The organism is Nonomuraea sp. NPDC005650 (genome assembly GCF_040605375.1).
In the GTDB taxonomy this organism is placed as follows: Bacteria; Actinomycetota; Actinomycetes; order Streptosporangiales; family Streptosporangiaceae; genus Nonomuraea.
On sequence record NZ_JBEXCR010000001.1, the window covers coordinates 510,951 to 598,500 of the forward strand.

An 87,550-nucleotide genomic window follows, 5' to 3' on the forward strand; every position below is an offset into this window, starting at 1 on the left:
CGAGCACGTGACGTAGGCGACGACGCCGCCGGGGCGCACGGCGTCGAGCGCGGTGCCGAGCAGCCGCCGCTGCAGCTTGCCCAGGTCCGCGATCCCCTGCGGGTCCCGGCGCCAGCGCGCCTCGGGCCGCCGCCGCAACGCGCCCAGCCCGGTGCAGGGGGCGTCGACCATCACGCGGTCGAACACCCCGGGCCGCCACGCGGGCTCGGTGCCGTCCGCCGTGAGCACGGCCGCGTCCCTGGTGGTCTGCCAGACCAGCCGCGCCCGATGCTGCTGCAGGTCGGCCGCCACCAGCCGCGCGCCCCCGGGGAAGGCCGCCGGAGCGGCGCCGGGGGCCTGGCCGTGGGCGCGCTCCCTGGCCTCCCGGCTCAGCCCCTCGAGGTCGCCGTGGGTGGCGATGGCGTCGAGCAGGCCCGCCTTGCCGCCGGGGCCCGCGCACATGTCGAGCCACACCTCGTCCCCGTCGCCCTCCAGGGGAACGCGGGTCAGGGCGAGCGCCACCAGCTGGCTGGCCTCGTCCTGGACGGCGGCGCGCGTCTCGGCCACGGCCTCGATCTGGCCGGGGTCGCCCTCGCGCAGGTAGGCGGCGTACGGCGAGTAGCGGGCGGGCAGGGCGCCCGTGGCCTCCAGCTCCTCCACCGAGCTGCGCCCCGGCCGCGCCACCAGCGTCACCAGGGGGCGGGCGTTGTCGGCCTCGAGCAGGTCGGGCATCTCGTCGGGCCCGCCGAGCGCGTCGCGGAAGGCGGAGACGATCCAGCGGGGATGGCCGTAGGCGACCGCGAGGTGGCCGACGGGGTCGTCGGCCGGGTCGGGCGCGACGATGGGCAGCCATTCCTCCAGCGTCCTGGAGCCGATCTTGCGGAGCACCGCGTTGGCGAACTTGGCCGCCCCCTGGCCGATGCGCAGGCGTACGAGGTCGACGGTGGTGCCGACGGCCGCGTGCGGCGGGACGCGCATGCGCAGGAGCTGGTGCGCGCCCAGCCGCAGCGCGTCGCGCACGTCGGGGTCGGGCGCGCGGTCGCTGCACATCTCGATGACGGCGTCGTAGGTGCCGAGCCCGCGCAGCGTCCCGTAGGCCAGCTCGGTCGCCAGCGCGGCGTCGCGGCCCTTGATGCCGCGGTCGCGAAGCAGCCGCGGCAGGAGCAGGTTGGCGTACGCGTCGCGCTCGTCGACCGCGCGCACGACGTCGAAGGCCGCGTTGCGGGCATGGTCGCGCGCCGGTCTCGGCGGCCTGCGCGTACGGCTCCCGCCGCCCCCGCCGCCGGCGCCCTGGTCCCCCCTCGTCCTCATCCCCTCAGACTTCCCTCACGCCTCGTGCACCGGTCGATCGAATCACTTGAAGACCTCGTCACCCTCGGGGCGAACGCCGCGAGCCCACTCCACGGCCCCCATCGCCCGCTTGCCCTGCGGCTGCACCTCACCCAGCTCCACCGCGTCGGTGGCCGTGCCGACCAGCACCCTCGCCTTCGAGGCGGCGATCTCGCCCGCGGGCAGCCGCTCGCCGGGGACGACACGCACGGGCCCCAGCTTCACCCGCTGCCCCCGGAACTCGCTCCACGCCCCGGGCGCCGGGGTGCAGGCCCGGATCTGGCGGTCGATGCGCATGGCGGGCCCGGCCCAGTCGACCCGGGCGTCCGTCACCGTGATCTTGGGGGCGAGGCTCACCCCCTCGGCGGGCTGCGGCCGGGCCTCCAGGGTGCCGTCCTCGACGCCGTCGAGGGTGGCGGCCAGCAGCCCCGCCCCCGACACCGACAGGCGCTCCAGCAGCGACCCGCTCGTGTCGCCCGGGTGGATCGCCTCGGTCACCACGCCGTAGACGGGCCCGGCGTCCAGCTCCTTGACGATCTGGAACGTCGAGGCCCCGCCGATCTCGTCGCCGTGCAGGATCGAGTGCTGCACGGGCGCGGCCCCGCGCCAGGCGGGCAGGATCGAGAAGTGCAGGTTGATCCACCCTTGCCGGGGGATGTCCAGCGCCGACTGCGGCAGCAGCGCCCCGTACGCCACCACCGGGCAGCAGTCGGGCTCCAGGGCCCGCAGCCGGTCGAGGAACTCCGGGTCGCCGGCCCTGGCCGGGCGGAGCACCTCGATGCCCGCCTCCTCCGCGAGCTCGGCCACCGGCGAGGGGTGGACCTTGCGCCCGCGGCCGGACTGGGCGTCGGGACGGGTGACGACCGCGACGACCTCGTGGCGCGGCGAGTCGATCAGGGTCCGCAGCGACGGCAGCGCCGTATCCGGCGTGCCCGCGAAGACGAGACGCATGATCTCAGAGCGCCCTTCCGCCGGTGGCGTGCGGCGAGACCTTGATCACAGGGGCGGACAGGCCGCTCCACTCGGCCTCGCGCACGGCCTTCATGGCCAGCTTGCGCTGCTTGGGGTCCATGCGGTCGATGAACAGGATGCCGTCGAGGTGGTCGGTCTCGTGCTGGAAGCAGCGGGCCATCAGGTCGGTGCCCTCCAGCGTGACGGGCTCGCCGTGCAGGTCGAAGCCCTTGGCCACGGCCCGGAGGGAGCGCGGCGTCGGGTAGGACAGGCCGGGGAAGGACAGGCAGCCCTCCTCGCCCTCCTCGTCCAGGTCTGAGGACAGGTCGAGGTCGGGGTTGATCAGATGGCCGAGCTGCTCGTCCACGTAGTAGGTGAACACCCGCAGCCCGACCCCGATCTGCGGGGCCGCCAGGCCGGCGCCCGGGGCGTCCATCATCGTGTCGGTGAGGTCTTTGACCAGCTTGCGGAGCTCCTTGTCGAAGTCGACGACCGGGGCCGCCGGGGTGCGCAGCACCGGGTCTCCGAACAGCCGGATCGACTGGATCGCCAAGGGGTCACTCCGTTTCTCGTCTGTGGATCACCCCAGTTTAGTGCTCTCCAGGGACCGCGCCTTCATCGCCGCTTTACGCGCCGCCTTGACCACGGCCTGGTCGTCGTGGGCGGCGGCGAGCATGTCGAGCACGGCGATCGTGTCGGGGTGATCGACCGCGGGCATCTCGCCGACCAGCTTGATCAGGTCTTCCCCCGGCTCGGGCGTGTCGAGCCGGCCCGCGGCCGGGCCCGACAGGTGCATGAGGGCGGCCAGGGAGTCGACCGCGATCCAGGTGTGGTCCCCTGGGCTGAGCGTGGGGGCTTCCAGGTCGCGGATGTGCAGCCAGGAGGCGGCGTAGCGGCGCATGAGCGGGTGGTCGAGCGCCCGCCTGACGGGCCCCTCGGCCTCCGGGCCGAGCTCCTCGAGGATGGCCCCGACCGCGCCGCGCTGCCCCGCCGTGCCGGACGCGGCGATCTCGATCAGGTCGCGGGCCGCGGACTCGGGTGCGCGGCGCTCCAGCCACCCGGCGACGGCGCTCTGCGTCGCCGAACCCTTGACCAGCGCCTCCACCAGCTCGGACGCCGACAGGTCGGCGAACACCTCCACCTCGGCCGTCGTCGGCGCGTCGTGGCCCTCGCGCAGCAGGTCGCGCCGGATGGCCCAGACGCCCAGCGGGGCGAGCGCCGTGCGGCCGGCCGCGGTCTGCTCCACGAGCCCGCAGTACGCCAGCAGCGAAAGCGCCTCCAGCAACTCGGCGGGCAGCGCGGCGGCGAGCCGGCGCATCTCGACGGGGCCGGGGGCGCAGGCGACCTCGTGGGACTGGAGGATGCCCCTGGCGAGGTTGGCGGTGGCCACGCCGGAGCGCACGGAGTAGATCGTGGCGAGCATCTCGGCCAGGTGCCCGTCGACCACGGCCGAGCCGGTCAGGCCCTCGTCGGCGCGGTCGAGCACGTCCATGACCACGCCGTCCCAGAACTCCAGCGTGGCCTCCACCGTGAGCTGCATCGACAGCGGGCCCCGCGAGGCGCGGCCGCCGAGGATCCGGAGCAGCCCGGTGTTGACGGCGACGATCCAGATCAGCCGCAGCCGGGCGGCGGGCAGGCCGAGCTCCCGGGCGGCGGCCTCGGCGTCCGCCGCGGTCAGGTGCCCCTCCGGGGCGACCTCGCGATCGCCCGTCCACGTGGTGAGCCTGATGGCGTCGGCGACGAGCGGCACCACGGGCACCGCCGCGGCCAGCTCGGCGTCGGGCGCGGGCAGGACCGGCGGGAACGTCAGCGCTTCGTGCTCCACGGGAGTCTCCTCAGGAGGCCGTGGGGGCACGGCGGCCTGCTCATCGATCAGCTTGCGCAGCTCGGCGAGGTCGAAGACGTTGTTTGCCACCCACGAAACTTACTGCACAGGAGTCACATGGGCGTACTCAACGGATGGCGCGGGACCGGGCTTTGAAGGCGGCCTTGCGTGCCGCCTTCGCGACCGTGCCGTCGGGGATGGAGCGTCCGAGCAGCTCCAGGACCTCGACGACGTCGGGGTGGTCGACCCGCCACATCTCCTCGATCATATGGGCGGGCGGGCCCGAAGCGGCCATGTTCTCGGCGAAGATCTCGGGATCCTCCTCGGCCGCGGGCATCGCGAGCGCCAGCATGTCGACGCTGACCCAGAGCAGCTCCTCCTGGGTGAGCTGCGGCGCGGGCAGCCCCCTGGCGGCCAGCCAGTGGATGGCGTGCGGGCGCAGCTCCTGGTCGCCGAGGTGGTCGCGGACGTGGGGCTCGGCCTCGGCGCCCAGCCGGTCGACGATGGTGACCGCGATGCCGCGGGCCACGGCGGGCGCGCCGGAGGCGGCGGCCAGCAGCTCCGCGGCGGCCTCGCCGGGCGCCCTGCCGCTCAGCCAGCGGCTGATGTCCTGCTCGGCGAGCTCGGTGGGCAGACCGTCGAGCAGCCCTTCGATGAGCCCGAGCGCGTCGGCCTCGGCCAGGTCGGGGGCCTCGGGCGCGTCGAGGCCGAGCGAGAGGTAGTGCTCGCGCAGCCCCCAGACGGCCAGCGAGGTGAGCTCCGCGGTGTCGTCCGTGACCTGGACCATGCCGCACCAGGACAGGCGGTCGAGCACGGCGCCCAGGTCGGCCTCGCCCTCCTCGGCCATCTCGTCGAGGTAGTCGCCGATCACGGTGACGGGCACCCGCACCTGGAGCCGGTAGAGCATGTCGAACAGGTCGTAGTATCCGTCCTCCGCCTCGGCCAGGTGGGCGACCCGCCCGGCCCAGCCCGCCAGCGGATCGCCGGTGTCGGGCAGCGGGTCCTCGGCCAGCATCGGCACGCCCTCCAGCGCCGCGACGAGGTCCTCCCGCGCGGCCAGCCGGGCGGCCGGCAGCGGCGTGCACCCGGGGCAGTCGCAGGGCGCCTCGCCCAGGTCGGGCGCCTCGCCTGAGGGGATGGCGACCGCCTGCTCGAGCGACTCGGGGCCGATGGAGCTGAACAGGCTCTTGGCCATGCCGAAGTTCGCGGGGTCGGCGAGGGCCTCGGGCATGCGCGGCGCGATCTCGTCGAGCCTGTCGCGCATGAGCGCCGCCGTCGGCTCTGGCACCGCGCCCGCCTCGCTGAGGTAGTCGACGAACGTGCGCGCGGCGGCGACGGTCTCCGGAGCGCTCTCCGGCGGGGCGATGACCTTGCGCGGGTAGATGGACAGCAGCAACTCGTCGAAGGTCTCCGGGGTGAAGTCACCCGGTTCGTTGACGTTGAGGTAGTCGCTGGCGTAGTCGCAGAGCAGGCGGACCTCGTCCGCGTCCACCTCGACTTCCCGCGCGTGGCCCCAAGCGCGCAGGTCGTCGATGGCCTGGTTCACCCATTCGATCGACACATGGGCACGCTAACGGCTGGCTTCCAGATGAGCGAATCGGGGAAACGGTCTAAATCAGGTCGAGTGGGTCGACACTCACCTTCACGACATCCGGCGTCTTACGCGCCGCACGCACCCCACTGGCCCCTTTGAGCGCGGCCGCCAGGGCCGCCCCGCCGGACCTCCGTACCCTGATCATGGCGCGTTCCTGGCCGGACTCGTCCACGGGGACGGGGCCGAGCACCTCGGCGTCGGACGGGAGGCGTACCTCCTCGAGCATCTGCCTGACCGCGCTCGCCGCGCCCGTCAGCGTGGCCATCCGCACCGCCGGCGGGAAGCCCAGCTCGGCGCGGTCGCCCAGCTCGCGCTCGGCGTGGGTGACGGGGTCCCACCGCAGCAGGGCCTGTACGGCGGGCAGCGCGGCGTCGCCGAGCACCACCAGCTCGGCGACGGGGCGGAGCAGGGCGGCGGCGTTCATCCACCTGCGCACGGCCTCCTCGCCGGCCCGCAGGTCGGCCCGGCCCAGGAGCGCCCAGCCGTCGAGCAGCACGGCCGCCGCGTAGCCCCCCTCCGCCACGGGCTCGGCGCCCGGCGTGGCGACGACCAGCGCGCGGGCGGCGGGGATCGTGGCCAGCACGCCGTCGCGGCCCGACGTGCGCACCTGCACGGACGGGAAGGCCCTGCCGAGCTCCTCCGCCGTGCGCCTGGCGCCGGTGACGACGGCGCGCAGCCTCGGGCTGCCGCAGGACGAGCAGCGCCAGTCGGCGTCCACCCGGCCGCACCAGCGGCAGTAGGGGGCCGCGTGACCGCCCCGGAGGGCGAGCGGCCCGTGGCACAGATGGCCGGGCCCGGCCGCCGCCCCCGGAATCGTCATGGCCGCGCCGGTGTGCGGGTCCGGCGGCAGCGCCACCCTCCGGGTGGGCGGCAGGACGCAGCGGGCGGGAGTGCGGCAGTGCAGGCAGGCCAGGGCGGGCAGGTAACCGCGTCTGGGCACCTGGACCAGCACGGGCCCGTTCTCCAGGCCGTGGCGCAGGGCCCGCCAGGCGAGGCTGGGCAGCCTGGCCAGGCGGGCCGCCTGGTCCTTGGCCAGCTCGGCGTCCTCGCCCGCGGGGCGGACCCGGGGGGCCAGGGCCCTGATCGTGGTGCGGGCCGCCGCGATCGGCCTGGCCCAGCCGGAGGCGACGAGCTGGGTGGCCTCGGCGGTGCGCGCGTATCCCCCGATGAGCATCGCGGCGCCGGTGCGGTGGGCGCGCAGGCCGAGGACCTCGCGGGCGTGCGGATACGGGGCCAGGCGCTCGGCGTGGAGGTCGTCGCCGTCGTCCCAGATGGCCACCAGGCCGAGATCGGCGACGGGGGCGAACATCGCGGCCCGGGTGCCGACCACGGCCCGCACCTGGCCTCTCAGCACCTTCAGCCAACGGCGGTAGCGCTCGGCCGGGCCGAGGTCGGCGGTGAGCGCCACGTGCCTGCCCGGCCCCAGCACCCGGCCGAACTCGCCGTCGGCCAGCGCCACGTCCTTCCCGTCGGGCACCACGACGACCGCTCCCCTGCCGCCGTCCAGCGTCGCCCGCACCGCCTCGGCGGTCGCCCCCGCCCATCCCCTGGCGCCCGGCAGGGCGGACCACACGGCCCGGGGCGCGCGCCCGTCGCGCAGCGCGTCGAGGAAGGAGGGGCCGGTCGGGTACGCGTTCCATGCGCTTTCGGTCTGGGACGGCTCCGCGGGCGGCAGGTCCTGCTTGGCGGGCTCCTCGGACGGCGGGTCCTGTTTGGCGGGCTCCGCGGACTCGGCCTTGGCGTGGCGCGGCGGGACGGCCAGGCGCAGCACGTCGGTCAGGGTGCCCGCGTACCGGTCGGCGACCGCCCTGGCCAGCCCGGCGATCTCGGGGGTGAGGACGCGCTCGGGGGAGACCACGCGTTCGAGCGGCATGAGCCTGCCGTCGTGGTCGCTCTCGTCCGCCCGCTCCAGCAGGAACCCGTCGACCAGCTTGCCCGCGAACCGCACCCGCACCCGCACGCCCGGCTCGGCCGTCTCGTGCATGGAGTCGGGCACCAGGTAGTCGAAGGGGCGGTCGAGGTGCGGCAGCGGGCTGTCCACCACGACCCTCGCCACGGGGCGCTCGGGAGCGGGCGAAGGGGCCCCTTTGGTGTCCTTCGACGACGCTGGGGGCCGCACGGCGTCGAGCGGCAGCAGGGCGTCGTCGGAGTCGGTCACGCTTAACGTCTACCAGACCGTTCCCCGTGACCGAGTGAGAGCGGAGCTGTTGCCGGAACGACGCGTCCCGGGCACGCGGAAAGCCCGCGTTCGCCCAGGTGGACGGGTGTCCGCGGTCGTGATCTCCAGCCGTCCGGAACTCCGGTGGCCGGGCGGGCGGGTCGTCGTCGAGCCCACCGTACGACGCCACGCCTCAATGGCCGGACGGCGGCCGGACTCGATGACCGGGCGGCGGGCGGACCGGCCGATCCTAAGCTCACCGGCTCCGGACGCGCCTCCCGGCACGCCCAGAGGCGCCGCACACCGAGGCGGCGCCCCTTGAGCTCAGACGGCGGCGTGGATCAGGCCGACGTGGATCAGGCCCGACATGGATCAGACCCGGCGTGGATCAGAGGCCGGCGGCGGTCCGCAGCGCCTCGGCGCGGTCCGTGGACTCCCAGGAGAAGCCCTCGCGGCCGAAGTGACCGTAGGCGGCGGTCTCCGAGTAGATCGGGCGCAGCAGGTCGAGGTCGCGGATGATGGCGGCCGGGCGCAGGTCGAAGACCTGGAGGACGGCGTCCTGGATCTTCTCCACCGGCAGCTTCTCGGTGCCGAAGCACTCCACGAACAGACCCACCGGCTGCGCCTTGCCGATCGCGTACGCGACCTGGACCTCGCACCGGTCGGCCAGCCCTGCGGCCACGACGTTCTTGGCGACCCAGCGCATCGCGTACGCGGCCGAGCGGTCGACCTTGGACGGGTCCTTGCCGGAGAAGGCGCCGCCACCGTGGCGGGCCATGCCGCCGTAGGTGTCGATGATGATCTTGCGGCCGGTCAGGCCGGCGTCGCCCATGGGGCCGCCGATCTCGAAGCGGCCGGTCGGGTTGACCAGCAGGCGGTAGCCCTCGGTGTCGATGTCGAGGCCGGCCAGCACGGGGTCGACCACGTGCTCCTTGATGTCCGGCGTCAGCATCTCGCGCAGGTCGATCTCCGCCGCGTGCTGCGTGGAGACCACCACGGTGTCGAGGCGGACGGGCGTGTCGCCGTCGTACTCGATCGTCACCTGCGTCTTGCCGTCGGGACGGAGGTAGGGCACCGTGCCGCTCTTGCGCACCTCCGACAGCCGCTGCGCCAGCCGGTGGGCGAGGGTGATCGGCAGCGGCATCAGCTCGGGGGTCTCGCGGCAGGCGAAGCCGAACATGAGCCCCTGGTCGCCCGCGCCCTGACGGTCCAGCTCGTCCTCGGCCTGGTCGACCCGGCTCTCGTAGGCGTCGTTGACGCCCTGCGCGATGTCGGGGGACTGGGCGCCGATGGACACCGAAACACCACAGGAAGCGCCGTCGAAGCCCTTGTGGGAGGCGTCGTAGCCGATCTCGAGGATCTTCTCCCTGATGAGGGCCGGGATGTCGACGTAGGTCTCGGTGGTGACCTCGCCTGCGACATGGACCTGGCCGGTAGTGATCAGCGTCTCGACGGCGACCCGGCTCTTGGGGTCGTCCTTGAGCATGGCGTCGAGAATCGCGTCACTGATCTGGTCAGCGATCTTGTCCGGGTGGCCCTCGGTGACCGACTCGGAGGTGAACAGGCGACGTGACAACTCAGTGGCTCCTCATGCAGCGGCTGCTGACGGATTTAAGGCCCGGGACGCGTGGGCATGCCTGGGCCTCGCCGAAGTCTAGCCCCACCCGGAGCCAGGGTGCGAAACCATCCGTCATGCGGCTCGGCTCACAGCTCGGGCAAGGGGTCGGGCGGCAGCGTCTCCGGCGCGAAGATCTCCGCGTCGGCGGCAGCCACCACCGCGGCGTACTCCTCATCGAACTCGAACACCATCGAGTCCAGCTCGATCACCGGTCCAGGCAGAATCGGGCCGAGCCTGGTGTAGCGCGGGAACTCCGCGAACACCGCGACCGGCCGATCGCTCCGGAGCGTCCTGGTGGCCAGCACCGATATAGAGGAAGCGGTGACGACGATCAGGAAATTCCCCGTTCCCGTCGGTCCCACGGACACTGCGGGGAAGACATAGCGGATCTCCCCCTGGTCGCCGAGCAATGTTCTACAACGGTCTCTGACAGCAGACCCCACCGGCATTCCATCCCCCTTTGCCCCAAGTATCCGCAGGCGTATAGGGATGTCGCAATAGGTGATCGGGTAATCGGTCTTGCACGATTTGAACGGTCCAATACCCGAGGTGAGACCCATGTCCTCAGGGTGCTGATCGCGCCGAAACGCAGTGCGGCCGCGCACTAGGCGAGGCGGGCCGCCACGAGGTCCCACACGACGTCGGCCAGGGCCTCCTTGGGCCCGAACGGCACCTCGACCGGGTCGCCGCCCGCCACGAGCACGGTGGCCGCGTTGTCGGGCGTGCCGAACGCCAGCCCCTCCCCCACCTGGTTGACGACCAGCAGGTCGCACCCCTTGCGGGCGAGCTTGGCCTGTCCGTTGGCGAGCACGTCGTGCGTCTCGGCCGCGAACCCGACGATCACCTCCGGGTACGCCCGGCGCGGCACGACGTCACCCTGCCGCGGCCCGGCGACCCGGCCGACCGGCGGCGCCGAAGCGCCCTCGCCGCCCGATGACGGGACCGCGCTCCCACCGCCCGACGTCGGGGCCGCGTTCTCACCGCTCGCGCTCGCGGCGACCGGGAGGGGCTGCGCCTCGTGAGTCTCGGTGGTGGGGGCTTCGTGGATGAGCCGGGCCTCGCGGCGGAGGGTGCCGAGCTCGGCGAGGATGTCGGGGTTCTTGGCCAGGAAGATCGGCTCCGGCTCGCCGTCCGTCTTCTTGATCTTCGCCTCGTGCCGCGCGGCGGGCCGGAAGTCGGCCACCGCGGCGGCCATGACCACCACGTCGGCGTCGGCCGCGGCGGCGAGCACCGCCTCACGGAGCTCCGTCGCGGACTCCACCCGTACGACCTTCGCCCCGGCGGGGTCGGGCAGCGTGACGTTCGCCGCCACCAGCGTCACCTCGGCCCCCCTGGCGACCGCCGTGCGGGCCAGCGCGTAGCCCTGCCGCCCCGACGAGCGGTTGCCGAGGTAGCGGACCGGGTCGATGGCCTCCCGGGTGCCCCCGGCGGAGACGACAACCTTGCGCCCGGCCAGGTCGCGGGGCCGGCCGCGCAGCACGCGCAGGCAGACCTCGAAGATCTCCGCGGGGTCGGGCAGGCGCCCCGGGCCGGTGTCGGCGCCGGTGAGGCGGCCGACGGCGGGGTCGATCACGACGGCGCCCCGCTCGCGCAACGTCGAGACGTTGGCGCGGGTGGCGGGGTGCTGCCACATCTCGGTGTGCATCGCGGGCGCGAACACGACCGGGCAGGTGGCCGTCAGCAGCGTGTTGGTGAGCAGGTCGCCGGCCAGCCCGTGGGCCGCCCTGGCGAGCACGTCGGCGGTCGCGGGCGCCACCACGACGAGGTCGGCCCGCTTGCCGATCCGTACGTGGGGCACCTCGTGGACGTCGTCCCACACCTCGGCCGACACGGGATTGCCGGACAGGGCGGCCCAGGTGGGCGCGCCCACGAACTTCAGCGCCTCGCGGGTCGGCACGACCCGCACCTCGTGCCCCGACTCGGTGAACAGGCGCAGCAGCTCGCAAGCCTTGTACGCGGCGATGCCGCCGCTGACGCCCAGGACGACCTTCATCGAAGGCGTCAGACCGCGCCTTCGATGGGCTCGGCGTTGAGCAGGCCCTCGGAGACCTCGCGCAGCGCGATGGACAGCGGCTTCTCCTGCGCGTGCGTCTCGACCAGCGGGCCGACGTACTCCAGCAGGCCCTCGCCGAGCTGGGAGTAGTAGGCGTTGATCTGGCGAGCGCGCTTGGCGCCCATGATCACCAGGGAGTATTTGCTGTCGACGATGTCGAGCAGCGCGTCGATCGGCGGGTTGGTGATGCCCTCCGCGGCCGGGGTGGTGCCTGCCACGATTGTCAGACCTCTCGGTTGATGGTTGTCGTGACCCCCTGAGGGTCAGTCATCAAGGCTATCAGCCGGCGGCACACATCTTGGACGCTCGTGTTCACGAGTGTCAGATCGAACTCCTGCTCGGCGGCCATCTCGACCCGCCCCGCCTCCAGGCGGCGCGTGATGACGTCCTCGGGCTCGGTGCCGCGGCCGCGCAGCCGCTTCTCCAGCTCTTCCCAGGTGGGCGGGGCCAGGAACACCAGCAGGGCCTCCGGCATGCTCCTGCGCACCTGCCTGGCGCCTTCGAGGTCGATCTCGAGCAGGGTGGGCACACCGTCGGCGAGCTTCTTCAGCACCGGCTCGCGCGGCGTGCCGTAGCGGTTTCCCGCGAACTCCGCCCATTCGAGCAGCTCCCCGGCCGTCACCAGCCGGTCGAACTCCTCGCCGTCGGCGAAGTAGTAGTGGACCCCGTTCACCTCACCGGGACGGGGCCTCCTGGTGGTCACCGAGACCGACAGCCACACCTCGGGGTGTGCCCGCCGGAGCTCGGCGACGACCGTGGACTTGCCGACGCCCGACGGCCCAGAAAGGACCGTCAGCCGCCGTTCGCTCAAGGGCAAGAATCCGACCTCCGCTCCGGGTCCGAATGCCTCATAGGCACTGACTTCTCCGGACCAGGACCCGTCGGTCACTTTCCTACCCCCCGTTGAACCTGCGCTTTCTTGTGGAACAGAGATTAGCTCTCGTTGCCACCGAACTCGCGCTCGAGGGAGGCCCTCTGGTTCGCGCCGAGACCCCGCACGCGGCGGGACTCGGCGATGGCAAGCCGCTCCATGAGCTGCTTGGCGCGGACCTTGCCGACGCCGGGGAGCGATTCCAACAGAGCCGACACCTTCATCTTGCCGATGACGTCGTCGGTCTGCCCATCCTTGAGCACCTCAGCCAGAGAAACCGCGCCATGCTTGAGCCGGTTCTTGACCTCGGCACGCTCTTTACGGGCCTTGGCAGCCTTCTCCAGGGCTGCGGCGCGCTGCTCAGGGGTCAGTGGAGGAAGAGCCACGCCGGGTCACCTCGAATTTCTGTCGATGTACTCGGACGGGAAGGGAAACTAGCTGGTCATCGCCCCCTAAGCAACGTCAAGCGCTGTTTCTCTCCTCACAAAATCCACTTCATCACTCTGCGTGATTGTAAAATCACATTGTGCTGATCAAATCGCCCTCACTTCCCGGTTCGCGCGTCGGGCCGCGACGGTGTCGCGAAACGCAACGATGATCGCATTCCAGCCACCCGCCGATGTCCGTAATGCTGCCCAGACCAGGGCCGAAACCCTTTCCGAAGATCGCGTGCGCAGGCCCCCACGGATGCATTACGATCTTGCAAGGCACCCCTGACGCACCATGATCAGCAATCCGCCGCCCACCCCTCCGGACGGCACCCCCGCGCCACGGGAACCTGCCACCGATCCGAGCCCGCGGATCACACCCCCGGACGCCCACCCACCGCGCCCGGAAACCCGGCCCCACCCGAACGACCGGACCTCCGACCGCTCGGGCCACGACCACCCCACGGGCACCACAAGCCTCACGCCCAACCTTGGCCACACCATGGGCCCACACCACGACACCGGCACCGGCACACCGCCGGCCGCGACGCCGAGTCGGCCGCCGCACGGAGCGGGCCGCGTCGCTTGGTCAGCCGCGCCGTAGGGTCGACCGCCGCACAGGGGCTGTGGCAGTGCGGCCGAGGGGCGGGCACGTGCGGGCTGAGGTCCGGGCGCGATGGGCCGGCGATTGGCCACGGAGCCGGTCAAGAATGCGCGTCGTCACGGCGACCAGCCCGTGAGCCTTCACGACCGGCCATGACGGACGGCAACGGGCGCCGGCGCGTGCGGCCCACCGTGCGCAGCCGTAAAGAATGAACGGCCTGAACGGCACGCGACCCACCGTGCGCAGCCATAAGCCGCCCACCGTGCGCGGCCATAAAGGGTGCGGGGTGAACGGCACCCGCACCGCCGTGCGTAGTCGTAGAGGTAGGGCTGTCAGAGGGGGGTCATGACGCGCGGCGGAGAGATGCGGCGATGGCGGCCGCGGCGGCGCCGGGGTCGGGCGAGGCGGTGATGGGCCGGCCGATGACCAGGAGGTCGGCGCCGTCGGCGAGGGCTTGTTCGGGCGTGGCGACCCGCGCCTGGTCCTGCGTGTCGGCCCCCGTGGGCCGCACGCCCGGCGTGATGAGCGTGATCCCCTCCCCCACCTCCGCCCGCACCGCGGACACCTCGTTGGGCGAGCACACCAGCCCCGTGGCCCCCGACTCCACCGACAGGGCCGCCAGGCGGCGTACGGCGTCGTCGGCGGGCCCCACGAGCCCGATGCGCGCCAGGTCGGCCTCCGACAGCGAGGTCAGGATCGTCACCGCGGCGATCCTGGTCTGCGGGTCCGCGGCCTCGACGGCGGCGCGGATCATGGCGGGACCCCCGGCGGCGTGAACGGTGAGGATGGCCGGGCGCAGGCGGGAGACGGCGCGGGAGGCGCCGGCGACGGTGTTCGGGATGTCGTGGAGCTTGAGGTCGAGGAACACCTGGACGCCGCTCGCGCCCCGCACCGAGGCGATCACGTCGGGGCCGTAGCGGAGATAGAGCTCCAGGCCCACCTTGACCGTGCTGACGTGCGGCGTCACCAGGGCCGCCCACTGGGCGGCGGTCTCCAGATCGGGGGCGTCGAGGGCGACGGCGATGGGCGCGGGCGTCAACAGGGGCGCGGGAGTCAAGACGTGCTCTCCTCGTTGGGACGGACGGTGGTCACAGGGTGCTCTCTTCGGAGTCGACGAGCAGGTGGCGCGGGGCGCTCCCCGGCGGGCGGTGGGCGAGGCCGACGGCGTCGGCCAGGCGCTGGAAGCCGCGGGCCCTCAGAAGGTCCTCAAGCTCGCGTTCGATGCGCAGGCAGGCATAGGGGTCGTGGAACAGCGCCGTGCCCACTCCGACCACGCAGGCGCCCGCCAGGACCAGCTGGAAGGCGTCCCTGCCGCTCATCACGCCGCCGATGCCGATGAGGGGCACCCCGGGCAGGGCGGCGTGGACCTGCCACACGCACCGTACGGCGAGCGGCAGGATCGCGGGCCCCGACAGCCCTCCGGTCACGGCGGCGAGCGAGGGCCGCAGCGCCTCGGTGTCGATGGCCATGCCCAGCGGGTTGTTGATCATGGACAGCGCGTCGGCCCCAGCGTCCACGCAGGCCCGCGCGACCGACACGATGTCGGCCACGTCGGGGGCCAGCTTGGCCACGACCGGCACGTCGTAGCGCATGATGGAGCGCACCGAGGCGATCACCTCGGCCGCGGCGCTGCCCTCGCGGGCGAAGACGCGGCCGCGGTCCTCGATGTTCGGGCAGGAGAGGTTGACCTCCAGCGCGGTCACCCCGGGCGCGTCGGCGAGCCGGCGGGCCAGCTCGGAGTATTCGGCGACGGTGCCGCCGCCGATCGAGACGATGGTCTTGATGCCCCGCTGCGCGAGCCAGGGCAGCTCACGCTCCAGGAACGCGTCGATGCCGGGCCCCTGCAGGCCGACGGCGTTGAGCATGCCGGAGGGCGTCTCGGCCATGCGCGGCGTGGGCCGCCCGGCGCGCGGCGCCATGGTGATCGAGCGGGTGGTCAGCGCCCCGAGCCGGTGCAGGTCGAAGAACTGGGCCAGCTCCCGCCCCGAAGCGGCGCATCCGGCGGCCGTGGTGATCGGGTTCGCGAGCTCCATATGCGCCAGAAATGTCCGCATATCAACTGACATGTCGTGCACCGCCTCCGGGGGCGCCGAGCGCGTCGAACGGGATCGTTCCCACGTCCTCGAAGCGCACCCGCTCCCCCCGGAACACCGGCCCTTCAGCGCACGCCCGCACCATCCTGGTCACCCCGTCGTCCCCGATGACGGGCAGCACGCACGTCATGCACACCCCGATGCCGCAGGCCATCGACTCCTCGACGGCCACCTGCACCGGGATGTCGAACTCCATCGCCACCGCCGTCACCGCCCGCAGCGTCTCCATCGGCGCGCAGGCGTAGACCGCGTCGGCCCGCGCGTCGGCGATCACCGAGGGTAGCGCGTCGGTGACCTTGCCGCGAAGCCCGAGCGAGCCGTCCTCGGTGGTCAGCGTGGTGGTCTCGGCGATCCGGCGGGCCCGCATGGCCCCGAACACCCGCTCGGCCCCGGTGCCGCCCAGCACGAAGTCGACCCGGCAGCCCCGCGCCAGCAGCGCGTCGGCCAGCGGGAACAGCACCGCGGAGCCGTACTCGGAGCCGACGAGCACGCAGTGCGCCGGGTCGCGCGGCAGCGGAAAGGGCCGGCCGAGCGGCCCGACCAGGTCGAGCGTGTCGCGGGCGCGCCGCTCGGCCAGCCAGGCCGTGCCGGGGCCCTGGGCGGTGAAGACCAGCTCGACCGTGCCGCCGTAGTCGGCCTTGACGTCATGGATGGACAGCGCGCGGCGGGTCACCATCGACGTGTGGGCCCCGCCGACCGCCACGGAGACGAAGTGACCGGGGCGGTAGCGCTCGGCGATGCCGGGCGCCACCACCGTCAGCGCATGGTAGGCGTCGACCCGGCGCGTGGTCAGCACCGTGCCCGTCACCTGCACCGGAGTGCCGGCCAGACGTCTTCACCTCCTGTGCGGGGTCAGCCCCGGAGAGCCTGTGCGTGCTCCTGGAGCGACCGTACGCCGACATCGCCGCGGACGATCGCCTGGATACCCGCCGCCGCCGCGGCGAGCCCTGAGACCGTGGTGATGCACGGGATGCCGCGCAGCACCGCGGCGGTGCGGATCTCGTAGCCGTCGAGCCGCGGCCCGGACTGCCCAGGACTGCCGAAGGGCGTGTTGACGATCAGGTCGACCTCGCCGTCCAGAATGGCCTGCACGCTCGTGGGCTCACCTCCGGGACCCGTCCCCTCGCTCTGCTTTCGCACGATCTTGGCATGGACGCCGTTGCGGCGCAGCACCTCGGCGGTCCCCTCGGTGGCCAGGATCTCGAATCCGAGATCCGCCAGGGCCTTCACAGGGAAGATCATGGCACGCTTGTCCCGGTTGGCCACGGACACGAACGCGCGTCCCTTGGTCGGCAGCGCGCCGTAGGCGCCCGCCTGGGACTTGGCGTACGCGATCCCGAAGAACTTGTCGATGCCCATGACCTCGCCCGTGGAGCGCATCTCCGGCCCCAGCACGGTGTCCACGCCCCGGAAGCGGTTGAACGGCAGCACCGCCTCCTTGACCGCGATGGAGGCGTCCATCGGCAGCGTCCCGCCGTCGCCGGTCGCGGGCAGCATGCCCTCCTCGCGGAGCGAGGCGATCGACGCGCCGAGCATCACCCGGGCCGCCGCCTTGGCCAGCGGCACCCCCGTCGCCTTGGACACGAACGGCACCGTCCGGCTGGCCCGCGGGTTGGCCTCCAGGACGTAGAGGACCCCGGCCGACATCGCGTACTGGACGTTCAGCAGCCCGCGCACGCCCACCCCCGCGGCGATGGCCTCGGTGGCGGCGCGGATGCGCTTGATGTCGTGGCTGCCGAGCGTGATGGGCGGCAGCGCGCACGCCGAGTCGCCGGAGTGGATGCCGGCCTCCTCGATGTGCTCCATGACGCCGCCCAGGTAGAGCTCCGACCCGTCGTACAGGGCGTCGACGTCGATCTCGATGGCCTCGTCCAGGAACTTGTCCACCAGCACCGGGTGGCCGCCCTCCTGGGCCGCCATGTACGTCGTCAGCGTGTCGTCGTCGTACACGATGGCCATGCCGGCGCCGCCGAGCACGTAGGACGGCCGGACGAGCACAGGGTAACCGATCTCCTCGGCGATCTCCCTGGCCTCGGCGACGGTGAGGGCGGTGCCGTGCTTGGGCGCGGGCAGGCCCGCCTCGGCCAGCACCCGCCCGAACGCGCCGCGCTCCTCGGCCAGGTGGATCGACTCCGGCGAGGTGCCCACCACGGGCACGCCCGCGTCCTTGAGCGCCTGCGCCAGCCCCAGCGGCGTCTGGCCGCCGAGCTGCACGATCACGCCCGCGACCGGGCCCGTCTGCTGCTCGGCGTAGACGACCTCCAGGACGTCCTCCAGCGTGAGCGGCTCGAAGTAGAGCCGGTCGGAGGTGTCGTAGTCGGTCGAGACGGTCTCCGGGTTGCAGTTGACCATGACGGTCTCGAACCCGGCCCTGGACAGCTCGAACGAGGCGTGCACGCACGCGTAGTCGAACTCGATGCCCTGCCCGATGCGGTTGGGCCCGGAGCCGAGGATGATGACCTTCTCGCGCTCGCCGTCGGGGACCTCGTTCTCCTCGTCGTAGGTCGAGTAGAGGTACGGCGTCTTCGCGGCGAACTCGGCGGCGCAGGTGTCGACGGTGTTGTAGACCGGGCGCAGCCCCAGCGCGTGGCGCAGGTCGCGCACCCGGGCCTCGTCGATGCCGCGGATCTCGCCGATCTGCGCGTCGCTGAACCCGTGCCGCTTGGCCCGCTCGAGCGCCTCGGCGGTCAGCTCGTCGGCGGCGGCGACCTGCCCGGCCTCCTCGTGGAGCAGGAAGAGCTGGTCGACGAACCACGGGTCGACGCTGGTCGCCTCGAACACCTCCTCGGGCGTGGCGCCCGCCCTGATGGCCTGCTGCATCGTGCGCAGCCGCCCGTCGTGCGGCGTGCGGCAGCGCTCGAGCAGCTCGGCCTTGTCGCCGGGCGAGCCCGCCCAGGTGAAGGACGAGTCCTTCTTCTCCAGCGACCGCAGCGCCTTCTGCAGCGCCTCGGGGAAGGAGCGGCCGATGGCCATGGCCTCGCCCACGGACTTCATGTGCGTGGTGAGCGTCTGGTCGGCGCCCCGGAACTTCTCGAACGCGAACCTCGGCACCTTCACCACGATGTAGTCGAGCGTCGGCTCGAAGGAGGCCGGGGTCTCCTTGGTGATGTCGTTGGGGATCTCGTCGAGCGTGTAGCCGATGGCCAGCTTGGCCGCGATCTTCGCGATCGGGAACCCGGTGGCCTTGGAGGCCAGCGCCGAGGAGCGCGACACGCGCGGGTTCATCTCGATGACGATCATGCGGCCGGTGCTCGGGTCGACCGCGAACTGGATGTTGCAGCCGCCGGTGTCGACGCCGACCTCGCGGATGACCGCGATGGCGACGTCGCGCATGTTCTGGTATTCGCGGTCGGTCAGGGTCAGCGCGGGCGCGACGGTGACGCTGTCGCCGGTGTGGACGCCCATCGGGTCGATGTTCTCGATGGAGCAGACGATGACGACGTTGTCGTGCTTGTCGCGCATGACCTCCAGCTCGTACTCCTTCCAGCCGAGGATCGACTCCTCCAGGAGCACCTCGGTGGTCGGAGAGGCGTCGAGCCCGGATCCGGCGATGCGCCGCAGGTCGTCCTCGTCGTAGGCGAACCCGGACCCGGCCCCGCCCATGGTGAACGACGGCCGGACCACGACCGGGTAGCCCAGCTCGCCCGCGGCGGCCAGGCACTCCTCCATCGTGTGGCAGATGGCCGACCTGGCCGACTCGGCGTTGAGCCCGCGCTCGCGGGCGACCTTGGCGACGATCTCCTTGAACCGCTCGCGGTTCTCCCCCGCCTGGATCGCGTCGAAGTCGGCGCCGATCAGCTCGACGCCGTACTTCTCCAGCACGCCCGACTCGTGCAGCGCGACCGCGGTGTTGAGCGCGGTCTGGCCGCCCAGGGTCGGCAGCAGCGCGTCGGGCCGCTCCTTGGCGATGATCTTCTCGACGAACTCGGGGGTGATCGGCTCGACGTACGTGGCGTCGGCGAACTCGGGGTCCGTCATGATCGTCGCAGGGTTGCTGTTGACCAGGACGACGCGGAAGCCCTCGGCCCGCAGCACGCGGCACGCCTGGGTGCCCGAGTAGTCGAACTCGCACGCCTGTCCGATCACGATCGGCCCCGAGCCGATCACCAGCACGGACCTGATGTCCTCACGCTTGGGCACGGCTCATGACCTCACAGAACTCGTCGAACAGATAGGCCGCGTCGTGGGGCCCCGCGGCGGCCTCGGGGTGGTACTGGACGCTGAAGGCGCGGCCGTCGAGCAGCCGCAGCCCCTCCACGCATCGGTCGTTGAGGTTGACGTGGCTGACCTCGGCCCGGCCGTACGGGGTGTCGAACGGCCCGTCGAGCGGCGCCTCCACGGCGAACCCGTGGTTGTGCGCCGAGATCTCGACCTTGCCGGTGCGCAGGTCCTGGACGGGCTGGTTGACGCCCCGGTGCCCGTAGCGCAGCTTGTAGGTGGAAAGGCCCAGGGCCCGCCCGAAGAGCTGGTTGCCGAAGCAGATCCCGAAGAACGGGACCCCGGCCTCCAGTACACCCCGCAGCGCGCTCACGTCGGCCGTGGCGGGGTCGCCGGGCCCGTTGGAGAAGAACACCCCGTCCGGGCCGACGGCCATGATCTGCTCGTACGTGGCCGTCGCGGGCAGCACGTGCACCTCACAGCCGCGCTCGGCCATCCGGTGCGGGGTCATGCCCTTGATGCCCAGGTCCACCGCGGCCACGGTGAAGCGCTTGGCCCCGATCGCCGGCACCACGTACGGCTCGGTGGTGGCCACCTCGGCGGCCAGGTCGGCGCCCTCCATGCGGGGCGACTGCCGCACGCGCTCGACCAGTTCCTCGACCGGCGCGGTGGGCGCGGTGAAGATGCCGGCGCGCATGGCGCCGCGCTCGCGCAGGTGGCGGGTGAGCGCGCGGGTGCCGGAGATGGCGATCCCGACGACGCCCTGCTCCTTGAGGTAGTCGTCGAGCGAGCGGTTGGCCCGCCAGTTGGAGACGACCCTGGACGGCTCGCGCACGACGTAGCCGGCGACCCAGACGCGCCCGGACTCCGGGTCCTCGTCGTTGACGCCGGTGTTGCCGATGTGGGGCGCCGTCATGGCGACGATCTGCCGATGGTAGGACGGGTCCGTGAGGGTCTCCTGGTAGCCGGTCATGCCGGTGTTGAAGACCATCTCGCCGAACGTCTCGCCCTCGGCGCCGTACGGACGTCCCTGGAAGACGCGGCCGTCTTCCAGGACGAGCACCGATGTGTTCAAACCAGCTTCCCTTCGAGAACGGTCGCCCTGCCGCGCAGGAACGTGGCCACCACCCGGCCGGGCAGCGTCATCCCCTCGTAGGGGGTGTTCCTGCTCTTCGACGCGAATGCGGACGGATCCACCTCGGTGCGCGCGGACGGGTCGTACAGCGTGATGTTGGCCGGGGCGCCGGCTTCGAGCGGCTGGCCCTGGCCGCCGAGACGGCCGATGCGGGCCGGGACGGCGGACATGCGCTCGGCGACGCCCGCCCAGTCGAGCAGCCCGGTCTCGACCATGGCCTCCTGGACCACGCTGAGCGCCGTCTCCAGGCCCACCATGCCCATGGCCGCGGCCGACCACTCGGTCTCCTTGTCCTCGACCGGGTGGGGGGCGTGGTCGGTGGCGACGATGTCGATCGTGCCGTCGGCCAGCGCGGCCCGCAGCGCCTCGACGTCGGCGCGGGTGCGCAGCGGCGGGTTGACCTTGTAGATCGGGTTGTACGCGCCCACCGGGGACTCCTCGACCAGGTCGTCGGTGAGCAGGAGGTGGTGCGGGGTGACCTCGCAGGTGACGTTCCAGCCCTTGGACTTGGCCCAGCGGATGATCTCGACCGAGCCGGCCGTGGAGACGTGGCAGATGTGCAGCCTGGAGCCGACGTGGGCGGCCAGCAGGCAGTCGCGGGCGATGATCGCCTCCTCGGCGACCGCGGGCCAGCCGGTCAGGCCGAGCCTGCCGGAGACCACGCCCTCGTTCATCTGGGCGCCGGAGGTGAGCCTGGGCTCCTGGGCGTGCTGGGCGATGACGCCGTCGAACGCCTTGACGTACTCCAGGGCGCGGCGCATCAGCACGGCGTCGTCGACGCACTTGCCGTCGTCGGAGAAGACCCGTACGCGGGCGGCAGAGTCGGCCATCGCGCCCAGCTCGGCGAGCTGCTTGCCCTCCAGGCCGACGGTGACGGCGCCGACGGGGTGGACGTCGCAGTGCGCGAACTCGCGCCCGAGCCGCCACACCTGCTCGACGACCCCCGCGGTGTCGGCGACCGGCGAGGTGTTGGCCATGGCGTGCACGGCGGTGTATCCGCCCCGGGCGGCCGACTGCGTGCCGGTCTGCACGGTCTCGGCGTCCTCGCGGCCGGGCTCGCGCAGGTGCGTGTGCAGGTCCACGAGGCCCGGCAGCGCGATGGCGCCGCCGCCGTCGACGGTCTCGGGCCCCTCCAGGCCCGGCCCGATCTCGGCGATCAGCCCGTCGGCGACCCGGATGTCGACGGGCTCCCCGCCCAGGATCCTGACATTACGAATGATCATGCGCTCTCTCCCCCCAGCAGCAGGTACAGCACCGCCATGCGAATGGTCACGCCGTTGGCGACCTGCTCGACGATCGTGGAGCGCGCCGAGTCGGCCACCTCGGCGGCGATCTCCATGCCCCGGTTCATCGGCCCGGGGTGCATCACGATGGCGTCCTCGGGCATCTTGGCGAACCGGTCTCTGTCCAGGCCGTATCGGCGGGAGTACTCCCGCTCGCTGGGGAAGTAGGCGGCGTTCATCCGCTCCTTCTGCACCCTCAGCATCATCACCACGTCCGACTTCGGCAGCACCGCGTCGAGGTCGTAGGAGACCTCGCACGGCCAGGAGCCGACGGAGACGGGCACCAGGGTCGGCGGCGCCACCAGCGTGACGTCGGCGCCGAGCGTGTCGAGCAGCAGCACGTTGGAGCGGGCGACCCGGCTGTGCAGCACGTCGCCGACGATCGTGACCTTGCGCCCTTCGAGGCTGCCCAGGCGGCGGCGCATCGAGAAGGCGTCGAGCAGCGCCTGCGTGGGGTGCTCGTGGGTGCCGTCGCCGGCGTTGACGACGCTGCCGCGCACCCAGTTGGCCAGGCGGTGCGGCGCGCCGGAGGCGCCGTGGCGGATGACGACCGCGTCGGCGCCCATGGCCTCGAGGGTGAGCGCGGTGTCCTTGAGCGACTCGCCCTTGGACACGCTCGACCCCTTGGCCGAGAAGTTGATCACGTCGGCGGACAGCCGCTTGGCCGCCGCCTCGAACGAGATGCGCGTGCGGGTGGAGTCCTCGAAGAACAGGTTGACCACGGTGCGCCCGCGCAGCGTGGGCAGCTTCTTGATGGAACGTTCCGAGACCCTCGCCAGCTCCTCGGCGGTGTCGAGGATGAGGAGCGCGTCGTCCTTGGTGAGGTCGCCCGCGGAGATCAGGTGGCGGTTCACTTGGCGTCCCCCTTCATGAGGAGCACGGCGTCGCGGCCGTCGATCTCCTGCAGGTAGACCTTGACCTTCTCGCTCTTGGCCGTCGGGAGGTTCTTGCCGACGTAGTCGGCGCGGATGGGCAGCTCGCGGTGGCCGCGGTCGACCAGCGTGGCCAGCTGCACCGCGGTGGGCCGGCCGAGGTCGTTGAGGGCGTCGAGCGCGGCGCGCACGGTGCGCCCGGAGTAGAGGACGTCGTCCACCAGCACGACGACCCTGCCATCGATGCCGTCCGGCGGCAGCTCGGTGCGGCCGAGCGGCCTGGCGGGCTTGAGCCGCAGGTCGTCGCGGTACATCGTGATGTCGATCGAACCGACCGGGATCTTGACGCCTTCGAACTGCTCGATGCGGTCGCCGAGCCTGCGGGCCAGCGTGGCGCCGCGGGTCGGGATGCCGAGGAGCACGACGTCGTCGGCGCCCTTGGTGCGTTCGAGGATCTCGTGCGCGATCCGGGTCAGCGCACGGTGGATGTCCGGGGCCTCGAGGACAGCCCTGGAATCGGACATGGCGAATCTCACCACCTTTCCCGCCTCACGGGACGGGTCTTAAAAGGGTGTTGGTCGGCACACACAGTACCAGGGGCTACCAGGAACAACGCGAGAGGCCTCCCGTGGCGTCACCAAGCCCGGGCGGGGTACGGATGGCGTACCGGCTTCCTCGGGGAGACGCTGATACTGCCCGAGGAAGCCGCCCAGGAGGGGATGCTGCGAACATGGCCTTTCACGTCGATTCCGAGGTCGGACGCCTGCGCCAGGTGCTCCTGCACGGACCGGACCGGGCGCTCAGGCGGCTGACCCCGTCCAACAAGGACGCCTTCCTCTTCGACGACGTGCTGTGGGTCCAGCGCGCGATGGAGGAGCACGAGGAGTTCCGGCGGGTGCTGACCGACCGCGGCGTCGAGGTCCACCTGCTGGCCGACCTGCTCAGGGAGACCGTCGACATCCCCGAGGCGCGCAAGCACATCCTCGACGCCGTCATCGACGAGCGCTGGCTCGGCCCGGGGGCCATCGACGACGTCCGCAACGCCCTGGACGGGATGGACTCCGCGACGCTGCAGGTCTACCTGACCGGTGGCATCACCAAGCGCGAGCTGGTCGAGACGGGCTGCGACTTCGACTCTGTGACCTTCCACACCATGGGCGACGAGGACTTCATCCTGCCGCCGCTGCCCAACCACCTGTTCACCCGCGACACGTCCTGCTGGATCTACGACGGCGTGTCGATCAACGCGATGAAGAAGAAGGCCCGCATGCGCGAGACGGTCAACATGGAGGCCGTCTACATGTACCACCCGACGTTCGCCGGCGGCTTCAACCGGCCCGAGCAGGGCGGCTTCCACTGCTGGATGCCGGGCCAGCCGGTCGCGCCGGCGACCATCGAGGGCGGCGACGTGCTGGTCATCGGCAGGGGCGCGGTGCTGGTGGGCATGAGCGAGCGCACCCAGCCGCAGGCGGTGGAGATGCTGGCGCAGCGGCTGTTCGCGGCGGGCTCCGCGCGCAGGATCGTGGCGCTCGACATGCCGAAGGCGCGGGCGTTCATGCACCTCGACACCGTGATGACGATGCTGGACGTGGGCGTGTTCACCCAGTACGCGGGCCTCGGGATGCTGCCCGCGTACACGATCGAGCCCGGCGACACGCGCAAGGAGCTCAAGGTCACCGACCACCCGCCGCAGGACATGCACAAGGCCATCGCCCACGCCGTCGACCTGCCCGCGATCACGGTGCTGACGCCCGCGCAGGACGTCCACGCCGCCGAGCGCGAGCAGTGGGACGACGGCTGCAACGGGCTGGCGCTGGAGCCCGGCGTGGTCGTCGCCTACGAGCGCAACACCACCACGAACGCCTACCTGCGCGACAACGGCATCGAGGTCATCACGATCAGGGGCAGCGAGCTCGGCCGGGGGCGCGGCGGCCCGCGCTGCATGAGCTGCCCGCTCGAACGCGACGGAGTCTGAGGAGGGGCCGGATGCGGGTCATCGTCGCACTGGGCGGCAACGCGGTGCTCAGGCGCGGCCAGCCGCCGGACGCCGACGTCCAGCGGGCCAACGTGCGCGCGGCCGTCAAGACGCTCGCCCGGCTGGCCTCCGAGCACGAGCTGGTCATCACCCACGGGAACGGCCCGCAGGTCGGCCTGCTGGCCCTGGAGAGCGCCGCCGACCCGAGCCTGACCAGGCCGTACCCGTTCGACACGCTCGGCGCGCAGACGCAGGGCATGATCGGCTACTGGATGCAGCAGGCCCTGCAGAACGCGCTGCCCGGCAGGCAGGTCCTGGCCATGGTCACGCAGACGCTGGTGACGGCCGTCGACCCCGCCTTCGAGCACCCGACCAAGTTCGTCGGCCAGGTCTACGAGCGGGAGGAGGCCGAAAAGCTGGCCGCCGACTACGGCTGGACGGTCCGACGGGACGGCGACCAGTGGCGGCGCGTCGTCCCGTCGCCGACCCCGCGCCGCATCGTCGAGACCCGGCTGATCCGCCAGATGATCCGCGAGGGCGTCATCGTGGTGTGCGCGGGCGGGGGCGGCATCCCCGTCGTCCGCGACGAGCGCGGCCGGCTGACCGGCGTGGAGGCGGTGATCGACAAGGACCTCACCGCCTCGATGCTGGCCGAGGCCCTGGATTGCGACGCCTTCCTCATCCTCACCGACGTGCCGCGCGTCTTCCGCGGCTTCGGCACGCCGCACCAGACGGAGATCGCCCACACCACGCCCCACGAGCTGCGCGCCCTGGAGTTCCCCGCGGGGTCGATGGGGCCGAAGGTGGAGGCGGTGTGCCGGTTCGTGGAGACGACCGGAGACATGGCCGCCATCGGAAAACTCGACGAGGCCGAGCGCATACTCGACGGCTCAGCGGGAACGATCGTGACGCCCAATGGCAGGTGGCCGCTGACGAGCACGCTGTAGGGGGTGTCCTGTGACACTGGCCCGGCGGCTGTTCCGCACCAAGCCCACGGAGCGCATCGTCGCGGAGGGCGGTCACGGCGAGGGGGGCGAGCTGCGGCGCACCATGTCGCTGTGGCAGCTGACGCTGTTCAGCGTGGGCGCCACGCTCGGCACCGGCATCTTCGTCATCCTGGGGCAGGCGGTGCCCAAGGCGGGGCCGGCGGTGGTGGTGTCGTTCGTGCTGGCGGCGATCACGGCGCTGTTCTCGGCCCTGTCGTACGCCGAGCTGGCCGGGACGATCCCGGTGTCCGGCTCGTCCTACTCCTACGCGTACGCGACGCTGGGCGAGCTCGTGGCGTGGATCTGCGGCTGGTGCCTCATGCTGGAGTACGCCGTCTCCGTGGCGGCCGTGGCCGTGGGCTGGGGCGAATACCTCAACGCGTTCCTGCGGTCCCTGTTCGGCTTCACGCTGCCCGACGCGATCACCCGCTCCCCCGGCCAGGACGGCGGCGTGATCAACGTGACCGCGATCGTCATCGTCCTGCTCGCCACATGGCTGCTGCTGTACGGGGCCTCCGAGAGCGCCACCGCGAACGCGATCTTCGTGCTGATCAAGGTCGTGGTGCTGCTCTTCTTCTGCGTGGTGGCCTTCACCGCCTTCCAGGCCAAGAACTTCACGCCCTTCGCCCCCCTGGGGGTGGCCGGCATCACGGCGGCGGCCTCGCAGGTGTTCTTCTCCTACATCGGCTTCGACGCCGCCTCCACCGCGGGCGAGGAGGCCAAGAACCCCAGGCGCGACCTGCCCCTGGCGATCATCCTGTCACTGGTCATCGTGACGGCCGTCTACGTGCTGGTCGCCGTGGCCGCCGTCGGCGCGATGCCGTGGACGCAGTTCGACGCGAAGCACACCGAGGCGAGCCTGTCCTACATCGCCGACCTGGCCGTCGGCGCCACCTGGCCGGGCCTCATCGTCTCCTTCGGGGCGGTCGTCGCCATCGCCAGCGTCGTGCTCACCGTCATCTTCGGCCAGACCCGCATCCTGTTCGCCATGTCCCGCGACGGGCTGATCCCGCGCGTCTTCCAGCGGGTGAACATGCGCCACCAGGTCCCCGTCGCGAACACCCTCATCGTGGCCGCCTTCATCTCCGTGCTGGCCGGCCTGGTGCCGCTCGGCCAGCTCGCGGAGGCCACCAGCATCGGCACCCTGTTCGCCTTCGCCATCGTGAACATCGGCGTGCTCGTCCTGCGCTACCGCAGCCCCGAGCTGCCGCGCAGCTTCCGCACGCCGTTGTTCCCCGCCACGCCGGTGCTCGGCGCCGTCTTCTGCGTCATCGTGATGGCGGGCCTGGCCGGGGCCACCTGGGTGGCCTTCGGCCTGTGGATGCTGGTGGGGCTGCTGTGCTACTTCCTGTACGGCTACGGCCATTCGCGGCTGAATGCCGAGGTGCGCTAGATGAAGCTCGACGGGGTGCTGGCCGGCTACGTCCCCGGGCCCAGGGGCAAGGACGGGCTGGCGCTGGCCGTACTGGTCAGGGAGCAGGTCCGCGGGCGGCTCACCGTGGCCTACGTGCAGCCGCCCGCGTGGTCCACGCCCGGACCCGCCAGGGCCGAGGAGAGCGCGTGGCGCGCGTATCTGATGGAGCAGGCCGACGCGACGCTCTGGCAGGCGCGCGAGCAGGCCGGTGAGGACGCCGACTACGTGGTCCACACCCACAAGGGCAGCGGGCGCGGGCTGGTGGAGCTGGCGCGCAGGCGCGGCGCGGACGTCGTGGTGATCGGCTCGGCCTCCGGCGGCGGCAAGGGCCGCGTCACCGTCGGCAGCACCGCCGACCAGCTCCTGCACTCGTCCTCCGTCCCCGTGCTGCTCGCCCCGCGCGGCTACGGCGACCAGCCCCCCTCCGCCTTCGAACGCCTCACCGTCGCCTACCGGCGCGGCCCGCACTGCGACGCGGCGGTCAGGGACGCGGCGGCGGTGGCCGCGTCACTGGACGTCCCCCTGCGGCTGGTCACGCTGGTGATCAGCACGGGCAGGCGCGCCAGGATCGAGAAGGAGATGCTCGTCCGGCTGCGCGACGAGGCGGCCTCCAACCTGCGGGCGGCGGCTCGCGGGCGGCCACACGCGGAGGTGGAGGTGCTGGAGGGCCGCAACGTCGCCCAGGCACTCGGCACGACCTCGTGGCTCCCCGGCGAGATGATCATATGCGCTTCGAGCGCCACCGGGCCACTCAGGCGGGTCTTCCTCGGAGACACCTCGATCAAGATCGTACGGGCTGCGACCTGCCCTGTCATGATTCTCACGCGCCGGACCTAGGGCAGGGAAATTTATCGTCAAACTGTGACGAAGTAGTGTTACCAGTGGGACATGAGGGGCGATTGCGGCGATCCCTACCGGATCGGATTCGGCATCTTTTTTCCAATCAGCTTGACCTCAGGCGTCCGCCCCTTTACCGTCACTGTGCGTAACCACACCTCGCGGCGTTCTGGGGTAAACCTGGGGCCATGGCTACCGATGGTGCCGAGCCTGGCACCAGACCCCCCGGTGGCTAGGGCATACGCCGCAAGGGAGCACAATCTACTGAGAGCGATACATACAAGACCGGGGGCCACACATGCCGTCTGAGTACGCAAAGTCGCTGGGTGCACGACTCCGCGCCATACGCACCCAGCAGGGCCTGTCCCTGCATGGAGTCGAGGAAAAGTCGCGCGGCAGGTGGAAAGCCGTCGTCGTGGGCTCGTACGAGCGTGGCGACCGAGCGGTGACCGTGCAGAAGCTTGCCGAGCTTGCCGACTTCTACGGGGTGCCCGTATCCGAGCTGCTGCCGGGCGGAGCCGCGCCCAGCCCGCTCGGACCGACACCCAAGCTTGTGATCGACCTGGAGCGCCTGGCCACGCTGCCGAAGGAGAAGGCGGGGGCACTCGCCCGCTACGCCGCCACGATCCAGAGCCAGCGCGGTGACTACAACGGCAAGGTGCTGTCGATCCGCCAGGAGGACCTGCGTTCGCTTGCCGTGATCTACGACAAGTCGCCGAGCGAGCTGACGGAGGAGCTGATCAGCTGGGGCGTCCTCGACGCCGAGGCCCGCCGCGCCGTCGAATCGTTCTGAGGCCGCCCCCCTCCCCTGAGGTCACCCCCTCCCTCCTGGGCCGTCTCACCCCGCCTTGAGACCGCCCTGTCCGCTTGAGGGCCCGCTTGAGGGCTCGCCACCGCCACGCGGTCGGCGAGCCACCCGGCTGTGAGGCCCCCTGGCCGGCCACGTCTCCAGTGGCATGGGCAGGATCGCGCGCCCGTCCGCACGGCGGCGCGCTCGCATCATGACCGCGTGAGCGGCTCATCGGCGTGCGTGTGTCCTCCTCGCCGCCCGCTCCCCGAGAGGGGCACTCTCCCGCACCGAGGGCCGCCGCATCGGCGCTCGGCCGCGGGAGGCCACGATCAGGGGCCGGCGGGCGACCTGAGGAACCGCGTTCGGGCGCGGCAAAGGCCGGTGGGCCGCCGAGGGACCTCCACCGGAGGGCCGTGACGCTCAGCCGCGTCACGGCAGGGTTTTACGACAGGGTGCCGTGACCCTGGAGCCGAGCGAGCCAGGATCGGCCCGCGAAAGAACGTCCGCCCTGGGCGGGAGGCTGGGGGTCAGCCTGCCAGGGGGACGTTGACCGGGAGCTCGGGCTGGGTCGGCACGCCCAGGAGGCCCTCCACGGTGGAGACGAACGTCTCCGCCTCGGCCAGGAGCTCATCGGCGTCGGCCGCGCTGACCCGGCTGACCATGCCCGCCTCCGCGGCGGCGCGCTTGGCGGCGCTCACCGAGAAGTAGGCGGCCCACTCGGCCAGGCCCGGCTCGGCCTCGGGCAGCAGCTCCCAGGCGCTGCGCAGGCGGCGCCTGCGGCCTTCCATGGGGCGGGGACGGGCGGCCAGAACCGCCGCCGCCGCCCGGAGGGCCGCCAGGTGGGCGGCCACATATCGGGATGCCGGAGTGCGAGCGCCGGTCGCCTCCGCCAGGCAGGAACGTGAATCGGTCAAGTGTGCCCGAACCGCAGGCGACAGCCGGGGCCCGGGCGTTTCTCTAGGCCGTGGTGCCATCTTGCGCGCCTCCTTGGAGTCGTGGGCGGCCGCCGGCGTCTGCGCCGGTAGGGCCAACACTCGCAGACCCCACCGACATTTCCGCCGGGCTGGCCGGACGACGAGCTTCCCCACTCCCCGTCCGGCCAGGACACGCCCACTCGTCTTCGCCGACGACGAGGGCGCGCCCTTCGCCCATGGAGCCTGGCCGCGGGGGAACGCTTGGGGAAGCGAACGGCCCGCGACCAGGTCCTGGTGACGTTGAGCCGCGAGCCCCACCGTCACTACGTCGAACATAATTTCGATCACGCTCGGTGTCAACCGATTCCACGAACACAGGTTCGACGAACATCAGGTGAACTGCGCAAAAAAGCCGTCGCCGCGGAGAGCCTGCGGCGACGGCCGGGTGGTTCAGGATGACGGCAAGGCGGTCGTCAGGGGACGACGGAGATGGCCCCCGACGGGCAGAGGGTCACAGCGCGGCGGACGCCGTCCTCCAGCTCCGCCGGCGGCACCTGCTGCAAGAGCACCACCGTGCCCTCGTCCTCGCTCTGGTCGAACACCTCCGGCACTGTCAGAGCGCACATGCCCGCCCCGATGCACACCGTCGTATCTGCCTTGATTTCCATGGTGACCTACCAAGTGACTGGGAGGCGGTGCACTCCATAGATGCTCATGTCCGAGCGCATCGGCACCTCCTCGGGTGTTACGGCCAAGCGTAGACCCGGGAAGCGGCGCAGCAGCGCAGGGTATCCGATGCGCATTTCCGCGCGCGCGAGCTGCTGCCCCAGGCACTGGTGGATGCCGTGGCCGAAGGTCAGGTGCCCGGTCACGGGCCTGGCGACGTCGAGCCGGTCGCCGTCCGGGAAGCGAGACGAGTCGCGGTTGACGGTGGGCAGGTGGAGCGCCACGCACTCGCCCGCCTTGATGAGGTTGCCCTCGATCTCGACGTCCTCCAGCGCGGAGCGGACCGGGCCGAGGTGGATGATCGTGAGGTAGCGCAGCAGCTCCTCGACGCCGTTGTCCACCACCGACGGGTCGTCGCGCATGGCGGCGAGCTGATCGGGGTTGGTGAGCAGCGCGTACGTGCCGAGCCCCAGCATGTTGGCGGTCGTCTCGTGCCCGGCCACCAGCAGCAGGAGCGCCACCCCGGCGAGCTCCTCGTCGTCCAGCTCCCCGCCCTCGACGAGCCCGCTGATCAGGTCGTCGGCGAGCTCCTTGCGCTTGCGCTGGACGAGCCCGTACATGTACCCCGAGATCCGGCCGAACGCGGCCATCGCGTCCTCCGCCTTGGTCTCCAGGTTGACCAGGAGCTTGGTGTCCTGCTGGAACTGCGCGCGATCCTCGTACGGCACCCCGAGCAGCTCGCAGATCACCAGCGACGGGATCGGCAGCGCGAACTTCTCCACGAGGTCCACGGGCCCGCCGGTGGCGGCCATGTCGTCCAGGCAGGCGTTCGTGATCTCCTCGACCCTGGGCTCGAGCATCTTCATCCTGCGCACGGTGAACTGGCCGGTCAGCAGCCTGCGGAAGCGCGCGTGCTCGGGCTCGTCCATGCGCAGGAAGAACCCGCTCGGGGCCTTCGCGTCCTTCCCCAGCCTCGCCCGGACCAGCATGTTCGGGATCGGCGGGTGCGCGAGCTCGGGACGGTTGCTGAACCGCGGGTGCGCCAGCACCGCACGGGCGGCCGAGTAGCCGGTCACCAGCCAGCCCCGGTGGCCGTCGGCGAAGGTCATGCGGTGCATGTCCGCCCGTTGTCGCAGCTCAGTGGCTTCGTCGGGCGGGTCGAACGGGCGTCGCCGATCGATGGGGAACGTCACGTCAGACATGTTTCTGCTCCTTTCCGAGCTTCACCCCCAGAAAACCTCATTCATTGCAAAACTTCAATGCATGAAAAACATGTACGCATGCAGTATAGTTCCGTCATGGTGGATAGCGGCGGCGTGGGACTGCGGGAGCGCAAGAAGCAGCGCACGCGCCGGGCACTGATCGAGGCCGCGCTCCGGCTGTTCGACGAGAAGGGTTTCGACGAGACCACGCTGGCGGAGATCGCGGCGGAGGCCGACGTGTCGACGCGCACGTTCTTCAGCTACTTCGCGAGCAAGGAGGACGTGGTCTTCTACGACTCCGCCCGCAAGATGGAGCTGGCCATCGCCTCACTGGCCGACAGGGCCCCCGGCGATTCGCCGGCCGACGTCCTCCTGCGGATCGTGGAGGACAGCCTGACCTGGCTGACCACGTACGAGGAGCTCGCGTTCGAGGACGCGGAGCTGCGGATGCGGCTCGTGCTCAAGGAGCCCACGCTGCAGGCGCGGGCGCTGGTGATGCTGCTGGAGAGCCAGACCGCGCTGGCGTGGGCGCTGCGGGAGGCCTACCCCCAGCTGGACCCGGTGGAGGCGGCCGCCGCGGTGGGCGCGATGTTCGGCGCGGTGAAGCTGGCGGTCGTCGCCGTCCTCGGCCACGACCTGTCCGCGGAGCAGCTGTTGAGCACGGCACGCCGGGCGGCCGAGATCACGCTCACCGGCCTGCGTTCCCTCGGATAGCTCCCTTCTGAGAAGCTGTCCGGAGCTGAAAGGGGGCCGGATGGCGGGCAAAAGGCGGCTGATCGCCGTCGTCCTGCTGGCGCTGGGGCCGGTCCTGGCGGCGGCGTACGCGGTCGCCAACCTCGTGGCCATCAGGACGGCCGTCAAGGCGCAGATCACGGGCCCGGAGTGGGCGGGCGGCCGGCTCGCCGCCGACGGGATGACGGCGCTGGGCCGGGACTACTGGCGGCTGGTCCTGGTCGTCGCCGTGCTCGTGGGCGTCCTGGGGGTGACGTACGCCGTCATGGGCGCGCTCCTGTGGCGGGGCGGCCGGGGCCGCACGCCCCTGCTCGTGGTGTCGGGCGTCCTGATCGTCCCCTACGCCCTCGCGGTCCTCGTCGTGCTGATCATCCCCGCGAAGGCGCTGGCGGGGCTCTACGACTCCCCTGACTTCGCCGGCGGCGTGCCCGCGTGGCAGCCGGCCACCGTCCTCGTCCTGGTGGCGGCCGGGCTGGCGCAGGCCGTGGGGATGGCGATGGCGGCGGCGCAGGGCAGGCGGGCCACCGCCGCCCGGCCATGAGGCTCACCGGCAGCGGTCGTTCGACCAGGTCGCCCAGCCCTGCTGGGCGCCGCCCCGGCCCGTGCCGGCCCAGCCCGGCGGCGGGGCCGTCCCGTACGGCACCACGGCGGTGCACGCGCCCGGCGGGGGCCGCCCGTCGTAGAACTCGATCTCGGTCCACGACACCCGGTACGCCAGCGGCACCCAGACGTTCCACCGCACCCGCCGGTCCACCGCCACGCGGCCGGGAGGCGGCGTAGGCAGCCAGTCCGCGCCCGACGGGCGTGCGGGGGCCTGCCCGGCGGTGAACGCGATGTCGATCAGCGCCAGCACGCCCACGACCAGCAGCCTGGTACGGCGGCCGGTGAGGAAGGCCGCCCCGGCCAGGCAGGCCAGCAGGACCAGGGCGGGCAGGGACGCCTCGACCGGGTCCAGCGCGTCGTTCTCGCCCGTGAGAAAGATCACTTCGGGGAAGTCGAACGCGATGAACGCGTAACGCTGCAGCCGGTCCCCCGCGTACCAGGCGGCCACCCCGCCGGTCACCGCCATCAGCCCCGCGGCGGCCAGCGCGTGCCGCACCACGGCCAGGCGCCCGCCCCTCACCAGGACGATCAGGCCGGCCAGGGTCCAGGCCACGGCGACGCAGGCCAGGTAGCGCCCGTAGACGTAGTTGCCGACGCGGTGCTCGTCCGGGAGGGCGGCCGAGGAGGCGTACGCGATGCCCAGGGTCGTCAGCAGCAGCGCGCCCGCCAGGACGCGGTGCAGGTACGGCGCGGACCGCCGTGCCAGCGTGGCCGCCGCGCCCGCCAGGCCGACGCCCGCCAGCCCCCAGGTGCCGACGACGAGGTACCAGAGCTGCCCGGCCGCCCCCGACAGCGCCCACGCCTGGCCTTCGAGGCTCGTGAGCCTGGACACGAGCAGCGCCGACAGGTCCCGGGGCCCGCCCGGATACAGCTCGGCGCTCAGCGCCCCGTTGAGCGCCTTGCCCGCGAGCGCGACCACGGCCGCGCTCGCCAGCGCCGCGACCGCCGGCGCCGCCGCCCGCCCGCGGACCCACACCACCGCCACGACCAGGACGCAGACCAGCAGGACCACCGTCCCCCGCAGATGCGCCGCCATCGCGAACGCCGACAGCGCGCCCGCCGCCGCCCCGGCCCGCGCCGACCCGTACGCGACCAGGTCGTGCAGCGCGAGCAGCCAGGCGAGGACGAGCACCGGCAGGATCGCGTCGGTCAGCGCCAGCCCGGAGAACAGCAGCAGCGCCGGTGACAGCCCTGCCACGAACGCCGTGATCAGCGCCGCCCGCCGGCCCAGGCCCATCCGCCGCAGCAGCAGGTACGCCAGCGGGTACGCCCCCGCCGCCACCATCGACCCCACCCCGGCCACCAGCCGGTACGCCAGGACGGGGTCGGAGGTGAGCCAGAAGATCGGGACCAGCAGCAGCGGATAGCCGCCCTGGTAGAAGGTCGAGCCGGTGAGGTCCGCGCCCGGCCCGCCGGCCAGCCAGCGGGCGGCGAGGAGGTAACCGGTCTCGTCCGGGTTCGCCACCGGTCCGGTGTGATACCGGTACAGCCACAGCCGTAAGGCCACGTGGGCGGCCCATCCGGCCGCCAGCAGCCACCACATGCGGGCCCGTCCCGCATGCCGCGCCGCCGTGTGAACGGGCGCGGGCGTCATGAACGCAGTCGTCATGCACTCCCCCCAAGAAGGTCAGGAGGGAGTCCAGCAAAAGCCCCATAACCGGCCCGTCACCGCTTTTGGTTATGCGGGCGTTACGCCTCCGGCGGCGCGGGACGGGTGACTCAGAGGCGCTTGAACCTGCCCCGGACGTGCACCGGCACGCCCTTGCCCAGCATCCCGGGCAGGACCTCGGCCACGTTCATCGGCATGCGCACGCACCCGTGCGAAGCCGGGTACAGCGGCACCGACAGCGCGCCGTGGAAGGCGATGCCGCCGTTGAAGAAGATCGGGTTGTAGAGTTGCCCCAGGTAGGACCTGTGCCAGCCGCGGGCGCGCCACGTCGTCTTGTAGTCGCCCGTCGGCGTGCTGGCCGAGCCGCAGAACCGCTGCTGCTTGCCCTGCCACGTGGCGGTCTCGCAGTAGGGGACGCCGCTGCCGGAAGACACGTGGGTGATCAGCTTCACCTCGTTGTCCACGTACAGGACCATGATCTGCTTGGTGAGGTTGACCTCGGCGCGGGTCGGCCTGCCGTCCTTGACCAGGACCTTCGGCGACCTGGGGGTCTCCAGGGCGTCCCACGTGCGCTTGGCGACGGTGCTGGTCGGCCTGATGCCGTTCACCTTCTGGAACGCCCACACGGCCGCCATGGTCGCGCCTCCGTATCGGCCGTCGGCCTTGCCGGGGCGGTAGCCGAGCTGGGCCAGGCGCTGCTGCAGCCACTGGACGGCCTTGCCCTTGGCACCGAGCTTGAGCGTCTTGCCCGGCGCGACGACCCTGGCGGCGGCGGGACCGGAACGGGCCCCCGCGGAGGTATGCGCTGCGGCCGGTGAATCCGTCCCCAAGGACGCCGTCGAACGATGCGACGCGAGCGTGCCGCAACCCGACAGTGCGACGGCGCCGGCCGTCAGCAGAGCAGCCACCCCGGGCAGCCGTCGAGCCCTCACCAGTACCACCTCTCATACCACCAACAAACGGATCAGCCGACCTTATACCACTCACCAAGAATCGGTAATGACGCGGTCAACCTGTTTAGAGTGTTTCCATGTCTGAGAAGTTGTTGCCGCCCAATGGCGTCGTCGTTCAATCCGCCCTGCGCGAACTGGGGGCGGCCGGCGAGATCGTCGTCCTGCCCGAGAAGGCGCCCACGGCCGCGATCGCCGCGGCCCAGGTCGGGTGCGAGGTCGGGGCCATCGCCAACAGCCTGATCTTCGACGCGGACGGCGCGCCGCTGCTGGTGCTGACGAGCGGGGCGCATCGCGTGGACGTGGAGCTGATCGCCCGCACGGTGGGGGTGGGGAAGGTACGCCGGGCGACGCCGGACTTCGTCAGGGAGGCGACCGGCCAGCCCATCGGCGGCGTGGCCCCGGTCGGGCATCCGGCGCCCGTGCGCACCCTGGTGGACAACTGGCTGAGCAAGCACGAGGTGGTGTGGGCGGCCGGGGGGCATCCGCTGACCGTGTTCCCGACGACGTTCGACGAGCTCGTGCGCATCACCGGGGGCACCGCGGTGGACGTCGAGTAATGTGCGACGCGTGATCGAGTTTCGCGGGGCGGGTCCGGCCGAGTTCGTCGAGCGGTTGGAGATGGTGATCGACGTCTACGCGGCTGCCATGAACCCGCCCGTGGACCAGATCAACGGCCGCAAAAGCATCATGCGAAACCACGCGACTTATCCCCATTTTCAGTGTTATTTCGCAGAATTGCGCGATCCGTCCCTTTCATCCCCCCTCACGGTCGGCTTCGCGTACGGCTTCCGCGGCACGCCCGGCCAGTGGTGGCACGACGTGGTCCACCGCGCCCTGACCGACCGCCTCGGCCAGGAGGCCGCCAACGCCTGGCTGGGCTACACGCTGGAGCTGGCCGAGATCCACGTCCACCCGGACTTCCAGGGCAAGGGCATCGGCCGCGCCATGATCCGCACACTCTGCGCGGGCCGCCCCGAACGCTCGGCCGTCCTGTCCACCCACGACCAGCCCACGGCCGCCCGCCACCTCTACGCCAGCATGGGTTTCACGGACCTGCTCACGAGGTTCATCTTCCCGGGCGGCTACGAGGACTACGCCATCATGGGCCGCCCCCTGCCCTTGACGTGAGGATCACGTCCCTGATGAACCCGTGACTGCTGGGTTTGTCCGCGGATTACTTGGGGCACCATCCATTACGTAATGTAGCCGCCCCTTTACTCACCGTCTACTATCCCCTGCCCGTCACCCGCCCGGTCCCCCTGCGGGCGGGTGACGGGCCCCTACCACCCCGCACCCTCTCGCTCCCAGCACCGCGCACGCCAAGCTCGATCCCGACCCACGAGGCGGGCGAACGACGCCCTCAGCCCGATCCGCAGCACGGGGGAGAACGCCTCGGCCCGATCCCACAACACGGCAGAACGACCAACGGCGCACGACGCGACGCACGCGACCCCAGGCAGCGACGGTGCGCACGGCACCAGACGCCCACGCCCGCCACCCTCCCTGCGCCACCCGGCCCGCCTCACGTCCGAGCCCGACCGGGTGCCCTCAAACGTCAGTGCGGCGAGGACGGGACGGCGCGATGCGGGTGAAGGGTGGTCGGCGGCCTTGGGCGGGCGGGTGATCCGGCCGGCCGCTCAGGGGTGTCGCTTTCAGGCGGAGACAGGGACCGTGTCGAGGCGTTGGAAGACCTCGCGCGAGGCGCTGGAGCGGTTGAAGGTGATGAAGTGGATGCCCGGCGCGCCCTCGTCCAAGAGCCGCTGGCACAGCTCGGCCCCGTGATCGATGCCCAGCCGCCGCACCGCCGCCGGGTCGTCCGCGACCTCCTCGAAGCGGGCCGCCACCTCAGGCGGGAACGGCGCCCCCGACAGCTGCTCCGAGCGCGCGATCGTGCTCATCTGCGTCACCGGCATGATGCACGGGATGATCGGCGTGTCGCACCCCTGGGCCGCCACCCGGTCGCGCAGCCGCAGGTAGTCGTCCGCCCGGAAGAACATCTGCGTGATCGCGTAGTCGGCGCCCGCCTCGCACTTGCGTACGAAGAACTCGGTGTCGCTCTCGATGGACGGCGAGCGCGGATGCTTGTAGGGGAAGGCGGCCACGCCGACGCAGAAGTCGCCCGCCTGCCTGATCAGCCGCACCAGCTCCTCGGCGTAGAGGACGCCTTCGGGGTGCTGCATCCACTCGCCCGCCGGGTCGCCAGGGGGGTCGCCGCGGACTGCCAGGATGTTGCGCACCCCGGCGTCGGCGAAGCGGCCCACCAGGTGGCGCAGCTCGCGGATCGAGTGGTTGACCGCCGTGAAGTGCGCCACGGGCGTGAGCGTCGTGTCGTGGGCGATCCGCTCGACGATGTCGACCGTGCGGTCGCGGGTGGAGCCGCCCGCGCCATAGGTCACCGACACGAACGTCGGCCGCAGCGACTCCAGCTCTCTGATCGCCTTCCAGAGCTGCCGCTCCCCCTCGTCGGTCTTCGGCGGGAAGAACTCGAAGGAGAACGACCGGCCACCGGCGGCGAGCATGTCGCGGACGGTGGGAACACGATCGGGCAGGATGGAGGGTCGACCAAGCGCCATGGCCCAAGGTTACAGGGACGTCGCCCGCACAAGGTCACGGCCACGTCACCCCCACGGCCACAGCCATGTCACCCGTACGAACCGTGCATCCCAGCCCGCGCCACCTCAGATCCCGTCATAGGGACACCTGCGCATCCGAGCCCCCGCACGCGGCCACTAGTCTCAAGGCATGACCACTGACGCCGTTGGCATGGACACCCTGCGCACACAGGTGGAGCGTGCCCTCGGAGAGTTCGTCGAACGGCAGCTGCCCGCCCCCGGTGACCCCGAGCTCGAGCCGCTGCGCACGGCGGCCGACGAGCTGCTGTCCGGCGGCAAGCGGCTGCGTCCGGCGTTCTGCTACTGGGGCTGGCGCGGCGCGGGCGGCACGGACGTGCCCGAGATCTTCACCGCGGCGGCCTCGCTGGAGCTGCTGCAGGCCAGCGCGCTCGTGCACGACGACGTGATGGACAAGAGCGACCTGCGCAGGGGCATGCCGTCCGCGCACCGCCGGTTCCAGGCGCTGCACGAGAAGTCCTCCTGGCAGGGCTCCGCCGCGCAGTTCGGCGAGGGCGCGGCGATCCTGCTGGGCAATCTGCTCCTGATCTGGTCGGGCGAGATGTGGCGCACCAGCGGCCTGCCGCCCGAGTCCCTGGCGGCGGCCCAGCCCGTGCACGACCACATGCGTACGGAGCTGATGTGCGGCCAGTACCTCGACCTGCTGGAGCAGGCGCACGGCGAGAACACGTTCGAGTCGGCGCTGCGGGTGGCGCTGTTCAAGAGCGGGAAATACTCGGTGGAGCAGCCGCTCAGGCTCGGGCTGGTGCTCGCCGGCGGCGAGCTCGCGCCCTGGATGGACGAGCTGTGCACGGGCTACGGCACGCGGGTCGGGATCGCGTTCCAGCTCCGTGACGACATCCTGGGGGTGTTCGGCGACCCGGCGCAGACGGGCAAGCCGGCCGGTGACGACCTGCGGGAGGGCAAGCGGACGATGCTCGTGGCGCGCACGCTCGCGGCCGCGTCCCCGGGTGCGGCGGAGACCGTCCGGCGGCTGCTGGGGGATCCCGGGCTGGACGAGCGCGGGGTGGAGACGCTGCGGCAGATCATCGACGACACGGGCGCGCTGCAGGAGTGCGAGGACCTGATCGGCGAGTATCTGGCGGACGCGCTGTCCGCGCTCGACGGGGCGCCGATCGCGGCCGAGGCGCGCACGGCGCTGACGGAGCTGGCCATCGCGGCCACCTCCCGCAAGACCTGACCACACGATCTGAGCGCGCCACGATCTGGGTGCGCAGCGCGGCCTGGCCGGGCGAGCGGGCCCGCGGTCCGGAGGCGCCCGCGGGGTCGCGAGCGCCCTCGGTGGGCGGGAAGCCCCTGCGATCAGGGCCCCTGTGGTCAGGGAACCCCTTCGGTCAGGAGGCCTGGTGTGGTCAGGCCTCCTGTGGTCATGGGGCTTCGGGTGGTCAGGGGGCTCGGGTGGTCAGAAGGTGGACAGGCGTTTGGCGAACTCCGCCGCCGCCGCGCCCGGATCCTCCGCGTCCGTGATCGCCCGTACGACCACCACGCGGCGCACGCCGTACGACATCACCTCGTCCAGGTTCGCGAGGTCGATGCCGCCGATCCCGAACCACGGCCGCGAGGTCTCCAGCGCGGCCGCGTGCCGGAGCAGCGGCGGGCCGGGGGCCGGGCGGCCGGGCTTGGTGGGCGTGGGCCAGATGGGGCCGCAGCAGAAGTAGTCGACGCCCGGCTCCGCTGCCGCGGCGGAAGCCTCGGCCACGGAGTGGGTGGACCGTCCGATGACGATGTCGTCGCCGAGTATCTCTCGCGCGACCGTCACAGGAAGGTCGTCCTGCCCCAGGTGGAGCACGTCAGGGCGGGCGGCGAAGGCGAGGTCCGCCCGGTCGTTGACGGCCAGGAGTTTGCCGTGCCGGTCGCAGGCGTCGCGGAAGATTTCGAGGAGCGCGAGTTCGTCGCGAGCCTCCAGACCCTTCTCCCGCAGCTGGATGATGTCCACGCCGCCGGCCAGCACCGAGTCGAGGAACTCCGCGAGGTCGCCGCGGTCGCGGCGGCCGTCGGTGCAGAGATAGAGGCGGGCCTCAGAAACCGAGGGCTTGGGCACGCCGCTTGACCTCAGTGTGACGGCCGGCCTTGATCGCGTCGATGGGCGATCCGGGCAGGGACTCGTCGGGGGTGAAGAGCCAGCGCAGCGACTCGACATCGTCGTAGCCGGCGTCCAGCAGCACGGTCAGTGTGCCGGGTAGGCCCTTCCTCACATCCTTTCCATCGAGGAACACCGCGGGCACCTGCGGCCCGCCGCTCCCCCGGCGAACGCCGAGCAGCTTGTGGTCCTTGAGGAGTTGCTTGGCCCGCCCAATCGAAAGGTCGAGGCGCGAGGCCACTTCGGGGAGAGTGAGCCACTCGTCTACGAGCTGGTCGGTCTCCCGGTCGATCTGTGCAACAGAAAGCGTCACGAAACCACAACTACCACATGCCGTCCTTGCTCAAACAACACAATCCCGTAGGGAGACTTCTGGATCTACCAGGCGTTCCGCGTCAAGACGGTGTCCGGCGTCGATGATCCTACGCCCCTGTACGAGGTCCCGCGGCCGGTCCACGGCCAGCACCGCGGCGAGGACGTCGTCGGCCGTGAGCCAGACGGCCGACCACTTGCCCTCGGGCTCGCCGCGATAGATCAGCCGTTCCCCTGCCAAATGATGACCCGCATATTGCACCATATGTCCGAACTGCTCCGACCAGAAGTACGGAACGGGATCGTACGCGACGTCCTCGCCCAGCAGGCTCGCGGCGGCCACCTCGGGGGCGTTGAGCGCGGTGTCCCAGTGCTCGACCCTGAGCCTGGTCTGCCAGCGGCGCGACCACCAGGCGGCGCAGTCGCCGACGGCGACCGTGTTCGGGAGGGAGGCGCGCAGGTGCTCGTCCACGACGACGCCGTTGTGCAGGTCGATGTCGGCGCCGGTGAGCCATTCGACGGCCGGGCGCACGCCGATGCCCGTGACCACCACGTGGGCGTCCACGAACTCGCCGCCCACCAGCCGCACGCCGCCCTCGTCCACGGAGTCGACCATGGTGTCGAGCCGCAGGTCGATGCCGTCGTACCAGCGCTCGGTGCGGGCCCCGATCTCGGCGCCGACGGCCATGGCGAGCGGCGCCGGGCCGGCCTCGATCACGGTCACCGCGCACCCGGCGCGGCGGGCGGCGGTGGCCACCTCAGCGCCGATCCAGCCGGCGCCGATGACCGCGACGCGGGCGCCGGGGACGAGCATGGCCCTGAGCTCGTGGGCGTCGTCGAGCGTGCGCAGCACGTGCTGCGGGCCGTCGCCGGGCAGCCTGATCGGCTCGGCGCCGGTGGCGATGACCAGCCCGTCGTAGCCGATCTCGCCCTCGGTCGTCTCCACGACCCCCTCGCGCAGCGCCTTGGCGCTGACCCCGGGCTGGAAGTCCACGTCGATCGCGGCCAGGTCGGTGTCGACGAAGCTGGTGTCGGCGTCGCCGAACAGCACGGCCTTGGACAGGGGCGGACGGTCGTAGGGGCGATGCCGCTCCTCGCCGATCAGCGTGACCCTCCCCCCGAACCCCCGCGTGCGCAACGCCTCCACGGTGCGCACTCCGGCCAGGCCAGCTCCCACCACCACGACTCGGTTCACGTTCATGACCCTAACGTGGGGCGGTGTCGGGGCGTCGCAGCGAGGCCGTAGGCTGGAGGACGTAAGACGCGCGGGAGTCCGGCCGTGACCGGGCTGAGAGGAAGGCTGCCTTCGGGCCTTCGACCGCAAGACACCTGATCCGGATCATGCCGGCGAAGGGAGCGCGGATGGATGTGATCGTGGGCGGCGGGGTCGTCGGGCTCTCCGCGGCCTGGCGGCTGGCCCGCGCGGGGCGGCCCGTCACCCTGGTCGACCCGGCCCCCGCCTCTGGGGCCTCACACGCGGCGGCGGGGATGCTGGCGCCGATCAGCGAGGTGACCTACACCGAGGCGCCGCTGTTGCGGCTCGGGGTGGCGTCGCTGCGCCGCTGGCCCGCCTTCGCCGCCGAGCTGGCCGCCGACGCGGGGCTGGCCGGCCCCGAGGCCCTGGACCTGCGCTCCGAGGGGACGCTCGACGTGGCGTTCGGGGCGGACGACCTGGCCGCGCTGGACGAGCTGGCCGCGTACCTGGACAAGCTGGAGCTGCCCGTCGAGCGGCTGACCGGCCGCGAGTGCCGCCGCCTTGAACCCATGCTGGCCCCCTCGGTGCGGGGCGGGCTGCTGGCCCCCGGCGACTCCTGGGTGGACCCGCGCCGCGTGACGGCGGCGCTGCTCGCCGCGCTCGACCGGCAGGGAGTCCCGCTGGTACGGGCCCGCGTGCGCGAGCTGCTGCGCGACGGCGCCCGGGTCACGGGCGTACGCCTGGAGCCGCCCGGCGGCGACGGCCGGCCGGCCGAGCTGCCGGCGGAGCGGGTGGTCCTGGCGGCCGGGGCGTGGAGCGCCGGGCTGGCCGAGCTGCCGGTGCGGCCGGTGAAGGGGCAGATCATGCGGTTGCGTTCGCCGCAGCCGCTGCTCACGCGATGCGTGCGCGGCACCGTGCACGGCACGCCGGTCTATCTCGTCCCCCGGGGCGACGGCGAGCTGGTGGTCGGGGCGACGCAGGAGGAGATGGGCTTCGACACCAGGGTGACCGCGGGCGGGCTCTACGAGCTGCTGCGGGACGCCAGGGAGCTGGTGCCGGGCGTCACCGAGCTGGAGGTCGCCGACGTGGTGGCCGGGCTGCGTCCGGGCACGCCGGACAACCTGCCGCTCATCGGCCCGAGCCGCACCCCGGGGCTGACGCTGGCCACCGGTCACCACCGGGGCGGCGTGCTCCTGGCGCCGCTCACGGCGGACATCCTGCTGGGCGAAGAGGGCGAGCTGGCGGCGTTGTGCGCCCCTGGGAGATTTCGGGAAATTTCATGATTGTGACGATCAACGGGGCCTCGCACGAGGTGACCGACGGCATGACCGTGGCGCAGGCCGTACGCACATTGACCACGGCCACCACCGGAGTGGCCGTGGCCGTGAACGACGAGGTGGTCACGCGGAGCTCGTGGGAGACGACGGCGCTCAGCGACCGTGACCGGGTGGAGGTTCTGACGGCGGTGCAAGGTGGATGAACTGATCATCGCCGGGGAGAAGTTCTCCTCCCGGCTCATCATGGGGACCGGCGGCGCACCCTCGCTCGACGTGCTCGACCAGGCGCTGGCCGCGTCCGGCACCGAGCTGACCACGGTGGCCATGCGGCGGCTCGACCCGACCGCCCCCGGGTCCGTCCTGGACGTGCTGCGCGAGCGGGACATCAAGGTGCTCCCCAACACGGCGGGCTGCTTCACCGCGGGCGAGGCCGTGCTGACGGCGCGGCTGGCCAGGGAGGCGCTCGGCACGAACTGGGTCAAGCTGGAGGTCATCGCCGACGAGCGGACGCTGCTGCCCGACCCGATCGAGACGTTCGACGCCGCGGAGCGGCTGGTGGCCGACGGGTTCGTGGTGCTGCCGTACATCGGGGACGACCCCGCGCTGGCGCGGCGGCTGGAGCAGGCGGGCTGCGCGGCCGTCATGCCGCTGGGCGCGCCGATCGGCTCGGGCCTCGGCATCCGCAACCCGCACAACATCGAGCTGATCGTGGAGGCCGCGTCCGTGCCGGTGGTGCTCGACGCGGGCATCGGCACGGCCAGCGACGCCGCGCTGGCGATGGAGCTGGGCTGCGACGCCGTGCTGCTGGCCACCGCGGTCACCAGGGCGCGGCGGCCCGATCTCATGGCGGCCGCCATGAAGGGGGCCGTGGCGGCGGGACGGCTGGCGCGGCTGGCCGGCCGCATCCCGCGCAGGCGCTACGCCGAGGCCTCCTCGCCGATGACGCCGTGACCTGAGTGGTGTGCGGGGAGCTGGGACGTTCCAACGGGAACGTCTCAGCATCGGTTTCGGGCGGTGGGGCCCTCCCAGTGGCAAAACGCCCGTAAACTCAGCGGGGTGGATACGACGACTGCGGACCCCCTGGTCGGGCGGCTCCTCGATGGGCGCTACCGCATCGAGAGCCGGATCGCCCGGGGCGGTATGGCGACCGTCTACCTCGCGCTGGACGTCCGCCTGGACCGGACGGTGGCGCTGAAGGTCATGCACCCCTCGCTGGCCGAGGACCCGGCGTTCGTGCGCAGGTTCATCGGCGAGGCCAAGTCGGTTGCCCGCCTCTCACACCCCAACGTGGTGCACGTCTTCGACCAGGGCACCGACAACGACGTCGTGTACCTGTCGATGGAGTACGTGCCCGGCAAGACGCTGCGCGACATCCTGCGCGAGCGCGGCAGGCTGCCCGCCCGCGAGGCGCTCGAGATCATGATCCCGGTGCTCGCCGCCCTCGGCGCGGCCCACCAGGCGGGCATGGTCCACCGCGACGTGAAGCCGGAAAACGTCCTGATGACCGACGACGGCCGGGTCAAGGTCGTCGACTTCGGCCTGGCCCGGGCCATCGAGGCCACCAACCAGACCCGCACCGGCGTGATGATCGGCACCATCGGCTACATGGCGCCCGAGCAGGTCACCACCGGCGCCGCCGACGTGCGCAGCGACGTCTACGCCGCGGGCATCATGCTGTTCGAGCTGGTCACCGGCCAGCAGCCGTACGACGGCGCGACGCCGATGTCGGTGGCCTACCGGCACGTCCACGACACCGTGCCCGCGCCGTCCTCGGTCGTCCCCGACGCGCCGCCGCTGATCGACACGCTGGTGGCCCAGGCGACGGCCCGCGAGCCGGACCAGCGCCCCGCCGACGCCACCGCGATGCTCGTGGCCGCCGTCGACGCGCACCGGATGCTGCCGCGCCTGACCAACCCGCCGGGCTCCCACCCGCAGGGCCCCGCGGCCCCGCACGCCCGGACGCAGGTCTTCAACGCCTCCGGCGCCGCCTCGATGCCTCAGGCCGCCCCCGCCCACACCTTGATCCAGCCGCGCACGGAGGCGCCGGCGTCGCGGCGGCGGCCGGGGTTCAAGCCGAACTGGTTCCTGGTGGCGCTCGCCGGGGTGATGGTGGTCGCGGTCGGGCTGACCGGCTGGTACTTCGCGCAGCCCGAGATGGTCTCCGTGCCCAGCCTGGTCGGCAAGAACATGGCGCTGGCCAAGCAGAGCGCCGCCGCGGCCGGCCTCAAGGTGCAGGAGGCCGACGGCATCAACGACGAGAAGGTGGCCGCGGGCCTCATCATCCGCACCGACCCGGCGGCCGACACCGAGGTGGAGAAGGGCACCACGATCACGCTGGTCCCCTCGCTCGGGCCCAAGCGCGTGGCCGTGCCCAACACCGAGGGCATGACCGGCGACCAGGCCCGCGACAAGATCGCCAGCGCCGGGCTGACCGTGGGCGCCGTCAAGCGGCTGGCCAACCAGGAGGTCGAGCGCGACAAGGTCATCCGCACCTCGCCGCAGGTCGGCGAGAAGGTGCGGGTGGGCGCCAAGATCGACATCTACGTCAGCGCCGGCATGGTGATGCCCGACGTCAGCAGCATGCCCAAGGACGAGGCCGCCCAATATCTCGGCGGGCTGGGCTTCCAGGTGCAGGTCAACGAGGTGGACGACGACGCCGAGCCGTGCACGGTCATCGCGCAGGCGCCGAAGGCGAAGTCCGAGGTGGACAAGGGCGCGCAGGTCATGGTCACGGTGGCGCGGTGCCAGACGGACTTCTGGGACTGGTTCAACGGCGACAGGGACGACGAGGCCCGCGACGACCAGCAGTTCGCCCTGGTGCCGGCGGTGATCGGCAAGGAGGTCAGGGACGCCAAGTCGGAGCTGGAGGCGCTGGGGTTCAAGGTGCGGGTGCAGCGGCTGGGCAACCGCGGGGTCGTCCAGTTCCAGCGGCCGCTGCCCAACAGCGAGCGGCCGCAGGGGAGCACGGTCGTCCTCTGGCAGTGAGGCCCGCCGGGCAGCCCCTGCCGGTCAGGGGGCGGTGAGGCGGCCGTGGAGGCGGACGCGGGCGAGGCCGCCGTCCGGGTAGATGTCCACCCGCACGTGGGTGACCGGGTCCGGGTGGGTGAGGCGGAAGCGGTGCGGGGTGTCGGGCTGGAGGCGGGTCCTCGGGAGGAGCTCCACCTCCCGCTCGCCGTCCAGGCCCGTCAGCGAGACCGCGCCCGGCGCGTTGAACAGCAGGTTCGTGGTGTCGATCTCGGCCAGCCCGATCACGCCGCGCCCGGCCAGCCGGATGAGCAGCCAGTCGTTCCCGTCGCCGCGGCGGCGGGCGGTCTCCCAGCCCTCCGCCTGGTGGCGGGCCAGGCCCGGGGCGATGGCGTTGTTGGGGGCGGAGTAGAACTCGTTCGAGCAGGCGGTGACCAGGGCGCCGTTCGCGAGGGCGGCCAGGTCGAGGCCGAGCGCGTCGTACACGGACAGGTCGGGCCGGGCCTCCCCGTGCACCCGGAGGCGGGCGACGCCGCCGTCGGGGAAGATGTTCAGCCGTACGTGGGTGAAGCGGCGCTCGTCGGTGACGGTGAAGTGGTGCTCGCTGTCCCCGGTGAGCTCGGACCTGGGGACGATCTCCGCCCACGGCGCGGCTTCGAGCTCGGCCGGGGAGGGGTGGCCCGCGACCGCGGCCGCCTCCACCGAGGCGTGGGGCGGGTAGTTGCCCTTGAACCACGCCGTGTCGATCACCACGCCGCGGATCACGCCGGGGACGCCGAGGCGTACCAGGGCCCAGTCGTGGCCGGGTGAGCGGCGGCGGCGGGTCTCCCACCCGTCGTAGACCTGCCCCTTGCTCCCGAACGTCTCCGCCTGGAAGGCGGGCCGCCCCGGCCGGATCAGGCTCTCCTTCTCCGCGAACGACTCGTCGCTGGCCGCCACGACGGAGCCGCCCAGCGTGCGCAGGGCGAGATCCGGCAGGGTGATGAAGCTCGGCAAATCTACTGCTCTCCCAACAGGAATCGCCCGTGCGGCGCGCCGTCCACGGGCCGCCCGCGCAGCCAGGTGGTCAGTACGGCGCCCTTGAGCACGCGGCCGTGGTACGGGGTGACCGGGTTCTTGTGGTGGAGGCGCGCGGCGTCCACGGGGTTGTCGGCCAGCGGATCAAATGCCACCAAATCGGCATCATTACCGGCCTTTATCCCGCCTTTTCCGGAAATTTCGGCCATTGAGGCCGGGTTGGCGGACATCCAGCGCACCACGTCCCCCAGCCCGTACCCCCTCCGCGACGCCTCCGTCCAGATCGCCGGCAGGCCGAGCTGGAGCGAGGCGATGCCGCCCCAGGCGGCGGCGAAGTCGGGCACCTTGAGGTCGGCGGGCGAGGGCGAGTGGTCGGACACGACGCAGCTCAGCACGCCCCTGGCCAGCCCGTCCCACAGCAGGTCGCGGTTGGCCTCGGAGCGGATGGGCGGGCAGCACTTGTACGCGGTCGCCCCCTCGGGCACCTGCTCGGCCACCAGCGTCAGGTAGTGGGGGCACGTCTCCGCCGTGACCGCGACGCCCTCGGCCCGCGCCTGCTCCAGCACCTCCAGGCAGGAGGCGCTGGAGACGTGCAGGATGTGCACCCGGGCGCCGGTCTCGGCCGCCAGCCGCACCACCCGCGCGACCGCGCTGCGCTCCGACTCCCCCGGCCGCGACTCCAGGAACTCCCGGTACGTCGGCCCGCCCGGCTCCGTGAGCAGCGCCGGGTCCTCGGCGTGCACCACCATCACCCCGCCGACCGCCGCCACCTCGGACAGCGCCTCCCGCAGTTCCGAGGCGCCGAGCGGCGGGAACTCCTCCACCCCCGACGGCGACATGAAGCACTTGAACCCGTAGACCCCGCGTTCGCGCAAGGGAGCGAGATCCTTGACGTTCCCCGGCACGGCCCCGCCCCAGAAGCCCACGTCCACGTGGCACTTGCCCTCCGCGGCCGCCAGCTTGGCCTCCAAGGCGGCCACGTTCACGGTGGGCGGGAGGGAGTTGAGCGGCATGTCGAGGATCGTGGTGACGCCTCCGGCGGCGGCCGCCCTGGTCGCCGAGTCGAACCCCTCCCAGTGCGTCCGCCCCGGCTCGTTGACGTGTACGTGGGTGTCGACCAGGCCGGGGAGCAGGGCCAGGTCGCGCAGGTCGATGTCCTCGGCGGCGTCGAGCGGCGCGGCGTAGTCGTACAGGCCCGCGATCTTCTCGCCCCGCACGGCCACCGCCGCCGTCCGCTCCCCCTCGGGGGTGACGGTGCGGCGGGAACGGATCACCAGGTCGATCATCTAGTCACCTTCGAGATGGACGGCGGCCAGCCGCGCGGCCAGGCGTTCGAGCAGGGGCCCGGCCTCGGCCATGCAGCGTTCGGGGTCGGGTTCGAGATCGGTGAGGGCGTAGGCGGCCTCGATGCCCGCGGCCCGCAGCTCGTCGTCGGTGAGCGTGCGGCGCCCGCAGACGGCCACCACGGGGACGCCCGCCCTGGCCGCGGCCTGCGCCACGCCGACGGGTGCCTTGCCGCGCAGGGACTGCTCGTCCAGCGACCCCTCGCCGGTGATCACCAGCCGCGCGTCCTTGACCAGCTCGCCGAACCCGAGCAGGTCGAGCAGGTAGCCGATGCCGGGCCGGATCTCGGCGTGCAGGAACGCCAGCGCGGCGAACCCCACCCCACCGGCCGCCCCCGCTCCCGGCGCGCCCGCCACGCCCATCGCGCGCGGCGTGTCGTCGTGCTCGACGGCGCCCATCAGCCCGTGGGTGGCGGTCGCGACGGCGGCCAGCCGGCTCAGCCCGGCCTCCAGCGTCTTGACGTCGTCCGGGGTGGCGCCCTTCTGGGGCCCGTAGACGGCGGCGGCGCCGTGGGGCCCGAGGAGCGGGTTGTCGACGTCGCTGGCCACCACGAACTCCACGCCGGAGACGGCCGCGAAACCCGACAGGTCGATCCGGGCGAGCTCCCTCAGGGCGGCCCCGCCCCGGGGGAGGTCGTCGCCGCCGGCGTCCAGCAGGCGCGCGCCGAGCGCCTGCGCCATGCCCGCTCCCCCGTCGGTGCAGGCGCTGCCGCCCAGCCCCAGGACCACGCGCTTGGCGCCCCGGCGCACGGCGTCCGCGATCAGCTCGCCCGTGCCGTAGCTGGTGGCGGTCAGCGGCTCGTGCCCGCCGGGCAGGCGGCGCAGCCCCGACGCCTCCGCCAGCTCCACCACCGCCGTCGCGTCGGCGTCCTGCCAGGCGTACGAGGCGGGGACCCGCTCGCCGGTGGGCCCGGTGACCTCGATCGTGACCCGGCTGAACCCGCCGGCCACGACCGCGTCCACGGTGCCGTCGCCTCCGTCGGCCACCGGCAGCTCCACGGTGGGCACGCCGAGCCCGGCGGAGACCTGGGCGGCCACCTGGGCCGCAGTCAGAGAACCCTTGAACTTGTCGGGGGCGACCAGAACCTGCTGAACCACTACGAACCCCTACAGGATGGTGAACAATGTCCTGACACGCCTTCCTGCCCGGTGCGAGCGGGCAGGAAGGCGTGACTCATCATCACGCACGGGTGACGGGTGACGCCCGCAGGGGTCGTCAGGAGACGGTGCGGATGAACTCCTCCAGCGAGTAGCGACCGTCCTGATCGGAGTCGGCCGCCTGGCTCATCGCCCCCAGCGCCTCCTCCGGGAGCCCCGGGAAGTGCCGCTTCAGCTCGGCCTCGCTGATGTAGCCGTCGCCGTCGGTGTCGATCGACGCGAAAGTGCTCTTGAGCTGCGCCAGCCGCTCGTCGGGGAGTTCCTCGGGCACGGGATCGCCTTCCTGCTCGTTTCAGACATTCCCACCTTAGTCGCCTGGTCAGTGGAGCTCCTTGGCGGCGGTGAGGCCGTGCTCCCGCGCCAGCCGCATCAGCCGCTGGTGCGCCTGGGCGCCCGCGCGGCCGGCGGCGTCCTGGGGGACGGTCCTCAGCTCGCCGTCCTCGACCACGACCCGGCCGCCGACCAGCACCCGGGCCAGGGGCGGCGGGGGCCCGAAGACGAGCGCGCAGACGGGGTCGGTCACCGCCGAGGTGAAGGGGCCGTCGACCCGCCACAGGGCGAGGTCGGCCAGCTTGCCGGGTTCGAGGGTGCCGAGTTCGTCCTCGCGGCCGAGGTTGCGGGCCCCGCCGAGCGTGGCGATCTCCAGGGCCTGCCGGGCCGTGAGCGCCTGGGGGCCGTACGCGGCGCGCTGGAACAGCAGGGCCTGCCGCAGCTCCCCCACGAGCGGCGTCAGCTCGGAGGAGGCGCTGCCGTCCACACCGAGGCCCACGTTCGCGCCCCGGCGCAGCATCTCGGAGACGCGGGCGATGCCGGCGCCGAGGCGGCCGTTCGACGAGGGGCAGTGCGCGGAGCCCGTGCCGGTGGCGGCGAGCTTGCCGATGTCGTCGTCGCTCAGGTGCACCGAGTGCGCGAACCACACGTCGGGCCCCAGCCAGCCCAGCTTCTCCATGTAGTCGACCGGGCGCAGCCCGAACTGGGCCAGGCAGTGCTCGTCCTCGTCCGAGGTCTCGGCGACGTGCGTGTGCAGGCGCACGCCCTTGGCCCTGGCCAGGGCGGCGGACTCGGTCATCAGCTCGGCGCTGGAGGAGAACGGCGAGCACGGCGCGACCGCGATCCGCAGCATCGAGGAGAAGGACGGGTCGTGGTAGGCGTCCACGGCCTCCGACGTGGCGGCGAGGATCTCGTCCAGTTCCTCGACCACGACGTCCGGCGGCAGCCCGCCGTGGGACTCGCCCCGGTCCATCGAGCCGCGGGCGGGGTGGAAGCGGATGCCCACCGCGCGGGCGGCCTCGATCTCGGCGGCGAACAGGTCGCCCCTGCCCTTGGGGAAGATGTAGTGGTGGTCGCTGGAGGTGGTGCACCCGGACAGCGCCAGCCAGCCGAGCCCCGCCGTGGCCGCCCCGTTGACCACTTCGGCGTCCATGGCGGCCCACACCTGGTAGAGCGCGACCAGCCATTCGAAGAGGGTCGCGTCCTGCGCCAGGCCCTGCGAGGCCCACTGGTACAGGTGGTGGTGGGTGTTGACCAGGCCGGGGGTGGCCAGGCAGCCGGTGCCGTCGATCCTGTCCGAGTGGCCGGTCGCGCCGGGGGCGGGCCCGGGGCCGAGCTCCGCGATCCGATCCCCCTCGATCCTGATATATCCGGATTCGATCTCGGGGCCGGCTACGGGGGCGATGTGGACGTTCTCGATGAGCAGGCTCACTCGGCGTCCGCCTTCCGCGACGCGGCCAGCCGCACCGCTTCGATGATCTTCTCGTAGCCCGTGCACCGGCAGAGGTTCCCGGCCAGGGCCTCCCTGATCTCCGCGTCGGACGGCCGCTCCACCCGCGCGATCAGGTCGTGCGCCTGCACCACCAGCCCCGGCGTGCAGAACCCGCACTGTACGGCCCCGCACTCCACGAACGCCTCCTGGACCGCGTCGAGCCGGTCCCCCTCGGCGAGCCCTTCGACGGTGCGCACCTGCCGCCCCTCGGCCTGCCCGGCGGCGACCAGGCAGGAGCAGACCGGCACGCCGTCGAGATAGACCGTGCAGGAGCCGCATTCGCCCTGCTCGCAGGCGTTCTTGGAGCCGGGGAGCCCGACGCGCTCGCGCAGCACGTACAGCAGGCTCTCGCCCTCCCAGACGTCGTCGGCGATCTCCTCGCGGCCGTTGACGGTGAAGGTGACACGCATCAGGCGGCCCTCCTTCCCAGATGGTCGTTCCAAGCCCAGGCCAGCGTGCGGCGGGCCAGCACGCCGATGGCGTGCACCCGGTAGGCGGCCGTGCCCCGCACGTCGTCGATCGGCGCGGCGGCCCTCGCGCACAGCTCGCCGAATCGCCTGGTCAGAGCAGGATCGAGCGGCGCGTTCCAGTCTAGTTCGCGGGCCAGCAGGTCCTCGGCATCGAAGGCCCGGCGCGGCGTGGGCGCCGCGGAGCCGATCCCCGTGCCGACCCGCCGCTCCCGCGGGTGCAGCGCGATCGCGAACGAGCACACGGCGATCACCATGGCGTTGCGCGTCCCGACCTTGGAGAAGTACTGGGGCCCGGTCGCGGGCCGGACGTGAACGGCCCTGATCAGCTCGTCCGGCTCCAGCGCGCTGCGCTTGACCCCCAGGTAGAACTCGTCGGCCGGGATCATCCTGACGCCGCGCTCGCGCGACTCCGCCTCGACCACCGCGCCCGCCGCCAGCAGCGGCGGGTGGCTGTCGCCGGCGGGCGAGGCCGCGCCGAGGTTCCCGCCGACCGATCCGCGGTTGCGGATCTGCGGCGAGCCGACCGTGCGCGCGGCCTGCGCGAGCCCTTGCAGCGGCCCGCCCAGCTCCTCGATGATCCGCGCGTACGGCACCGCGGCCCCGACCCGGCACATGCCGCCCACCATGGCCCATTCCCGCAGCTCGGCCACCTGGTTCAGGTCGAGCAGCGCCGCGGGCCTGCGCACGTCCATGTTGATCTCGACCATGACGTCGGTGCCGCCCTGGATGGGCACCGCGTCGGGCCGGTCCGCCTTGGCGGCCAGCGCCTCCTCCCACGTCGTGGGGCGCAAGAAATCCATATCTACTACTCCCAGGCAAATCCGGCGTCGGGCGCGTCGTCCCGCAGCACGCTGCCCTCGATCAGGCCGTAAGGGCGGTCGGCGGCGTAAAAGACCTCGTTCTCGTTGTCCAGGCCGAACGGCGACAGGTCCACGGTGAAGTGGTGCTTGTTCGGCATCGCGAGCCTGACCTCGCAGATCTCGGGGCAGGCCGCCAGGGCGCGCTCGCCCATGGCGTAGAGGGTCTGCTGGAGCGACAGGCTGTGGGTGTCCGCGAACGCGTCCAGCAGGCACTGGCGCACCTGCTCGTACGACTTGCCGTACGCGGGCGTGTCCCCCGCGTGCCGCCAGCGCGCGGCGACGGCGGTGGCCAGGACGCGGTCGGTGGTGGGCGGCAGCGTGGTGTACTCGTCCACGATGTAGCCGTGGAACTCCGAGCCGGTCGTGTTCATCAGCACCAGGTCCTTGAGCCCGGACACCACGGTGGAGCGGCCGTCCCGGTCGTGGTGGACGACGCACGTGCGCACCTCGCCGCCCTCGCGGGCGAACGAGTACGGCCCGCGGCGGGTCCAGGCGTACTCGTCGATCTCGACCCTGGCGTGGTGGACGGTCGGCTGCGTCCCTACGAAGTGCCTGGCCAGCAGGAGGGCGAACTCCTCGATCTGGCCGACGCCGTGCTTCTTCGCCAGCGCGTACGCGGTGTTCTTCTGCGTGTCGGTGGGCAGCACGGCGGCGTTGTCGCCGGTCAGGTGGACGGCCTCCATGTCGCCGGAGAGCGAGGTGCTGACGTTGAGGTCCTTGACGTGGTGCACGGGGCCGTCCCTGACCACGCGGACGAGCCTGGTCTCCGCCTTGCCGTAGCGGTTGGGTCCGAGCCTGATGGACATCTAGCTCCCTCGGTAGGTGGAGTAGGCGTACGGGCTGAGCAGCAGGGGCACGTGGTAGTGCCGTTCGGGGTCGGCGACGGTGAAGGTGACGACGACCTCGGGGTAGAACGTCTCCTCCAGGTAGGCCCCGGTGTCGAAGACGACCCGGTGGACGCCGGCTCCCGGGTTCCAGCCCTTGATGCGCCCGTCGTCGTCGGTGCGCCCCTCAGCCACCACCCGGCCCTCGTGCTCCAGCCGGACGTGGACGCCCCGCGCGGGCAGGCCGGTGACCGCGTCCAGCACGTGGGTCGAGAAGCTCATGCCCCCTCCTTCATGAGCTTGCGCAGCCGCAGCGCGGTGATCGCGGCCAGCTCGCCCCGCACGGCCGCCCGCTCGCTCTCCTCGTCGTTGCCCAGCCGCTCGCGCAACCTGGCCAGCAGCTGGGCCCCGGTGAGCCCGGTGGCGCAGACCAGGTAGACGTAGCCGAACCGGTCCTCGTACGCCTTGTTGCCCTCGGCCAGCGCCTGGCGCACGTCGTCCTCCACGCCCGCCTGCTCCTGGCGCGACCACGACGCCTCCCTGCCGCCGCCCGCCGCCCGTTCCCCGATCCTCGGGTGCGCCCGGAGCGCTTCCAGCACGTCGTCCCACCCCAGGTCCCGGACGGCCGCCTCGGCGGTCACGGCGAGGTCGTCGAGATCGTCGTACGGCCGCAGCGCCGCCACCTTCGCGGCGAAGGCGCGCGAGGCGCAGCAGGCCAGCAGCTCCTCCTCGGCGCCGGCCGCGGGCCTGGCGTTGAAATCGCTCAGCGTCTCGGGCATGTCAGAAGTACACACACCCGCCTCGTGCCCGGTCCATCCGCGAGAACTCCCAACCGGCCACCTCCGCGGCCAGGACTTTTCGTGTCATCATCCAACCGGCGCGACGACGCGCCCGGTCCGCGCGGGCCTCCGGGTTGTCGTGGCCTACGCCTAGACTGAGACCCATCATGACCCCAACATCCCTGATCGGCGGGCACGTGCTCGTCACGGGCGGCCTGGCGACCGGCGGCCTGAAATACATGGCCGAGATCGGCGCCGAGATGATCCAGGTCTTCGTGACCAACCCGCGCGGCTGGGCGCTGGCCGAGGGCAAACCCGCCGAGGACGCCAAGCTGGCCGAGTCGGGCGTCGACACGTTCGTCCACGTGCCCTATCTCGCCAACTTCGGCTCGCCCAGCCCGGAGACGCTGGCCAACTCCATCGCGCTGGTGCGCCACACGCTGCGGCGCGGCGCGGAGATCGGCGCCAAGGGGGTCGTGGTGCACACGGGCTCGGCGGTCACGCAGTCACGCGACGACGCGCTGCGCCAGGTGCGCGAAAACCTGCTGCCGCTGCTGGAGGAGATCCCCGACGGCGGGCCCGACCTGCTGCTGGAGCCGATGGCCGGGCAGGGCGCCATGCTCTGCGCCACCGTCCAGGAGATCGAGCCCTACCTGGCCGCGCTCGACTGGCACCCGCGCGCCGGCATCTGCCTCGACACCTGCCACGCCTACGCCGCCGGCCACGACCTCGCGGCGGCCGGCGGGGTGAAGGAGACGTTCGACGCCCTGCACGAGCTCGCCCCCGGGCGGCTCAAGCTGATCCACGCCAACGACTCCAAGGACGTGTGCGGGGCCAAGAAGGACCGGCACGAGAACATCGGGGCCGGCCACATCGGCGCCCAGCCGTTCGCCGACCTCATGCGCCACCCGGCCGTGGCGGGGGTGCCGATCTGCATCGAGACGCCGGGCAAGGCGCCCAAGCACGCCGAGGACATCGCCCTGCTGAAGAAGCTCCGCGACTCCTGACCCCGCCGCCTCGGGCATCGTGCGGGGCATCGTGAGAAGGGCGCCTGCTCGCGCGATCCGGCCGCCCCCGAAGGGCCGAATCGCGGGGCCGGCTGAGGGCCTCAGCAGGCGCCCCTTCACGTGACCGGCGTGGCGGGCCCCACCCCCGGATGGGGGCCCGGCAGCCGTGGTGACCTGCGTGGTCACCGGTGAAGTCGGCGCATCAGGCCTGTTGTGAGCCCCCCGGCTCGTCCCCCCCGATGCGCCGGGTTGGCTTTCCGTTGCCGAAACACTACGGTCGCGATCTTGCGGGCGATACCCTGTTTTCGGACAGCTCGTTGAACGGTCCGTAGTCATCGACATACGGAGAGTGCTGTTACGATGAGTGGTCACCCTGCTGCGACGAGCGGTACGCCGGCGGGCCCGCGAGGTGCTCGGGCACGTGCATCCTGGCCATCATCCGCCCCACCCCGCGCGGCATCCGACCCGGTGTGACCAGGGAAATCATCACCATCGCGGCAAAGGCGACCGGCACGGCCACCGGCGCGGGGTTGGACGTGAGCACGCCCATCTTCACGCCCGCCTGCTCCTCGATCACCAGGACCGCCGTCACGCCCCCGCCGAGCGCGAACCCGGCCGCCACCCCCACGTCCGTCAGCCGCCGCCACCAGATCCCGAGCACCAGCAGCGGGCAGAGCGTGGCCGCCGAGAGGCTGAAGCCGAGCAGGACGAGCGCCACCGAGGCCTGCGGCCCGGTGACCGCCGTCAGGGCGAGCGCGGCCAGCAGCACCAGGCACACGGCCGCGCGGAAGGCGCGGACCCCGGCCCGGGTCAGGCACGCCGACACCGCTCCCCCGACCGACACCAGCACGCCCGCCGTGGTGGCCAGGAAGGCGGCGAACGCCCCGGCGGCCAGCGCCCCGGTGAGCACGTCCCCCACGACCCCTGGAAGCAGCCTGGCGGGCAGCAGAAGCACGATCTCGTCCGCCGCGCCCTCGCGCACGTGCGCGTGCCCCAGAATCCCGTACAGCGGCGGCACGACGCAGAAGACCGCCAGCATGGCCTGCGCCGCCACGATCGAGCGCCTGGCCCCGCGCCCGTCACTGTTGGTGTAGACCCGGACGATCACGTGCGGCAGCCCCATCGTGCCCAGCGCGCAGGCCGCCAGCACGGTCAGCACGCCGGGCAGCGACGGGTCGCCCGTCCCCGCCAGCCCCGGCTCGCCGGCCCGGTAGGCCCCCTCCAGCCAGGTGACCGACCGCGCGCCCGCCGCCCACCAGCACACCGCCCCCACCCCGACGAACACGACCAGCTTCAGCCAGAACTGCGCGGCCAGCACGCTCGTCACGCTCCCCAGCCCGCCCGCGCAGGCCACGACCAGCGCCGCCGCGGCGATGGCCACCCAACCGAGCCACGGCGGGAGCCCGGTCAGCAGCCGCACCACCATCCCGGCCGCGTGGAACTGCGCGACCATGAACGCCAACCCGATCACCAGCACGATGAACGTGGCGAAGCGCCGCAGCCTGACCGATCTCAGCCGCCATTCGGCGAAGTCGGGCAGCGTGTACGTCCCCGAGCGCCGCAAGGGGGCGACGACCAGGGCGAGGATGACGACGAACCCGGCCGTCGCCCCCAGCGGGTACCACAACATCGGCCCGCCCCGGGTGGCGATGAGCCCGGCCAGGCCCAGGCAGGCCGCGGCCGAGGTGGCCTCGGAGGCGATCGCGGCGCCGTTCCACCAGGGCGGGACGGCCCTGGCCGCCACGGAGAAGTCGGAGACGCCGCTGGCGCGGCGGGGTCGCGCGGCGCCCACCATGATGCCCAGAACCAGCACGAAGGCGATCCCGGTCAGCACCGCGACGGTCATCTCTCCGCCCGTCCGAGCCGCCGTGCGCACCGCAGCCCGCTCACCTCTCCAGCCGCTCCGCGCGTCTCAGCTGCAGCACGGCCAGCACGACCCAGAACCCCTGCACGGCCAGCGAGAGCGCGAGCCAGGCCCAGGGCGCGGGCACCCACGCGGCGATCACCGGGACGCCCGCCAGCAGCACGGCGACGGCGCCCACGGTCAGCAGCGCCTGCCGTAACTGCCGGCCCACGATCGCCGGCACGCCGGGCCCGCCCTCCTCGGGGTCGAACAGGTCGCGGGAGCGCCCGAGCGCGACCGGACTGCGGGAGACGGTCACCCGCCGCTCCGCGGTCACGAGATCACGCCCCTGTGGTGGCGGACGAGCTGCTCGCGCACCTGCCGGCTGTGCCGCCTGCTGACCTGCAGCGTCTCGGTGCCGACGGTGAGCGTCACCCGCCCGCCCTCGAAACGCAGCTCGCTGACGTGCCGCCCGGAGACCAGCGTGCTGCGGTGGATGCGGATGAACCCGGCATCCGCCCAGCGCCGCTCCAGCGCGGCCAGCGACATGCGCACGAGGTAGCTGCCGTCCACGGTGTGCAGCCGCACGTAGTCACCCTTGGCCTCGGCGAACCAGACGGCCTGCTGCGGCACGAACCGGGTGCGCCCGCCCAGCTCGACCGGGATCACCTCGTCCTGCCCCGGCTCGGGCGCGGGCAGGGAGGTGGCCTCCAGCCGGCGCACGGCCTCGGCCAGGCGCTCGGCCCTGACCGGCTTGAGCAGGTAGTCGACGGCCTCCAGCTCGAACGCCTGCACCGCGCACTCCTCGTGCGCCGTCACGAACACCAGCCGGGGCGGGCTGGGGAACCCGCCGACCAGCCGGGCCAGGTCGAGCCCGTCGAGCCCGGGCATCCGGATGTCGAGGAACACCCCGTCGAGCCGCTCGCCCCCGCCGATCATCTGGACCATGTCCTGCAGCGCCGTGACGCCGTCGGCGGCGGTCGCGACGTGTTCGATCCTTTCGTCCTGGCGCAGCAGGTAGGCGAGCTCCTCCAGAGCGGGCACCTCGTCGTCGACGGCCAGGACTCTCAGCATGTCCTCCACGCTTCCGTATGAAAGCAAAGGTCACAAGCGACACGCCAGCGTAGTGTAATGAATTGACTACAATGAGCAAGCCGATCTCTTGGGCACCCGCAGCCGCACCTTGGTGCCGGCGCCCAGCGCGGTCTCCACGACGAGCCCGTAGCCGTCGCCGTAGATCTGGCGCATCCGCAGGTCCACGTTGGCCAGCCCGATGCCGCTGCCCTCGCGGGCCGGGTCCTCGTCGAGCATCCGCCGCGCGCGCTCGGGGTCCATGCCCGCGCCGTCGTCCTCGACCGTGATGTGCGCCTCCGGGCCCGCGTCGCGCACCACGACCCGCACCTCGCCCATGCCGCCGTGGCCGCGCATGCCGTGCTTGATGGCGTTCTCGACGAGCGGCTGCAGGCACAGGAACGGCACGGGCACGGGCAGCACCTCGGGCGCCACCTGCATGCTGAAGCGCAGCTTGTCGCCGAAGCGGGCGCGTTCGAGCAGCAGGTAGCGATCGACGCAGCTCAGCTCGTCGGCCAGGGTCGTGAAGTCGTGCGCCCGGCGCAGCGCGTACCGGGAGAAGTCGGCGAAGTCGAGCAGGAGCTCGCGGGCGCGCTTGGGGTTCGTGCGGACGAACGAGGCGATCGTCGTGAGCGCGTTGTAGACGAAGTGCGGCGAGATCTGGGCCCGCAGCGCGCGCATCTCCGCCTCCAGCGCGCGCCGCCGCGAGGCGTCCAGGTCGGCGAGCTCCAGCTGGCCGGACACCCAGCGGGCGACCTCCGTGACGGTGCGCACGAGCGCGGCGCTCACCTCGCCGTCGAAGGCCGCCAGCGTGCCCACGACCGTGCCGTCGACCGTCAGCGGCACCACGACCGCGCCGTGCGGCTCGCCCGCGAACACCTGGGCCCGGCCCGCGGCCAGGGCGGCGCGGGCGTGCGTGAGCACGTCGTCGGTGCACGGCCCCTCCCAGGCCAGCGCGGCCTCGGTGGAGGTGATCGCGACGGCCTGGGTGCCGAGCAGCGCGCGCAGGTGCCGTACGGCCTTGCGGGCCGAGTCGCGGTTGAGCCCGGTCCGCAGGGCGGGGGCGGCCATCGCGGCGATGTGCAGCGTGGTGAACGTCGCCTCGTCCGATCTATGGCCCTCCGGCAGCGCCTGACGGCGCCACCGGGCGCGGGCGAGCCCATAGCCGGCGACGAAGGCCAAGGAGGCCAGAGAGGAGGACAGCGCCACGCACGCGGTGGTCAGCACGGGGAAAACCGTAGCCAAAACAGAGCGTGTCCGGGGGAAAACCAGGAGTGAAGTCTAGGGGGGTCCCTCACCGGGTTCTTCCTGGTAGGAGTAGCGCTGCTCGCGCCAGGGGTCGGCGAGGTTGTGGTAGCCGCGCTCCTCCCAGAAGCCCCGGCGATCTTCGGCCAGGTATTCGATGCCGCGCACCCATTTGACGCTCTTCCACGCGTACAGGTGGGGCACGACGATCCGCAGCGGGAAGCCCCGGTCGGGGCTGAGCGGCTTCTCGTCGAGCTCCATGGCGAACAGCGTGTCGGGGGCCGTGAAGTCGGACATCCGCAGGTTGGCGCTGTAGCCGTACTCGGCCCAGATCATCACGTGGCGCACGCCGGGGCCGGGCGGGGCGGCCTCCAGGATCGTGGCCGGGGTGACGCCGGACCACTCGTTGGCCATGAGCGAGAACTTGGTCACGCAGTGGAAGTCCGCGATGCGGGTGTCCCGCGGCAGCTCCCCGAAGTCGCCCCAGGAGAACTTGTGCTGCTCCCCGGAGGCGGTGGCGCCGAAGACGCGGAAGTCCCAGCTCTCCGGTCTGAACGTGGGCACCCTGCCGTAGTGGATCACGGGTCGGCCGCGCGGCACGTACTGGCCTGGAGGCAGGCGCGACTCCTCCACGATCACTCTCCTCACCTGACTCACCGTCTGTGGGGCCATCCTGCCATCGGATCGACGAGGCTTCGCGAGCGGGTTCGGTGCGCTATCCTTTGGGCCTATGCGCAACGCGTCCCTGTTTTGGTATGGCGACGGACCCGAGTCCGTTCGCCATCTGACGCTGCGCTAGCAGACAGGCGAACGAAGGCCCCGGGTCCACTAGGACCCGGGGCCTTCTGTCGTTTCGGGCATCTTTTTCGGACAGAGGAGAAGCACAGATGGTGATCGTGATGGGCCCCGAGGCCACCGCGGACGATCTCTCGGCGATCGTGTCGGTCGTCCAGTCGGCCGGGGTCGAGGCTTTCGTCAGCAAGGGCGTGAAACGGACGATCGTCGGCCTGGTAGGCGAGGTGACCCAGCTCGACCCGGTCGCGCTGCGCGGCATGGGCGGGGTGCGCGACGTCATGCGCGTGTCGACCCCGTACAAGCTGGTCAGCAGGGAGAACCATCCGGAACGCTCCACGGTCCACGTGGGCGGCGTGCCGATCGGCCCCGACACCGTGACGCTGATCGCGGGGCCGTGCGCGGTGGAGACGCACCAGCAGACGCTGGACGCGGCCAGGATGGCGCAGGCGGCCGGGGCGGTGCTGCTGCGGGGCGGGGCCTACAAGCCGCGCACCTCGCCGTACGCCTTCCAGGGGCTGGGCGAGCAGGGCCTGCGCATCCTGGCCGAGGTGCGCGAGGAGACCGGGCTGCCGATCGTGACCGAGGTCGTGAACGCCCAGGACGTGGAGCTGGTGGCCTCGTACGCCGACATGCTGCAGGTCGGCACCCGCAACATGCAGAACTTCGCGCTGCTGCAGGCGGTCGGCGCGGCGGGCCGGCCGGTGATGCTCAAGCGCGGCATGAACGCCACGATCGAGGAGTGGCTCATGGCCGCCGAGTACATCGCCCAGCGCGGCAACCTGGACATCGTGCTGTGCGAGCGGGGCATCAGGACGTTCGAGACGGCGACCCGCAACACGCTCGACGTCTCGGCCGTGCCGGTGGCGCAGCGCCTGTCGCACCTGCCGGTGATCATCGACCCGTCCCACTCGGGCGGGCGGCGCGACCTGGTGCTGCCGCTGACCCGCGCGGCGATCGCGGTGGGCGCGGACGGCGTGATCATCGACGTGCACCCGCAGCCCGAGCAGGCGCTCTGCGACGGCCCGCAGGCCCTGGTCGACACCGACCTGGGCGAGCTGGCCCAGGTCATGAACGACTTCCCGGCGCTGCTCGGCAAGACCGCCGCGGTCGCGGTCGCCGTCTGACCTGCTGATCCGGTGCCGTATCCCTGTCTGCCACAAGCGATCCCGCACGTACGGCCGACCGCCGCCACGAGCCGAGCGGCCGGCCGTACTCAGGAGTAACTTGAGTACGTGACCCCATGCGGCGGCCTGCCGCGCGGCATGACGATGGCCGCATGACAAAGCCCATCCAGCCCACGCAGACCACCGCGTTCTACGCCCAGGCGATCCTGTCGTTCGCCGTCTCGCTGTCCTCCGTGGTGATCGCCCTGGTCTACCTGCCCGTCGAGGGGTGGGTCAGGGCTTTCCTCGGGCTCGGCCTGCTGTACGTCGTCACCTCGACGGTCACGCTGTGCAAGGTCGTACGGGACCGGCAGGAGCAGTCGGAGGTCAGCCAGCGCGTCGACCAGGCGCGGCTGGACAAGCTGCTGACCGAGCACGACCCCTTCAAGGCCAGCACCTGAGGGCGTTAGTCGAGGGTGTACTCCTGGATCGAGTCGGCGAGCTGGACGCAGAGCTCCTCGGCGTCGAGCCGCTTCTCGATCTGCTTCAGGTCCTCGATCTTGGCCCGGGTCTCGGCCCGCTTGGGCGCCAGCAGCGAGCAGCAGTCTTCGTCGGGCAGCTCGGAGATCTCCAGCGTGCCGATGCGCCGCGCCTCGGCCATGATCTCGGTCTTGTCCCAGCCCACCAGCGGCCGCAGGATCGGCAGGTCCACCGCGTTGTCCTGGGCGGTGATGTTGGTCAGGGTCTGGGAGGAGACCTGGCCGAGCGCGTCTCCGGTGACCAGCGCGGCGGCGTGGATGCGGTGGGCGACCTCCTCGGCCGTCTTGAGCATGAGCCGCCGCTGCGCGATCACGGCCAGGCGGTCCTGGCCGGAGGTGCGGATCGACTGCTGCGCCTTGCCGAACGGCACCACCCACAGCCGCGACCTGCCCTGGAACCGGTCGAGCTTCTTGACCAGCGCGTACGCCTTGTAGATCGACTCGGAGGTGGTGAACGGGATGCCGGAGAAGTGCAGGAAGTCGACGTGCAGGCCGCGCCGCATCATCCGGTAGGCCGCCACCGGCGAGTCGATGCCGCCCGACATGAGCACCAGCGCCCGGCCGCTGCTGCCGACCGGCAGGCCGCCCTGACCGGGGATGCCGCCGGTGAAGACGAACACCTCGTCCCTGTCGACCTCGATGGACACCGTCAGCTCGGGGTTCTTCAGGTCGACCGGCAGGCCGTACTCGTCGTTGATCGCGCCGCCCACGAGGCGGTCGAGCTCGTTGGAGCGCAGGGGGAAGCGCTTGTCGCGGCGGCGGGAGCGGACGGCGAAGCGGGCGCCCCGCTTGGCCTCCTCGGTCTCGCCGACCAGCTCGACACCGGCCTTCAGCACGGCGTCGGGGTCTTTGGCGACCCGCCAGGCCCGGTGGATCCAGACCAGCCCGGGGACGTCGGCGACCCGCTGGGCCACCGCCTCCGCCTGCTCGGCCGTGGCGCCCTGGGGCAGGAAGATCGCGATCACGCCGTGCCGCTTGCGCACGTCGAGCTTGAGGTCGAGCGACTTGAGCGCCTCACGGATGTTGCTGATCAGGCGGCGTTCGAACAGCTCGCGGTTCTTGCCTTTCAGGACGATCTCGCCCAGCTTGAGCAGAACGCACGGCTCGCCCAGGGCGGACATCGTCATGGTGGAACCTCCGGGAAGACGGGGAAATGGCACGCGTCGAAGGGAACATCGCGCCCCATCGAGTTTAGTCCGCGTCCAGCCCGTGCTCGATCGCATATCGCACCAGCTCCACCCGGCTGTGGAGCTGGAGCTTGCGCAGCGCGTTCTGGACGTGGTTCTGCACCGTGCGGTGAGAGAGCACGAGCCGCTCGGCGATCTGCCTGTAGGACAGGCCCTTGGCGACCAGCCTGAGCACCTCGGTCTCGCGTTCGGTCAGCCGCGGCCCCTCGGCGGGCGCCGGCCGCGCGGCCAGCCGCCGGTATTCGCCCAGCACGAGCCCGGCCAGACCCGGGGTGAACACGGCGTCGCCGTCGGCGGTACGGCGTACCGCGTCGAGGAACTCCTCCCGGCTGGCCGATTTCACCAAATATCCGGACGCGCCTGCCTTGACCGCTTCCAGCACGTCGTCCTGCTCGGCGCTGGCCGACAGCACCAGCACCCTGGGCGCCGGCTCCAGCGCGGCCAGTCTGACGGCCACCTCCGCGCCCGACATATCCGGCAAATGCAGGTCGAGCACCACGACGTCCGGCCGCACCGCCCCGGCCGCCCGCACCGCCTGCCGCCCCTCCCCCACAGTGGCGACGACCTCGTACCCGGCTTCGGCGAGATCCCTGGCGACGCCGTCACGCCACATCGGATGGTCGTCCACCACCATGACCCGCACCATGCCGCAACTCTAACCGCGCCGCCCGGCCCCACCCGGCGGCCCCGACTCGGGCCCGGGAACAGGCACCGCGATCTCGACCTCCGTGCCCTCCCCCGCACCGGTGGTGAAGGCGACCGTGCCGCCCAGGTCGGCGATCCGGCCGCGGATGGACTGGGCGACCCCCAGGCGGCCGGCCGCGGCGGCCTCGGCCAGGCGGCCCTCGGCGATGCCCGGGCCCTCGTCCCGCACCGTCACCGTGATCACGCCGTCCGACGACTCGGCGAAGACCCACGCGCGGGCGCCGGGCCCGCAGTGGTCCCGTACGTTGTCCAGCGCCGCGCGGACGGCGGCGGCCGTCCCCGCGGCCACCGGCGCGGGCAGGATCATCGGCGTGGCGGGCGTGGAGACCGTCACCCCGGACGAGGCGTGCGACAGGAGGAGCGCGCGCAGGTCGGCGGAGCCCACGGGGACGGGGGCGGAGCCGGGGGCGACGAGCTGGCGCAGCACGGCCTCCTGCTCACCGGCCAGCCGCCCCAGCTCCGCCGCCTCGCCGCCGATCTGCCGGCCGCGCCGCTGGACCAGGGCCAGAACTTGCAGCACCGAGTCGTGGATGTCGCGGGCCAGCCGCTCGCGCTCGCGCTGGGCGGCCTCCATCTCGATGGCGCGCTGCATGCGCTCCTCGGCCTGCCTGGCCAGCTGGGCCACGTGGCCGACCACGACGCCGGCCAGGAAGAGCAGGACCGCGCCGTTGACCAGGATGGGCGCCTCGCCGGTGCGGACGCGCAGCCACAGATCGCCCGCCGCCATGACGGCCGCCGCGACCGCGCCCAGCCGCCTGCCCCAGTGCACGGCCCAGGCCAGCACGGGACCCGCCACCCACGTGGCGGGCACGGGCATGGTGCCCTCCGCGCCTTGACCGGCGCCCTCGACGTACGGGGAGGCCAGCAGGCAGGCCATCGTGACCAGCAGGTCGATCGCCAGCAGCGGCCACCGGCGCAGCGACCGGGCCGAGTAGGCGAACGTCGCCCCCGCCGTCCACAGCGCCATCACCCCGATCACCAGCCAGCCGAGCACCGGCTGCTCGTAACCGCGGTGCTGGGCCATCAGCGCGGCCGCGTACACCAGCGACGCCACCCGGAAGACCGCGATCGCGCGCCAGAACGGCCCCTCGATAGCCATGAGCCCTTCTCACGTTCCGACTGAGAGGTTGACAGATAGTGGTGATATCTATGCGAATGGGACATGCCGGATGGCACAATCCGGGAACCCCTAATACCAAGGAACCGATAGATGACCTCCGCTGTGAATCATTTCACCTACGGCCTGCTGACCCCCCTGCTCGCCTACGTGATGTCCTGCATCGGGTCTATGCTCGGACTACGGCTCACCGCCCAGGCTCACGCCTCGCGTGGGGGTTCCCGGGTGCGCTGGTTGCTGGGCGCGGCCATCTCGATCGGCGGCACCGGCATCTGGGTCATGCACTTCATCGCCATGATGGGCTTCGAGGTCGAAGGCACCCAGATCAAGTACGACGTGTGGCTCACCGTCGCCTCGGCCGTGGTGGCCATCGTGGTGGTCGGCACCGGCCTGCTGCTGGTCTCCTACGGTGGCGGCCGGGTCCTGGCGCTCCTCGGCGGCGGCCTGCTCACGGGCCTCGGCGTGGCCTCCATGCACTACCTGGGCATGTACGCGATGAACATGTCCGCCCACGTCTCCTACGACCGCATCACCGTGGCCGTCTCCGTGGCCATCGCCGTCGTGGCCGCGACCGTGGCTCTGTGGTTCACGCTGCGGGTCAAGAGGCCCATCTGGATCACCCTCGCCGCCCTGGTCATGGGCGTGGCGGTCTCGGGCATGCACTACACCGGCATGTACGCGATGCACGTCAAGGTCGACACCGAGCCCGGCATGGTCGGGGGCGCCGACGCGCTCGACTTCCTCGTGCCCCTCATGACCGTGATCAGCCTGATCACGCTGACCATGCTCCTCATGGTGATCCTCTCGCCCTCGGAGGAGGAGCTGCACGAGGACGCCGAGCTGGTCGCCAAGCTGGAGCTGCGCCGGCGTACCACCCAGCAGCAGCAGCTCACCTACCCCGCCCCGGCGATGCCGGTGCCGCAGCCGCGCCGCCAGGCCGTGCAGGGCAGAAGGAGATAGTTGCGTAAGCGGCCACTCCCTGCTCATACTCCCTTATCGGTGCGTAAGGGGTTGGGGTGGGGGTCGTGTCGCCGATCGATCATTTTTCCTATGGGCTTTTGACGCCCGTGCTCGCGTACGTCATGTCCAGCGTGGGCTCCATGCTGGGCCTGCTGCTGACCTCGAGAGCCCGCCTGGCCGGCGGGCGCGAGGGCAAGTTCTGGCTGGTGGGGGCCGCTTTCGCGATCGGCGGCACCGGCATCTGGACGATGCACTTCATCGCCATGCTCGGCTTCTCCGTGACCGGCGCGCCGATCCGCTACGACGTGCCGCTCACCGCCCTGTCCGCGTTGATCGCGGTCGTCGTCGTGGGGATGGGTCTGCTCCTGGTCTCCTACGGCGGCGAGCGGGCGACCTATCTGCTCAGCGGCGGCGTCCTGACCGGCCTCGGCGTGGCCACCATGCACTACCTGGGCATGAACGCGATGAACATGTCCGCCCTCGTCTCCTACGACCCCGTGGTCGTCTCCCTGTCCGTGCTGATCGCGGTGGCGGCGGCGACGGTGGCGCTCTGGTTCACGGTGCGGGTGAGCGGCGCCCTCAAGATCGGCGGCGCGGCGCTCGTCATGGGCGTGGCGGTCTCGGGCATGCACTACACGGGGATGTACTCGATGTCGGTGGCCGTGCACTCCGACACGATGCCCGTGTCCGGTGTCAGGGCCGTCGACCTGCTGCTGCCGCTGATCGTCGGCATCAGCGTGATCACCGTGGGGCTGCTGCTCGCCGTCATCCTCTCCCCCTCGGAGAAGGAGCTGCGCAGCGAGGCGGAGTACCGCGCGCGGCTGCGCGGGGAACACGACGAGGGCGCGCCGGAAGTGGATCTCTTCGGCACGCCCCGCGGTTGAGCTATCTGACAGGTACGGCTTGCGACGCGTGGTGGGCCGCCGACTCGCCGCGGCGCAAGCCGTACCTTGAGGCGGAGTTTCAGGACCCCGCTGGTTCAGAAGGTACGGCCGCGCGCTTGCAGGCGGCTTTCACTCAGCCGAAGAACACCTCCGCCTCGGAGTAGCGCGAGACGGGCACGGTCTTCAGCTCGGCCGTGGCCTCGTCGAGCCCGACGCGGACGATGTCGGTGCCGCGCAGCGCGACCATCTTGCCGTAGTCGCCCTCGTGGGCGGCGTCGATGGCCTGCAGCCCGAACCTGGTGGCCAGAACCCGGTCGTAGGCCGTCGGGGTGCCGCCGCGCTGGATGTGGCCGAGCACCGTGGTGCGGGCCTCCTTGCCGGTGCGCTTCTCGATCTCCTTGGCCAGCCTCTCGCCGATGCCGCCGAGCCGTACGTGCCCGAACGCGTCGAGCTCGCCCGTCTGCAGCTCCATCTGGCCCTCGACCGGGTGGGCGCCCTCGGCGACCACGATGATCGGCGAGTAGCGGGTGCGGAAGCGGGACTCGACGTACTCGCAGACCCGGTCGATGTCGAACGGCCGCTCCGGGATGAGGATGACGTTCGCGCCGCCCGCCATGCCCGCGTGGAGCGCGATCCAGCCCGCGTGGCGGCCCATGACCTCGCAGATGAGCGCCCGGTGGTGGGACTCGGCGGTGGTGTGGAGGCGGTCGATGGCCTCGGTCGCGATGTTGACGGCGGTGTCGAACCCGAAGGTGTAGTCGGTGCCCGACAGGTCGTTGTCGATGGTCTTGGGGACGCCCACCACGTTGACGTGGCGGTCGTAGAGCTGCTTGGCGACGCCGAGCGTGTCCTCGCCGCCGATGGCGATCAAGGCGTCGACGCCGGTGGTGGCGAGGTTCTCCTTGATCCGGTCCACGCCGCCCTGGATCTTGATGGGGTTGGTGCGGGAAGAGCCCAGTATGGTTCCGCCGCGCGGCAGGATGCCCCGCACGGCCTGGATGTCGAGCGGCATGGTGTCGCCTTCAAGGGGGCCGCGCCAGCCGTCACGGAATCCGACGAACTCGTGACCGTAGACGCTCACCCCCTTACGCACCACTGCCCTGATCACGGCGTTGAGACCAGGGCAGTCGCCGCCCCCGGTCAGCACTCCAATACGCATGGCGGGTTCCTCCCGATGGGGGTCACCTTGATGTCAGACTCGCATTGTGCCCGTCGTCACGGGCAGTGGTCTAGACCAAACACCAGGCTGCCCAGATTGCGGGGATATTTCGTGAGTGTGTTGGCCATTGACGCCGGGACGACAGGCGTGACTGCCCTCGTAGTCACTGAAAACGGGCAAATCGAGTCCAAAGGCTACGAGGAGTTCGCACAGCACTTTCCTTCCCCCGGTTGGGTGGAGCACAATCCCGAAGAAATCTGGCAAGCCACACTCGCCGCGTGCGGCGCCGCGCTGAGCGGAGCCTCCGGCTCCCCGTCCTGCGTCGGCATCACGAACCAGCGCGAGACCGCCGTGCTCTGGGACCGGCACTCGCTGGCCGCGCCGTGCCGGGCCATCGTGTGGCAGGACCGGCGCACGGCCGGGATCTGCGACCGGCTGCGCGACGCCGGACACGAGCCGCGCGTGTCGGAGCTGACCGGGCTGCGGCTCGACCCGTACTTCACCGCGACGAAGCTCACCTGGCTCGCCGAGCACGACGAGAGCACGTGGGCGGGCGTCCGGTCCGGGAACATCGCCCTGGGGACGGTGGATTCCTACCTCATCGCCAGGCTCACGGCGGGCGTGCGGCACGTGACCGACCCGTCCAACGCCTCGCGCACCCTCCTGTACGGCCTGGCGTCCGGCGGCTGGGAGCCGGAGCTGTGCGAGCTGTTCGGGGTGCCGATGGAGGCCCTGCCCGAGATCGTGCCCAACTACGGGCCGCTGGGGCACACGGAGCCGTCCGCGTTCCTCGGGCTGGAGCTGCCGATCAGCGGGGTGGCCGGCGACCAGCAGGCGGCGCTGTTCGGGCAGACGTGCTTCGACGTGGGGGACGTCAAATGCACCTACGGCACGGGGTCGTTCGTGCTGGCCAACCTCGGCGGGGAGATCATCCATTCGGACACCGGGCTGCTGACCACCGTGGCCTGGCAGACGCCGTCGGGCGAGCGGACGTTCGCGCTGGAGGGGTCGATCTTCGTGACCGGGGCCGCCGTGCAGTGGCTGCGCGACGGGCTGGGGCTGATCGGCACGGCGCCGGAGTCGGAGGCCGTGGCGCGCACGGTGCCCGACAGCGGGGGCGTGGTGTTCGTACCGGCCCTGACGGGGCTCGGGGCGCCGCACTGGGATCCGGGCGCGCGCGGGCTGATCACCGGCATCACGCGCGGCACGACGCGGGCGCACCTGGTCAGGGCCACGCTGGAGGCGATCGCGTTCGAGGTGCGGGACGTGGTGGAGGTGATGACCGGAGGCACCGTCCCGGTGCTCAAGGCCGACGGCGGGGCCAGCTCCAACGACCTGCTCATGCAGCTCCAGGCGGACCAGCTCGGGGCGGCGGTGGAGCGCCCGGCGATCCAGGAGACCACGGCGCTCGGGGCGGCCTTCCTGGCGGGGCTGGGCGCGGGCGTGTGGTCGTCGCGGACCGAGCTGCGCCACACGTGGCACCTCGACCGCCGCTTCGAGCCCGGCGCCCGCGACGACGCCGCCTACGAACGCTGGCGCGCGGCCGTCGACCTGGCCTCCCGGGGCGCGGACGCCTCCCGGCCGTAGGACGGCGCTCCGGACCCGCCCGGTCGGCGCTACCGCCCGGCCGGCGCGTCGGCCACGGCCGTCACGTCCGATGTCGCGATGGTCCCGCCACCGGGGGCGTCCCGGTAGGCGCGGGAGTCCAGGGCGACGTGGCGGTTGTCGTTCATGATCCAGAGCCGGCCGCTCGGAACCCGGACGTCGAACGTCACCTGGGAGGCGGGAGGAGCCGCCACGTACGGCTCGTCCAGCGCCTTGCCGTTCAGCTCCAGCCGTCCCTTGGCGTCGCAGCACCTCACCGTGCTCTCCGGCACGCCGATGACCCGCCCCACCCGCTCCTCACCCGCCGTCGTGCCGGACCAGCCTTCGGGCGTGCGATAGACGACGATGTCGCCGGGACGGGGAGCGTAGTCCGCGGTCCGCCGGGCCGGCAGGCGCGACCCCATCTTGATCGTCGGCTCCATGGACTTGCTCGACATGGTGACGGCGTAACCGCCGAAGGCCGAGTCGACGAGCCCGCAACCGGCGGCCGGGGCGAGCAGCAGCAGCGCGAGGGACAGCGCGCGTGAACACGTACGAATCACCAGAGCATTGTGCCGAAGCGCAAGCCGCCACCCGGACGGCGACCTGCTCGAAGAGCTGACCGAAGCCGTGTGGCTGGGTGAGCACGGCGGGTCCCTGGGCGAGGAGCTGCGCGCCTACACCCGCTACCCCGCCGAGCGCGAGGTCGTCCGGACGCTCGGCGAGGTCCTGCGGGAGAGCATGGCCTAGCGGGCCACGTCAGTGGCGCCCGCCGGGCCCCGGGCGAAGCGGGTCAGGAGGTTGGTCGTCGCGCGGCGGGTGAAGGCGGCGGCGCGGTCGGGGACGCCGTGGCCGCACCGCCGTCCCCGCATCGCGCACACCCAGCGCATCGTCCCCGACGCGAACACCCCCGCCCCGCTGGGGGCCACGTAGTACGTGCTGTCGGAGTGGGTCGCCCGCCCGCCGCCGCAGGAGTACGGCGACTCCGCCAGCACCTTGACGTTCCCCGGCGACCCCCGCGACACCTTGTCGGACTCCACGCCGACCATCCCCGGGAACCGCCTCCCCTTGGTCCCGGCGAAGATCCAGTGGTGCGGCCGCGTCACCCGGTAGGCGCCCTCCGCCGGGAAGCAGTCGTACATCTGCCCCACCAGCGCGCTCTCCGGCCTGGAGTCGCGCCACAGCCGGCACAGCCGCTCCTTGTCGCAGGCGACCGTCCTGCCGTGCGTCGCGATCCGCCAGTAGACGGCGTTGGCGCCGAGGAAGGCCAGGTTCGTGCCGGCGTCCCTGGCCCTGGTGACGGCCGCGCGCATGCCGGGCGACCAGTACTCGTCGTGCCCGAGCGACACCACCGCCCGGGCGCCGTCGAGCACGCCGGGCTTGAGGTCCAGGTTCGTCAGGTACGCCAGCGGCACGTGGCTCTGCTCGGCCACGGCCAGCGCCTCCTTCTCAAAGTCCAGGAAGAGCCGGGCGCCGTCGTCGTCGTACGGGCGGTCGAAGGTCACGGCGCGGGAGCGGTCGGCGAACCCGCCCGGGCCCGTGTAGAGGCTGCGGCCGCCCCACCGGTTGTACGCCTGCCAGGTGGTGACCGCGTTCACCATCACCACCCGGCCGGCGGTGGAGGCCGAGCGCACGGTGACCGGGACGTACCGCTGGGCGCCGGTCGAGGCGTCGAGCCGGATCAGGTACGCGCCCTCGGGCCAGCCCGCGGTGTCCACGGTGAGCGAGGGCCGCCAGTGGGCCGCGCTCACCGCGCCGTCCACGAGCCTCATCGGCGCCTGCCGGACGCCGCGGACGGTGGGCGACTCCCACACCTTGACCGGGTTCGCGCCCATGCGGAAGGCACGCGCCGAGAAGCGCGGAGCGGTCGTCGAGACGCGCAGCCCGAAGCGCTCGCCCGGCAGGACGCTCACCTGATCCGCGTAGCCCTCGATCTCGTGCTCCGCGCCGCGCCGGGTGATGTGCCACGACTCCTGCACCTCCGCGTTGGGCGGCGGCGTCGTGACCGGCTCGGGGCGCTGGACCGGCACGGGCGCCGGGGCCGGGGGCGAACCGCCGCACCCGGCGACGACGACCAGCGACAGCAGCATGACGAGGAACTTTCGCACGCGTCCATGGTCATGACCGAACGGCCCGATGAGCCGTGACTTGGCGAACTCCTTACATGATCAGCACACAGCCCGGGCTTTCGGCCTCGTACACCTCTCCCGTGGGCTCGGGCACGCCGTCCTTCAGCTCGAAGGCGGTGACGGTGTCCGAATGCTGGCCGGCCACGTACATCGTGGTGCCGTCGATGGCGAAGTGCCTGGGCCACTCGCCGCCCGCCGGCACCTCGGCCACGTACGACAGGTCGTCGGCGCGCAGCACGGTGATCGTGTCGGGGCCGCGGTTGGCGACGTACACGAAGTCGCCGTCGAGCTGGAGGTGGGACGGGAAGTTGGTGCCCTGCTCGGGCGAGGCGGGGACGACCGTGTGGCGCCCGTCCTCGATGAGGGTGACGGTGGCGGCGAGCTCGCCCGCGACGTAGAGGCGCGATCCGGAGAAGGCGAAGTGGCGCGGGCCGGTGCCGGGCTGGAGCTTGATCGACTCCAGGGTGGTGCCGTCGTAGCGGTAGCGGCGGATCTCGTCGGTGCCGAGGTCGGAGACGTGCAGGATCCCGTCGTGGAAGACGGCCTGGTGGGCGTGCGGGCCCTCCTGGCGCTCCGCGTTCGGGCCGCAGCCCTGGTGGCGCAGCACGATCGGCTCGCCGTCGAACGCGCCGCGGGCGTCGAGGCGGTAGATCACGGCGACGCCGTCGCCGTAGTTGGCCGCCGCGAGCACGCTGCCCGTCGGGTCCACGGCGACGTGGCAGGGCAGCGAGCCCTCGCTCGGCCTCTCGTCCAGCGGGGCGAGGGTCTCGCCGGCCTCCAACGCGGTGAGCCAGCCGCGTTCGAGCTCACCCGCCGCGTACAGCACCGGCAGGGTGGGATGGGCGGCCAGGAACGACGGCGAGGCCAATCTGGTGAGCCCGCCGCCGACCGTGACGATGCCGGGGCCGTATCCGCCTATGTAGACGCGCTTCACAACGGGATCCTCTCATGGTTGACTTAGGCAATGAGTTCGTTGACAGAGGCAAGGGTTTCTGAGGTCAGGACCTTCAACCGGTTCTATACGAAGATGATCGGCGTGCTGCAGGCGGGCATGCTCGACTCGCCGTACTCGCTGACCGAGGTGAGGGTGCTGTTCGAGCTGGCGCACGCCGCGACGATGGAGACCGGGGCGCTGCGCGCCCTGCTCGACCTGGACGCGGGCTACCTCAGCCGGATCCTGGCGCGCTTCGAGACCGACGGGCTGATCTCGCGCGAGCGCTCCTCCTCGGACGCCCGCAAGCAGCTCGTACGGCTCACCTCCGCCGGCACGGAGACGTTCGGGAACCTCGACAGACGGTCGGCCGAGGAGATCGAGCGGCTGCTGTCCGGGCTGCCGGACGAGAGCCAGGGGCGGCTGGTGTCCGCCATGGGCACGATCAGGGGGCTGCTGGGCGACGGGGACGCCGGGCAGCCGTACGTGATCAGGCCCCCGCGCGCCGGCGACCTGGGCTGGGTCGTCTACCGCCACGGCGACCTCTACAGCCGCGAGTACGGCTGGGGCATCGAGTTCGAGCAGCTCGTCGCCAGGATCGTCGGCGATCTGGACTTCTCCCGGGACGCCGGGTGGATCGCCGAGGTGGGCGGGGAGCGGGCTGGGTGCGTGTTCTGCGTGCGGCAGGACGAGACGACGGCCAAGCTGCGGATGCTGCTGGTGGAGCCGTCCGCCAGAGGGCTGGGGCTCGGGCGGCGGCTCGTGGAGGAGTGCCTGCGGCACGCGCGGGCCGGGGGGTACAAGCGGATCACGCTGTGGACCCGCGACTCGCTGGTGAGCGCGCGGCGGATCTATCAGGGGGCCGGGTTCGCGCTGGACTCGGAGGAGAAGGGCGTGGAGAACGGGGTCGAGCTCACCGAGCAGATGTGGTCACGCGACCTTTAGGCCACCAGTTGAGCGGGCCCGCCAGGCGCATCAGGCTCGGCACCAGCACCGCCCTGATCACGGTCGCGTCCACCAGCACGGCCACCGCCATGCCGACGCCCAGCATCTGCACGAACATCACCTGCGCCGTGGCGTAGGCGGCGAACGTGAGCGCCAGGATCCCGCCGGCGGCCGTGATCAGCGGGGCGCCGCGCTGCAGGCCGGTGGCCACGGCCTGCTCGGTGTCGCCGGTCCTGTCGTACTCCTCCTTGATGCGGGACAGCAGGAACACCTCGTAGTCCATCGACAGGCCGTACGCGACGCACAGCATCAGGATCGGGATGCTGGGGTCGAGCGTGCCCGTCGGGGTGAAGCCGAGCAGGCCGGAGAGGTTGCCGTCCTGGAAGACCCAGACGACGGCGCCGAACATGACGCCCATGCTGAGCAGGTTCAGCAGGGACGCCTTGAGCGGGATGACCAGGCTCCCGGTCATCCCGAGGAGGACCAGGAACGTGACGCCGAGCATCAGGGCCAGCACCAGGGGGAGCCGGTCGACGACGGAGGCGCGGTAGTCGGCCAGCTCGGCCGGGTAGCCGCCGACGAGCACCTCGAAGGGGGGCTCCACGGCGCGTACGGACTCCACCAGCCGCACCGGGTCGCCGGCCAGCGCCTCGGCGGACGGGACCACGGACAGCCAGGTGTCCCAGATCGACCCCCGGCGGAACCTCTCGGGGGCGCCGTCGCCCACCCGGCGGCCGTCCGCGAACGAGCCGGCGACGGAGTCGACCTGGGCGACCCCGGGGACCCGGGACAGCGCCACCGCATACCGCGAAATATCGCCTGACGTCTGATTTTTGGGGATGATCTGGATGGCGTCGGTCTCCTCCGCCGGGAAGGACCGGCGAACGACCTCCTGCGTCTGCCGGGACGACGCCTCCGGGGGCAGGACGCGGTCGTCGGCCACGCCGAAGCGCAGCCCCAGGAACGGCGAGGCGAGCAGCAGCAGGACCGCCGTGGCCAGCCCGCCGGACACCAGCGGCCGCCGCATCACCCGGGTGGCCAGCGCGTGCCAGAACCCCGAGTCCCGCTCCGGCCGGGCCCGCCTGGGGAGCACCGCGCCCCCGATCGAGGCCAGCACGGCGGGCAGCACGATCACGGCCGCGAAGAGCCCGCCGGCGACGACGGCGATGCCCGCGTACGCGAAGGACCTCAGGAAGTCGAACGGCAGCGCGAACAGCACCGCGAGGGACGAGGCCACCGTGAGCCCGCTGAACAGCACCGTCCGCCCCGCGTGCTCCACGGCCCCGGCCACCGCGCCCGCCCGGTCCGCGCCGCGCCGCGTCTCCTCCCGGAAGCGCTGGATGACGAACAGGCAGTAGTCGATGCCGAGCCCGAGCCCCATCGCGAGGGTCAGGTTCAGGGCGAACGTGGAGATGCCGGTGAAGGCCAGCGGCACGCGCAGCAGCGCCAGCCCGATCACCATCGCGACCAGCCCGGCCAGGATCGGCACCAGGGCCGCCATCGCGCGCCGCTGGTAGAGCCAGAGCAGCGCGAACGCCAGCGGGAAGATGACCAGCTCGGCCCGGACGAAGTCCTGCCTGGACAGCGGCACGGTCTCCCTGAACACCTCCTCCCCTCCCCCGGCCCGCACCTGGAGCAGCTCGGTGCCCTCGGTGATCTCGGGCACGAGCCCGGGCAGCACCTGCCCGCGCACGTGGTCGGCGTCCCCGGGGATGCGCACCACGACCAGCGCGTGCCTGCCGTCCTCGCTGCGCATGGTGGCGGGCTTGCCGCGGGTCCAGTACGACGCGGACTCCGCGACCCCCTCCCGCCCGCCGATCCGCGCGGTCAGCGCCCTGCCCTGAGCCTCGACCGCGGGGTCGTCCACCGTGCCGGTCTTCGCGGTCACCAGGAAGATCATGTCGGGGCTGCCCGTCCCGAACCGCTTCACCAGCTCGGCCTGCGCCCGGTCGGACTCCGACCCCGGCGCCTCGAACCTGGCCAGCGACAGCCGCGGCACCGCCCCCGCCGCCAGCGCCGCGGCGACGGCGAGCACGACCAGGGCCAGGGCGAGCACGGCCCGGCGGCGCCGGACGAGGAGGAAGCCCAGCCTGCGCAGCGGCGGCCCGGCCGTCTCCGCGTCGTCGACCGGTCGTTGCCGCGTGTTCAGCGCCATGTGAGGTGCCCCCGAATCAAAACTCGGTAAACTACTCGTGTTTGCCCTTCCGCATCAGAAATACAAGTGAATGCTCGCATTTGTCAACGAGGAGACCCATGCCTGAACGCACGGTTCGCCGGCAGGCGCGCGGCCTGAAGCGCATGGCGGAGATCCTCGACGCCGCCGAGTCGGTGATCGCCGAGGTCGGATACCCGGACCTGACGACGAACCACGTCGCCGCGCGGGCGGGGATGTCGCCGGGGTCGCTCTACCAGTTCTTCCGCAACAAGGAGGAGATCCTGGACGGGCTGGTGGCCCGCTACACCGACGACCGGCAGGAGTTCTGGGCCGCCCGGCTGGCCGCCGTCACCCCCGAGGTGCCGCTGGAGGCGCTGGTGGAACAGGTCGTGGACGAGAGCGTCAGGTTCAAGGGCGCGTCACCGGCGTACTGGTCGCTCCTGTACGGGTCGGCGACGGGCGATCAGCTGGCCGCGGCCTCGCAGCGGCTGCACGCCGACATCGCCCGGCAGGTCGCGACCATGCTCCGCCGCCGCTCCCCCGGCCTGGCGGAGGAGCGCGCCGAGCTCATGGGGACGATGGCGGTGGCCATGGTGAAGGCGGTGATGCCGCTGGCCACCACGGCGCCGCCGGAGCGCGGCGCGGAGCTGGTGGCCGAGCTCAAGCTCGCCCTGGTCCGCTACCTGCGGTGACGGCGCCCCGCGGTCAGCTACGGAAGGGGCCCGCCACCTCGAAGGTGTGGCCCTCGGTGCGACCGCGCCGGGCCGAGAAGTAGAGCCGATCGCCCACCGGCGAGAACGCCAGCCCGGTCAGCTCCGCCCCGCCGTGCCCCTCCAGCCTGAGGAACGGCGTGACCGCGCGGTCGGGGGTGATGACGTCGATCTCCGTGGTCTCTCTGGCCACGTAGAGGTCGCCGGAGGGGGCGGCGGTGATGGCGCGCACGCCCTCGCACAGCCGGTCGAGTGTGGAGGTCTGCGCGTCGTAGGCCCACAGGGCCGTGTCGCCCTTGGTCGTGAAGTAGCACACCCCGCCCGCGTAGTGGCAGCCGTCGCCGCCGTCGAAGTGGCGGGCGTCCTCGACCTGGTGGCGGGCCTCCGTGAGCAGGGCCGCCGGCGAGGGCACCGCCTGCCAGTGACCCGAGGAGCACAGCACCTCCAGCGTGCCCTCCGTCAGGTCGCCCCAGTCGCCCGGCCTGAACCGGTAGAAGCAGCCGTCGGGCTCGTCCTCGGTCATGTAGACGACGTGCCGCTCGGGGTCGCAGGCGGCGGCCTCGTGCTTGAAGCGGCCCATGGCCAGGCGGGGCCGGGCGGCACGGGCGCCGTACGGGTCGCACTCGAACACGCGGCCGCGGTGGCCCAGCTCGCACGACAGCCAGGTGTGCCACGGCGTGGCGCCGCCCGCGCAGTTGAGGTCGGTGCCGGACAGGATGCGGTACGCGTCGCCGACGGTGCCGTCGGCGCGGAAGCGCAGCGCCGACGCGCCGCCGAGCAGGGGCAGCTCGGAGTTGGACACGTAGATCCAGCCGGCGCCGTCGGGGAAGCAGGCGCCGCCGTCGGGGGCCGCGTGCCAGGTCAGCCCGGCGACCTTGTGACCCGAGCGGGCCACTACCCTGCCGGTGAAGCCCGAGGGCAGCGCGAGACCGTCGGCGCCCGCCAGGCCGAGCGGTCCGTACGGGCTGATGCCGCCCGGCAAGAGCGGGCCCGTGCGGAGAAGAGTCTTGTGGGACATCGTGGGGCCTCCCTCTAGGTGCCACGCTAGTCGACCGCACCGACATGAATGGCAGGGACTCGCGACATCAAACTCTGCGCAAACCCCGGACTCCCACTGCGCGATCATCCGGCTAACTCACGCCCGCGAGCCGCTGACCTGCACTTCTCCGGCCGGGCCCGAGTCTCCCTCACGACATGCCAAAGCCCGGGCTCCCGTCCGTGCGGGCTCCCGGGCTCGCCGGCGGGTCAGCCCTGGGCCTGGAACATCCAGTGCTGCTTGTCGATGTCCTGCGCTACCGCGATGAGCAGGTCCTGGGTGACCGGGTCGGGCTCGTCGGTCGTCCGGACGCGTTCGTGCATCCGCTTGCTGATGCCCTGCAGCACGTCGGTGATCGTCGCCACGACCTTGCCGTCCTCGATCCAGCCGGACTCCGGCTGCTGAAGCTTCGTGGACTTGGCGACCGTGGCCGAACGTCCGTCGGGGTTGACCCCGATGGCGACGGCGCGCTCGGCGATGGCGTCCATGTGGGTCCGGGCGAGATCGGTGAGTTCGTCGAGCTGGAGGTGGATCGGGCGGAAGTGCGGGCCGACCAGGTTCCAGTGCGCCTGCTTGGCGACCAGCGAGAGGTCGATCAGATCGACCAGGGCGCCCTGCAGGGCTTGCGCGACGGTGTTCTTGGCGTCACCCGAGAGTGGGCCAGTGATCATGGCCATGTCCTGTTCCTCCCCGTCGGTCGGACTTTTCCCTATTTAGAACGACATGGCGGCGGTCATTCTTCCGTCTCGTTGACAGTGTAATAATGACAGTGTCATTGTGGAGGTATGAGCGACACCTGGACCATCGGCGAACTGGCCGAGCGCGCGGCGCTGGCGCTGCGCGCGAGCCCGGACGGCGCGCCGCTCGTCAACGGCCGGGTCCGCGATGTGCCCGGCGAGCGGCTGATCAGGTGGTATACGACGATCGGGCTGGTGGACCCGCCGCTGACCAGGCGCGGCCGCATCGCCCAGTACGGCCGGCGGCACCTGCTGCAACTCGTGGCCGTGAAACGGCTGCAGGCGGCCGGGCGCTCGATCGCCGAGATCCAGACGGCCCTGGCGGGCGCCACGGACCGCATGCTGGAGACTGCCGCGGCCCTGGAACCGGCGCCCGGGGTGGCCGCGAACCCGGCGCCCGGGACGGCGGCCGTGGACACGCCGCCCAGCGCCCTCCCGCCGGACCGTGCACACGCACCCGGCCATGGGCACGTGCCCAGCCACGGACCTACGTCCGGCGCACCCGAGCAGGGCGCGGCCGACGCGGCCGACGATCGGCAGGGTGGTGCGCGGGCCGACGGGGAGTCGGGGCGGAGCCGGTTCTGGGCCCAGCGGCCGGGGCAGGGCAACGTGGGGCCTTCGGAGACGGCCGGCCAGCCGCCCGATGCGCCGGGGACCGTACCCAGAGGCGTCGTGAGTGGCGTCACGGGCGCTGCGCCTGGAAGCGTCCCGAGCGGCGCGTCTGGAAAGGCCACGGGCGGGGTGCCGGAGGGCCGGGGTGGGGCGGTCGTCGTGGGGGTCAGGTTGGGGGGTGGGGTGCGGCTGGTGCTGGACGCGGGCCGGGTCCCGTCCGAGGAGGATGTTCAGGCGGTGCTGGCGGCCGCAGGGCCGTTGCTCGCGGTGCTCGAAGAGAGGGAACTGATATGAAGATCACTTCGCTGGAGCCCGCACGGTGCCTGCCGGTGCCGGATGCCGGGTTCGGCGCGCTGCGGACCGAGCGCGGCAACCTGCCGCTCGAGAGCGTGGACGTGGCCGCCGACATCTCCGGGCTCATCGCCGGGGTCGAGGTCACGCAGGGGTTCAGGAACCCGTTCGACGTCACCCTGGAGGCCACGTACGTCTTCCCGCTGCCCGACCGGGCGGCTGTCACCGGGTTCAGGATGGAGGCCGACGACCGGGTGATCGAGGGCGTGCTGAAGGAGCGCGCCCAGGCCAGGGCCGACTACGACCAGGCGCTTCGCGAGGGCAGGCGGGCGGCGATCGCCGAGGAGGACCGGCCCGACGTGTTCACGATCCGGGTGGGCAACATCCTGCCCGGCGAGCGCGTCTCGGTCCGGCTGACCATGAGCCAGCCCCTGCCGTACGAGGACGGCGCGGCCACGTTCCGCTTCCCGCTGGTCGTGGCCCCGCGCTACATCCCGGGCAGTCCCATCGACGGCGCGCCCGCGGGCGACGGCGTCGCGCCCGACACCGACGCGGTGCCGGACGCGTCCCGGATCAGCCCGCCCGTCCTGCTGCCCGGCTTCCCCCACCCGGTGCGCCTCTCGCTGAGCGCGAGCGTGGACGCGGCCGGGCTGGAGCTGCGCGAGCTGGCCTCCAGCCTGCACGTGGTGGAGGAGGAGGGCCACACGGTACGCCTGCGCCCCGGCGAGCGGCTCGACCGCGACTTCATCCTGCGGCTGTCGTTCGACGCGTCCACGTCGCTGCAGCTCGACGGCCCGCCCGGGCAAGGGGGGACGTTCGCGCTCACCGTCGTGCCGCCGCCGCTCCCGTCCACGCGCACGCCGCGCGACCTGGTGCTGGTGCTCGACCGTTCCGGCAGCATGGGCGGCTGGAAGATGGTCGCCGCGAGGAGGGCCGCCGCCCGCATCGTCGACACGCTGACGGCCGCGGACAGGTTCGCGGTGCTGACGTTCGACTCGGTGGTGGAGGAGGCGTTCGAGGGCCTGGTGGAGGCGTCCGACCGCAACCGCTATCGCGCCGTCGAGCACCTCGCGCGGGTGGACGCCCGCGGCGGCACCGAGCTGCTGGAGCCGCTGCGCCGGGCCATCGCCCTGCTGGGCGGCGGGAACGAGCGGGAGCGGGTCGTGGTGCTGGTCACCGACGGCCAGGTGGGCAACGAGGACCAGATCCTGGAGCAGGTGGGCGGCGCCCTGTCGGCGATGCGCGTGCACACGGTCGGCATCGACCGCGCCGTGAACGCCGGATTCCTCGGCCGCCTGGCCGGGCTCGGCGCGGGCCGGTGCGAGCTGGTCGAGTCGGAGGACCGGCTGGACGCGGCCATGGAGCAGATCCACCGCAGGATCGGCGCTCCCCTGGTGACCGACCTCTCGATCAAGGGGCTCGAGGTCGAGCCGGACACCGTCACCCACCTCGGGTCGATCTTCCCGGGCGTGCCGCTGCGCGTGTACGGGCGCCACCGCGAGGGCTCCTCGCTGACCGTGCGCGGGCTGGCGGCCGGCGGGCCGTGGGAGGAGCAGGTCACGGGCGTGACGGTGGACAATCCGGCCATCCAGGCCGTGTGGGCGCGCGCGCACCTGCGGGAGCTGGAGGACCGGTACGCCATGGGCGAGCACGACCTGGAGCAGCGGATCGTGCGGACCTCGCTGGAGTACGGCGTGCTGTGCCGCTTCACCGCGTACGTGGCGATCGACACCAGGCAGGTCGCCGAGGGCGGGCCGGAGCACCGGGTCATCCAGCCGGTCGAGCCGCCCAGCGGGTGGGAGCTGCCGCAGAACCCGCCCATGATGGGCTTCGCGGCGCACGTGGCGGTGATGGCCGCCCCGCCGGCCGCCCCGCGGATGCGGCTGCCGGACCCCGGTCTCGGTTCCGCCGACGCGTCACCGGATTTCCTGACCGGTGGACCTGCCGGCGGGTTCAGCGGGCCGCCGATGCCGCCTCCCGCCGCGCCGAGCATCCCCGGCGGCGTCCCCGGCGGTGGCAGGCCCGGCAGCGGGCGGGCGCCGAAGTTCGCGCCGCGGCCCGCTCACCCGCTGGACTCGGTCAGGCCGCAGTTGGTGGCCGAGCTCGACCGGCTGAAGGCACTGCCCATGGCCGATCTGCTGTACCTGGCGGACCTGGGCTCGCGGCTGGCGGCGCTGGCGGCCTACCTCGGGGGGAACGCGGAGCTGGAGTCGCTGGCCGGCGAGCTGGAGGCGGCCGAGCGGCCGGGCACCGACGCCCAGGCCCTGCACGACCGGGCGGTGGAGGTCCTCACGGCCCTCGTGGGCGGCCCCGCCCCAGGCGATCACGGCTCTCGCCGCGGGCCCTTCTGGAAGCGCTAGACGGCGTTCTCCGGGGGCCCGGCCGGGCCTCCGGAGAACGCGGCTACAGGATCGGGGTCCACCGCTTCATGAGGACGATCTCGTAGCCGTTCACCGCCGTGTACGGGTCCTCGCGCAGGATGTCGCGCAGCTCGGCCTCGTCCGCCACCTCGTACACGTGCAGCGCCCCCGAGTCGTCCGCCCACGGCCCGGCGGTCACCAGCCGCCCCTGGTCCTTGAGCCGCCGCAGGTGCTCCCGGTGCGCGGGGCGCGCCGCGAGGCGGCCGGGGGTGCCGTCGAAGGCCAGTTGGAGTACGTATCTCGCCATGCCCGCACGCTAGGGGCCGCCGGTGCCTGCGCTCAGCATCGCCGGGCACCGGTGTGGTGTATATCGGGATACATGACGTACACGCTGGCCGACCTGCCGATGTTCGCCGGGCTCGACGACGGGCGGCTGCGCGGGCTCGCGGCGCTGTCCCGGCGGCGGCGCTACCCGGCCGGGCAGGTGCTGTGCACCGAGGGCGACCCGGCCGAGCACCTGATCGTGCTGCTCGACGGGCGGGTCAAGGCCGGGCGGGTGAGCGCCGAGGGCAGGGAGGTGGTGCTCGCCGTGGAGGAGGCGCCCGTCGCGTTCGACAAGACGGCGCTGCTCGTGGACGGTCCGCACCGGGCCACCCGGACGGCGATGACGGCCGTGGAGGTGGCGTACGTGCCGCGCTCCCCGGTGCTGGAGCTGGTCGCCGCCGAGCCGTCCGTCGCGGCGCGGCTGCTGCGCACGCTGGCCGCCACCGTACGGGACCTCGACGAGCGGCTCACCGACGCGGCGGTGCGCGACGTGCCGTCCCGCGTGGCCGGCTGGCTGGTACGGCGCTGCGCCGGCGGCCGGGTGCCGCTGCACGCGGGCCAGGCGGGTCTGGGGGCCGAGATCGGCGCGACCAGAGTGAGCGTCAACCGGGCTCTGCGCGGGTTCGAGCGGCGGGGGATGATCGAGATCCGGACCGGCGAGGTGGTCGTGCTCGACCCGCCCGCCCTCTCCCGCCTGGCGGCCCTCCCGGCCCCGGATCAGGCATCCTGATCATGAACGGCGGGTGGCGGGCAAGGGCCGGGAAATTCACGGGAAGGCGTCTATCGGAGCCGGTCACGCTGTTCTATCGTCACTGAGCATGGCGACCTCTCGCGCCCCGCTCCGCTTCGCCGAAGCAGTGTCCGCCACCGTCTCGGAGAGCGCCAGATCCGGCTTCTTCTTCGACTACGACGGCACCCTCGCCCCGATCATGCGCGACCCCCGCGCGGTGCTCCCCGTGGCCGGCGCGGTGGCGCGGCTGCAGGTGCTGGCCAAGCTGGTGAGCAAGGTCGCGATCGTGTCCGCCCGCCCCGCCGCCTACCTGCGCGACCGCTTCTCGGGCGCCCCCCAGGTGCGGCTGTTCGGCCTGTACGGCATGCAGACCGTCGTCGACGGCCGGGTGCGCACCGACGCCGAGGCCGAGCCGTGGGCCCCGGTCATGCGGCGCGTGGCCGAGGAGGCCGGCCGCGACCTGCCGCGCGAGATCCTGGTCGAGGACAAGGCGCTGATCGTGGCGCTGCACTACCGCTCGGCCCCGGCCCTGCGCGGAGCGGTCGAGCGGTGGTCGTCCCGCAAAGCGGCCGAGCTGGGGCTGCGGGAGCAGCACGGGCGCATGGTCGTCGAGCTGAGGCCGCCCGTCGAACACGACAAGGGCACGGTCGTCGCCCGCGAGATCGAGACGCTGACCCGCGCCTGGTACTTCGGCGACGACCTGTCCGACGCGCGAGCCTTCGAGGCGTTGCGCGGCGGGGAAGAGCGCGACCCGGCCTTCATGGGCGTCCGGGTCGCGGTGGCCAACGCCGAGACGGGCGACGAGCTGGCCCGCGTGGCGGACTTCACGGTGGACTCCCCCGAGGACACCCCGGCCCTGCTCGACCACGTGATCAGCGCCTTCCCCGGCCGGCCGCCGGTGGTGGGGGCGGGCTCGCGGCCCAGGTAGGCGGCCTCAGGCCCGCCCGCGGGCTCGTACTCTGGTGGGGTGACTGCACTTGTCCTGGACGGCGGCCTGTCCACCCAGCTCGAACGGCTCGGCGCCGACCTCGGCGACGAGCTCTGGTCGGCGCGGCTGCTGCTGGAGCGGCCCGAGCTGATCCGGCGCGCCCACGCCGACTACTTCGCGGCGGGCGCCGACGTGGCCACGACCGCCAGCTATCAGGCCACGATCGCCGGGTTCGTCCGGCGCGGCCTGGACGTGGCGGCGGCCGAGCGGCTGATCAGGTTGTCGGTCGAGCTGGCCGAGCAGGCCCGCGACGAGGCCGGTCGCGGGCTGGTGGCGGCCTCGGTCGGCCCGTACGGCGCCTATCTGGCCAACGGCGCCGAATACACCGGCGACTACGACCTCGACGAGGACGGCCTGTTCGACTGGCATCTGCCGCGCTGGGAGATCCTCGCCTCGACCGGGGCCGACCTGCTGGCCTGCGAGACGATCCCGTCCTACCCCGAGGCCCGGGTGCTGGCCAGGCTGCTGGCCCGCACGCCCGGGGTGAAGGCGTGGGTGAGCTTCTCGTGCCGCGACGGCGAGCGGCTCAACGACGGCACGCCGATCACCGAGGCGGCCGCGCTGTTCAGCGGAAACCCGCAGGTGGTGGCCGTGGGGGCCAACTGCACCGCGCCGCGTCACATCCCCGGGCTGATCTCGTGCCTCGCGGGCGGGCTGCCCGTGGTGGTCTACCCGAACTCGGGCGAGACGTGGGACGCCGGGCACCGCCGCTGGCTGGGGCTGGCCGATCCGGTGGAGTTCGGGCAGGCGGCCAAGGAGTGGGAGCTGGCGGGCGCGTCGCTGATCGGCGGGTGCTGCCGTACCACTCCTGAGCACATCGCGCAGATCCGCGCCCACCTGTCCTGAAAACGGCGGGACCCCGCGCGGGCGCGCGGGGTCCCGGAGGAGCGGGTGTCAGGCGAGCGCCGACTCGGGGCGGCGGCGGCCCAGGACGTTGTCGAGGGCCAGCGCGCCCCCGCCCGTGAAGCCGACGGCCAGGCTGGCCGCGGCCAGCGCCAGGACGAACTCGTAGCCGCCCTCGCCGGCGCTGAACCCGCTCGCGCCGTGCACGAACACGATGGCGCCCAGCATGTCGAGGGCCAGCAACGTGCCCACGATCGGCAGGGCCGCGCCCAGGATCAGCGCCAGGCCGCCGGCCACCTCCAGCACCGCGACGGCGGGAGCGGCCACCGAGGCCAGCGGGATGCCCGCGGACTCGAAGAACTTGGTCGTGCCCGCGATCCCCATGGTCGCGAACTTCTGGTAACCGTGCACGAGGAAGATCACGCCGATGGCGATCCTCGCGAGCAGCAGGACGACGGGGCGCGCCTGGCCGATCATGCGATCTCCTTCAAGGTCGTTCAGATTTGAACAACAACCCTAGCACCGAAAGTTAAAATCTGAACGACAAGTACACTGAGCCGGTGACGAACCCCCGATGGCTGGACCCTACGGAGATGGCGGCGTGGCGCGCCTTCCTGTCCACCTCCCACCTGCTCGAACGGCGCATCGAGGAGCAGCTCAAGGCCGCGGCCGGGTTGACGCATCCCCAGTACGAGATCCTGACGCGGCTGTCGGACGCCCCCGGGCGTCAGATGCGCATGACCGAGCTGGCCAAGGGCGTGGTGGTGTCGAAGAGCGCGCTGACGTACCAGATCAACCAGCTCGAAAAGGCGGGCCTGGTGGAACGCGCCACCTGCCCCAGCGACGAGCGCGGGGTGCTGGCGGTGCTCACGGAGGCGGGCGCGCGCTGCCTGGAACGGGTGGCGCCGGGCCACCTGGAGGTCGTGCGGGCCTATCTGATCGACCGGCTCAGCCGCGAGGAGCTGCACACGATGACCACGGCCATGAAGAAGACCGAGGAGGTCTTACGCTCCGCCGGGTGAGCTCACCCCTTGGCCGCGGCGGCGCGGGCGGCGCGCTCCAGCTCGACCTTGGCGCTCGCGGCGTACTTGTCGACGTATTCCTGCCCGGACAGCTCCATCAGGGCGTACATGATCTCGTCGGTCACGGCGCGCAGCACCAGCCGGTCGTCCTCCATCCCGTAGTAGCGGGAGAAGTCGAGCGGCTTGCCGAACTTGACGCCCGGCCGGATCCCCATCTTCGGCAGCGCCCGCCCGGGCGGCATCATCTCGTACGTGTTGATCACGGCCCACGGGATCACCGGCACCCGCGACTCCAGGGCGAGCCGGGCCACCCCGGTCTTGCCCTTGTAGAGGCGGCCGTCGGGCGAGCGGGTGCCCTCGGGGTAGATGCCGAGGATGTGACCCTCACGCAGGATGCGCAGGCCGGTGCGCAGCGCCGCCTCGCTCGCCTTGCCGCCGGAGCGGTCGATCGGCACGGTGCCGACGCCGCTGAAGAACAGCCGGGTGAAGAAGCCCTTGACGCCGCGCCCGGTGAAGTAGTCGGCCTTACCCAGCGAGATGACCTTCCGGCGGATCTGCAGCGGGCCGAAGAAGTGGTCGGCGAACGACAGGTGGTTGCCGGCCAGGATCGCGGGCCCCTGTTTGGGCACGTTGTCCGCGCCCTCCGTCCACGGCCGGAAGACTGCGAGGAGTATCGGACCCAAGATGGCCTTGACCACCCAGTAGAACACCCCGGCACCTCTTCTCCAGCGCGTTACGTGTGAGCAGAGTCATCTTCCCACCTTGAACACGATGCTCCTACACCAGCTCTCGCACAAACACCCCGGAACGTGCGACGATCGGGCCGTTCCCGGAGGAATTCCCGGAATGAAACTGCATGGAGGAGCTGTTATGCCGCTCATGCCAGGCGCGGAGCCCTACCACCATCAAGCAGGCCAGGTCGGTGTGCTGCTCTGCCACGGGTTCACCGGCACGCCGCAGTCGCTGCGGCCATGGGCGGAGTACCTGGCCGGTCACGGGGTGAGCGTTTCGCTGCCCCGCCAGCCGGGGCACGGGACCACGTGGCAGGAGATGAACAGGACGCGCTGGGAGGACTGGTACGCCGAGGTGGAGAAGGCGTTCGCGGACCTCCAGGGGCGCTGCCCGGACGTGTTCGTGGCGGGGCTGTCGCTGGGCGGCTGCCTGGCGCTGCGGCTCGCCGAGGTGCACGGCTCGGCCATCGCCGGCGTGATCGCGGTCAACCCGTCGATCGCGAACGACGTGCCGCTCCTCAAGCTCGCTCCGCTGCTCAAATGGTTCGTTCCGTCGGTGCCCGGCGTCGCCAACGACGTCAAGAAACCCGGCGTGACCGAGCTGGCCTACACCCGCACCCCGGTGAAGGCGGCCGCGTCGCTGCCCGCGTTGTGGTCGCTTGTGCAGGCCGACCTGGCTAAGGTGACGCAACCACTGCTGGTCTTCCACAGCACGGAGGACCACGTGGTGAAGCCGACGAGTGTGGCGATCCTCCGTCAGAGGGTCCCACAGGCCACGATCGAGGAGCTAAGCGATAGCTACCATGTTGCGACGCTTGACAACGATGCCGACAGGATCTTTGCCGGGAGCCTCGACTTCATCCGGACACACGCCTCGGTACCCTTGCAGAGGGACTGATCGCACCCAGGGGGAAGTCGCGATCGCTGTGGAGAGGTCCATCTAGGTGACGCCCCAGAGTGACGAGGACGAGGTCTGGCGGCAGATCGTCGCGTCCTTCAACGACACCGCCGAGCGCGACTCGGCCGACCAGCCATGGCCGGACAGCGAGAACGTCCCCGCCGAGCCCACCCGCCGAGTGGTGAAACCCTCGGAGGAGCCCGAGCCCGACGAGGACCCGTACAAGGATTCGTACAAGGATTCGGGGGACGACGAGGACGAGGGCCACTTCGAGCCGCCTCCTCCGCCTCCGCTGCCCAAGCTCGACCTGGCCACCAAGCTCGCGTGGGTGGCGCTGTTCGGCGGCCCCGCCTATCTCCTGGTGGCCGCGATGGCGAGCTGGCACATGGAGGGCTGGGCGCTGTTCACGGCGGTGGCGGCGTTCATCGGCGGGTTCGTGGCGCTGGTGGTGCGCATGGGCGACGGCCCGCCCAACGACTCGGGCTGGGACGACGGCGCCGTGCTCTAGGGGCAACGCCGTTCAGTTAAGGGAGAGGGCTGTTCGTCAAGAACAGTGAACAAAGCAGCGGAGCCGCTGTAGAAGAGGTCTGTCACTCCAAGACATCC

At 72.0% G+C, this 87,550-nt stretch carries 88 protein-coding genes and 1 riboswitch (1 of these 89 running past the window's edge); of the genes, 31 read left to right on the top strand and 57 right to left on the bottom strand.

The window, feature by feature from the left end:
- From ABZS69_RS02320 to pyrR, 20 genes are all read right to left on the bottom strand, one after another.
- Window positions 1–1,290, bottom strand: partial view of a transcription antitermination factor NusB gene (locus ABZS69_RS02320; protein WP_355365039.1) — the 5' portion only. The gene continues 195 nt to the left of window position 1, outside the view; the window shows 1,290 of its 1,485 coding nt (coding positions 1–1,290); its start codon is at window positions 1,288–1,290; its stop codon lies beyond the left edge, outside the window.
- A 42-nt stretch (window positions 1,291–1,332) separates the two neighbouring features.
- Complete coding sequence (gene fmt, locus ABZS69_RS02325; RefSeq protein ID WP_355365042.1) at window positions 1,333–2,259, bottom strand: methionyl-tRNA formyltransferase; 927 nt, start codon at window positions 2,257–2,259, stop codon at window positions 1,333–1,335.
- A 4-nt stretch (window positions 2,260–2,263) separates the two neighbouring features.
- Window positions 2,264–2,812: a peptide deformylase gene (def, locus tag ABZS69_RS02330; protein ID WP_355365045.1), complete on the bottom strand. Its 549-nt coding sequence runs from the start codon at window positions 2,810–2,812 to the stop codon at window positions 2,264–2,266.
- Window positions 2,813–2,839: 27 nt separating this feature from the next.
- Window positions 2,840–4,174 (bottom strand): hypothetical protein, encoded by a 1,335-nt coding sequence (locus tag ABZS69_RS02335; protein WP_355365048.1) that lies wholly within the window; start codon window positions 4,172–4,174, stop codon window positions 2,840–2,842.
- Between the two features lie 37 nt (window positions 4,175–4,211).
- On the bottom strand, window positions 4,212–5,645 hold the full coding sequence (locus ABZS69_RS02340; RefSeq protein ID WP_355365051.1) for a hypothetical protein: 1,434 nt from the start codon (window positions 5,643–5,645) through the stop codon (window positions 4,212–4,214).
- A gap of 49 nt (window positions 5,646–5,694) precedes the next feature.
- Window positions 5,695–7,836 (bottom strand): primosomal protein N', encoded by a 2,142-nt coding sequence (locus tag ABZS69_RS02345; RefSeq protein ID WP_355365054.1) that lies wholly within the window; start codon window positions 7,834–7,836, stop codon window positions 5,695–5,697.
- 388 nt (window positions 7,837–8,224) lie between these two features.
- Entirely contained in the window at window positions 8,225–9,412 is a 1,188-nt protein-coding gene (gene metK, locus ABZS69_RS02350; protein WP_355365057.1) for a methionine adenosyltransferase, read from the bottom strand.
- 128 nt (window positions 9,413–9,540) lie between these two features.
- On the bottom strand, window positions 9,541–10,014 hold the full coding sequence (locus ABZS69_RS02355) for a hypothetical protein (RefSeq protein WP_355365060.1): 474 nt from the start codon (window positions 10,012–10,014) through the stop codon (window positions 9,541–9,543).
- 44 nt (window positions 10,015–10,058) lie between these two features.
- Window positions 10,059–11,447 carry a bifunctional phosphopantothenoylcysteine decarboxylase/phosphopantothenate--cysteine ligase CoaBC gene (coaBC, locus tag ABZS69_RS02360; protein WP_355365063.1) on the bottom strand — a complete coding sequence of 463 codons (1,389 nt, stop codon included), beginning with the start codon at window positions 11,445–11,447 and terminating at the stop codon, window positions 10,059–10,061.
- 8 nt (window positions 11,448–11,455) lie between these two features.
- The gene (rpoZ, locus tag ABZS69_RS02365) at window positions 11,456–11,725 is read right to left on the bottom strand and encodes a DNA-directed RNA polymerase subunit omega (protein WP_043638590.1); all 270 of its coding nucleotides are present in this window, start codon (window positions 11,723–11,725) and stop codon (window positions 11,456–11,458) included.
- Window positions 11,726–11,730: 5 nt separating this feature from the next.
- Window positions 11,731–12,324 (bottom strand): guanylate kinase, encoded by a 594-nt coding sequence (gene gmk / locus ABZS69_RS02370; protein ID WP_355365066.1) that lies wholly within the window; start codon window positions 12,322–12,324, stop codon window positions 11,731–11,733.
- Window positions 12,325–12,440: 116 nt separating this feature from the next.
- Window positions 12,441–12,764, bottom strand: a complete 324-nt coding sequence (mihF, locus tag ABZS69_RS02375) for an integration host factor, actinobacterial type (RefSeq protein ID WP_020541698.1) — start codon at window positions 12,762–12,764, stop codon at window positions 12,441–12,443.
- Between the two features lie 989 nt (window positions 12,765–13,753).
- Entirely contained in the window at window positions 13,754–14,449 is a 696-nt protein-coding gene (gene pyrF / locus ABZS69_RS02380; RefSeq protein ID WP_355365323.1) for an orotidine-5'-phosphate decarboxylase, read from the bottom strand.
- 49 nt (window positions 14,450–14,498) lie between these two features.
- The gene (locus ABZS69_RS02385; RefSeq protein WP_355365069.1) at window positions 14,499–15,476 is read right to left on the bottom strand and encodes a dihydroorotate dehydrogenase; all 978 of its coding nucleotides are present in this window, start codon (window positions 15,474–15,476) and stop codon (window positions 14,499–14,501) included.
- Window positions 15,466–16,317 carry a dihydroorotate dehydrogenase electron transfer subunit gene (locus ABZS69_RS02390; RefSeq protein WP_355365071.1) on the bottom strand — a complete coding sequence of 284 codons (852 nt, stop codon included), beginning with the start codon at window positions 16,315–16,317 and terminating at the stop codon, window positions 15,466–15,468. The genes ABZS69_RS02385 and ABZS69_RS02390 overlap by 11 nt, the downstream gene beginning before the upstream one ends.
- A 38-nt stretch (window positions 16,318–16,355) precedes the next feature.
- Window positions 16,356–19,643 (bottom strand): carbamoyl-phosphate synthase large subunit, encoded by a 3,288-nt coding sequence (carB, locus tag ABZS69_RS02395; RefSeq protein ID WP_355365074.1) that lies wholly within the window; start codon window positions 19,641–19,643, stop codon window positions 16,356–16,358.
- A complete protein-coding gene (gene carA / locus ABZS69_RS02400; protein ID WP_355365077.1) occupies window positions 19,630–20,736 on the bottom strand; it encodes a glutamine-hydrolyzing carbamoyl-phosphate synthase small subunit in 1,107 nt (368 codons plus the stop codon). Before carA ends, carB begins: the two co-directional genes overlap by 14 nt.
- The gene (locus ABZS69_RS02405; protein ID WP_355365080.1) at window positions 20,733–22,019 is read right to left on the bottom strand and encodes a dihydroorotase; all 1,287 of its coding nucleotides are present in this window, start codon (window positions 22,017–22,019) and stop codon (window positions 20,733–20,735) included. The genes carA and ABZS69_RS02405 overlap by 4 nt, the downstream gene beginning before the upstream one ends.
- The gene (locus ABZS69_RS02410) at window positions 22,016–22,933 is read right to left on the bottom strand and encodes an aspartate carbamoyltransferase catalytic subunit (protein ID WP_355365083.1); all 918 of its coding nucleotides are present in this window, start codon (window positions 22,931–22,933) and stop codon (window positions 22,016–22,018) included. The genes ABZS69_RS02405 and ABZS69_RS02410 overlap by 4 nt, the downstream gene beginning before the upstream one ends.
- The gene (pyrR, locus tag ABZS69_RS02415) at window positions 22,930–23,475 is read right to left on the bottom strand and encodes a bifunctional pyr operon transcriptional regulator/uracil phosphoribosyltransferase PyrR (protein WP_185072969.1); all 546 of its coding nucleotides are present in this window, start codon (window positions 23,473–23,475) and stop codon (window positions 22,930–22,932) included. Before pyrR ends, ABZS69_RS02410 begins: the two co-directional genes overlap by 4 nt.
- A gap of 206 nt (window positions 23,476–23,681) precedes the next feature.
- Here pyrR and ABZS69_RS02420 point away from each other — a divergent pair, with 206 nt between their 5' ends.
- The 5 genes from ABZS69_RS02420 to ABZS69_RS02440 all read left to right on the top strand — a co-directional run bounded on the left by ABZS69_RS02420 (window position 23,682) and on the right by ABZS69_RS02440 (window position 28,956).
- Complete coding sequence (locus ABZS69_RS02420) at window positions 23,682–24,926, top strand: arginine deiminase (protein WP_355365086.1); 1,245 nt, start codon at window positions 23,682–23,684, stop codon at window positions 24,924–24,926.
- An 11-nt stretch (window positions 24,927–24,937) separates the two neighbouring features.
- Window positions 24,938–25,873, top strand: coding sequence for a carbamate kinase (gene arcC / locus ABZS69_RS02425; RefSeq protein ID WP_355365089.1), 936 nt, complete (start codon window positions 24,938–24,940; stop codon window positions 25,871–25,873).
- Between the two features lie 10 nt (window positions 25,874–25,883).
- A complete protein-coding gene (locus tag ABZS69_RS02430; protein WP_355365092.1) occupies window positions 25,884–27,305 on the top strand; it encodes an amino acid permease in 1,422 nt (473 codons plus the stop codon).
- On the top strand, window positions 27,306–28,163 hold the full coding sequence (locus tag ABZS69_RS02435; RefSeq protein WP_355365095.1) for a universal stress protein: 858 nt from the start codon (window positions 27,306–27,308) through the stop codon (window positions 28,161–28,163).
- 298 nt (window positions 28,164–28,461) lie between these two features.
- Window positions 28,462–28,956, top strand: a complete 495-nt coding sequence (locus ABZS69_RS02440) for a transcriptional regulator (RefSeq protein ID WP_026214021.1) — start codon at window positions 28,462–28,464, stop codon at window positions 28,954–28,956.
- A 524-nt stretch (window positions 28,957–29,480) separates the two neighbouring features.
- On the opposite strand, the gene ABZS69_RS02445 is transcribed toward ABZS69_RS02440, so the two are convergent.
- The 3 genes from ABZS69_RS02445 to ABZS69_RS02455 form a co-directional block, all read right to left on the bottom strand.
- Window positions 29,481–29,867: an SAV_6107 family HEPN domain-containing protein gene (locus ABZS69_RS02445; RefSeq protein ID WP_355365098.1), complete on the bottom strand. Its 387-nt coding sequence runs from the start codon at window positions 29,865–29,867 to the stop codon at window positions 29,481–29,483.
- A gap of 473 nt (window positions 29,868–30,340) precedes the next feature.
- The gene (locus ABZS69_RS02450; RefSeq protein WP_355365101.1) at window positions 30,341–30,535 is read right to left on the bottom strand and encodes a ferredoxin; all 195 of its coding nucleotides are present in this window, start codon (window positions 30,533–30,535) and stop codon (window positions 30,341–30,343) included.
- A 6-nt stretch (window positions 30,536–30,541) separates the two neighbouring features.
- Complete coding sequence (locus tag ABZS69_RS02455; protein ID WP_355365104.1) at window positions 30,542–31,735, bottom strand: cytochrome P450; 1,194 nt, start codon at window positions 31,733–31,735, stop codon at window positions 30,542–30,544.
- A 96-nt stretch (window positions 31,736–31,831) separates the two neighbouring features.
- Here ABZS69_RS02455 and ABZS69_RS02460 point away from each other — a divergent pair, with 96 nt between their 5' ends.
- Window positions 31,832–32,449, top strand: a complete 618-nt coding sequence (locus tag ABZS69_RS02460; RefSeq protein ID WP_355365107.1) for a TetR family transcriptional regulator — start codon at window positions 31,832–31,834, stop codon at window positions 32,447–32,449.
- A 40-nt stretch (window positions 32,450–32,489) separates the two neighbouring features.
- Window positions 32,490–33,008 (top strand): hypothetical protein, encoded by a 519-nt coding sequence (locus ABZS69_RS02465; RefSeq protein WP_355365110.1) that lies wholly within the window; start codon window positions 32,490–32,492, stop codon window positions 33,006–33,008.
- A gap of 3 nt (window positions 33,009–33,011) precedes the next feature.
- Here the strand turns inward: ABZS69_RS02465 and ABZS69_RS02470 are convergent, their stop codons facing one another.
- Window positions 33,012–34,679 carry a hypothetical protein gene (locus tag ABZS69_RS02470; protein ID WP_355365113.1) on the bottom strand — a complete coding sequence of 556 codons (1,668 nt, stop codon included), beginning with the start codon at window positions 34,677–34,679 and terminating at the stop codon, window positions 33,012–33,014.
- A 110-nt stretch (window positions 34,680–34,789) separates the two neighbouring features.
- Window positions 34,790–35,611: a L,D-transpeptidase family protein gene (locus tag ABZS69_RS02475; protein ID WP_355365116.1), complete on the bottom strand. Its 822-nt coding sequence runs from the start codon at window positions 35,609–35,611 to the stop codon at window positions 34,790–34,792.
- A 98-nt stretch (window positions 35,612–35,709) separates the two neighbouring features.
- Between ABZS69_RS02475 and ABZS69_RS02480 the strand changes: the two genes are divergently transcribed.
- Together ABZS69_RS02480 and ABZS69_RS02485 are read left to right on the top strand one after the other, a co-directional pair.
- Window positions 35,710–36,189: a YbaK/EbsC family protein gene (locus ABZS69_RS02480; protein ID WP_355365119.1), complete on the top strand. Its 480-nt coding sequence runs from the start codon at window positions 35,710–35,712 to the stop codon at window positions 36,187–36,189.
- A gap of 10 nt (window positions 36,190–36,199) precedes the next feature.
- Window positions 36,200–36,760 (top strand): GNAT family N-acetyltransferase, encoded by a 561-nt coding sequence (locus ABZS69_RS02485; RefSeq protein WP_355365122.1) that lies wholly within the window; start codon window positions 36,200–36,202, stop codon window positions 36,758–36,760.
- Window positions 36,761–37,284: 524 nt separating this feature from the next.
- Here ABZS69_RS02485 and metF read toward each other — a convergent pair.
- Window positions 37,285–38,205, bottom strand: coding sequence for a methylenetetrahydrofolate reductase [NAD(P)H] (metF, locus tag ABZS69_RS02490; protein WP_355365125.1), 921 nt, complete (start codon window positions 38,203–38,205; stop codon window positions 37,285–37,287).
- A 169-nt stretch (window positions 38,206–38,374) separates the two neighbouring features.
- Between metF and ABZS69_RS02495 the strand changes: the two genes are divergently transcribed.
- The gene (locus tag ABZS69_RS02495; RefSeq protein WP_355365128.1) at window positions 38,375–39,442 is read left to right on the top strand and encodes a polyprenyl synthetase family protein; all 1,068 of its coding nucleotides are present in this window, start codon (window positions 38,375–38,377) and stop codon (window positions 39,440–39,442) included.
- A gap of 222 nt (window positions 39,443–39,664) precedes the next feature.
- On the opposite strand, the gene thiE is transcribed toward ABZS69_RS02495, so the two are convergent.
- Genes thiE through ABZS69_RS02510 form a run of 3 tightly spaced genes read right to left on the bottom strand, consistent with a single transcriptional unit; the run spans window position 39,665 to window position 41,855 of the window.
- Window positions 39,665–40,303, bottom strand: coding sequence for a thiamine phosphate synthase (gene thiE, locus ABZS69_RS02500; RefSeq protein ID WP_355365131.1), 639 nt, complete (start codon window positions 40,301–40,303; stop codon window positions 39,665–39,667).
- On the bottom strand, window positions 40,281–40,655 hold the full coding sequence (locus ABZS69_RS02505) for an Rv2175c family DNA-binding protein (protein ID WP_355365134.1): 375 nt from the start codon (window positions 40,653–40,655) through the stop codon (window positions 40,281–40,283). Before ABZS69_RS02505 ends, thiE begins: the two co-directional genes overlap by 23 nt.
- A gap of 30 nt (window positions 40,656–40,685) precedes the next feature.
- Window positions 40,686–41,855, bottom strand: a complete 1,170-nt coding sequence (locus ABZS69_RS02510; protein ID WP_355365137.1) for an FAD-dependent oxidoreductase — start codon at window positions 41,853–41,855, stop codon at window positions 40,686–40,688.
- A 54-nt stretch (window positions 41,856–41,909) separates the two neighbouring features.
- A riboswitch (TPP riboswitch) is annotated at window positions 41,910–42,027 on the top strand.
- Between ABZS69_RS02510 and thiO the strand changes: the two genes are divergently transcribed.
- From thiO to pknB, 4 genes are all read left to right on the top strand, one after another.
- Window positions 42,017–43,132, top strand: coding sequence for a glycine oxidase ThiO (thiO, locus tag ABZS69_RS02515; protein ID WP_355365140.1), 1,116 nt, complete (start codon window positions 42,017–42,019; stop codon window positions 43,130–43,132). It overlaps the preceding riboswitch by 11 nt.
- The gene (gene thiS / locus ABZS69_RS02520; protein ID WP_355365143.1) at window positions 43,129–43,329 is read left to right on the top strand and encodes a sulfur carrier protein ThiS; all 201 of its coding nucleotides are present in this window, start codon (window positions 43,129–43,131) and stop codon (window positions 43,327–43,329) included. The genes thiO and thiS overlap by 4 nt, the downstream gene beginning before the upstream one ends.
- Window positions 43,322–44,077 (top strand): thiazole synthase, encoded by a 756-nt coding sequence (locus ABZS69_RS02525; RefSeq protein WP_355365146.1) that lies wholly within the window; start codon window positions 43,322–43,324, stop codon window positions 44,075–44,077. The genes thiS and ABZS69_RS02525 overlap by 8 nt, the downstream gene beginning before the upstream one ends.
- A 105-nt stretch (window positions 44,078–44,182) precedes the next feature.
- Window positions 44,183–46,111 carry a Stk1 family PASTA domain-containing Ser/Thr kinase gene (pknB, locus tag ABZS69_RS02530; protein ID WP_355365149.1) on the top strand — a complete coding sequence of 643 codons (1,929 nt, stop codon included), beginning with the start codon at window positions 44,183–44,185 and terminating at the stop codon, window positions 46,109–46,111.
- Window positions 46,112–46,135: 24 nt separating this feature from the next.
- Here pknB and alc read toward each other — a convergent pair whose 3' ends face one another.
- The 10 genes from alc to uraD all read right to left on the bottom strand — a co-directional run bounded on the left by alc (window position 46,136) and on the right by uraD (window position 54,303).
- Window positions 46,136–47,086, bottom strand: coding sequence for an allantoicase (alc, locus tag ABZS69_RS02535; protein WP_355365152.1), 951 nt, complete (start codon window positions 47,084–47,086; stop codon window positions 46,136–46,138).
- 2 nt (window positions 47,087–47,088) lie between these two features.
- A complete protein-coding gene (gene allB, locus ABZS69_RS02540; protein ID WP_355365155.1) occupies window positions 47,089–48,393 on the bottom strand; it encodes an allantoinase AllB in 1,305 nt (434 codons plus the stop codon).
- Window positions 48,394–49,548, bottom strand: coding sequence for a glycerate kinase (locus ABZS69_RS02545; RefSeq protein WP_355365158.1), 1,155 nt, complete (start codon window positions 49,546–49,548; stop codon window positions 48,394–48,396).
- 118 nt (window positions 49,549–49,666) lie between these two features.
- The gene (locus ABZS69_RS02550) at window positions 49,667–49,879 is read right to left on the bottom strand and encodes an EF-hand domain-containing protein (RefSeq protein WP_355365161.1); all 213 of its coding nucleotides are present in this window, start codon (window positions 49,877–49,879) and stop codon (window positions 49,667–49,669) included.
- Between the two features lie 48 nt (window positions 49,880–49,927).
- Window positions 49,928–51,310 carry an 8-oxoguanine deaminase gene (locus tag ABZS69_RS02555; protein ID WP_355365164.1) on the bottom strand — a complete coding sequence of 461 codons (1,383 nt, stop codon included), beginning with the start codon at window positions 51,308–51,310 and terminating at the stop codon, window positions 49,928–49,930.
- Window positions 51,307–51,780: a (2Fe-2S)-binding protein gene (locus ABZS69_RS02560; protein WP_355365166.1), complete on the bottom strand. Its 474-nt coding sequence runs from the start codon at window positions 51,778–51,780 to the stop codon at window positions 51,307–51,309. Before ABZS69_RS02560 ends, ABZS69_RS02555 begins: the two co-directional genes overlap by 4 nt.
- Window positions 51,780–52,640 carry an FAD binding domain-containing protein gene (locus tag ABZS69_RS02565; protein ID WP_355365169.1) on the bottom strand — a complete coding sequence of 287 codons (861 nt, stop codon included), beginning with the start codon at window positions 52,638–52,640 and terminating at the stop codon, window positions 51,780–51,782. The genes ABZS69_RS02560 and ABZS69_RS02565 overlap by 1 nt, the downstream gene beginning before the upstream one ends.
- Window positions 52,641–52,645: 5 nt before the next feature.
- Entirely contained in the window at window positions 52,646–53,506 is an 861-nt protein-coding gene (gene pucL / locus ABZS69_RS02570) for a factor-independent urate hydroxylase (protein ID WP_355365172.1), read from the bottom strand.
- On the bottom strand, window positions 53,507–53,806 hold the full coding sequence (uraH, locus tag ABZS69_RS02575) for a hydroxyisourate hydrolase (protein WP_355365175.1): 300 nt from the start codon (window positions 53,804–53,806) through the stop codon (window positions 53,507–53,509).
- On the bottom strand, window positions 53,803–54,303 hold the full coding sequence (uraD, locus tag ABZS69_RS02580) for a 2-oxo-4-hydroxy-4-carboxy-5-ureidoimidazoline decarboxylase (RefSeq protein ID WP_355365178.1): 501 nt from the start codon (window positions 54,301–54,303) through the stop codon (window positions 53,803–53,805). The genes uraH and uraD overlap by 4 nt, the downstream gene beginning before the upstream one ends.
- Window positions 54,304–54,470: 167 nt before the next feature.
- Between uraD and ABZS69_RS02585 the strand changes: the two genes are divergently transcribed.
- A complete protein-coding gene (locus ABZS69_RS02585) occupies window positions 54,471–55,310 on the top strand; it encodes a deoxyribonuclease IV (protein ID WP_355365181.1) in 840 nt (279 codons plus the stop codon).
- Window positions 55,311–55,665: 355 nt separating this feature from the next.
- On the opposite strand, the gene ABZS69_RS02590 is transcribed toward ABZS69_RS02585, so the two are convergent.
- The 5 genes from ABZS69_RS02590 to ABZS69_RS02610 all read right to left on the bottom strand — a co-directional run bounded on the left by ABZS69_RS02590 (window position 55,666) and on the right by ABZS69_RS02610 (window position 60,117).
- A complete protein-coding gene (locus ABZS69_RS02590) occupies window positions 55,666–57,186 on the bottom strand; it encodes a cation acetate symporter (RefSeq protein WP_355365184.1) in 1,521 nt (506 codons plus the stop codon).
- 10 nt (window positions 57,187–57,196) lie between these two features.
- Window positions 57,197–57,490, bottom strand: a complete 294-nt coding sequence (locus ABZS69_RS02595) for a hypothetical protein (RefSeq protein WP_355365187.1) — start codon at window positions 57,488–57,490, stop codon at window positions 57,197–57,199.
- The gene (locus ABZS69_RS02600) at window positions 57,487–58,227 is read right to left on the bottom strand and encodes a LytTR family DNA-binding domain-containing protein (protein WP_355365190.1); all 741 of its coding nucleotides are present in this window, start codon (window positions 58,225–58,227) and stop codon (window positions 57,487–57,489) included. Before ABZS69_RS02600 ends, ABZS69_RS02595 begins: the two co-directional genes overlap by 4 nt.
- Before the next feature lie 66 nt (window positions 58,228–58,293).
- Window positions 58,294–59,451 (bottom strand): histidine kinase, encoded by a 1,158-nt coding sequence (locus tag ABZS69_RS02605; RefSeq protein ID WP_355365193.1) that lies wholly within the window; start codon window positions 59,449–59,451, stop codon window positions 58,294–58,296.
- Between the two features lie 54 nt (window positions 59,452–59,505).
- Window positions 59,506–60,117 carry a molybdopterin-dependent oxidoreductase gene (locus ABZS69_RS02610; RefSeq protein WP_355365196.1) on the bottom strand — a complete coding sequence of 204 codons (612 nt, stop codon included), beginning with the start codon at window positions 60,115–60,117 and terminating at the stop codon, window positions 59,506–59,508.
- Window positions 60,118–60,356: 239 nt separating this feature from the next.
- Between ABZS69_RS02610 and aroF the strand changes: the two genes are divergently transcribed.
- Together aroF and ABZS69_RS02620 are read left to right on the top strand one after the other, a co-directional pair.
- Complete coding sequence (gene aroF, locus ABZS69_RS02615) at window positions 60,357–61,388, top strand: 3-deoxy-7-phosphoheptulonate synthase (protein ID WP_355365199.1); 1,032 nt, start codon at window positions 60,357–60,359, stop codon at window positions 61,386–61,388.
- 152 nt (window positions 61,389–61,540) lie between these two features.
- Window positions 61,541–61,828 carry a YiaA/YiaB family inner membrane protein gene (locus tag ABZS69_RS02620; RefSeq protein ID WP_355365202.1) on the top strand — a complete coding sequence of 96 codons (288 nt, stop codon included), beginning with the start codon at window positions 61,541–61,543 and terminating at the stop codon, window positions 61,826–61,828.
- Between the two features lie 5 nt (window positions 61,829–61,833).
- On the opposite strand, the gene thiI is transcribed toward ABZS69_RS02620, so the two are convergent.
- From thiI to ABZS69_RS02635, 3 genes are all read right to left on the bottom strand, one after another.
- Complete coding sequence (thiI, locus tag ABZS69_RS02625; protein WP_355365205.1) at window positions 61,834–63,033, bottom strand: tRNA uracil 4-sulfurtransferase ThiI; 1,200 nt, start codon at window positions 63,031–63,033, stop codon at window positions 61,834–61,836.
- A 64-nt stretch (window positions 63,034–63,097) separates the two neighbouring features.
- The gene (locus ABZS69_RS02630; RefSeq protein WP_355365208.1) at window positions 63,098–63,739 is read right to left on the bottom strand and encodes a response regulator transcription factor; all 642 of its coding nucleotides are present in this window, start codon (window positions 63,737–63,739) and stop codon (window positions 63,098–63,100) included.
- Between the two features lie 9 nt (window positions 63,740–63,748).
- Window positions 63,749–64,897 (bottom strand): DUF5931 domain-containing protein, encoded by a 1,149-nt coding sequence (locus ABZS69_RS02635; protein ID WP_355365211.1) that lies wholly within the window; start codon window positions 64,895–64,897, stop codon window positions 63,749–63,751.
- A gap of 111 nt (window positions 64,898–65,008) precedes the next feature.
- Between ABZS69_RS02635 and ABZS69_RS02640 the strand changes: the two genes are divergently transcribed.
- Complete coding sequence (locus ABZS69_RS02640) at window positions 65,009–65,875, top strand: MHYT domain-containing protein (protein ID WP_355365214.1); 867 nt, start codon at window positions 65,009–65,011, stop codon at window positions 65,873–65,875.
- A gap of 107 nt (window positions 65,876–65,982) precedes the next feature.
- Entirely contained in the window at window positions 65,983–66,759 is a 777-nt protein-coding gene (locus ABZS69_RS02645) for an MHYT domain-containing protein (protein ID WP_355365326.1), read from the top strand.
- A gap of 133 nt (window positions 66,760–66,892) precedes the next feature.
- On the opposite strand, the gene ABZS69_RS02650 is transcribed toward ABZS69_RS02645, so the two are convergent.
- Window positions 66,893–67,918 carry a 6-phosphofructokinase gene (locus ABZS69_RS02650; RefSeq protein WP_355365216.1) on the bottom strand — a complete coding sequence of 342 codons (1,026 nt, stop codon included), beginning with the start codon at window positions 67,916–67,918 and terminating at the stop codon, window positions 66,893–66,895.
- Window positions 67,919–68,035: 117 nt separating this feature from the next.
- Here ABZS69_RS02650 and ABZS69_RS02655 point away from each other — a divergent pair, with 117 nt between their 5' ends.
- The gene (locus tag ABZS69_RS02655) at window positions 68,036–69,505 is read left to right on the top strand and encodes a glycerol kinase (protein ID WP_355365329.1); all 1,470 of its coding nucleotides are present in this window, start codon (window positions 68,036–68,038) and stop codon (window positions 69,503–69,505) included.
- Window positions 69,506–69,534: 29 nt separating this feature from the next.
- On the opposite strand, the gene lepB is transcribed toward ABZS69_RS02655, so the two are convergent.
- Entirely contained in the window at window positions 69,535–70,065 is a 531-nt protein-coding gene (lepB, locus tag ABZS69_RS02660) for a signal peptidase I (protein ID WP_355365219.1), read from the bottom strand.
- Between the two features lie 7 nt (window positions 70,066–70,072).
- Between lepB and ABZS69_RS02665 the strand changes: the two genes are divergently transcribed.
- Window positions 70,073–70,252, top strand: a complete 180-nt coding sequence (locus tag ABZS69_RS02665) for a hypothetical protein (RefSeq protein WP_355365222.1) — start codon at window positions 70,073–70,075, stop codon at window positions 70,250–70,252.
- Here the strand turns inward: ABZS69_RS02665 and ABZS69_RS02670 are convergent.
- Together ABZS69_RS02670 and ABZS69_RS02675 are read right to left on the bottom strand one after the other, a co-directional pair.
- Window positions 70,249–71,610 (bottom strand): N,N-dimethylformamidase beta subunit family domain-containing protein, encoded by a 1,362-nt coding sequence (locus ABZS69_RS02670; protein ID WP_355365225.1) that lies wholly within the window; start codon window positions 71,608–71,610, stop codon window positions 70,249–70,251. The two genes, ABZS69_RS02665 and ABZS69_RS02670, sit on opposite strands and share 4 nt — an antisense overlap.
- A gap of 52 nt (window positions 71,611–71,662) precedes the next feature.
- A complete protein-coding gene (locus ABZS69_RS02675) occupies window positions 71,663–72,565 on the bottom strand; it encodes a beta-propeller fold lactonase family protein (RefSeq protein ID WP_355365228.1) in 903 nt (300 codons plus the stop codon).
- A gap of 93 nt (window positions 72,566–72,658) precedes the next feature.
- On the opposite strand from ABZS69_RS02675, the gene ABZS69_RS02680 reads away from it, so the two are divergent.
- Window positions 72,659–73,507, top strand: coding sequence for a helix-turn-helix domain-containing GNAT family N-acetyltransferase (locus tag ABZS69_RS02680; RefSeq protein ID WP_355365231.1), 849 nt, complete (start codon window positions 72,659–72,661; stop codon window positions 73,505–73,507).
- Here the strand turns inward: ABZS69_RS02680 and ABZS69_RS02685 are convergent.
- On the bottom strand, window positions 73,476–75,662 hold the full coding sequence (locus tag ABZS69_RS02685) for an MMPL family transporter (RefSeq protein ID WP_355365234.1): 2,187 nt from the start codon (window positions 75,660–75,662) through the stop codon (window positions 73,476–73,478). The genes ABZS69_RS02680 and ABZS69_RS02685 overlap by 32 nt on opposite strands.
- A gap of 98 nt (window positions 75,663–75,760) precedes the next feature.
- Between ABZS69_RS02685 and ABZS69_RS02690 the strand changes: the two genes are divergently transcribed.
- The gene (locus tag ABZS69_RS02690) at window positions 75,761–76,354 is read left to right on the top strand and encodes a TetR/AcrR family transcriptional regulator (RefSeq protein WP_355365237.1); all 594 of its coding nucleotides are present in this window, start codon (window positions 75,761–75,763) and stop codon (window positions 76,352–76,354) included.
- A 13-nt stretch (window positions 76,355–76,367) separates the two neighbouring features.
- Here the strand turns inward: ABZS69_RS02690 and ABZS69_RS02695 are convergent, their stop codons facing one another.
- The gene (locus ABZS69_RS02695) at window positions 76,368–77,390 is read right to left on the bottom strand and encodes an alkaline phosphatase PhoX (protein ID WP_355365240.1); all 1,023 of its coding nucleotides are present in this window, start codon (window positions 77,388–77,390) and stop codon (window positions 76,368–76,370) included.
- Window positions 77,391–77,617: 227 nt separating this feature from the next.
- Window positions 77,618–78,085 (bottom strand): DNA starvation/stationary phase protection protein, encoded by a 468-nt coding sequence (locus ABZS69_RS02700; protein WP_355365243.1) that lies wholly within the window; start codon window positions 78,083–78,085, stop codon window positions 77,618–77,620.
- A 108-nt stretch (window positions 78,086–78,193) separates the two neighbouring features.
- Between ABZS69_RS02700 and ABZS69_RS02705 the strand changes: the two genes are divergently transcribed.
- Both ABZS69_RS02705 and ABZS69_RS02710 read left to right on the top strand, forming a co-directional pair.
- Complete coding sequence (locus ABZS69_RS02705; RefSeq protein WP_355365246.1) at window positions 78,194–79,051, top strand: MerR family transcriptional regulator; 858 nt, start codon at window positions 78,194–78,196, stop codon at window positions 79,049–79,051.
- Entirely contained in the window at window positions 79,048–81,408 is a 2,361-nt protein-coding gene (locus ABZS69_RS02710) for a VIT domain-containing protein (protein WP_355365249.1), read from the top strand. Before ABZS69_RS02705 ends, ABZS69_RS02710 begins: the two co-directional genes overlap by 4 nt.
- 43 nt (window positions 81,409–81,451) lie before the next feature.
- Here ABZS69_RS02710 and ABZS69_RS02715 read toward each other — a convergent pair whose 3' ends face one another.
- Window positions 81,452–81,715, bottom strand: a complete 264-nt coding sequence (locus ABZS69_RS02715; protein ID WP_355365252.1) for a YciI family protein — start codon at window positions 81,713–81,715, stop codon at window positions 81,452–81,454.
- 72 nt (window positions 81,716–81,787) lie between these two features.
- Between ABZS69_RS02715 and ABZS69_RS02720 the strand changes: the two genes are divergently transcribed.
- The 3 genes from ABZS69_RS02720 (at window position 81,788) to mmuM (ending at window position 84,296) form a co-directional block, all read left to right on the top strand.
- Window positions 81,788–82,462 carry a Crp/Fnr family transcriptional regulator gene (locus tag ABZS69_RS02720; RefSeq protein WP_355365255.1) on the top strand — a complete coding sequence of 225 codons (675 nt, stop codon included), beginning with the start codon at window positions 81,788–81,790 and terminating at the stop codon, window positions 82,460–82,462.
- 88 nt (window positions 82,463–82,550) lie between these two features.
- Window positions 82,551–83,390: a trehalose-phosphatase gene (gene otsB / locus ABZS69_RS02725; RefSeq protein WP_355365258.1), complete on the top strand. Its 840-nt coding sequence runs from the start codon at window positions 82,551–82,553 to the stop codon at window positions 83,388–83,390.
- A 39-nt stretch (window positions 83,391–83,429) separates the two neighbouring features.
- Window positions 83,430–84,296, top strand: a complete 867-nt coding sequence (gene mmuM, locus ABZS69_RS02730) for a homocysteine S-methyltransferase (protein ID WP_355365261.1) — start codon at window positions 83,430–83,432, stop codon at window positions 84,294–84,296.
- A 48-nt stretch (window positions 84,297–84,344) separates the two neighbouring features.
- Here mmuM and ABZS69_RS02735 read toward each other — a convergent pair whose 3' ends face one another.
- The gene (locus tag ABZS69_RS02735) at window positions 84,345–84,770 is read right to left on the bottom strand and encodes a DoxX family protein (protein ID WP_355365264.1); all 426 of its coding nucleotides are present in this window, start codon (window positions 84,768–84,770) and stop codon (window positions 84,345–84,347) included.
- Window positions 84,771–84,853: 83 nt separating this feature from the next.
- Here ABZS69_RS02735 and ABZS69_RS02740 point away from each other — a divergent pair, with 83 nt between their 5' ends.
- Window positions 84,854–85,315 (top strand): MarR family transcriptional regulator, encoded by a 462-nt coding sequence (locus tag ABZS69_RS02740; RefSeq protein WP_355365267.1) that lies wholly within the window; start codon window positions 84,854–84,856, stop codon window positions 85,313–85,315.
- A gap of 2 nt (window positions 85,316–85,317) precedes the next feature.
- Here ABZS69_RS02740 and ABZS69_RS02745 read toward each other — a convergent pair whose 3' ends face one another.
- Window positions 85,318–86,025, bottom strand: a complete 708-nt coding sequence (locus ABZS69_RS02745; protein ID WP_355365269.1) for a lysophospholipid acyltransferase family protein — start codon at window positions 86,023–86,025, stop codon at window positions 85,318–85,320.
- Between the two features lie 160 nt (window positions 86,026–86,185).
- Between ABZS69_RS02745 and ABZS69_RS02750 the strand changes: the two genes are divergently transcribed.
- On the top strand, window positions 86,186–86,944 hold the full coding sequence (locus ABZS69_RS02750; protein ID WP_355365272.1) for an alpha/beta fold hydrolase: 759 nt from the start codon (window positions 86,186–86,188) through the stop codon (window positions 86,942–86,944).
- Between the two features lie 46 nt (window positions 86,945–86,990).
- Entirely contained in the window at window positions 86,991–87,452 is a 462-nt protein-coding gene (locus ABZS69_RS02755) for a hypothetical protein (protein WP_355365275.1), read from the top strand.
- Window positions 87,453–87,550: the final 98 nt, after the last annotated feature.

Bases quoted from the DNA above. Each gene is read 5' to 3' on its own strand.
- fmt (WP_355365042.1), bottom strand. From the start codon at position 2,259: ATGCGTCTCGTCTTCGCGGGCACGCCGGATACGGCGCTGCCGTCGCTG.
- ABZS69_RS02355 (WP_355365060.1), bottom strand. From the start codon at position 10,014: ATGGGTCTCACCTCGGGTATTGGACCGTTCAAATCGTGCAAGACCGAT.
- coaBC (WP_355365063.1), bottom strand. From the start codon at position 11,447: ATGAAGGTCGTCCTGGGCGTCAGCGGCGGCATCGCCGCGTACAAGGCT.
- ABZS69_RS02385 (WP_355365069.1), bottom strand. From the start codon at position 15,476: ATGTCAGTTGATATGCGGACATTTCTGGCGCATATGGAGCTCGCGAAC.
- ABZS69_RS02405 (WP_355365080.1), bottom strand. From the start codon at position 22,019: ATGATCATTCGTAATGTCAGGATCCTGGGCGGGGAGCCCGTCGACATC.
- pyrR (WP_185072969.1), bottom strand. From the start codon at position 23,475: ATGTCCGATTCCAGGGCTGTCCTCGAGGCCCCGGACATCCACCGTGCG.
- ABZS69_RS02420 (WP_355365086.1), top strand. From the start codon at position 23,682: ATGGCCTTTCACGTCGATTCCGAGGTCGGACGCCTGCGCCAGGTGCTC.
- arcC (WP_355365089.1), top strand. From the start codon at position 24,938: ATGCGGGTCATCGTCGCACTGGGCGGCAACGCGGTGCTCAGGCGCGGC.
- ABZS69_RS02435 (WP_355365095.1), top strand. From the start codon at position 27,306: ATGAAGCTCGACGGGGTGCTGGCCGGCTACGTCCCCGGGCCCAGGGGC.
- ABZS69_RS02440 (WP_026214021.1), top strand. From the start codon at position 28,462: ATGCCGTCTGAGTACGCAAAGTCGCTGGGTGCACGACTCCGCGCCATA.
- ABZS69_RS02450 (WP_355365101.1), bottom strand. From the start codon at position 30,535: ATGGAAATCAAGGCAGATACGACGGTGTGCATCGGGGCGGGCATGTGC.
- ABZS69_RS02455 (WP_355365104.1), bottom strand. From the start codon at position 31,735: ATGTCTGACGTGACGTTCCCCATCGATCGGCGACGCCCGTTCGACCCG.
- ABZS69_RS02460 (WP_355365107.1), top strand. From the start codon at position 31,832: ATGGTGGATAGCGGCGGCGTGGGACTGCGGGAGCGCAAGAAGCAGCGC.
- ABZS69_RS02465 (WP_355365110.1), top strand. From the start codon at position 32,490: ATGGCGGGCAAAAGGCGGCTGATCGCCGTCGTCCTGCTGGCGCTGGGG.
- ABZS69_RS02470 (WP_355365113.1), bottom strand. From the start codon at position 34,679: ATGACGACTGCGTTCATGACGCCCGCGCCCGTTCACACGGCGGCGCGG.
- ABZS69_RS02480 (WP_355365119.1), top strand. From the start codon at position 35,710: ATGTCTGAGAAGTTGTTGCCGCCCAATGGCGTCGTCGTTCAATCCGCC.
- metF (WP_355365125.1), bottom strand. From the start codon at position 38,205: ATGGCGCTTGGTCGACCCTCCATCCTGCCCGATCGTGTTCCCACCGTC.
- ABZS69_RS02495 (WP_355365128.1), top strand. From the start codon at position 38,375: ATGACCACTGACGCCGTTGGCATGGACACCCTGCGCACACAGGTGGAG.
- ABZS69_RS02510 (WP_355365137.1), bottom strand. From the start codon at position 41,855: ATGAACGTGAACCGAGTCGTGGTGGTGGGAGCTGGCCTGGCCGGAGTG.
- thiO (WP_355365140.1), top strand. From the start codon at position 42,017: ATGGATGTGATCGTGGGCGGCGGGGTCGTCGGGCTCTCCGCGGCCTGG.
- thiS (WP_355365143.1), top strand. From the start codon at position 43,129: ATGATTGTGACGATCAACGGGGCCTCGCACGAGGTGACCGACGGCATG.
- allB (WP_355365155.1), bottom strand. From the start codon at position 48,393: ATGATCGACCTGGTGATCCGTTCCCGCCGCACCGTCACCCCCGAGGGG.
- ABZS69_RS02560 (WP_355365166.1), bottom strand. From the start codon at position 51,780: ATGCGTGTCACCTTCACCGTCAACGGCCGCGAGGAGATCGCCGACGAC.
- ABZS69_RS02565 (WP_355365169.1), bottom strand. From the start codon at position 52,640: ATGGATTTCTTGCGCCCCACGACGTGGGAGGAGGCGCTGGCCGCCAAG.
- pucL (WP_355365172.1), bottom strand. From the start codon at position 53,506: ATGTCCATCAGGCTCGGACCCAACCGCTACGGCAAGGCGGAGACCAGG.
- uraH (WP_355365175.1), bottom strand. From the start codon at position 53,806: ATGAGCTTCTCGACCCACGTGCTGGACGCGGTCACCGGCCTGCCCGCG.
- uraD (WP_355365178.1), bottom strand. From the start codon at position 54,303: ATGCCCGAGACGCTGAGCGATTTCAACGCCAGGCCCGCGGCCGGCGCC.
- ABZS69_RS02585 (WP_355365181.1), top strand. From the start codon at position 54,471: ATGACCCCAACATCCCTGATCGGCGGGCACGTGCTCGTCACGGGCGGC.
- ABZS69_RS02600 (WP_355365190.1), bottom strand. From the start codon at position 58,227: ATGCTGAGAGTCCTGGCCGTCGACGACGAGGTGCCCGCTCTGGAGGAG.
- aroF (WP_355365199.1), top strand. From the start codon at position 60,357: ATGGTGATCGTGATGGGCCCCGAGGCCACCGCGGACGATCTCTCGGCG.
- ABZS69_RS02620 (WP_355365202.1), top strand. From the start codon at position 61,541: ATGACAAAGCCCATCCAGCCCACGCAGACCACCGCGTTCTACGCCCAG.
- thiI (WP_355365205.1), bottom strand. From the start codon at position 63,033: ATGACGATGTCCGCCCTGGGCGAGCCGTGCGTTCTGCTCAAGCTGGGC.
- ABZS69_RS02630 (WP_355365208.1), bottom strand. From the start codon at position 63,739: ATGGTGCGGGTCATGGTGGTGGACGACCATCCGATGTGGCGTGACGGC.
- ABZS69_RS02635 (WP_355365211.1), bottom strand. From the start codon at position 64,897: ATGGCTATCGAGGGGCCGTTCTGGCGCGCGATCGCGGTCTTCCGGGTG.
- ABZS69_RS02640 (WP_355365214.1), top strand. From the start codon at position 65,009: ATGACCTCCGCTGTGAATCATTTCACCTACGGCCTGCTGACCCCCCTG.
- ABZS69_RS02650 (WP_355365216.1), bottom strand. From the start codon at position 67,918: ATGCGTATTGGAGTGCTGACCGGGGGCGGCGACTGCCCTGGTCTCAAC.
- ABZS69_RS02680 (WP_355365231.1), top strand. From the start codon at position 72,659: ATGATCGGCGTGCTGCAGGCGGGCATGCTCGACTCGCCGTACTCGCTG.
- ABZS69_RS02685 (WP_355365234.1), bottom strand. From the start codon at position 75,662: ATGGCGCTGAACACGCGGCAACGACCGGTCGACGACGCGGAGACGGCC.
- ABZS69_RS02690 (WP_355365237.1), top strand. From the start codon at position 75,761: ATGCCTGAACGCACGGTTCGCCGGCAGGCGCGCGGCCTGAAGCGCATG.
- ABZS69_RS02695 (WP_355365240.1), bottom strand. From the start codon at position 77,390: ATGTCCCACAAGACTCTTCTCCGCACGGGCCCGCTCTTGCCGGGCGGC.
- ABZS69_RS02700 (WP_355365243.1), bottom strand. From the start codon at position 78,085: ATGGCCATGATCACTGGCCCACTCTCGGGTGACGCCAAGAACACCGTC.
- ABZS69_RS02705 (WP_355365246.1), top strand. From the start codon at position 78,194: ATGAGCGACACCTGGACCATCGGCGAACTGGCCGAGCGCGCGGCGCTG.
- ABZS69_RS02710 (WP_355365249.1), top strand. From the start codon at position 79,048: ATGAAGATCACTTCGCTGGAGCCCGCACGGTGCCTGCCGGTGCCGGAT.
- ABZS69_RS02715 (WP_355365252.1), bottom strand. From the start codon at position 81,715: ATGGCGAGATACGTACTCCAACTGGCCTTCGACGGCACCCCCGGCCGC.
- ABZS69_RS02720 (WP_355365255.1), top strand. From the start codon at position 81,788: ATGACGTACACGCTGGCCGACCTGCCGATGTTCGCCGGGCTCGACGAC.
- otsB (WP_355365258.1), top strand. From the start codon at position 82,551: ATGGCGACCTCTCGCGCCCCGCTCCGCTTCGCCGAAGCAGTGTCCGCC.
- ABZS69_RS02735 (WP_355365264.1), bottom strand. From the start codon at position 84,770: ATGATCGGCCAGGCGCGCCCCGTCGTCCTGCTGCTCGCGAGGATCGCC.
- ABZS69_RS02750 (WP_355365272.1), top strand. From the start codon at position 86,186: ATGCCGCTCATGCCAGGCGCGGAGCCCTACCACCATCAAGCAGGCCAG.